This is a genomic window from Ruegeria sp. S263 (genome assembly GCF_056780525.1).
This window is the reverse complement of the sequence record NZ_CM165558.1, coordinates 1084441-1197699: the sequence shown is the minus strand read 5'-3', so window position 1 is coordinate 1197699 and position 113259 is coordinate 1084441. Positions and strand designations below refer to the sequence as shown.

General features: G+C 57.9%; 111 protein-coding genes and 1 riboswitch (2 of these 112 cut by a window edge). Of the genes, 51 read left to right on the top strand and 60 right to left on the bottom strand.

The window, feature by feature from the left end; genetic code table 11:
* Window positions 1-3216 carry the 3' portion of a translocation/assembly module TamB domain-containing protein gene (locus tag ACT2B1_RS05970; RefSeq protein WP_481668759.1) on the top strand. 864 nt of this gene lie to the left of the window's left edge, so only the last 3216 of its 4080 coding nucleotides appear in the window; its start codon lies off the left edge, out of view; the stop codon is at window positions 3214-3216.
* Here ACT2B1_RS05970 and ACT2B1_RS05965 read toward each other — a convergent pair.
* From ACT2B1_RS05965 to ychF, 7 genes are all read right to left on the bottom strand, one after another.
* Entirely contained in the window at window positions 3213-3725 is a 513-nt protein-coding gene (locus ACT2B1_RS05965) for a thioesterase family protein (RefSeq protein ID WP_171241074.1), read from the bottom strand. The two genes, ACT2B1_RS05970 and ACT2B1_RS05965, sit on opposite strands and share 4 nt — an antisense overlap.
* Complete coding sequence (locus ACT2B1_RS05960; RefSeq protein WP_171121797.1) at window positions 3718-4506, bottom strand: cyclase family protein; 789 nt, start codon at window positions 4504-4506, stop codon at window positions 3718-3720. Before ACT2B1_RS05960 ends, ACT2B1_RS05965 begins: the two co-directional genes overlap by 8 nt.
* Before the next feature lie 95 nt (window positions 4507-4601).
* Window positions 4602-7385: a formate dehydrogenase subunit alpha gene (gene fdhF / locus ACT2B1_RS05955; protein ID WP_481668758.1), complete on the bottom strand. Its 2784-nt coding sequence runs from the start codon at window positions 7383-7385 to the stop codon at window positions 4602-4604.
* A gap of 14 nt (window positions 7386-7399) precedes the next feature.
* A complete protein-coding gene (locus tag ACT2B1_RS05950; RefSeq protein ID WP_481668757.1) occupies window positions 7400-9103 on the bottom strand; it encodes an NAD(P)H-dependent oxidoreductase subunit E in 1704 nt (567 codons plus the stop codon).
* Between the two features lie 85 nt (window positions 9104-9188).
* Window positions 9189-10070 (bottom strand): LysR family transcriptional regulator, encoded by an 882-nt coding sequence (locus ACT2B1_RS05945; RefSeq protein WP_171125769.1) that lies wholly within the window; start codon window positions 10068-10070, stop codon window positions 9189-9191.
* Between the two features lie 151 nt (window positions 10071-10221).
* Window positions 10222-10656, bottom strand: a complete 435-nt coding sequence (locus tag ACT2B1_RS05940; RefSeq protein WP_171241070.1) for an ester cyclase — start codon at window positions 10654-10656, stop codon at window positions 10222-10224.
* Between the two features lie 66 nt (window positions 10657-10722).
* Window positions 10723-11820 carry a redox-regulated ATPase YchF gene (gene ychF, locus ACT2B1_RS05935; protein ID WP_171121792.1) on the bottom strand — a complete coding sequence of 366 codons (1098 nt, stop codon included), beginning with the start codon at window positions 11818-11820 and terminating at the stop codon, window positions 10723-10725.
* A 197-nt stretch (window positions 11821-12017) separates the two neighbouring features.
* On the opposite strand from ychF, the gene ACT2B1_RS05930 reads away from it, so the two are divergent.
* From ACT2B1_RS05930 to ACT2B1_RS05900, 7 genes are all read left to right on the top strand, one after another.
* On the top strand, window positions 12018-12503 hold the full coding sequence (locus ACT2B1_RS05930) for an acyloxyacyl hydrolase (protein ID WP_171121791.1): 486 nt from the start codon (window positions 12018-12020) through the stop codon (window positions 12501-12503).
* A gap of 78 nt (window positions 12504-12581) precedes the next feature.
* Complete coding sequence (gene trpA / locus ACT2B1_RS05925) at window positions 12582-13373, top strand: tryptophan synthase subunit alpha (protein WP_171241069.1); 792 nt, start codon at window positions 12582-12584, stop codon at window positions 13371-13373.
* Between the two features lie 162 nt (window positions 13374-13535).
* Window positions 13536-14702 (top strand): alpha-hydroxy acid oxidase, encoded by a 1167-nt coding sequence (locus ACT2B1_RS05920; RefSeq protein ID WP_171241068.1) that lies wholly within the window; start codon window positions 13536-13538, stop codon window positions 14700-14702.
* Window positions 14703-14949: 247 nt separating this feature from the next.
* Window positions 14950-15609 carry a 50S ribosomal protein L25/general stress protein Ctc gene (locus ACT2B1_RS05915; protein WP_171121788.1) on the top strand — a complete coding sequence of 220 codons (660 nt, stop codon included), beginning with the start codon at window positions 14950-14952 and terminating at the stop codon, window positions 15607-15609.
* A gap of 139 nt (window positions 15610-15748) precedes the next feature.
* On the top strand, window positions 15749-16441 hold the full coding sequence (gene pth / locus ACT2B1_RS05910; protein ID WP_171125781.1) for an aminoacyl-tRNA hydrolase: 693 nt from the start codon (window positions 15749-15751) through the stop codon (window positions 16439-16441).
* An 82-nt stretch (window positions 16442-16523) separates the two neighbouring features.
* The gene (locus tag ACT2B1_RS05905; protein WP_171241067.1) at window positions 16524-17687 is read left to right on the top strand and encodes a serine hydrolase domain-containing protein; all 1164 of its coding nucleotides are present in this window, start codon (window positions 16524-16526) and stop codon (window positions 17685-17687) included.
* 9 nt (window positions 17688-17696) lie between these two features.
* Complete coding sequence (locus ACT2B1_RS05900; RefSeq protein WP_171121785.1) at window positions 17697-18071, top strand: DUF2237 family protein; 375 nt, start codon at window positions 17697-17699, stop codon at window positions 18069-18071.
* Between the two features lie 96 nt (window positions 18072-18167).
* On the opposite strand, the gene trpB is transcribed toward ACT2B1_RS05900, so the two are convergent.
* The 17 genes from trpB to miaB form a co-directional block, all read right to left on the bottom strand.
* On the bottom strand, window positions 18168-19415 hold the full coding sequence (gene trpB, locus ACT2B1_RS05895) for a tryptophan synthase subunit beta (RefSeq protein ID WP_171241066.1): 1248 nt from the start codon (window positions 19413-19415) through the stop codon (window positions 18168-18170).
* A gap of 89 nt (window positions 19416-19504) precedes the next feature.
* A complete protein-coding gene (locus tag ACT2B1_RS05890; RefSeq protein WP_481668756.1) occupies window positions 19505-20146 on the bottom strand; it encodes a phosphoribosylanthranilate isomerase in 642 nt (213 codons plus the stop codon).
* Window positions 20147-20155: 9 nt separating this feature from the next.
* The gene (locus tag ACT2B1_RS05885; RefSeq protein ID WP_171122323.1) at window positions 20156-20506 is read right to left on the bottom strand and encodes a lipopolysaccharide assembly protein LapA domain-containing protein; all 351 of its coding nucleotides are present in this window, start codon (window positions 20504-20506) and stop codon (window positions 20156-20158) included.
* A gap of 6 nt (window positions 20507-20512) precedes the next feature.
* A complete protein-coding gene (ihfB, locus tag ACT2B1_RS05880; protein ID WP_171241064.1) occupies window positions 20513-20797 on the bottom strand; it encodes an integration host factor subunit beta in 285 nt (94 codons plus the stop codon).
* 272 nt (window positions 20798-21069) lie between these two features.
* Entirely contained in the window at window positions 21070-22746 is a 1677-nt protein-coding gene (rpsA, locus tag ACT2B1_RS05875) for a 30S ribosomal protein S1 (protein ID WP_170462358.1), read from the bottom strand.
* A 294-nt stretch (window positions 22747-23040) separates the two neighbouring features.
* Entirely contained in the window at window positions 23041-24726 is a 1686-nt protein-coding gene (locus ACT2B1_RS05870) for a tryptophan halogenase family protein (RefSeq protein WP_481668755.1), read from the bottom strand.
* 238 nt (window positions 24727-24964) lie between these two features.
* Complete coding sequence (locus ACT2B1_RS05865) at window positions 24965-25480, bottom strand: hypothetical protein (RefSeq protein WP_481668754.1); 516 nt, start codon at window positions 25478-25480, stop codon at window positions 24965-24967.
* 106 nt (window positions 25481-25586) lie between these two features.
* On the bottom strand, window positions 25587-26204 hold the full coding sequence (gene cmk, locus ACT2B1_RS05860) for a (d)CMP kinase (protein WP_171241062.1): 618 nt from the start codon (window positions 26202-26204) through the stop codon (window positions 25587-25589).
* The gene (gene aroA, locus ACT2B1_RS05855) at window positions 26201-27547 is read right to left on the bottom strand and encodes a 3-phosphoshikimate 1-carboxyvinyltransferase (RefSeq protein ID WP_171241061.1); all 1347 of its coding nucleotides are present in this window, start codon (window positions 27545-27547) and stop codon (window positions 26201-26203) included. Before aroA ends, cmk begins: the two co-directional genes overlap by 4 nt.
* A gap of 69 nt (window positions 27548-27616) precedes the next feature.
* Entirely contained in the window at window positions 27617-28327 is a 711-nt protein-coding gene (trmB, locus tag ACT2B1_RS05850; RefSeq protein ID WP_481668753.1) for a tRNA (guanine(46)-N(7))-methyltransferase TrmB, read from the bottom strand.
* A 126-nt stretch (window positions 28328-28453) separates the two neighbouring features.
* Window positions 28454-29635, bottom strand: a complete 1182-nt coding sequence (gene metK / locus ACT2B1_RS05845; protein WP_171241059.1) for a methionine adenosyltransferase — start codon at window positions 29633-29635, stop codon at window positions 28454-28456.
* 5 nt (window positions 29636-29640) lie between these two features.
* Window positions 29641-29689, bottom strand: a riboswitch (SAM-SAH riboswitch).
* 42 nt (window positions 29690-29731) lie between these two features.
* On the bottom strand, window positions 29732-31228 hold the full coding sequence (gene lnt / locus ACT2B1_RS05840; protein ID WP_481668752.1) for an apolipoprotein N-acyltransferase: 1497 nt from the start codon (window positions 31226-31228) through the stop codon (window positions 29732-29734).
* Window positions 31225-32112, bottom strand: coding sequence for a hemolysin family protein (locus tag ACT2B1_RS05835; protein ID WP_171125804.1), 888 nt, complete (start codon window positions 32110-32112; stop codon window positions 31225-31227). Before ACT2B1_RS05835 ends, lnt begins: the two co-directional genes overlap by 4 nt.
* 37 nt (window positions 32113-32149) lie before the next feature.
* On the bottom strand, window positions 32150-32644 hold the full coding sequence (ybeY, locus tag ACT2B1_RS05830; protein WP_481668751.1) for an rRNA maturation RNase YbeY: 495 nt from the start codon (window positions 32642-32644) through the stop codon (window positions 32150-32152).
* A gap of 36 nt (window positions 32645-32680) precedes the next feature.
* Window positions 32681-33703, bottom strand: a complete 1023-nt coding sequence (locus ACT2B1_RS05825; RefSeq protein WP_171121773.1) for a PhoH family protein — start codon at window positions 33701-33703, stop codon at window positions 32681-32683.
* Between the two features lie 160 nt (window positions 33704-33863).
* On the bottom strand, window positions 33864-34628 hold the full coding sequence (locus ACT2B1_RS05820) for an outer membrane protein (RefSeq protein WP_481668750.1): 765 nt from the start codon (window positions 34626-34628) through the stop codon (window positions 33864-33866).
* Window positions 34629-34807: 179 nt separating this feature from the next.
* Window positions 34808-36127, bottom strand: a complete 1320-nt coding sequence (gene miaB / locus ACT2B1_RS05815; RefSeq protein WP_481668749.1) for a tRNA (N6-isopentenyl adenosine(37)-C2)-methylthiotransferase MiaB — start codon at window positions 36125-36127, stop codon at window positions 34808-34810.
* A gap of 120 nt (window positions 36128-36247) precedes the next feature.
* Between miaB and ACT2B1_RS05810 the strand changes: the two genes are divergently transcribed.
* On the top strand, window positions 36248-37111 hold the full coding sequence (locus ACT2B1_RS05810; protein ID WP_481668748.1) for a hypothetical protein: 864 nt from the start codon (window positions 36248-36250) through the stop codon (window positions 37109-37111).
* A 9-nt stretch (window positions 37112-37120) separates the two neighbouring features.
* Here the strand turns inward: ACT2B1_RS05810 and ACT2B1_RS05805 are convergent, their stop codons facing one another.
* Both ACT2B1_RS05805 and irrA read right to left on the bottom strand, forming a co-directional pair.
* Window positions 37121-37915 (bottom strand): phytanoyl-CoA dioxygenase family protein, encoded by a 795-nt coding sequence (locus ACT2B1_RS05805; protein ID WP_171241052.1) that lies wholly within the window; start codon window positions 37913-37915, stop codon window positions 37121-37123.
* A 314-nt stretch (window positions 37916-38229) separates the two neighbouring features.
* Window positions 38230-38646, bottom strand: a complete 417-nt coding sequence (gene irrA, locus ACT2B1_RS05800; protein ID WP_171121768.1) for an iron response transcriptional regulator IrrA — start codon at window positions 38644-38646, stop codon at window positions 38230-38232.
* Window positions 38647-38835: 189 nt separating this feature from the next.
* On the opposite strand from irrA, the gene fabA reads away from it, so the two are divergent.
* The 4 genes from fabA to ACT2B1_RS05780 are packed head-to-tail and all read left to right on the top strand — an operon-like array spanning window position 38836 to window position 41654.
* Window positions 38836-39345: a bifunctional 3-hydroxydecanoyl-ACP dehydratase/trans-2-decenoyl-ACP isomerase gene (gene fabA / locus ACT2B1_RS05795; RefSeq protein ID WP_170326986.1), complete on the top strand. Its 510-nt coding sequence runs from the start codon at window positions 38836-38838 to the stop codon at window positions 39343-39345.
* A 31-nt stretch (window positions 39346-39376) separates the two neighbouring features.
* Window positions 39377-40606 (top strand): beta-ketoacyl-ACP synthase I, encoded by a 1230-nt coding sequence (gene fabB / locus ACT2B1_RS05790; protein ID WP_171121767.1) that lies wholly within the window; start codon window positions 39377-39379, stop codon window positions 40604-40606.
* Between the two features lie 5 nt (window positions 40607-40611).
* On the top strand, window positions 40612-41403 hold the full coding sequence (locus ACT2B1_RS05785; RefSeq protein ID WP_171241051.1) for an enoyl-ACP reductase FabI: 792 nt from the start codon (window positions 40612-40614) through the stop codon (window positions 41401-41403).
* A 59-nt stretch (window positions 41404-41462) separates the two neighbouring features.
* Window positions 41463-41654, top strand: a complete 192-nt coding sequence (locus ACT2B1_RS05780; RefSeq protein ID WP_171241050.1) for a hypothetical protein — start codon at window positions 41463-41465, stop codon at window positions 41652-41654.
* Window positions 41655-41677: 23 nt separating this feature from the next.
* Here ACT2B1_RS05780 and ACT2B1_RS05775 read toward each other — a convergent pair whose 3' ends face one another.
* Window positions 41678-42106: an FKBP-type peptidyl-prolyl cis-trans isomerase gene (locus ACT2B1_RS05775; protein WP_171125818.1), complete on the bottom strand. Its 429-nt coding sequence runs from the start codon at window positions 42104-42106 to the stop codon at window positions 41678-41680.
* Between the two features lie 110 nt (window positions 42107-42216).
* Here ACT2B1_RS05775 and ACT2B1_RS05770 point away from each other — a divergent pair, with 110 nt between their 5' ends.
* From ACT2B1_RS05770 to ACT2B1_RS05730, 9 genes are all read left to right on the top strand, one after another.
* On the top strand, window positions 42217-42906 hold the full coding sequence (locus tag ACT2B1_RS05770) for a haloacid dehalogenase type II (protein WP_171121763.1): 690 nt from the start codon (window positions 42217-42219) through the stop codon (window positions 42904-42906).
* A complete protein-coding gene (locus ACT2B1_RS05765) occupies window positions 42903-43730 on the top strand; it encodes an alpha/beta fold hydrolase (RefSeq protein ID WP_481668747.1) in 828 nt (275 codons plus the stop codon). Before ACT2B1_RS05770 ends, ACT2B1_RS05765 begins: the two co-directional genes overlap by 4 nt.
* Window positions 43727-44701, top strand: coding sequence for a threonine ammonia-lyase (locus ACT2B1_RS05760; RefSeq protein ID WP_481668746.1), 975 nt, complete (start codon window positions 43727-43729; stop codon window positions 44699-44701). Before ACT2B1_RS05765 ends, ACT2B1_RS05760 begins: the two co-directional genes overlap by 4 nt.
* 59 nt (window positions 44702-44760) lie before the next feature.
* Window positions 44761-45549: a 3-oxoadipate enol-lactonase gene (gene pcaD / locus ACT2B1_RS05755; protein WP_171241047.1), complete on the top strand. Its 789-nt coding sequence runs from the start codon at window positions 44761-44763 to the stop codon at window positions 45547-45549.
* A gap of 23 nt (window positions 45550-45572) precedes the next feature.
* The gene (locus ACT2B1_RS05750) at window positions 45573-46298 is read left to right on the top strand and encodes an alpha/beta fold hydrolase (RefSeq protein WP_481668745.1); all 726 of its coding nucleotides are present in this window, start codon (window positions 45573-45575) and stop codon (window positions 46296-46298) included.
* A 77-nt stretch (window positions 46299-46375) separates the two neighbouring features.
* Entirely contained in the window at window positions 46376-47575 is a 1200-nt protein-coding gene (locus ACT2B1_RS05745) for a TCR/Tet family MFS transporter (RefSeq protein ID WP_481668744.1), read from the top strand.
* An 82-nt stretch (window positions 47576-47657) separates the two neighbouring features.
* The gene (locus tag ACT2B1_RS05740; RefSeq protein WP_171241044.1) at window positions 47658-48752 is read left to right on the top strand and encodes a Zn-dependent alcohol dehydrogenase; all 1095 of its coding nucleotides are present in this window, start codon (window positions 47658-47660) and stop codon (window positions 48750-48752) included.
* A gap of 21 nt (window positions 48753-48773) precedes the next feature.
* Window positions 48774-50006, top strand: a complete 1233-nt coding sequence (locus ACT2B1_RS05735) for a mandelate racemase/muconate lactonizing enzyme family protein (RefSeq protein ID WP_171121757.1) — start codon at window positions 48774-48776, stop codon at window positions 50004-50006.
* A gap of 108 nt (window positions 50007-50114) precedes the next feature.
* Window positions 50115-50402, top strand: a complete 288-nt coding sequence (locus ACT2B1_RS05730) for an ArsR/SmtB family transcription factor (RefSeq protein ID WP_171122319.1) — start codon at window positions 50115-50117, stop codon at window positions 50400-50402.
* A gap of 5 nt (window positions 50403-50407) precedes the next feature.
* On the opposite strand, the gene ACT2B1_RS05725 is transcribed toward ACT2B1_RS05730, so the two are convergent.
* Window positions 50408-53404, bottom strand: a complete 2997-nt coding sequence (locus ACT2B1_RS05725; RefSeq protein ID WP_481669005.1) for an ABC transporter transmembrane domain-containing protein — start codon at window positions 53402-53404, stop codon at window positions 50408-50410.
* Between the two features lie 271 nt (window positions 53405-53675).
* On the opposite strand from ACT2B1_RS05725, the gene ACT2B1_RS05720 reads away from it, so the two are divergent.
* Window positions 53676-54008 (top strand): DUF3307 domain-containing protein, encoded by a 333-nt coding sequence (locus tag ACT2B1_RS05720; protein WP_254428697.1) that lies wholly within the window; start codon window positions 53676-53678, stop codon window positions 54006-54008.
* Between the two features lie 85 nt (window positions 54009-54093).
* Here the strand turns inward: ACT2B1_RS05720 and ACT2B1_RS05715 are convergent, their stop codons facing one another.
* From ACT2B1_RS05715 to ACT2B1_RS05690, 6 genes are all read right to left on the bottom strand, one after another.
* Window positions 54094-55398: an NAD(P)/FAD-dependent oxidoreductase gene (locus tag ACT2B1_RS05715; RefSeq protein ID WP_481668743.1), complete on the bottom strand. Its 1305-nt coding sequence runs from the start codon at window positions 55396-55398 to the stop codon at window positions 54094-54096.
* The gene (locus tag ACT2B1_RS05710) at window positions 55395-56069 is read right to left on the bottom strand and encodes a TetR/AcrR family transcriptional regulator (RefSeq protein ID WP_171121755.1); all 675 of its coding nucleotides are present in this window, start codon (window positions 56067-56069) and stop codon (window positions 55395-55397) included. The genes ACT2B1_RS05715 and ACT2B1_RS05710 overlap by 4 nt, the downstream gene beginning before the upstream one ends.
* Window positions 56070-57620, bottom strand: a complete 1551-nt coding sequence (locus ACT2B1_RS05705; RefSeq protein ID WP_481668742.1) for a trimethylamine methyltransferase family protein — start codon at window positions 57618-57620, stop codon at window positions 56070-56072.
* Window positions 57621-57622: 2 nt separating this feature from the next.
* Window positions 57623-60025: a GcvT family protein gene (locus tag ACT2B1_RS05700; protein WP_481668741.1), complete on the bottom strand. Its 2403-nt coding sequence runs from the start codon at window positions 60023-60025 to the stop codon at window positions 57623-57625.
* Window positions 60026-60136: 111 nt separating this feature from the next.
* A complete protein-coding gene (locus ACT2B1_RS05695; protein WP_171241040.1) occupies window positions 60137-60766 on the bottom strand; it encodes a glutathione S-transferase family protein in 630 nt (209 codons plus the stop codon).
* A 22-nt stretch (window positions 60767-60788) separates the two neighbouring features.
* On the bottom strand, window positions 60789-61244 hold the full coding sequence (locus ACT2B1_RS05690; protein ID WP_254428715.1) for a class I SAM-dependent methyltransferase: 456 nt from the start codon (window positions 61242-61244) through the stop codon (window positions 60789-60791).
* 275 nt (window positions 61245-61519) lie between these two features.
* Here ACT2B1_RS05690 and ACT2B1_RS05685 point away from each other — a divergent pair, with 275 nt between their 5' ends.
* From ACT2B1_RS05685 to ACT2B1_RS05665, 5 genes are read left to right on the top strand one after another with little or no spacing between them, the layout of a single operon-like run.
* Window positions 61520-63292 carry an ABC transporter ATP-binding protein gene (locus ACT2B1_RS05685; RefSeq protein ID WP_171241038.1) on the top strand — a complete coding sequence of 591 codons (1773 nt, stop codon included), beginning with the start codon at window positions 61520-61522 and terminating at the stop codon, window positions 63290-63292.
* Window positions 63285-65195, top strand: a complete 1911-nt coding sequence (locus ACT2B1_RS05680; protein WP_171241037.1) for an ABC transporter substrate-binding protein — start codon at window positions 63285-63287, stop codon at window positions 65193-65195. Before ACT2B1_RS05685 ends, ACT2B1_RS05680 begins: the two co-directional genes overlap by 8 nt.
* Before the next feature lie 13 nt (window positions 65196-65208).
* Window positions 65209-66237: an ABC transporter permease gene (locus tag ACT2B1_RS05675; protein WP_171125840.1), complete on the top strand. Its 1029-nt coding sequence runs from the start codon at window positions 65209-65211 to the stop codon at window positions 66235-66237.
* Complete coding sequence (locus ACT2B1_RS05670; protein ID WP_171121747.1) at window positions 66234-67388, top strand: ABC transporter permease; 1155 nt, start codon at window positions 66234-66236, stop codon at window positions 67386-67388. Before ACT2B1_RS05675 ends, ACT2B1_RS05670 begins: the two co-directional genes overlap by 4 nt.
* On the top strand, window positions 67385-68740 hold the full coding sequence (locus tag ACT2B1_RS05665; RefSeq protein WP_481668740.1) for a CoA transferase: 1356 nt from the start codon (window positions 67385-67387) through the stop codon (window positions 68738-68740). The genes ACT2B1_RS05670 and ACT2B1_RS05665 overlap by 4 nt, the downstream gene beginning before the upstream one ends.
* Before the next feature lie 88 nt (window positions 68741-68828).
* Here ACT2B1_RS05665 and ACT2B1_RS05660 read toward each other — a convergent pair whose 3' ends face one another.
* On the bottom strand, window positions 68829-71204 hold the full coding sequence (locus ACT2B1_RS05660) for a mechanosensitive ion channel domain-containing protein (protein ID WP_481668739.1): 2376 nt from the start codon (window positions 71202-71204) through the stop codon (window positions 68829-68831).
* Window positions 71205-71572: 368 nt separating this feature from the next.
* Here ACT2B1_RS05660 and ACT2B1_RS05655 point away from each other — a divergent pair, with 368 nt between their 5' ends.
* Genes ACT2B1_RS05655 through ACT2B1_RS05625 form a run of 7 tightly spaced genes read left to right on the top strand, consistent with a single transcriptional unit; the run spans window position 71573 to window position 78070 of the window.
* Window positions 71573-72787, top strand: coding sequence for a glycosyltransferase family protein (locus ACT2B1_RS05655; protein ID WP_481668738.1), 1215 nt, complete (start codon window positions 71573-71575; stop codon window positions 72785-72787).
* Entirely contained in the window at window positions 72784-74031 is a 1248-nt protein-coding gene (locus tag ACT2B1_RS05650) for a glycosyltransferase family 4 protein (RefSeq protein WP_481668737.1), read from the top strand. The genes ACT2B1_RS05655 and ACT2B1_RS05650 overlap by 4 nt, the downstream gene beginning before the upstream one ends.
* Window positions 74031-75107 carry a glycosyltransferase family 4 protein gene (locus tag ACT2B1_RS05645; RefSeq protein ID WP_481668736.1) on the top strand — a complete coding sequence of 359 codons (1077 nt, stop codon included), beginning with the start codon at window positions 74031-74033 and terminating at the stop codon, window positions 75105-75107. Before ACT2B1_RS05650 ends, ACT2B1_RS05645 begins: the two co-directional genes overlap by 1 nt.
* A complete protein-coding gene (locus ACT2B1_RS05640) occupies window positions 75104-75688 on the top strand; it encodes a histidine phosphatase family protein (protein ID WP_481668735.1) in 585 nt (194 codons plus the stop codon). The genes ACT2B1_RS05645 and ACT2B1_RS05640 overlap by 4 nt, the downstream gene beginning before the upstream one ends.
* Window positions 75685-76827 carry a glycosyltransferase family protein gene (locus ACT2B1_RS05635; protein WP_481668734.1) on the top strand — a complete coding sequence of 381 codons (1143 nt, stop codon included), beginning with the start codon at window positions 75685-75687 and terminating at the stop codon, window positions 76825-76827. Before ACT2B1_RS05640 ends, ACT2B1_RS05635 begins: the two co-directional genes overlap by 4 nt.
* Window positions 76824-77597, top strand: a complete 774-nt coding sequence (locus ACT2B1_RS05630; protein WP_171125859.1) for a polysaccharide deacetylase family protein — start codon at window positions 76824-76826, stop codon at window positions 77595-77597. Before ACT2B1_RS05635 ends, ACT2B1_RS05630 begins: the two co-directional genes overlap by 4 nt.
* Entirely contained in the window at window positions 77594-78070 is a 477-nt protein-coding gene (locus tag ACT2B1_RS05625; protein ID WP_171125861.1) for a class I SAM-dependent methyltransferase, read from the top strand. The genes ACT2B1_RS05630 and ACT2B1_RS05625 overlap by 4 nt, the downstream gene beginning before the upstream one ends.
* Here the strand turns inward: ACT2B1_RS05625 and ACT2B1_RS05620 are convergent, their stop codons facing one another.
* A complete protein-coding gene (locus ACT2B1_RS05620; protein ID WP_481668733.1) occupies window positions 78071-79210 on the bottom strand; it encodes an alpha-D-ribose 1-methylphosphonate 5-triphosphate diphosphatase in 1140 nt (379 codons plus the stop codon). It lies immediately after the preceding gene.
* A gap of 52 nt (window positions 79211-79262) precedes the next feature.
* Between ACT2B1_RS05620 and ACT2B1_RS05615 the strand changes: the two genes are divergently transcribed.
* Entirely contained in the window at window positions 79263-79946 is a 684-nt protein-coding gene (locus ACT2B1_RS05615) for a DUF1045 domain-containing protein (protein WP_481668732.1), read from the top strand.
* Here ACT2B1_RS05615 and phnN read toward each other — a convergent pair.
* Genes phnN through phnG form a run of 7 tightly spaced genes read right to left on the bottom strand, consistent with a single transcriptional unit; the run spans window position 79928 to window position 84909 of the window.
* Window positions 79928-80476, bottom strand: coding sequence for a phosphonate metabolism protein/1,5-bisphosphokinase (PRPP-forming) PhnN (phnN, locus tag ACT2B1_RS05610; RefSeq protein WP_171121735.1), 549 nt, complete (start codon window positions 80474-80476; stop codon window positions 79928-79930). The two genes, ACT2B1_RS05615 and phnN, sit on opposite strands and share 19 nt — an antisense overlap.
* Window positions 80473-81156: a phosphonate C-P lyase system protein PhnL gene (gene phnL / locus ACT2B1_RS05605; RefSeq protein WP_481668731.1), complete on the bottom strand. Its 684-nt coding sequence runs from the start codon at window positions 81154-81156 to the stop codon at window positions 80473-80475. The genes phnN and phnL overlap by 4 nt, the downstream gene beginning before the upstream one ends.
* 12 nt (window positions 81157-81168) lie before the next feature.
* Complete coding sequence (gene phnK / locus ACT2B1_RS05600) at window positions 81169-81939, bottom strand: phosphonate C-P lyase system protein PhnK (protein ID WP_481668730.1); 771 nt, start codon at window positions 81937-81939, stop codon at window positions 81169-81171.
* The gene (locus tag ACT2B1_RS05595) at window positions 81936-82796 is read right to left on the bottom strand and encodes an alpha-D-ribose 1-methylphosphonate 5-phosphate C-P-lyase PhnJ (RefSeq protein ID WP_171121732.1); all 861 of its coding nucleotides are present in this window, start codon (window positions 82794-82796) and stop codon (window positions 81936-81938) included. Before ACT2B1_RS05595 ends, phnK begins: the two co-directional genes overlap by 4 nt.
* Window positions 82793-83884: a carbon-phosphorus lyase complex subunit gene (locus ACT2B1_RS05590; RefSeq protein ID WP_481668729.1), complete on the bottom strand. Its 1092-nt coding sequence runs from the start codon at window positions 83882-83884 to the stop codon at window positions 82793-82795. Before ACT2B1_RS05590 ends, ACT2B1_RS05595 begins: the two co-directional genes overlap by 4 nt.
* A gap of 3 nt (window positions 83885-83887) precedes the next feature.
* Window positions 83888-84463 carry a phosphonate C-P lyase system protein PhnH gene (phnH, locus tag ACT2B1_RS05585; protein WP_171241024.1) on the bottom strand — a complete coding sequence of 192 codons (576 nt, stop codon included), beginning with the start codon at window positions 84461-84463 and terminating at the stop codon, window positions 83888-83890.
* Complete coding sequence (gene phnG / locus ACT2B1_RS05580; RefSeq protein ID WP_481668728.1) at window positions 84463-84909, bottom strand: phosphonate C-P lyase system protein PhnG; 447 nt, start codon at window positions 84907-84909, stop codon at window positions 84463-84465. The genes phnH and phnG overlap by 1 nt, the downstream gene beginning before the upstream one ends.
* Before the next feature lie 115 nt (window positions 84910-85024).
* On the opposite strand from phnG, the gene phnF reads away from it, so the two are divergent.
* On the top strand, window positions 85025-85735 hold the full coding sequence (gene phnF / locus ACT2B1_RS05575; RefSeq protein ID WP_171241022.1) for a phosphonate metabolism transcriptional regulator PhnF: 711 nt from the start codon (window positions 85025-85027) through the stop codon (window positions 85733-85735).
* A gap of 51 nt (window positions 85736-85786) precedes the next feature.
* Here the strand turns inward: phnF and ACT2B1_RS05570 are convergent, their stop codons facing one another.
* The 5 genes from ACT2B1_RS05570 to phnC all read right to left on the bottom strand — a co-directional run bounded on the left by ACT2B1_RS05570 (window position 85787) and on the right by phnC (window position 90532).
* On the bottom strand, window positions 85787-86416 hold the full coding sequence (locus tag ACT2B1_RS05570; RefSeq protein WP_171241021.1) for an LbetaH domain-containing protein: 630 nt from the start codon (window positions 86414-86416) through the stop codon (window positions 85787-85789).
* Window positions 86417-86442: 26 nt separating this feature from the next.
* Window positions 86443-87798, bottom strand: coding sequence for a phosphonate ABC transporter, permease protein PhnE (gene phnE / locus ACT2B1_RS05565; RefSeq protein ID WP_481668727.1), 1356 nt, complete (start codon window positions 87796-87798; stop codon window positions 86443-86445).
* Window positions 87795-88676: a phosphonate ABC transporter, permease protein PhnE gene (phnE, locus tag ACT2B1_RS05560; protein WP_171241019.1), complete on the bottom strand. Its 882-nt coding sequence runs from the start codon at window positions 88674-88676 to the stop codon at window positions 87795-87797. The genes phnE (ACT2B1_RS05565) and phnE (ACT2B1_RS05560) overlap by 4 nt, the downstream gene beginning before the upstream one ends.
* Before the next feature lie 68 nt (window positions 88677-88744).
* The gene (gene phnD / locus ACT2B1_RS05555; protein ID WP_481668726.1) at window positions 88745-89647 is read right to left on the bottom strand and encodes a phosphonate ABC transporter substrate-binding protein; all 903 of its coding nucleotides are present in this window, start codon (window positions 89645-89647) and stop codon (window positions 88745-88747) included.
* Between the two features lie 63 nt (window positions 89648-89710).
* The gene (gene phnC / locus ACT2B1_RS05550) at window positions 89711-90532 is read right to left on the bottom strand and encodes a phosphonate ABC transporter ATP-binding protein (RefSeq protein ID WP_481668725.1); all 822 of its coding nucleotides are present in this window, start codon (window positions 90530-90532) and stop codon (window positions 89711-89713) included.
* Window positions 90533-90698: 166 nt separating this feature from the next.
* On the opposite strand from phnC, the gene rpe reads away from it, so the two are divergent.
* Together rpe and ACT2B1_RS05540 are read left to right on the top strand one after the other, a co-directional pair.
* Window positions 90699-91385 (top strand): ribulose-phosphate 3-epimerase, encoded by a 687-nt coding sequence (gene rpe / locus ACT2B1_RS05545; RefSeq protein ID WP_171125889.1) that lies wholly within the window; start codon window positions 90699-90701, stop codon window positions 91383-91385.
* 136 nt (window positions 91386-91521) lie between these two features.
* On the top strand, window positions 91522-91740 hold the full coding sequence (locus ACT2B1_RS05540) for a hypothetical protein (RefSeq protein WP_481668724.1): 219 nt from the start codon (window positions 91522-91524) through the stop codon (window positions 91738-91740).
* Window positions 91741-91873: 133 nt separating this feature from the next.
* Here the strand turns inward: ACT2B1_RS05540 and tuf are convergent, their stop codons facing one another.
* The 3 genes from tuf to parC all read right to left on the bottom strand — a co-directional run bounded on the left by tuf (window position 91874) and on the right by parC (window position 96202).
* The gene (gene tuf, locus ACT2B1_RS05535) at window positions 91874-93049 is read right to left on the bottom strand and encodes an elongation factor Tu (RefSeq protein ID WP_481668261.1); all 1176 of its coding nucleotides are present in this window, start codon (window positions 93047-93049) and stop codon (window positions 91874-91876) included.
* A gap of 113 nt (window positions 93050-93162) precedes the next feature.
* Complete coding sequence (locus ACT2B1_RS05530; RefSeq protein ID WP_180887828.1) at window positions 93163-93756, bottom strand: hypothetical protein; 594 nt, start codon at window positions 93754-93756, stop codon at window positions 93163-93165.
* Window positions 93757-93853: 97 nt separating this feature from the next.
* Window positions 93854-96202 carry a DNA topoisomerase IV subunit A gene (parC, locus tag ACT2B1_RS05525; RefSeq protein WP_481668723.1) on the bottom strand — a complete coding sequence of 783 codons (2349 nt, stop codon included), beginning with the start codon at window positions 96200-96202 and terminating at the stop codon, window positions 93854-93856.
* Between the two features lie 200 nt (window positions 96203-96402).
* Between parC and ACT2B1_RS05520 the strand changes: the two genes are divergently transcribed.
* The 6 genes from ACT2B1_RS05520 to ACT2B1_RS05495 all read left to right on the top strand — a co-directional run bounded on the left by ACT2B1_RS05520 (window position 96403) and on the right by ACT2B1_RS05495 (window position 100699).
* Window positions 96403-97014 carry an SH3 domain-containing protein gene (locus ACT2B1_RS05520; RefSeq protein WP_481668722.1) on the top strand — a complete coding sequence of 204 codons (612 nt, stop codon included), beginning with the start codon at window positions 96403-96405 and terminating at the stop codon, window positions 97012-97014.
* A 69-nt stretch (window positions 97015-97083) separates the two neighbouring features.
* Complete coding sequence (locus ACT2B1_RS05515; RefSeq protein WP_481668721.1) at window positions 97084-97911, top strand: SDR family NAD(P)-dependent oxidoreductase; 828 nt, start codon at window positions 97084-97086, stop codon at window positions 97909-97911.
* Between the two features lie 80 nt (window positions 97912-97991).
* Window positions 97992-98195: a twin transmembrane helix small protein gene (locus ACT2B1_RS05510; RefSeq protein ID WP_171125224.1), complete on the top strand. Its 204-nt coding sequence runs from the start codon at window positions 97992-97994 to the stop codon at window positions 98193-98195.
* Window positions 98196-98768, top strand: coding sequence for a cob(I)yrinic acid a,c-diamide adenosyltransferase (locus ACT2B1_RS05505; RefSeq protein ID WP_171212602.1), 573 nt, complete (start codon window positions 98196-98198; stop codon window positions 98766-98768). It abuts the gene before it with no gap.
* A 243-nt stretch (window positions 98769-99011) separates the two neighbouring features.
* Window positions 99012-99770, top strand: coding sequence for an electron transfer flavoprotein subunit beta/FixA family protein (locus tag ACT2B1_RS05500; RefSeq protein WP_170388298.1), 759 nt, complete (start codon window positions 99012-99014; stop codon window positions 99768-99770).
* Window positions 99770-100699, top strand: a complete 930-nt coding sequence (locus tag ACT2B1_RS05495) for an electron transfer flavoprotein subunit alpha/FixB family protein (protein ID WP_171126828.1) — start codon at window positions 99770-99772, stop codon at window positions 100697-100699. Before ACT2B1_RS05500 ends, ACT2B1_RS05495 begins: the two co-directional genes overlap by 1 nt.
* A gap of 49 nt (window positions 100700-100748) precedes the next feature.
* On the opposite strand, the gene ACT2B1_RS05490 is transcribed toward ACT2B1_RS05495, so the two are convergent.
* A complete protein-coding gene (locus ACT2B1_RS05490; RefSeq protein WP_481668720.1) occupies window positions 100749-101570 on the bottom strand; it encodes a DUF6473 family protein in 822 nt (273 codons plus the stop codon).
* A 162-nt stretch (window positions 101571-101732) separates the two neighbouring features.
* Here ACT2B1_RS05490 and ACT2B1_RS05485 point away from each other — a divergent pair, with 162 nt between their 5' ends.
* Window positions 101733-102608, top strand: a complete 876-nt coding sequence (locus ACT2B1_RS05485; protein WP_171212605.1) for a 3-hydroxybutyryl-CoA dehydrogenase — start codon at window positions 101733-101735, stop codon at window positions 102606-102608.
* Between the two features lie 74 nt (window positions 102609-102682).
* Here the strand turns inward: ACT2B1_RS05485 and ACT2B1_RS05480 are convergent, their stop codons facing one another.
* Genes ACT2B1_RS05480 through ACT2B1_RS05450 form a run of 7 tightly spaced genes read right to left on the bottom strand, consistent with a single transcriptional unit; the run spans window position 102683 to window position 108105 of the window.
* Complete coding sequence (locus ACT2B1_RS05480; protein ID WP_171125232.1) at window positions 102683-103582, bottom strand: lysophospholipid acyltransferase family protein; 900 nt, start codon at window positions 103580-103582, stop codon at window positions 102683-102685.
* Between the two features lie 39 nt (window positions 103583-103621).
* Window positions 103622-103891, bottom strand: coding sequence for an HPr family phosphocarrier protein (locus ACT2B1_RS05475; RefSeq protein ID WP_170428736.1), 270 nt, complete (start codon window positions 103889-103891; stop codon window positions 103622-103624).
* A 2-nt stretch (window positions 103892-103893) separates the two neighbouring features.
* Window positions 103894-104301, bottom strand: a complete 408-nt coding sequence (locus ACT2B1_RS05470) for a PTS sugar transporter subunit IIA (RefSeq protein WP_171125234.1) — start codon at window positions 104299-104301, stop codon at window positions 103894-103896.
* Window positions 104298-105179, bottom strand: a complete 882-nt coding sequence (gene rapZ, locus ACT2B1_RS05465) for an RNase adapter RapZ (RefSeq protein WP_481668719.1) — start codon at window positions 105177-105179, stop codon at window positions 104298-104300. Before rapZ ends, ACT2B1_RS05470 begins: the two co-directional genes overlap by 4 nt.
* Window positions 105176-105646 carry an HPr kinase/phosphorylase gene (locus ACT2B1_RS05460; protein ID WP_481668718.1) on the bottom strand — a complete coding sequence of 157 codons (471 nt, stop codon included), beginning with the start codon at window positions 105644-105646 and terminating at the stop codon, window positions 105176-105178. The genes rapZ and ACT2B1_RS05460 overlap by 4 nt, the downstream gene beginning before the upstream one ends.
* A 2-nt stretch (window positions 105647-105648) precedes the next feature.
* Window positions 105649-107367, bottom strand: a complete 1719-nt coding sequence (locus ACT2B1_RS05455; RefSeq protein WP_171125240.1) for an ATP-binding protein — start codon at window positions 107365-107367, stop codon at window positions 105649-105651.
* Between the two features lie 33 nt (window positions 107368-107400).
* Window positions 107401-108105, bottom strand: a complete 705-nt coding sequence (locus ACT2B1_RS05450; protein ID WP_180887818.1) for a response regulator transcription factor — start codon at window positions 108103-108105, stop codon at window positions 107401-107403.
* Window positions 108106-108287: 182 nt separating this feature from the next.
* On the opposite strand from ACT2B1_RS05450, the gene ACT2B1_RS05445 reads away from it, so the two are divergent.
* From ACT2B1_RS05445 to ACT2B1_RS05430, 4 genes are all read left to right on the top strand, one after another.
* Window positions 108288-108470, top strand: coding sequence for a hypothetical protein (locus ACT2B1_RS05445; protein WP_171125244.1), 183 nt, complete (start codon window positions 108288-108290; stop codon window positions 108468-108470).
* Window positions 108451-110049, top strand: coding sequence for a phosphoenolpyruvate carboxykinase (locus ACT2B1_RS05440; RefSeq protein WP_481668717.1), 1599 nt, complete (start codon window positions 108451-108453; stop codon window positions 110047-110049). The genes ACT2B1_RS05445 and ACT2B1_RS05440 overlap by 20 nt, the downstream gene beginning before the upstream one ends.
* Before the next feature lie 355 nt (window positions 110050-110404).
* Window positions 110405-110695, top strand: a complete 291-nt coding sequence (locus ACT2B1_RS05435) for a hypothetical protein (protein WP_171125248.1) — start codon at window positions 110405-110407, stop codon at window positions 110693-110695.
* Window positions 110696-110728: 33 nt separating this feature from the next.
* A complete protein-coding gene (locus ACT2B1_RS05430) occupies window positions 110729-111271 on the top strand; it encodes a hypothetical protein (protein ID WP_481668716.1) in 543 nt (180 codons plus the stop codon).
* On the opposite strand, the gene ACT2B1_RS05425 is transcribed toward ACT2B1_RS05430, so the two are convergent.
* Complete coding sequence (locus ACT2B1_RS05425) at window positions 111268-112032, bottom strand: sulfite exporter TauE/SafE family protein (RefSeq protein WP_171125250.1); 765 nt, start codon at window positions 112030-112032, stop codon at window positions 111268-111270. The two genes, ACT2B1_RS05430 and ACT2B1_RS05425, sit on opposite strands and share 4 nt — an antisense overlap.
* Window positions 112033-112176: 144 nt before the next feature.
* On the opposite strand from ACT2B1_RS05425, the gene ACT2B1_RS05420 reads away from it, so the two are divergent.
* Window positions 112177-113259, top strand: partial view of an acyl-CoA dehydrogenase family protein gene (locus ACT2B1_RS05420; protein ID WP_171126839.1) — the 5' portion only. Its footprint extends 609 nt past the window's final position; only the first 1083 of its 1692 coding nucleotides appear in the window; it begins with the start codon at window positions 112177-112179; the stop codon falls past the right edge of the window.

Below are 113259 nucleotides of genomic sequence, written 5' to 3'. Positions count from 1 at the left end.
ATTGATCCGTTCTTCGGGACGGACACACGCCTGTTCGTGGACGGCCAAACCAAACCCGAAGGCGCGCTTGAGGTGTCAGATCTTGATCTGACCACACAGGCGCTGAACCTAAAGGGGGAATTGGAACTGGCTGAAGGCGGCTCACTCCAACTGGCTGCCCTTCAGGGCCGCATCACACCGCCCGACGGTGAGGCGGTCGTGTTGCCGGTCGCTGGCGGTGAAACGTCCATTGAAGCTGCGCAAATTTCCGCCCTGTACGACCACAAGAACGGAAACCTCTGGGATCTGAGCCTGACTGCAAACGCATTCAAATCACCGCAGGCCAATCTGCAAAACGCGCGTATCAGCGCGCAGGGCGTGCTGGACCAAGGCGAGGCTCTGGCCGTCAGCGGGGATGTTCAGGCCAGTGTCACTGGTATCGACCTGACCGATCCGGCCCTGAACACAGCTGTCGGTCAGCGCATCACGTTAGACGGACAATTCGATTATGGCAGCGATCAATCGCTTAACCTGTCCGGGTTCGAACTGATCGGGTCTGACTACGCACTGGCTTTGGACGCGTTGATTGACGGTCTGACAAGCGGATTGACCGTGGATGGATCAGCGACGCTTGAGGCAACCGATCTGGCGCGGTTTTCGGATATCGCCAAGCTTGACCTTAAGGGGCAGGTGTCGGCGCGGGTCGAAGGGAAAGGGTCACCGCTTGAGGGCAGTTTTGACGGGACGCTGTTTGTTGACGGCAGCGATCTGGCCACCGGACGCGACGACATTGATCCGGTGATCACAGGGGAAACTACGATCTCACTGGACGGCAAACGCGGGTCTGACGGCATCACGATCCGGTCTTTTGAACTGAACAGTGAAGCGGCTCAGGCACAGGCAAACGGTGTGGTCACAACGCCAAATGGAAACCTGACCATCGACGGGCAAGCGCAGGTCAACGCACCGGATTTGTCCGTTTTCTCGGGTCTGGCCCAGCGCGATCTTGGCGGCTCACTTCGCGCCGAAGTCGACGGCACCGGTACTGTTCAGACGTTGGAGTTTGACGGCACTGCAAGTGTGGTTGGCAGGAACCTGCAAACCGGCATGGCTGACATCGACCCGCTTTTGACCGGCCAAACCACTATTCAGTGGGACGGTGCACGCTCTGCCGATCAGATCGAGATTCGAAACGCGACGGTGAATGGCAAAGCCCTAAGCGCACAGGTACAGGCAACAGTGACCGACCCGACCGGAGAGCCATCCGGCAATGGCGAGGCGCGCATTGATGTGCCAGACCTATCCCTATTCTCGGGGATGGCGGGTCGGGACCTGACCGGTTCTGTGACCGCCAATTTCCAGGGCAGCGGCGATCTGGCGACCCGCGCCTTTGATATTCAGGGCAACCTGGACGCCGACGACATTCAAGTCGGTATCGACTTTGTCGACAAGCTTGTGAATGGCCGCACAACCTTGACCGTGGACGCCCAAAACGGGGATCAGGGTCTGGAGGTTCGAAATTTCCGCCTGCAGGGGTCGGCCATTTCAGCCAATGCATCAGGAAAAGTCGCGCGCGAAGCCGGAGGGTTGAACTATTTTGTCCAACTGGATGACGTCGCGCGGATCACACAAACTCTGTCCGGTCCACTGACGCTGGAGGGGAACGTGGCACCCACGTCGTCCGGTCTGGAAGGAACGGCAAACTTGCGCGGTCCGGACAGTTCCTACGCCACATTGGAAGGGTCCGTGGATTCAGACGGCGCGGCGGATCTGGTTTTTGATGCAAAACTAAACCGGATTGAGCGGTTCGCCCCGGAATTCCCCGGTACGATTGCCGCGAATGGTACAGCGAAACGTGACAACGGCGTTTGGACGATCGACACAACGGCTGAAGGTCCCGCAGAAATCAGCAGCCAGGTTTCCGGCACATTTGACGAAGCATCTGGTGAGGCCGACCTGAAAGCCGCAGGTGGAGTCAATATCGGTATCGCCAACCTGTTCATTACCCCCAACAAGATCGACGGTACGGCACGGTTTGATCTGGCGTTAAAGGGGAAACCTTCTTTGGAAGCGCTGAGTGGAACGGTAACCACCTCGGGCACCTCTTTGGCAATTCCCGGTGCCGGGCAGACCATCACGGGTATCAGCGGGTCAGTGGAACTGGCCCAAAGCCGCGCGACGATTTCCCTCAGCGGCGGGCCGCGCGCCGGTGGTAACTTTGTCGTGGCAGGCCCGGTAGACCTGACGCCGCCCTTCAACGCAAATATCACGACAACGCTCAACAGTCTCGTTCTGACCGACCAGCTTTTGTATGAAACAACGCTGAACGGCCAAATCGCGATGACCGGCGCTTTGGCTGGCAACAGTTCAATTGCGGGACAGATCACGTTTGAAGAAACAAATATCAATCTGGCCGCTGCATCCGGGGCGGTTGGGGCCGCGCCTATTCCCGACATTCAACATATTGGCGAAGGCTCGGCCAGCTTGATCACCCGCGAACGCGCAGGGCTGGTTGTTGACGAAGAAGCAACGCCCAGCGTTTCCCGCATTTCTCTCGACATTGCGCTTTTGGCACCAAAAGCTGTCTTTGTGCGCGGGCGCGGTGTGAACGCGGAACTTGGTGGTCGTTTGTTTATTGGCGGCACAACGTCTTCGGTGGTGCCATCAGGTCAAATCGAACTGATCCGTGGTAACTTGGACATTCTGGGCCGCAGACTTGCGCTGACCAAAGGCATCGTGACCCTGCAAGGCGACCTGACCCCCTATATCGAGTTCGAGTCGTCCGCCAGCACGTCGGACGGCACGGCAACGATTGAAATCGCGGGACCACTAGATGCGCCGGAAGTAGACGTGTTTTCCGACCCCGAGCGCCCTGCGGAAGAGGCGCTGGCGATGCTTCTGTTCGGCAACCGCTTTTCCGAATTGTCGCCGTTTGTCATCGCGCAAATGGCTGCATCACTTGCCCAACTCAGCGGTGCGGGCGGGGACGCCACCAAGGGGCTGCGGGATGCGACCGGTGTAGACTCGGTGGACATCGGAGCGACCGAAGGCGGCGCGGGTCGATTGGGTGCAGGGGCTTACTTGAGTGACAATCTCTACACCGATTTCACCGTGAACACCGAAGGCGATACCGAGGTGAACCTGAATCTTGATGTAACCGACAATTTCACCGTTCGCGGAACAGTTGACGGACGCGGGGAAACAGGTGTCGGGGTGTTTTTCGAACGCGACTACTAAGCCCGCCGTATCCCAATCGCCTGCCCGGCCTGAGGGGCTGCGTCCAACCCTGCGTGATCACGCACCATTTGGGCAAGCCGTTCTGCAGCCCAGTCCGGGTAAGCGACCGAACGCCCGGTCTTATGGCTGACATTCATGAACAACGCCTCTTGCGTTGCACAGACTTCACCGTCGTTTTCTGACAGCATCTGCGCAAAATAATGGCCCCTCTTGTGGTCTGCATCCAGCAGGCGAATCCGATAAAAGAAGGGTTCGTTCTCCTGTACTTCGCGCAGGAAAGTCATATGCGACTGCAAGACATAGGGCCCCTGCCCCAAAGCCGCCACTTGCACTTCGCCAAGGCCCAAATGCTCGACCATCAGCTTTTCCAGCGCCAAATCGAAGGCCACACCGTAGTAGCCGACATTCATGTGGCCGTTATAGTCGATCCATTCCGGTAGCACCCGGAAACCCCGAATTTCGACCGGCGCGTCATAGGGGCCGTCATGCCCGCTTAGGGGTTCAGTCATCTGCGTCCTCCTCAAAAATCGCAACGGCCCGAACAAAGCCCGCCGACGCGCCCTTGATCTTGAAAGGAAAGCACGAGATTTCAAACCCCGTTGGCGGCAGGTCTTCGAGGTTGGCCAGCTTTTCCATGTGGCAATACCCGATCTCCATCGAGGCGCGATGCCCCTCCCAGATGATCGAAGCATCCTGCGTCTCAGCATATTCCTGCGCGGTCAGGGCAAAGGGCGCATCCCAGCTCCAGGCGTCCGTACCGGTCACGCGGACGCCGCGTTCCGTCAGGTACAGCGTCGCCTCACGGCCCATTCCGCAACCTTTCATCAAATAGTCAGGCTGACCATAACGCGTTCCCGCAGACGTATTGACGATCACGATGTCCAGCGGTTGCAGATCGTGACCTATGCGCTTCAGCTCTGCCGCGACGTCGGCGGCGGTCGCAACATAACCGTCATCGAAATGCCGGAAGTCCAGCTTCACACCTGGATTCATGCACCATTCGAGCGGCACCTCGTCTATGGTAATCGCGCGTTCGCCGTTGTTCATGGTCGAGTGGTGGTGATATGGCGCATCCAGATGGGTACCATTATGGGTCGCGATCTGAAGACGCTCAATCGCCCAACCTTCACCCCCCGGCAGATCATCTTTTTGCAAGCCCGGAAAAAAGGACATGATCTGTTCTGCGGTCTGGTCGTGAGTCAGGTATTCGATTTCGGGCAACATGATCGGCGGGTCGGATACGATCCCGGTTTCCAGCGGAACGGACAAATCGACAAAACGGCGCGGCATGAAACCCTCCATCACCCCAAGCGGTGATAGGTTTGGCCGCATCTAACCTTCTGTCAAGGAAAGAAAAAGGCGGCCACTGGGACCCCCTTTTCTACCTATTCCGCCGCGATGGCGTCTTCGATTTTCTCAACCCGAATGGCCGAGAACTTGAACTCGGGGATTTTGCCATAGGGATCGATGGCCGAGTTGGTCAGAATATTTGCCGCCGCCTCGACATAGGCAAAGGGGATGAACACCATGTCCTCGGCGATTGCGCGGTCGGCACGCACCATGATCTCGATCGTCCCGCGACGCGTTGTCAGGCGGATGGTCTCGCCCGGTTCGATCTCCATCAGCTTGAGCGTGCGCGGGTTCATCGAACAGTTTGCTTCGGGTTCCACGGCGTCCAGAACCGTAGCGCGTCGCGTCATCGACCCGGTGTGCCAATGTTCCAACTGGCGACCCGTGGTGGCGATCATCGGATATTCCTCATCCGGGGCTTCATCGGGCGGGATGACGCTGGCCGGGGTGAATTTCGCCTTGCCATCCGAACGTGGGAAACCGTCGCCGAACACGATGGACTGGCCCGGATCGGTTTCAGACAGCGACGGGTAGGTGATCGTCTCGGTCTCGAGCCGGTCCCAGGTGATGTTGTCCAGCGAGGCCATCGTCAGTTTCATCTCGGCAAAGACCTGCGACACATCGGTGTAATCCCAGTTCAGCCCGATGCGCTGCGCCAGTTCGACAGTGATCTTCCAATCCTCACGCGCCTCCCCCGGAGGGGTCACGGCGGGACGCACCCGCTGTACCTGACGGTTGGTATTCGACACCGTGCCGTTCTTTTCATAGAGCGCCGAGGCAGGCAGGATGATGTCAGCATAATTCGCCGTTTCGGTCAGGAAGATATCCTGCACGATCATCAGGTCCAGCTTGGCCAGCGCGTCGCGGGCATGATTCACATCAGGGTCGGACATGGCCGGGTTTTCGCCCATGATATACATGCCTTTGATGTTGCCGGCATAGGCTTGATCAATGATCTCGGTGACAGTCAGCCCCTTCTCGTTCGAGAAATCGTCCGAGTTCCAAACGTCGTTGAACTTGGCGCGGACGCCATCGTCAGTCACGCTCTGGTAGTCCGGCAGGAACATCGGGATCAGACCCGCGTCCGAGGCCCCCTGCACATTGTTCTGACCCCGCAGCGGGTGCAGACCAGCGCCGGGTTTACCGACATTGCCCGTCATCAGCGCAAGGCTGATCAGGCAACGCGAATTGTCGGTGCCGTGGATGTGCTGGCTGACGCCCATCCCCCAGAAGATCAGACCAGCCTTGGCCTGCGCAAAGGCGCGCGCGACACGGCGCAACTGATCCGGTTCGATGCCACAGATCGGCGACATCGCCTCGGGCGTGAAGGCGCGCAGATGCTCTTTCTCGGCCTCCCAGTTCTCGGTCCAGCGGTGGATGTATTGGCTGTCATAGAGCTCTTCCTCGACGATCACATTCATGATCGCGTTCAGCATCGAAACATCGGCCCCCGGGCGGAACTGCAGCATCTCATCTGCGAACTTCCGCATCCCAACGCCGCGCGGGTCCATCACGATCAGCTTGCCGCCCCGTTTGGTGAACTGCTTGAAATAGGTCGCGGCGACGGGGTGGTTTTCGATCGGGTTGGCCCCAATGATGATTGCCACATCCGCGTTTTCGATCTCGTTGAAGGTAGCGGTCACCGCGCCCGATCCCACGTTCTCGATCAGAGCGGCCACCGACGACGCGTGGCATAGACGGGTGCAGTGGTCAACATTGTTGTGCTTGAAGCCCTGACGGATGAACTTCTGGAATAGGTAGGCTTCTTCGTTGGTGCATTTGGCCGAGCCAAAACCCGCAACGCTGCGCGGATCTTCGTCGCGCAGAGCCACCAGTTTGGAGGCCGCAAGCTCCATCGCCTCGTCCCAGGTCGCTTCGCGGAAATGGGTCGACAGGTCCGACGGATCGACATTCAGCCCCTTCTCAGGCGCACCCTCACGCCGGATCAGCGGCTTGGTCAGGCGGTGCGGGTGGTGGATATAGTCGAAACCAAACCGGCCTTTGACACACAAACGGCCTTCGTTGGCGGGGCCGTTGATGCCCTCGACATATTTGACCTTACCGTCCTTGACCTTCAGCGAGACCTTGCAGCCCACACCGCAGAACGGGCAGACGCTTTCTGTCTCAGAGTCGTAGTCTTTGCTGTCACCTTTCTGCTGATCGTCAAGCACGGTAGCGGGCATCAGCGCACCAGTCGGGCAAGCCTGCACGCATTCGCCGCAGGCCACACAGGTCGAATCGCCCATCGGGTCGTTCTGGTCGAACACCACCTGCGCCGTATGACCACGACCGGCCATGCCGATCACGTCATTCACCTGCACTTCACGGCAGGCCCGGACGCAGAGGTTGCAGTTGATGCAGGCGTCCAGATTGACGCGCATCGCAATGTGGCTGTCATCCAGCAGAGGGATCTTTTCGGCCTCTTTTGCGGGGAAACGGCTGCCCGAGACATCGTTCAGCTTGGCCATGTCCCAGAAATGGCTGGAGGCGTCGTGCGCTTCTTCGGGCTGGTCCGCGACCAGCAGTTCCATAACCATTGCGCGAGATTTCTCGGCGCGGTCGCTGTCAGTCTTCACGACCATCCCATCCGCTGCAGGACGGATGCACGAAGCGACCAGAGTGCGCTCGCCTTCCACCTCGACCATACAGGCGCGGCAGTTACCGTCGGGTTTGTAGCCCGGCTGCGGCTTGTGGCACAGGTGAGGGATGGTGAACCCCTGCCCCTTGGCGGCTTCCCAGATGGTCCAGCCCTCGGGCACGGTGACATCTTCGCCGTTCAGGTTGAAGGTGACGGTCTTGGTTGGGCTTGCGTCTAGCATGGCTCTGTCTCCCCTCAGATTTCGTCAGCGAAATGTTTCATGACGAGGCGGATCGGGTTCGGAGCAGCCTGCCCCAGACCACAGATCGAGGCATCGCCCATGACCTGGCACAGATCTTCCAGCAGATCGGTGTCCCACTTGTCGGCCTGCATCAACTTGACCGCCTTTTCGCAGCCCGCGCGACATGGCGTGCACTGGCCACAGCTTTCATCCTCGAAGAAGCGCAGCATGTTCAACGCCGCGTCGCGGGCAGTGTCCCGATCGGACAGGACCACCACGGCGGCGGAGCCGATAAAGGTGCCATGAGGCTGCAATGTGTCAAAGTCCAGCGGAATGTCATCCATCGACGCAGGCAGCAGACCCGAGGATGGGCCGCCCGGCTGATACGCCTTAAAGGTCTGGCCTTCTAACATACCCCCGGCAGCTTCGATCACGTCCAGAATGGTCGATCCGGCAGGCAGCAGGTAAACACCCGGCTTCGCCACACGGCCTGAGACCGAATAGCTGCGCAGCCCCCTGCGGCCATTCTTTTCGGTGCTGTTGAGGCATTCCGGCCCCTCGCGGCAAACCTTTGTGACCCAGTGCAAAGTCTCGACATTGTGCACCAAGGTCGGGCGGTTAAAGACCCCAACCTGCGCCACGAACGGAGGACGGTGACGCGGCAAGCCCTTTTTACCCTCGATCGATTCAATCATCGCGGATTCTTCACCGCAGATATACGCGCCAGCGCCCCGGCGCAGGTCGATATAACCGGGCGCGACAATCCCGCCAGTTTCCAGCGCGGCGATCTCGCGGCGCAGAATCTCCAGCACCGCAGGGTATTCGTCGCGCATGTAGATAAAACAGGTCTCGGCCTCAACCGCCCAGGCCGCGATCAGCATGCCCTCAAGGAAGACATGCGGCGTGCGTTCAAGATAATAGCGATCCTTGAACGTGCCCGGTTCGCCTTCGTCCCCGTTCACCGCCAGATAGCGAGGGCCTTCGTTCATGCGAACAAAGCCCCATTTCTTGCCCGACGGGAAGCCCGCACCACCCAGACCACGCAGGCCCGAGGACAGGACGTCCTCCTGCACCTTCTCCCAATCGCCGCCCTCGCGCAGCTCTTTCAGCTTGGCGTAACCGCCTTCTGCCTCATAGGCCGAGAAGGTTTCGTAGTCAGGCAGATGCGCATGGGTGTCACCCGCTGCAATCGCGGCCTGCACCTTTTCGGGGGTCGCGTGATCGATGTGGTTGTGACCGATCTCAAGCACCGGAGCGGTGTCACAGCGGCCCATGCACGGCGCGCGGACAACGCGCACTTCAGCGGGGTCCAGCCCGTCTTCCAAAGCCTTTTGCAACTGCTGGGCACCGGCCATTTCGCAGGACAGGGAATCACAGACGCGGATCGTCAGCGCGGGCGGAGGGGTGTCGCCTACTTTCACCACGTCGAAATGGGCATAGAAGGTCGCGGTCTCATAGATTTCAGCCTGACCGATGCGCATTTCGACCGCCAACGCGGCCATGTGATCGGCGCTGATATGGCCGTGCGCGTCCTGAATCAAATGCAGGAATTCGATCAGCAGATCGCGGCGGCGCGGGCGGTCGCCCAGCAGGCGCGTGATCTCGGCCTGTGCCTCATCCGTGAACTGACGGCCTTTGGGCGTATGCCGCCCCTTTCCTTTACCTGACTTCCAGACGCCCTTGGGTGCGCCTGATGGCTTGGTGTCTAATGGTGCCATGATGCCCTCCGATTAAGGCCCCGTGTCTCATCAGACTAGCATATCGTCAAATCGCATATTTTAATCGCACGATAACGACAGATTATCACCGCAATGAGGCGACCACCGTCCTCAGCGCCTCGACCGTCGGCAGTTCTGGATCACGGCTGAGGGTTGCCAGACAGATCGGTTTGCTGACCACTGGATCGACCAGAGGCAGCACCTTCGTCCCCTTCAGATCACCCAAAGCCCGCACCAACACGCGGGGAACAACCGTTGCTGCCAGCCCTTCGCGCGCCATGACCATCGAGGCGGTGAAACCACTGGTTTCAGCCACCACATGCGGGTGCAGGCCCTGTTCGGCAAAAATGCGATCCAGAATGCGCCGGTTCTGCATCTGCGGCTCAAGTAGGCTCAGGGGAAACTCGGCCACCTGCGCCCATGGGATCGGGCCGGAATCCTCGGTCATATGCGCTGGGACCAGCAGTACATAGGTTTCTTCGTACAAGGGCTGTACCTGTCGCAGGTCGGTGCCAATACTGTCGCCATATGTGATGCCCGCATCCAGACTGCCTTCGTCCAGACGATGCTGAATGGCGGTCGCCGACATGGTTTCGATCCGCGACAGGATGCGCGGATGGGCCTGCTGCAAGCGTTTGACCAGGCGTCCAGTAAAGGCAATCGCGGTCGGAATCACGCCCAGGATCAGCGTCCCCGTAATCTCACCCTTGGATGCCTGCACCTGCTGTTCCAGCGCCTTGGTTTCATCCAGAATACGCCGCGCGCGCTGGACAATCATTTCGCCTTCTTCCGTCAGCCCCTGAAACCGATTGGCCCGCCGAACGATCGAGACACCCAGCCGATCCTCAAGATTGCGGATACGCATCGAGAATGCAGGTTGAGAAATCCCGCATTCCTCGGCGGCTTTGGCAAAGTGTTGATGCCGCGCCAAGGCGCTGAGGAGTTGCAGGTCGCGGATTTCTATCATTTGGGAACATCTCGGGTCACGGGCCAACCTGATATCACAGAACGATTTGCAGGAATAAGCGCAACTTTGAATATCCTTGCTGGTAACTTGACTGATTGTCCAAAACCCAGTTCCAAACGCAGTTTTCAGCCGCAAGTGACTGCGCCCAGACCTATCCGTTCAGATTGATTTCCAACTGCTGCCTAAGAGAAACTTCATCCTGAAGCCCCCAGAACTCTGACAGCTTCCCGTCCTTGACTTTATAGATACTGATAATCTTGAACTCGACCTCGCTCCCGGTCGCAGGAACGCCCAACCAGTCGTCGGAATGAGTTCCCCTCAGCGTCTTATAGGCAACAACCTTTTCACCCTCAGCGATCAGCGCTTCGACCGAGGCATGTAAATCAGGGAAGGCCCTTAAGAAGCTTGCATATCCTTGCTTCAAGCCTTCGATACCCCCGACAAAGGCACCACCACCACTTGCCGTGTGGTCGATGAAATCCTCGGCGAACACCTCGCATATGGCATCAAGCGAATGGCCGTTCTGTATGTCGTCTATGTACCTTTGAACTACGGCTTTGTTGGCTTCGACTGTTTCGTTACCCATCGGAATAGAACCAAGTTTGGAAAACTCAGATTCAGATAGCACATTTACTGAAACGATTGCACTTCTTCACGTATTGAACAGGAAATGCATCACGTCACCGTCCTTGACGATGTAGCCCTTGCCCTCTGCTCGCATCTTGCCAGCCTCTTTCGCGCCCTGCTCGCCATTGGCGGCGATGTAATCGTCATAGGCGATGGTCTCGGCACGGATGAAGCCTTTTTCAAAGTCACCATGGATCACGCCAGCGGCCTGCGGGGCGGCGGTGCCAGTGCGGATGGTCCAGGCGCGGGCCTCTTTCGGGCCGACGGTGAAATAGGTTTCCAGGTGCAGCAAGTCGTAACCGGCGCGGATCAGACGATCCAGGCCCGGCTCTTCCAGCCCCATTTCCTCAAGGAACATCTGGGCTTCGTCGTCTTCCAACAGGCTTATTTCTTCTTCGATCTTGGCGCTGATGATGACGTGGGAATTGCCCTGCGCGGCGGCCATTTCAGCAACCTTGGCGGAATATTCGTTGCCCTCGGCCGCTTCTTCCTCAGACACGTTGCAAACATAGAGCACCGGCTTGGTGGTCAGCAGTTGCAGCATCTTCCACGCCTTGGCGTCTTCGTCCGAGACCTCGACCAGACGCGCGGGTTTACCGTTTTCCAGCATCGCCTGCGCCTCGGCCAGCAGGCGATCTTGCTGTGCCGCCTCTTTGTCGTTGCCCTTCAACTTGCGCACCAGGTTGGCGCGGCGCTTTTCGATGCTTTCCAGATCGGCCAGCATCAGCTCGGTCTCGATCGTATCGGCATCGGCCACCGGGTCGACGCGGCCATCCACATGGGTCACATCGCCGTCTTCGAAACAGCGCAGCACATGGGCAATCGCGTCGGTCTCGCGGATATTGGCCAGAAACTGGTTGCCCAGCCCCTCACCTTTCGAGGCGCCTTTGACCAGACCGGCGATGTCCACGAAGGTCATTCGCGTCGGGATGATTTGTTTCGAGGACGCAATCGCCGCCAGCTTGTCCAAACGCTCATCAGGCACGGCCACGTCGCCCACATTCGGCTCGATGGTGCAGAACGGGAAATTCGCCGCCTGCGCCGCGGCAGTCTTGGTCAGCGCGTTGAACAGGGTCGACTTGCCAACATTCGGCAGACCCACGATTCCCATTTTAAAGCCCATCTCGGCCTCCTGAAGCGATACGACGGCGTCTTCTATTCAGGTAAGGGCAAATGCGCAACCCAACCGCTCAACTTGGTTCGAGTCCGGACTGCAACATCACAACCCTGTCAAAGTGCGTGTCTTGATCGCGACTTGATTTTGTTGACCAAACGTAATCATTGTCGGACTTATCGCGAACAGATTGACGAAGATGCATTATGAAATTCCTTCTTATTTTCACTGCTTTCTTACTTTCAGCGGCTACAGCACACGCTCAATCGGTAATCTTCGGAGCAGGCTACGCTGATTTTTCCGATAGCAATGGCGAGGATCAGGCCATCTTTTCGCTGGAATACCAGCACAATCCGTTTCACCAGGCCACCCGGTTCAGTGCGGGCTGGGGGGCAGCACTGACGGTTGATGTCGATGGCGACACGCATATCGGTGCGGGTTTGATCGGCGTCTACTCATTCTCGGACCGCTGGTTCGCCGAACTCAGCGTCCTGCCCGGCTATTACAACGCATCTAATGACAACAACGACTTGGGCGGCAGCTTCCAAATTCGCAGCCTTCTGGGTGTTGGTTACAATTTGGACAGCGGCAACGCTATTTCTCTGGCCGTAACGCACAAGTCCAATGCCAGCACCGAAAGCTTCAACCCCGGTGTGAATGCCCTGTTCCTGCGATATCACTACGGGTTCTAAGCCAATCTGGCCCGGCGGGATTGATTTCCGCGCAAAGTTTCTGCACATCAGGTTCAAACCTGTTTGCAAGGACTGCTGATGACCCGTATCGACGCCAAGTTTGCCGCTCTGAAGGCCGAAAACAAGAAAGCCTTTGTCGCCTATATCATGGCCGGAGACCCTGATTTCGATACTTCGCTCGAAATCGTGAAGGGGCTGCCGGGCGCAGGTGTCGATGTGATCGAACTTGGCCTGCCATTCACCGATCCCATGGCCGATGGCCCGACGATTCAGGCCGCCGGACAGCGTTCCCTGGACGGTGGTATGACCTTGCAAAGAACTCTGGATCTGGCGCGCGCCTTCCGCGAGACGGATGATACGACCCCCATCGTGCTGATGGGGTACTACAACCCGATCTACAGCCGAGGGGTCGACACGTTTTTGGCCGATGCCAAGGTTGCGGGTATTGACGGGCTGATCGTCGTAGACCTTCCCCCTGAAGAAGACGAAGAGCTCTGCCTGCCTGCGCAGGCGGCGGGTTTGAACTTTATCCGTCTTGCAACCCCGACTACCGACGACAAGCGCCTGCCCCGCGTTCTGCAAAATACGTCGGGCTTTGTATACTACGTCTCGATCACGGGGATCACAGGCGCCGCCGAAGCGCAAGCAACGAATGTCGGCCCCGAGGTCGCCCGGATTAAGGCAGCAACGGATCTGCCTGTCATTGTCGGCTTTGGAATCAATACACCCGAAAAATCCCGCGCGATCGCTTCTGTGGCAGACGGCGCGGTGGTTGGGTCCGCGATCGTTAGCCAGATCGCCTCGGGCAAACCGGTTTCCGACGTACTGAGCTTTGTAAAAACGCTGGCCGACGGGGCCCATTCGGCCTGAAAACACTGACAAACCCTAAGATAAGATCAACCGCGGCTGGCCTATACCACCCGCGGTTTTTTTGCGTTCCTTCGGCGCGGCAACGGACCGCAGACATGCGACGTTGCGGCGCCCCCTAATAATTGGTAAGAAAAAAGAACCAATTCAAAAGGCCAAAGCCAAATGCCAGTCATCACAAACATAGAAGACCTTAAACGGATCTACGAACGGCGCGTCCCGCGGATGTTTTTCGACTACGCCGAAAGCGGAAGCTGGACAGAACAAACGTTCCGCGAAAACAGTTCGGATTTCGAAGATATCCGCCTGCGCCAACGCGTCGCCGTGGACATGGCCGGGCGCTCGACCGCATCACAAATGATTGGTCAAGACGTTGCGATGCCGGTTGCATTGGCCCCCGTCGGATTGACCGGGATGCAACACGCCGACGGAGAGATGAAGGCTGCCAAAGCCGCCGAAGAATTCGGCGTTCCCTTCACGCTGTCCACCATGTCAATCAACTCGATCGAAGATGTGGCCGAACACACGACAAAACCATTCTGGTTCCAGCTCTATACAATGAAAGATCAGGACTACGTCGGACGCCTGATCCAACGCGCAAAAGACGCGAACTGCTCGGCCCTTGTTATCACTCTGGACCTGCAAATTCTTGGCCAACGGCACAAGGACCTGAAAAACGGCCTGTCTGCCCCGCCAAAACTGACTGCAAAAACCGTCGCCAATCTAATGACCAAATGGGCGTGGGGCATTGAAATGCTGGGCGCGCATCGGCGGGAATTCGGCAATATCGTTGGCCACGCCGAAGGGGTGTCGGATGCTTCCTCACTCGGCGCTTGGACAGCGGAACAGTTTGACCCCAGCCTTGACTGGAAAAAAGTCGAAAAGCTGATGGAGCAATGGGGCGGCAAAGTGATCCTTAAGGGCATACTGGACGCCGAGGATGCAAAGATGGCAGCCAAGTTGGGGGCCGACGCCATCGTCGTGTCAAATCACGGTGGACGCCAGTTGGACGGGGCGCTCAGTTCAATCCGCGTTTTGCCCGAAATCATTGATGCGGTCGGTGGAGATGTCGAGGTTCACCTGGACAGCGGCATTCGCTCGGGCCAAGACGTGCTCAAAGCATTGGCTCTGGGTGCAAAGGGCACCTATATCGGCCGCGCCTTTGTCTATGGACTGGGCGCAATGGGACAAAAAGGCGTCACGACAGCACTGGATGTCATTCACAAAGAGCTTGATACCACGATGGCGCTGTGCGGTGAGCGCCACGTTGGCGACTTGGGCCGCCACAACCTTTTGGTCCCCGAGGATTTCGGCGGTCGCTGGCAAGGCTGACCATCGGGTTTAGGGGGGCTCTGCCCCCGCCGCCCTTTAGGCGACTCCCCCGGGATATTATTAGCCAGATGAAGCAGGAATCCTTCATTCATCTGGCCTTAGATATCCCGGAGTGCGAGGCAGAGCCTCGCAATAAACCTGATCCCGCAAAAAGCCCTTTCCAATTGCAGTGAATCAAGCTATGGACGCGGCTTCACGCGGGCATACAGCCTTGGAGGATGCCCGCCCTAACATTGGAGAATATATCATGGCTGGTGAGATTCCTGATCTCGTAGCTCTGGAACGGACGGGGACAGGCAAGGGCGCCGCTCGTCAAGCACGCCGCGACGGCATGGTTCCGGGCATTGTATTTGGTGGCGACAAAGAACCGCTGCCGATCAACATCCCGTTCAACGTTTTGTTCAAGCGCCTGAAAGCGGGCCGGTTCAAGTCGACCCTGTGGAACCTGAAGGTTGAAGGACACGAAGACGTGCGCGTCATCTGCCGCGACGTACAGCGTGACGTTGTCAAAGACCTGCCCACCCATCTGGACCTGATGCGCCTGCGTCGGACCACCAAGATCGCGCTGTTCATCCCCGTTGAGTTCGTCAACGAAGAAGAAGCGCCCGGCATCAAGAAGGGCGGCGTTCTGACCGTTGTCCGTCCTGAAGTCGAACTGATGTGCACCGCTGGTGAAATTCCCGAGAAGATCACTGTTGATCTGACCGGTCTGAACATCAACGACGTTGTCACCATCTCGTCGGTTGACCTGCCTGCAGGCACCAAGCCAACCATCGACCGTGACTTCGTGATCGCCAACATCTCGGCACCGACTGGCCTGTCGGCAAGCGACGACGAAGAAGGTGAAGAGGGCGAAGTGGCACCTGATGAGGTCGAAGTCGTCGGCAAGGAAGAAGCCGAAGAATAAATCCGGACACGACGTTCCAGATTTTCCGGACGGGGCCCTTGGGTCCCGTCTTTTCTTTTGGTCTGAACGGGCTGGAAAACTGCCCCTGATCCATGCCATCTACCAATTGAAGATCGGTGCGCAAAGTAAGGACGTGGGAATGAAGCTGTTTGTCGGCTTGGGTAATCCAGGATCAAAATATGCCCGAAACCGGCATAATATTGGCTTTATGGCTGTCGACAGGATCGCGGATGATCACGGGTTCGGGCCGTGGAAATCAAAGTTCCAAGCCGAAATTGCCGAAGGGCGGCTGGGCGGTGAAAAGGTTCTTGTGATTAAACCACAGACTTTCATGAACCGTTCGGGCCAGTCCGTTGGCGAGGCGATGCGCTTTTACAAGCTCGACTCGACCGACGTGACCGTTTTCCATGATGAGCTGGACCTTGCGCCAGGCAAAGTTCGGGTCAAAGCAGGTGGAGGGCATGCTGGCCATAATGGGCTGCGCTCGATCCACGAACATATCAGCCCGGCTTATGACCGGGTGCGACTGGGGATCGGTCATCCCGGGCGCAAGGAAATGGTCTCACCTTATGTTTTGGGTGACTTCGCCAAGGCCGACAGCGACTGGTTGGATGACGTCCTGCGTGGTGTGTCCGACGGTGCTGGACATCTGGCTGACGGAGAGGGCGGCAAGTTCATGAACGCTGTCGCCTTGCGCACAGCCCCACCACGGTCTTCAAAGTCCCCCTCTGAGCCTGCCAAGCCGACTGCAAAGCCGATTTCACAACCAGATTCACAGCCGACACGCGACGACCGATCGGCCATGCAACGGCTGTTGGACAAATTCAAATAGACACACTGACATTGCCGCAACGTACCATTTGCGGATCCCACCCAATCGCGTTCCAATACCACCCGAATATGGGAGGAAATGGATGAGAACCTTTTTGAAATGGGTGCTGCGCATCGTTTTGATGCTAGTGCTGGCCGCGGCTGTTGTTGGCTTCTGGAAACGCGAAGAAATCCAACGCCTTATGGCCGTCAACTCCTTGTTCGCTGAGGACAAGATCGTCCACAATTTCTCTCATATGGACGAAGCCTTTCTAAAGGTGGACTTGCCACGTGGGGACGGCCCAACTTGGGAGCTGCCTTACGGGCCGGGCTTCGATTTGCCCGAAGGCACCGACGGCTGGATCGAGGACCGCACCGTAACATCTTTGCTGGTGATGCAGGATGGGCAGATCCGGTTCGAGGAATATTATTTGGACACCGGGCCGGATGATCGGCGCATTTCGTGGTCGGTCGCTAAAAGCTATCTCTCTTCCCTGTTGGGTATCCTTCTGGCCGAAGGTGCGATCGACTCGCTTGATGACCCGGTCACAAAATACGCACCGGACTTGGAAGGCTCGGCCTATGACGGTGCCACGATACGCAATGTGTTGAACATGGCCAGCGGCGTGACGTTCAACGAGGACTATCTGGATTACGATTCCGACATTAACCGGATGGGCCGGGTGCTTGCGCTGGGTGGCGAGCTGGACGACTTTGCAGCCTCGCTTCAGGACAGCTTCACCACACCCGGGGAAACCTGGCAGTATGTCTCGATTGATACGCATGTCATCGGAATGGTGATCCGTGGCGCCACCGGACGCAGCGTTGCTGAATTGCTGACGGTTCGGATCTTGCAACCGCTCGGGCTGGAGCAGGATGGCTATTACGTGACGGACGGCGCTGGGGTCGCGTTCGTGTTGGGTGGGTTGAATTTCACCACCCGCGACTTTGCCCGATTTGGGCAGGTTGTTTTGCAGAATGGGTCACATAATGGTCAGCAACTTATCCCTGCCGAATGGATCGCCGAAGCGGTCGCGCCCAGCGCACCGACTGAGGCAGGGAAAATCGGATATGGCTATCAATGGTGGATTCCGGTCGGCGCGCATGAGGGAGAGTTTCTGGCGCGTGGTGTTTACGGCCAATATATCTATTTCGACCAAGCCCGCGATGTTCTGATCGTTTCAACCGGGGCAGACCGCAACTTTCGCGAGGCGGGCGTGAACGAAGAAAATATCGAAATGTTCCGCAAAATTGCGCAAAGCCTGTAAGATGGCGTCATGCAGAAGCAGGACAGCATAAATGTGCTGGGGGGTGTTCTGGCTCCCTGCTCGCGCGATCCCCTGACCGGTTTTTTCCGGGACGGGGCGTGCAACACCTGCCCCGAGGATCAGGGCAGCCACACTGTTTGCGCAGTCATGACGGCCGAGTTTCTCGCGTATTCGAAATATGTTGGAAACGACCTGAGCACGCCACGCCCCGAGTTCGACTTTGCGGGTCTCAAACCGGGCGATAGCTGGTGCCTGTGCGCCGGGCGGTTCCTCCAAGCCTATGACGAAGGTTGCGCGCCCATGGTGCATCTTGAAGCAACACATCAAAGGGCGTTGGACGTTGTGCCGCTACGCGTCTTACAGGAGAAGGCGGCACTAGACTAACGGGTCAGGCAAGGATCTCCCGCCCCACCTATACGAGCTCCGGATTCAAAAACGGCGCTGCCAAATGGCGCGCCGTTTCTTAGTCGAACTAAAAGGTTAATCTGCCGTGCGTCCTTCGGTATCCGACATATCGAAATTCAGATACTTGGCCACGGTCTGTACATCCTTGTCGCCGCGTCCGCACATGTTCATGCAGATCAGGTGATCTTTGGGTAGTTCCGGCGCAATCTTCATCACATGGGCAAGCGCGTGGCTGGGTTCAAGCGCCGGAATAATCCCTTCGGTCGCGCAGCACAGTTGGAACGCTTCCAACGCCTCTTTATCGGTGATCGAGACATAGTTGGCGCGGCCAATGTCATTCAACCACGAATGTTCCGGCCCAATACCGGGGTAATCCAATCCAGCCGAAATCGAATAGCCCTCAAGAATCTGCCCGTCTTCATCCTGCAGCAGATAGGTGCGGTTGCCATGCAGCACGCCGGGGCGACCGCCGGTCAGCGACGCGCAATGTTCCATTTTTTCATTGACGCCTTTACCACCAGCCTCAACACCAATGATGTTGACGGATTTGTCGTCAAGGAACGGATAGAACAGCCCCATCGCGTTCGATCCACCGCCGATGGCGGCGATGATCGTGTCGGGCAAACGACCCTCAGCCTTGTGCATCTGCTCTTTGGCTTCCTTGCCGATGATCGACTGGAAATCTCGCACCATCGCCGGATACGGGTGCGGCCCGGCCACGGTGCCGATGCAATAGAACGTGTCTCGCACATTGGTCACCCAGTCGCGCAGCGCGTCATTCATCGCGTCCTTCAGGGTGCCGCGGCCCGAGGTCACCGGAATCACCTCGGCGCCCAGCAGGCGCATACGGAACACGTTTGGCGCCTGACGCTGTACGTCATGCGCGCCCATATAGACCACGCATTTCAGGCCGAATTTGGCGCAGACAGTGGCGGTGGCGACGCCGTGCTGCCCTGCCCCGGTTTCGGCGATGATCCGGGTCTTGCCCATGCGCCGCGCCAGAATGATCTGACCCAGCACGTTGTTGATCTTATGCGCGCCAGTATGGTTCAGCTCATCACGTTTCAGGTAAATCTTGGCTCCGCCCAGATGCTGCGTCAGACGTTCCGCGAAATACAGCGGCGAGGGTCGACCCACATAGTTGGCCCACAAATCGTCCATCTCGGCCCAGAAGGTCGGATCATCCTTGGCCTTCTCATATTCCTCTTCCAGCGACAGGATCAGAGGCATCAGCGTCTCGCTGACAAATCGCCCTCCGAATATGCCGAAACGTCCCTGTTCGTCGGGGCCGGACATAAAGGAATTGAAAAGATCGTTGGCCATGGCTGTCTCCATCGTCGTACCCGTTGTTCATAGGAGGTAGCTGCGGGATTTGCCATGGCAAAACGTAAGTCGCGACACCCAGAGCGGCGCTATTGAGCGGCCTTGATGAACGCGCTGATCAGGGCAGGGTCCTTGACACCCGGCGCGCTTTCCACGCCGGAGGCCACATCAACCTGACGCGCGCCCGTCATGCGGATCGCTTCGGCCACGTTGTCCGGGTTCAGACCACCTGCCAGCATCCACGGTTTGCGCCAATACTTGCGTCCGGCCAACAACCGCCAATCAAAGGCCATTCCATTGCCGCCTGGCAAGACCGCATTCTTGGGCGGCTTGGCGTCAATCAAAAGCTGATCGGCAACGTCGCTGTATTCGTCGATTGCGGCCAAATCTTCGGCATCGGCTACCCCGATCACCTTAATCACAGGCAAACCATAGCGCGCTTTGATTTCACGCACACGGTCAACGCTTTCGGACCCGTGCAACTGCAACATATCAAACGGGGCCGCCCCGGTGATACTGTCCAGTTCCTCGTCCGAAGCGTTCACCACCAAGGCCACTTTAGCCACACCAACCGGCACGGCCTGCATTAACGCGGCCGCTTGCGCGGGCGAGACATAGCGGGGGGACTTCAGGAAAAAATTGAACCCAAGGTACCGTGCCCCGGCCTCGGCCGCGGCGCGCACGTGATCAGGTGCGGTCAGGCCGCAGATTTTAACGGAAATATCCGGCATCAGATGGCCTCAGCTGGCTTCGTCCAGCAGCGCAAGAACTTCGTCTTTACCTTCGTTCTGCTTTTTCTTGAGCTTTTTGACCTCACGCTCAAGCTTGCGGACTTCGCTTGTCTTGGCAGTTGCATCGCGGCGGTGCTTGTGCTCACGCAGCCATTCCCACAGGAAACCAATGACAAGGCCGGCAACCACGCCGCCCAGAACCACAAGGAACAATGGCAGCGACGCACTGAAATTGAAGCCAAGCAGATCGGCAAAGGCCTGTGGCATCAGCGTCAATTCCACGGTTTCGCGGTTGGCAAGAGAAACCGAAATCAGAACGATCCCGAGGATCGCCAGAAAAGCATATCGAAGGTAGCGCATCATGGCCTAGGCTTTACCGTTCAAACGATCCCTTAGCAACTTGCCCGTCTTGAAAAATGGAACACATTTTTCTTCAACCTGAACAGTTTCACCCGTTCTGGGATTGCGGCCCACGCGGGCATCGCGCTGCTTGACCGAAAAAGCGCCAAATCCGCGCAGTTCAACACGATCGCCACGCGCCATGGCATCCGTAACTTCTTCGAACACGGTATTCACGATACGCTCAACATCACGCTGAAAGAGATGCGGATTTTCGTCGGCAATTTTCTGAATCAGTTCTGAACGGATCATGTGCGCTACCCTCCCAGGCGACCGGTTAACCATGTCTACTAATCTGGGCAGTATAGAAAGAAACCCGGATTGGGGGAATGTTGACTCTGGGCGCAAAGCCTTAATTTTGCTTAAAACTCACACGATTTTTTGCTGGTTTACAGGAAATGGGCTCGAATTGAGAGCGTGATGCGCAAACTGATCGCAAATTTTGGAACATATTGATTCGCAACAAAAACGGCCCCGCGCATATGCGCGAGGCCGTGAATTAGGTTTTGGCTGATGACCGGGGCTTAGTCGCCGGACTTCAGCGCTGCACCCAGAATGTCGCCCAGCGATGCGCCCGAGTCGGAAGAACCGTACTGTTCCACGGCCTCTTTCTCTTCTGCGATCTCGCGTGCTTTGATCGACAGGCCCAGACGGCGGGTCTTGCTGTCGACGTTGGTGACGCGGACGTCGACCTTGTCGCCAGTGTTGAAACGCTCGGGGCGCTGCTCGGCACGGTCACGCGACAGGTCCGAACGGCGGATGAAGGATTTCATGCCTTCATACTCGACCTCGATACCGCCATCTTCGATTGCGGTAACTTCAACGGTGATGACCGAGCCACGCTTCACGCCGCCCACGGCTTCGGCGAACTTGTCACCGCCCAGGGCTTTGATCGACAGAGAGATACGCTCTTTTTCGACGTCAACTTCCGAAACGACGGCCGAAACCATGTCGCCTTTGCGGTAGTTCTGGATCGCGTCTTCACCGCGCTCGTCCCAAGACAGGTCGGACAGGTGTACCATGCCGTCGATGTCGCCTTCGAGACCAATGAACAGACCGAATTCGGTGATGTTCTTGACTTCGCCTTCGACCTCGGTGCCCTCGGGGTGTGTTTCTGCAAACACTTCCCACGGGTTGCGCATGGTCTGCTTCAGGCCCAGAGACACGCGACGCTTGGCACCGTCGATTTCCAGAACCATGACGTCGACTTCCTGGCTGGTCGAAACGATCTTGCCGGGGTGGACGTTTTTCTTGGTCCAGGACATCTCGGACACGTGCACCAGACCTTCGACACCGGCTTCCAGCTCGACGAACGCGCCGTAGTCGGTGATGTTGGTGACGCGACCCTGATGAACCGAGCCCAGCGGGTATTTCGCAGCAACCAGATCCCACGGATCTTCTTGCAGCTGCTTCATGCCCAGGCTGATGCGGTGGGTCTCTTTGTTGATCTTGATGACCTGAACCTTGATGGTTTCGCCGATCGTCAGGATCTCGGACGGGTGGTTCACACGACGCCATGCCATGTCGGTGACGTGCAGCAGGCCGTCGACGCCGCCCAAGTCAACGAATGCACCGTATTCGGTGATGTTCTTGACAACACCCTCGACGGTCTGACCTTCGGACAGGTTGCCGATAACTTCGGCACGCTGTTCGGCACGCGATTCTTCCAGGATTGCGCGGCGCGAAACAACGATGTTGCCACGACGACGGTCCATTTTCAGAATCTGGAATGGCTGCTTCAGACCCATCAGCGGGCCAGCGTCACGCACGGGGCGAACATCAACCTGCGAGCCGGGCAGGAACGCAACTGCGCCACCCAGATCGACGGTGAAGCCACCTTTGACGCGACCAAAGATAGCACCTTCGACGCGCTGGTCGTCGGCATATGCTTTTTCCAGACGGTCCCATGCCTCTTCACGGCGGGCCATCTCGCGCGAGATGACGGCTTCGCCACGGGCGTTTTCTGCGGCGCGCAGGTAAACTTCTACCTCGTCACCTACAGCGATTTCAGGGGCTTCGCCGGGATTTGCGAATTCTTTCAGATCAACGCGGCCTTCCATTTTGTAGCCTACGTCGATGATGGCTTGGCCGGCTTCGATAGCCAGAACCTTGCCTTTGACAACAGAACCCTCTTCAGGTGTGTCCATTTCGAAGCTTTCATTAAGGAGGGCTTCGAATTCCTCCATGGATGCGTTAGCCATGTGGCGTTGTTTTCCTTTACAGTACGTTTTTGCTGGCCGAGCGGTTGTCTCCGCCGGTCTTAGTGGATTGGTCAGACGACCTGACATATGCCGCAAAACAAAGAGGGCCGGTTGTTTCCGACCCTGCTCGTCTCATTGTTTTATGGCTCAAATCGCCTTGTCGACGCGCGCTCTATAGCGGGTTCGCCAAGGCGCTGCAAGTTATAACGGGCGATACGCGCTATAACCTGCAATACCTGCCGACAAACGGCCCAGCGGCCGGGCGAATTTCACCGCCCGGCTCACAGGCAATTTCTAGAACAACTGCAAATCCTTTGCGCCGCTCTGGATTTCAGCGAAGTTGGGCATGTTCTGGACGGCCACCGGTGCAGGTTTCGCACCCGGCATCGCAACCGTCGGCTTCGCAGCCACCGCTTTGCCAAAGGCGGGCTTTTCCAACTCTCCTCGGATATCACGCAACAGGGTCTTGTGATCCGGCATAGACTTGAGAATTTGCGCAAGATCCACTTTCGCGCCCTTCCACCACTGGAACCAGATCGGCTTTTTCAAAGGCCGCACCCGATCACGAATGCCTGTGCCATAGCCTGTATCGTAGACTTGCTTGCCCAACAGCACCGTCTGGTAAACGCGGTGATCAAACAGCGTCGCGAACTCAACATCGTGCTGCATCGGCAAGCGGTGCTGCCACAGCTCGAGGTTCTCGGCCAACCGGTCGGGTATTTTCATCTCGGTCCGGGCATCGATCCAATATTGATCATCCGTGCGGTTACCCAAGCGATAGTGCAGACAGATGAATTCGAGCACCTCGTCATAAAGCTTGTCCATCTGTCGGTTGTACCGCGCCCGCAAGGACGGTTCGATCGCCTGCGTCGGCAGATGTTCGGCGAACCAGCGCACCGCGTGGTCGATCATATGAATCGCGGTGCTTTCCAACGGCTCGATAAACCCGCCGGACAAACCGATGGCCACGCAGTTCTTGACCCATGCATTGCGCACCCGTCCAACCCGCATTGGGATCACACGCGGCGTCAAACCTTTGCCGCTGTCGCCCAGCCATTCAAGGTATTCATCCGCCGCTTGATCATCCGTGCGGTGCGCCGAGGAATACACATAGCCCGTGCCTACACGATTGAACAATGGAACCCGCCACGTCCAACCAGCTCCCAGCGCCGTAGACCGCGTTGCGCTTTCGATCTTTTCGGGGTCAGGATGTTCGACCTGCAAGGCCATGGCCCGGTCATTGGGTAGATAGTCCGAGTAATCCATGAACGGCTCACCCAGAGCCTGATTGATAATCAATCCCCGGAACCCGGTGCAATCCACGACCATCTCGATATCATGGCGGCCTTTGCGCTCCAGCATCAGATGGCTGACATTGCCCTGCTCGTCCAGTTCGACCGATTGGACCTCATCCTGAATATGCTCGACCCCGCGCTTGGTGCAGACCTTCGTCAACATCCCCGCGAATTTCAAAGCGTCCAGGTGATAGGCATAGCCAAATCTCTGCTCGAATTCAGGCTGTCCCAAAGGCCGCGCGCCTTTGCACATACGAGCCAGATCATCGTGCGGCGAGATTGATTGCGTAAAGTCCCGATCCCCGTTGCCAAAGCGCAGGAAATATTCGGCCGCCTCCAGCCCTTCCAGCATCTGGCCATGAGCAAAAGGGTTCATATACTCGATGCGGTTGCCCTTGGCGTCGTTGTTCCAGTTACAGAACTTCACGCCCAGTTTAAACGACGCGTTTGTCTCGCGGAAAAAATCCCGCTCGGCAATCCCCGCCTGCCGGAGCGTAACCGGCATGCGGGGCACGGTGGCCTCGCCCACCCCCACTGTCGAAATAGTCGGGCTTTCGATCAGGCAGATGCGCGGTCGGTCCTTTGGCGCTGACGTGCGAGAAAACACCATCTCAAGGATCAGCGCGGTCATCCAACCTGCGGTGCCGCCGCCCACAATAGTGATTTTACGCAAACGGTTGTTCATTTAGCTCTCCCCCTCAATATTTCAGGGGACTATACCAGCTTTCCGATACCTCGCTAGGGCCTAGGCCTCCTTGGTTGTCAGCATGTTCAAAGCTGTGACAATCCGTGAAGGTTCCCCCATCCCATCACCGCTATGACACCGGCTAAACTCATCAAAGTTGCCCCGGTTTCAACCGTTTTTGCGGGCTGGCAACTATTGGCAATCCCAGCGTTACGAATAGTGCAAATCCCTAGATGGATTAGATTTCCTCGCCCTTCTTAAGCAGCTCATCAATCAGCTCACGCTGAAGATCCTGGCTGTCGCCCCCTCCGAATTCGGCGGCGCCGCCTGAATACAGGGTGCCATACGTCTTGGCGATATTTACGGTTTGGGCCAGCCCCGAAATCAGTTGGTCCTTATCTAGTTTGGACAGGGGGTGAATGAATGCGGCCCACAACGTGCCGTTGGCAATGGCATAGCGCGCGTCCAGAGTGCTGTCGAAATTCGCCTGCATCATGCGTTGAAGGTCCGCAGCCGACAAATCAGCGGCGCTGCTGATGGAAACCATCGCCCGCATCCGATCCGCGTTGATATCCGTGATCACCAAAACCGAAACATCCGAAACGGTCATTTGGAAACCCGGCCCTTGGGGTTGCGCGTCAGGATCCAGCGCAAAAATTATCTTCCCAAGACGCTCATAGGTCATGGATGGCTCGGCTTCTTGCGCAGCCAGACTTCCAGCCAGAAAAATCAGAGCTAAGGTCAATCGGATCATGGTATCGCTCCTGCGGATTACCAATTCACCCTACGCAGCCCTGAGGCGACTGACCAAACAAAGCTTGGTGAGGAGCGTTCCCAAAATCGTGAGAGCCACCAAGGTTCTAAAACGCCTTGCGTTTGGCGTCTTCAACTATGGCAATCGCCTCGGCCAACGCCGCTTCGATACTCAGATTCGATGTATCCAGCAGCACAGCATCCTCCGCAGGTTTCATCGGGGCCGTGCTGCGCTCGGCATCGCGGGCGTCGCGTTCACGGACATCTTGCAGAACCTGTGCGCGGGTTGTGTCGGACCCATTAGCGCTGAGTTCCAGATACCGCCGCTCTGCCCGAACTTCGGCGCTGGCGGTGACAAACAGCTTAACCTCAGCCTCGGGGCAGATCACCGTCCCGATATCGCGCCCGTCCAGAACGGCGCCTCCGGGGCGGGTTGCGAAACTGCGCTGAAAGTCCACAAGTGCTGACCTAACCTTAGGGATCACAGCCACCTTTGACGCGGCCTGCGCGATTTCGGCGGTGCGTAGATCGCCCTGCCCTAACTCTTCAGCAGCTAAAGCCTGAGCGGCTGCGACCGGTTCCATCCCGTCAAGTGTCCGGCGGCCAACCGCACGGTACAGCAGGCCGGTGTCCAGATGCGCGAACCCGAAATGAGCCGAAACCCCTTTCGAAATCGTCCCCTTCCCCGCCGCTGCAGGCCCGTCTATGGCAACCGTGAAGCTCACGTGCGGTCCACCTTGGCACCCAGCGCCGCCATCAGCGGTTCAAAGATCGGGAACGAGGTCGCGATCGGGCCGCCATCATCGACCGAGACCGGCGTTTTTGCGCCCATGCCCATCACCATGAAGGACATGGCGATACGGTGATCCAGAAAGCTCTCGCAGGTGCCGCCGCCGGGGACGTTGCCGATGCCCAGCCCCTCGACCGACCACCATTCCTCGCCCTCATCCACGCTCACGCCATTGGCGCGCAGGCCGCGAGCCATCGCGTCGATCCGGTCGCTTTCCTTGACCCGCAGCTCTTTCACGCCGCCCATCATCGTGGTGCCAGTGGCATTGGCCGCGACCACGGACAGCACCGGATATTCGTCGATCATCGAGGCCGCACGTTCCGGCGGCACATTGATGCCCTTCATATTCGGCGAGTACTTCGCGCGCAGATCAGCGACGGGTTCTCCACCCTCTTCACGCTCGTTCTCATAGGTCAGGTCTGCGCCCATCTCCCGCAGCGTGGTAAAGAGGCCCGCCCGGGTCGGGTTCAGGCCGATGCCCGGCACCAACACATCCGAGCCCGGCGTGATCAGCGCCGCGCAAACCGGAAAGGCAGCGCTGGACGGATCACGCGGCACGGCAATCACCTGCGGTTTCAACTCAGGACGACCGGTCAGGGTGATCACCCGGCCTTCATCCGTATCTTCAACGGTAATCTCTGCACCGAACCCGGCCAGCATCCGTTCGGAATGATCACGGGTGGCCTCTTTCTCGATCACCACGGTTTTGCCCGGCGCATTCAGACCTGCTAGCAGCACGGCGGATTTCACCTGCGCCGACGGAACGGGAACCTCATAGCGCACCGGAACAGGTTCAGCCGCGCCGACGATGGTCATCGGCAAACGTCCGCCCGAGCGTCCAACGGCCTGCGCCCCGAACAGAGCCAACGGATCCGTCACTCGCGCCATGGGGCGTTTGTTCAGGCTTGCGTCGCCAGTAAACGTCGCGCTAATCGGACAAGTCGCCATCGCACCCATGATCAGTCGCACACCCGTGCCCGAGTTGCCGCAATCGATCACCTGATCAGGTTCAGCAAAGCCGCCGACACCCACGCCATGCACCGTCCATTCACCGCCACCGTGATCTGTCACCTCGGCCCCAAAGGCGCGCATGGCCTTGGCAGTATCCAGAACGTCCTCACCTTCCAGCAGACCGGAGATCTTCGTCTCACCCACCGCCATCGCACCCAAAATCAGCGAACGGTGCGAGATCGACTTGTCGCCGGGCACCTCTGCCGTACCGGTCAACGGGCCGCAGGGATGCGAGGTCATCGGGATGGGCGTACCGTGTCCGGACATGGGGGCTCCTGTTTTCGCTATCAGTGCCTTAGCCGCTTAGCGAATTGGGGCCAGATGGTCCAGCGACAATCAGCCCTTGCGGCGGAAGGTCAGGTAATGGGGCACGCGCCCCTCGCGCAGGGCCTTCTGTTCATAGCGGGTGGAAATCCAATCGCCCCACGGCTCACGCCAATCGGCGGGACGCTCGGCCAGCCATTCGAAACCAGCGCGCGGCACTTCTTCCAGCGTTTGGCGAACATAGTCGGGAATGTCCGTTGCCACGCGAAAGATTGAACCCGGCTTCAAGGCGCGGGCAAGTGGCTCCAGATGTTCTTGCGTCACAAAGCGGCGGCGGTGGTGCCGCGTTTTGGGCCATGGGTCAGGATAGAGAAGGAAGGCGCGCGAGATACTGGCCTCGGGCAGCACGTCGAACAGGTCGCGCGCATCGCCGGGATGAACGGCAAGGTTCTCAACCCCCGCCTGCCGGATTTTGCCCAGCAACATCGCGACGCCGTTGATGTAGGGCTCGGCACCTATAATACCGACACCGGGGTTGCAGGCAGCCTGATGCACCAGATGCTCACCGCCACCAAAACCGACCTCAAGCCAAACATCCCGTCCGCCAAACAGCGCCTGCAGATCCAGCGGCGCGCGTTCGGGGTTACTCTCCCAATCGACCGCGCCGGGGGACAACGCATCGAGGTCTTCACTTAGATACGTCTTTTGACTGGGCTTCAGGGTCTTGCCCTTGAAGCGGCCATAAAAGTTTCTGCGGGGGCGTTGGGGTGTCTGGTTGCTCATGGGCGAAGCCCATACTGTGCAGACACCACGGACACAAGAGGGCGGCCCGGTCCACTCAACAGACCTGCCACCCTCAAAAAGCACCAGAATAGAGCGCGCCCGTTAGGGCGCACCTTTGGATAACAATCAGACAGCCGATTTCAGGGCGTCCACCAGATCGGTGCGTTCCCAACTGAAACCGCCATCCGCGTCGGGTTCACGGCCAAAGTGGCCATAAGCCGCCGTGCGCTGGTAGATCGGCTTGTTCATCTGCAGGTGCTGGCGAATGCCGCGCGGCGTCAGGTCCATCACCTGACCGACGGCTTTTTCGATCGCGGCATCCGAAATCTGCCCAGTACCATGCGTATCCGCATAGATCGACAAAGGCTTGGATACGCCAATCGCATAGCTAAGCTGAATCGTGCAGCGTTCCGCCATGCCCGCGGCCACCACGTTCTTGGCCAGATAGCGTGCAGCGTAAGCAGCCGAACGGTCCACCTTGGTTGGGTCTTTGCCCGAGAACGCACCGCCGCCATGAGGCGCGGCACCGCCATAGGTGTCCACGATGATTTTGCGCCCGGTCAGGCCCGCATCGCCATCGGGGCCGCCGATCACAAATTTGCCGGTGGGATTCACATGCCATTCTGTGTCGGCCGACAGCCAGCCATCGGGTAGAGTTTCGGTTATGTAGGGCTCAACAATCGCGCGGATATCGTCCGAGGACAGCGCCTCATCCAGATGCTGTGTCGACAGCACGACCGAGCTGACGCCCACAGGCTTGCCGTCACGGTACACGACGGACAGTTGCGATTTCGCGTCCGGACCCAGCGCGGGCTCGGTGCCGTTTTTGCGAACCTCGGCCAGACGGCGCAGGATCGCGTGGGAGTACTGGATGGGGGCTGGCATCAGCGCAGGGGTTTCAGTCGTGGCATAACCAAACATGATCCCCTGATCGCCCGCGCCCTCGTCCTTGTCGCCCGAGGCATCAACACCCTGCGCGATATGCGCGGACTGCTCGTGTAGCAGGTTCGTCACCTCGACGGTTTCGTGGTGAAACTTGTCCTGCTCATAGCCGATATCCTTGATACAAGCGCGCGCGATCTCGTCGATACGGCCCATGTAATCGTGCAGTTTTTCCTGATCAGACAGACCTACTTCTCCGCCGATGACAACGCGGTCAGTCGTTGCGAAGGTTTCGCACGCGACGCGCGCTTCGGGTTCTTCATTCAGAAAAGCGTCTAGGACGGCATCGGAAATCCGGTCACAAACCTTATCCGGGTGCCCTTCGGATACGGATTCCGAAGTGAAAGTGTAGTTCTGTCGGGACATGAAAGTGCTCCATTAAGATTTCCCCATCACGCCAGGAAGCCGTTGTGACAGGCATTCGATGGGATACGCCCGCAAAATCATCGGGTCAATCCGAAATTACGCGCCCTCTCTCCGAGCGTTGCGCCAAAGCAGCGCAAACGCTCCGACCAGCAGCAAAAAGATGGGTATGTCACCAATCCTTGAATAAAGTGTGACCGCAAAAGGCTTTGGCAGGTTTGCATCGACATACCCGGCCTCACCCAAAGCAAGCGACCGAGTGATGCGGCCCAGCGGGTCAATCATTGCCGACACCCCGGTATTGGCTGACCGCATCATGGGCAATCCCTGCTCAATGGCCCGCATCTGGGCTTGTGCAAGATGTTGATAAGGGCCTGATCGCGTTCCAAACCACGCATCGTTGGTAATCTGCAACAAGAAATCGGCACGTCCCGGAGCGGACAGAACATCCTGGGTAAAGACCGCTTCGTAGCAAATCAAAGGCAGTGCCTTACCCAGCGCACCCGCATCCATCAAGGCAGCGCCCGGACCAGCGCTGAACCCGCTGCCCGTGGTTGCAGCCATGCCATAGATACCAATTCGCGCCATGAGGTCGCCAAGCGGCACGTACTCTCCGAACGGGGCAAGGTGATGTTTATCGTACAGCCCTTGTTGTTGACCGTCCTCGTTCAGGTAGATCATCGAGTTGTAGATCCGAGGCCCGTCCCCGCGTTGAATACCCAAAAAGACCGGCGTCCCCTGTGCCGCATCCACGACAACATCCAGGTAAGGTTGCGCGCTGCCCAACCAAGCCGGCACCGAGGTTTCCGGCCAGACAATCAAATCGGGTTTTGGCTGCGCGGCCGTGAACTCAATCTGACGCGCAAAAAACAGCGGCGCATAGTCCGGGTCCCATTTCTGGTGTTGCGGCGCGTTGGGCTGAATTAGGCGTACGATATGCCCCGTTTCGGTAACATCAGGCCGAAAAGCAGCATAACCAACGGCCAAGCACACCACTCCCACAGACAAGCACGCAGGCAACGCAAACGAGGATCGTTGCGTCAGAGCGGCTCCCATAGGCAATGTTGCCAACAGCGTCAGAGCGCCTACCCCATATGGACCAACCAGCGCCAAAACCTGAGCGAAGGGCGTGGCGACCCAAATCTGCGCCAACCCAGCCCATGGAAATCCGGTCAGTACGTAGCCGCGCGCGCACTCTGCCAAGGATATCGCGATGGTCAGAAACACAGCCTGACCAATTGCGCCTTGCCCCGGGCGGCGCGCCACCCAAAAGGCCAGCGCCCAGAACAGCGCCAGCCCTCCGGCCATGAACACAAGCGCAAAGGGTGCCATCCAGGCATGACGTTCCGCGTCCACAAGGAACGGTTCAATGATCCAACTTAACGCATGAGCGAAATAGCCCGTCGCAAAGGCCCACCCCAGCCAAGCCGCCTGTGCCCGCGTTTCCGTTGCCAAGTACAGGGGCGCCAAAGCAAGTAACGCTGCAATGGATGCAGCCCAAAACCCGAATGGCGCCAGACCAAACGCAGTTACCGCGCCCAATATGAACGCCAACACCAGCCTTAACCAAATAGGCAAGCCCTGTGCAGGGTTCATGCAACGATATCCGGCAACATGACACGCAAGCGTTTGATCCTGCGCGGATCGGCATCCAAGACTTCGAACTCTGGCCCCTCGGGGTGCAGAACAACTTCGCCACGTGCAGGGACACGCCCCGATAGCATAAAGACCAAACCGCCCAGCGTGTCGATCTCTTCTTCGTCGACATCCTCGTGGCTGGTCAGCGAGCGCCCGATCTCGGCTTCGAATTCTTCAAGCGGGACACGGGCCTGAACCACATAGCAACCTGGCTTCTCTTCAACCCAGAGCTGGCTTTCGTCGGCGTCATGTTCATCGGCAATCTCACCGACCACCTGTTCAATCAGGTCCTCGATCGTCAGCAATCCGTCAACGCCGCCATACTCGTCTATCACAAGCGCCATGTGCCGGCGTTCCGTCTGCATTTTGGTCAACAAGACCCCAATCGGCATTGACGGCGGCACAAACAACAGGGTCCGCAGCATCGACACCAGATCAAATTCAGAGGACGTTCCGTTGAACCCATGCGTCAGGGCAAAATCCTTGAGGTGCACAAACCCAAGCGGTGTATCAAGCGTCCCCTCGTATACCGGTATCCGCGACAGCCCGCTGTCACGAAAAACCTGCGCCAATTCGTCTTTGGTGATGGTCGAGGATACAGACACGATCTCTGCCGTTGGGATGGCCACATCTTCGACGCGCATACGCCGCAGGTTGATCATGCCCCGTGGCTGGCTCTTGTCGGCCTCGTGTCCGTTGGCCGCAGCAACCTCTTCGACGTTCTGGGTCGAGAACGCGTCCACTATTCGAGAAAAGAAACCCGTTTTCTCTCTTATGTCATTGTCGCCGTCCTTTGGTTGCGCGCCCTGCGCCGCCATAGAACTGCCGTCTGTATCGCCCATTTTCCCATTCCAAATGATCGGCCCGAATGGGCCCGTATTAAACTATATATGGGTTATCAATACCCAGTTTGCCAAGTATCTCGACCTCGACACCCTCCATCAAAGTGGCGTCGGGGTCACGAACGTGATCGTATCCCAGCAAATGCAATGTTCCGTGAACAAGCAGATGTGTCACGTGATCTTCGAAAGGTTTCCCCGCCTCATTGGCTTCGCGTGCGCAGGTATCATAGGAAATTGCGATGTCGCCCAGTGCGATTTCTCCGGTGAAATCCGGGCTTGGACAAGCGGGTTCCTGACCCGCGATCTCAGCCGCCAGATCATCGGCTGGCCAGCTCAGAACATTGGTCGGAGTGGGTTTTTCGCGAAATTCCGCGTTCAACTCGGCGATGCGAGTGTCGCCGCAGGCAAGAAGGCTTATCTCACACAATTCGGAATCCACGCCCTGATGGGCCAGCACAGCGGTCACAGCGCGCGTGGCCAAGGGCTCCAACCCCTGCCAGCGCGTGTCCTCAACCGTTAGTTCAAGATTCATTCTGTCTCTTTCAAAGTCCCCGCAGGGCCTTTGAAACTATCCGGTTTCACGACCCGAGTCAGCCTCATACGCTTCGATAATCGCAGCGACAAGCGGGTGCCGCACCACATCCTTCGAGGTGAAATAGTTGAAGCTGATGTTCGGGATCGTCTTCAGCAAACGCTCGGCATCGGCAAGCCCCGATTGGACCCCGCGCGGCAGATCGACCTGCGATCGGTCGCCCGTAATTACCATCCGGCTGCCTTCGCCCAACCGGGTCAGGAACATTTTCATCTGCATGGTCGTGGCGTTCTGCGCCTCGTCCAGAACAACAAAGGCATTCGCCAGCGTTCGACCGCGCATAAAGGCAAGCGGAGCAATTTCGATTCGTTTTTCTTCGATCAGCTTGGCCAATTGCTTGCCGGGAAGAAAGTCGTTCAGCGCATCATAAAGCGGCTGCATATACGGATCGACCTTGTCCTTCATGTCACCGGGCAAATAACCCAGCTTCTCACCCGCTTCGACCGCAGGACGGCTGAGGATGATACGGTCTACATGGCCGCCAATGAACATCGACACGCCCACCGCGACGGCCAGATAGGTTTTACCTGTCCCTGCCGGACCGATCCCAAAGGCCAGTTCGTTATTGAACAGGGATTGCACATAAGCCTTTTGCGCATCGGTACGCGGTTCAACCAGCTTTTTGCGGGTCTTGATCTCAACCGTGCCACCTTTGAACATTTCAAGCTGGTCACCGTCGCGGCTTCCGGTGCCTTTTTCAGATCCCCCCATACGAAGTTCGCGATCCACATCTGCTGCTTCGACCTCGCGCCCACCCTCAAGTCGGGTGTACAGGGCCTGAAGGACCTCAATTGCCTGTTTCTGGGCATCTTCCTCGCCCATCACAACCAACTGGTTTCCGCGTCGCACGATCTGAACGGATAATTTATGCTCAATATCAGTCAGATTGCGGTCATATTCGCCGCACAGATCAATCAACAACCGGTTGTCTGGGAATTCAACAAACGCCTCACGCTGGGGCATTTCATTTTGCGGTGGGTTCAGGGCACCGATGGCCAATACGTTCTCCTGTCTTGGCGTTTCACCTTGAGCGTAGACAACAACTCTTGGTGGGTGCAAGTCACAGTTTCAAATTTTCCGTAACTGATGTCGAAACCGCCGATCACAGTCCGGTTTGAAAACCCGCGCAGGCATAAAAAACTGGCAAAAAGCCGGTTGTTCAGAACCGGTAATTCAAGCCAAATCGCAAACCCCGATACCGCGGTGTCGACTTGGTGGAAAATCCATTTTCAAAGACGATGTCCTTGGAATCAAACTGAACGTATTCATATTCGCCTGTAATCGACCAATTGGCGTTCAAATTGTGTTCCGCACCAATGCTGGCGGAAAACCCGTTGCGCGAGTCGCTTTCTGCAAAGCTTTGAACCGTAGGCCCAAGAGACAAGCTGTTCGTGGTTTCAACGTCACCGTTCACATAACCCACCGAGAGGAAATACAACACCGTGCCGCTTTTGTTGGTAAGGCCATTTCGGAAGCGAATCGACACAACGTCCGAGACTTCGGATCCACCGTCCACAGTGATGCCCCCGATTTGCGTTGTGACATCATCATCCAGCGAACCGAAGTCATATCCGATTTCAAACCCGTAGACATAGTCGCGGCCTTGCTTGGCCGGTAGAATACCCCGCCATCCTGCCCGTACACCACCATAGGAACCGCTTAGATCCAATTCACCGATCGCAAATGTATCGGTGGGCGTTGTCAGGCCAAAGCGATCCGTTCCACTGGTCGCGTATCCGCCGGTCAAGCCAAGATAAAACGCACTGACGTCGCTGTCGAAACGCTTGGGGCTGACGATGGGAGGATCTGAAACACCTTCTTCAAGGTTGCCAGCCGTTACCGCGCCGGAAAAAAACACAAATGCAACCAAAGCAGAAAGTGGCAGTTTGAATTTGAGTATATTGATAAGATTCAAAACCTTCACTCGCACTCTCCATGGCCACGCCCTTGATACTGGGCGACGCAAAAACGACCTCAGGGACGGCTAGAGCCGTATACCCCTAAAAAATATGACTTTTCTCGGAACATAGTTCCAAGTCATAAATCAAGGGTAAATTTTTCCATAAGATTCAACCATGACGCAACGACACGAAAAATGTCGCGTCAAAGCAACCTGCCAGCCAGCGAATTCGAGCCTGAGCTGGTGATGCGCACGTCTCTCAACTCACCCACCTCGACATCGGCATCCGAGACGTGAACCGAATGAAGATACTCGGATTTTCCGACCATCTGCCCGGGCAGACGGCCGGGTTTCTCAAACAGCACGCGGACATTTCGCCCGACCATCGCATCCTGAATTTCGCGCTGGTGCCGCGTGATCATGGCCTGCAAACGCTGTAGGCGGTCATCCGCCACCTCAGGATCAACCTGAGACCGTTCGGCGGCAGGGGTTCCGGGGCGCGTGGAATACTTGAACGAATACGCATATCCGTATCTGACCTGCTCGACCAAATCCAACGTGGCCTGAAAGTCCTCGTCTGTCTCCTCGGGGAAGCCCACGATGAAATCGCCTGACATCATGATATCAGGCCGCGCTGCGCGGATGCGTTCGATCAGGCGCAGATAGCTTTCGGCGGTATGACTGCGGTTCATCCGCTTCAAAATCCGATCCGAGCCTGACTGCACCGGCAGATGCAGGTAGGGCATCAGCTTGTCGCAAGTTCCATGCGCCTCGATCAGGTCATCGGCCATGTCGTTGGGGTGCGAGGTGGTGAACCGGATGCGCTCCAGCCCATCAACCTTGTTCAATTCCCAGATCAGACCCGCCAGCGTCATGTCCCCATTGGGCCCCGCACCGTGATAGGCGTTAACGTTCTGACCCAGCAGAGTGATTTCGCGCACGCCACGTTCAACCAGATCCTGCGCTTCGCAAATGATGCGGTCGGCTGGACGGCTGACTTCGGCCCCGCGGGTATATGGCACCACACAGAAGGCGCAGAACTTGTCGCAACCTTCCTGTACAGTCAGAAACGCCGTCGGGCCGCGCTTGGCCTTGGGGCGGTTTTTCAATTTCTCGAACTTGTCTTCCTCGGGGAAATCCGTGTCCAGCGCCTTGGCACCTTCGCGGGTCTTGGCTTCCATCTCTGGAAGACGGTGATAGCTCTGCGGTCCCACCACCAAATCGACCAGAGGTTGCCGGCGCATGATCTCTTCGCCCTCAGCCTGCGCAACACAACCGGCGACACCGATCTTCAGATCAGGCTTTTCCGCCTTCAGCCCCTTGAAACGGCCCAGTTCGGAATAGACCTTTTCAGCCGCCTTTTCACGGATGTGGCAGGTGTTCAGCAGAATCATATCTGCATCGTCAGGCGTCTTTGTTTCGACATAGCCCTGACCGCCCATTGTCTCGGCCATACGCTCGCTGTCATAGACGTTCATCTGACAACCATAGGTCTTGATGTACAGCTTTTTGGGTTCCGACATGGGTGTAGCCTTTGCGTTCGCGGGATCGACGTCGTCTATACTTTACGAACGCCGCTTGCAATGCCCGCGCGATTACCCGATTTTGGCCAAAAACTCCAGTTGGATGAAATCAGACGGGCGATGCAGTACGACTCCCTCAACTCTTTCCTGCGAACCGGCGCGAAGGCCCTCGCGCAGGGCCCCGTCGCACTCATTTTTGCCGAAGACGATGTTGAGGTCGATGGCACAATTCAGCACCACCTGAACCTGGGCTTCAAATCTCTTGTCGTGTTCATGCCGCAGGAGTTTTCTCTGGAACCTGCCCTTGCCGACCGTATCCACCGCGTCACCTTGACATGCGCGCCACGCACAGCGGTCTTTGAGACGATTAACAAGGTCATGAAAGCCGCGCCGGATGTTTGGATGTATTATTGCTATAACACCGAGTACCTGTTTTTTCCGTTTTGTGAGACACGGACGATCGGCGAATTTCTAGTCTTCCATTCGGAAGAGCGCCGTAATTCCATGCTATGCCATGTCGTTGATCTTTACGCGGATGATCTGACGGCTGCGCCGAATGGGGTAGCCCCTGATCGCGCCCTGTTGGACAAGACCGGTTATTATGCCCACACCCGCCACGACACCGACGGGCATCCGCTGGAGCGTCAGTTGGACATGTCCGGTGGCCTGCGGTGGCGGTTCGAAGACCAGATCCCTTATGAACGCCGTCGCATCGACCGGATCGCCATATTCAAAACGCAGCCGGGATTGGAACTCAGGCCAGATCACACGTTCAACGAGCCTGAATATAATACCTATTCCTGCCCGTGGCATCACAACCTGACCGCTGCCATCTGCTCGTTTCGCGCGGCAAAGGCGTTGAAAATCAACGCTGGTTCAAACAGCAATATCCAGTGCTTTCGTTGGAGCAACTCGACCCCGTTTCAGTGGTCGTCGCGACAATTGCTGGACTTGGGGTTGATCGAAACCGGTCAGTGGTTTTGATTCGAACGCCTAACGTCTGAGAAGAATCGGGAACCAATCCTCTCGCAGCCGCTGTCCGGGCTGCATATAATGCCCCGGAAACGGAGGAGATGTGCGACCCGGGCGTTCGACATAGCGCGCATCGTCACCAACAAGGCGCAATGAAAAGGCGCGGCGGCGACTGTCTGAATGATTGCCACGTGCACCGTGCAAGGTTCGGTAATTGAAGGCAACGGCGTCACCCGGCGCCATCTCATACTCGACGACCTTCATGCCCTCTGCGTCGGGGTCAGGGACTTGGATGTACTGCCCCTCATCGGGAAAGAACCCTTCTTCGGAAACCCAGCGAGTCGGCAGAACCTCTTTCTTCCACCGGTGCGATCCGGCGACGCACCTCAGCGTTGCTTGTGACACGGGGTCCAGCGGCGACCAGAAACTGATGGTTTGCTGACCTTCGACAAAATAATACGGCCCGTCTTGATGCCATGGAGTTGCCATCGACGTACCCGGCTCTTTTACCAGAACGTGATCGTGAAACATCTGAACAGTCTGAGACTGCATCAGATCCGCCGCGACTTCGGCCACGGGCGAGTTGTGGACGACTTTCTGGAATTGTTCGATCCGCGACCAGTTGCAGTAATCGTCAAAAAACAGCCCCGTTTCACCCTGCTTTTTGTTATCCGACGCATATGGGCCGGGATCAGCGATGTTGACCTCAATCCCATCGCGCAGGGTGTCGACGTAGTCCGCAAACAAACCTTTGATCAGAATCACACCGTCGCGCTGATAGGCGTCAATCATTTCTTGCGTAACCAAAGGGTGCATCTTTTCTGTCTCCGTTCCGGTGGTTCGTCGATCTGCGCATGGATCAAACCCCGGTTCAAATCATATCTTTCGAATTTGGACTTGATTTCCTTTTTGTTTCCCCCGGCTTCAGAGCGTATATCTTTGCGCGATTGGCAGACATGGCAGCTTGCCATCAGCGGCCCGGCAATTCTTGGGGTAAATCTGAAAATCGGGCAAAACACGATGGTCGCGCAAGGATCTGCCTCGTTGGAGATTCAACGCGACACGTCACACAGCCGCTGGACCCGTTTACGGGTAAGGCATTGCGATTACTGACAATTAATGGAAAAAGGTTACTTCTTCCGCAGGCGGATCACGACGTCCACCGAAGCTATTTCCACGCCTTCGGGCGCTTCGGGAAGACGTTGAATAACCAGTTCTTCTGATGGTGCATCGCTCAGGCGGCCCTCATCCTCCCAGAAAAAGTGGGGATGGTCATGGGTGTTGGTGTCGAAATAGCTTTTCGACCCGTCCACTGTAATTTCCTGCAAAACGCCCGCATCGCAGAAGGCGCGCAATGTGTTGTAAACGGTTGCCAAAGATACGGCATCACCGTTCTTTTTGGCTGATTCAAAAAGGCTCTCTGCGGTCACATGGCGATGACGGCCATCGCCCACCAACAACTCGGCCAGCGCCACCCGCTGACGCGTCGGACGCAATCCGGCGTGAACCAACCAATTCGTGGCGATGTTCTGGCTTTCAGGTGTCATCAATCCGATACCTTCGTTGTACTTAGGTATATATAAGTGCTGTGGTCAGGTAATTTCAAATGAAATTCATTCGCAAAGAATAGTCTGAACACAACATGATGTGGACCACCGCTCTTGCAGGACCTTGCATACGGGTGCTAGACGAGGCCAGATTAGATAAACGGACCCCTGGCAGGAGAGGCGGCAAGAATGGCCCAATTCCCGAGCAGCTTTGACAAGGACGATCTGCTGAAATGCGCCCGTGGCGAATTATTCGGCCCCGGTAACGCGCAGTTGCCTGCCCCACCTATGCTGATGATGGACCGGATCACCGATATCTCGGCCGATGGCGGCGCGCATGGCAAGGGCCACGTTCTGGCCGAATTCGATATCACGCCTGATCTGTGGTTCTTTGACTGCCACTTCCCCGGCAATCCGATCATGCCCGGCTGTCTGGGGCTGGACGGGCTGTGGCAATTGACAGGCTTCAACCTGGGCTGGCGCGGCTGGCAGGGGCGCGGCATGGCCGTGGGCGTGGGCGAGGTCAAGCTGACCGGCATGGTACGTCCTGACCGCAAGATGCTGACCTACAAAATAGACTTCAAAAAAGCGATCCAGACACGGCGCCTGACCATGGGTGTTGCGGATGGAATCGTCGAAGCGGACGGTGAAATGATCTACGACGTCAAAGATATGAAAGTCGTATTATCTGAAGCCTAAGCCTGACAGGGCCGAAATAAGGAGCACGCAAATGCGTCGAGTAGTTGTCACCGGCTTGGGGGTCGTGTCCTCCATCGGGAACAATGCCGAAGAGGTTCTGGCCTCACTCAAAGCTGGTAAGTCCGGCATCGAGGCTAATGACCAGATGGTTGAACACGGCTTTCGCAGCCAGATCGCCGGGTCGCTCAAGATCGACGTGACCGAGCATGTCGACAAGCGCACGCTGCGGTTTATGGGGCCCGGCGCGGCCTATGCGCATATCGCCATGTCGCAGGCCATTGCTGACGCCGGTCTGACCGAAGATCAGGTCGTGAACCCGCGCACAGGTCTTGTCGCAGGCTCGGGCGGTCCGTCGACCAGTGCAATGCTGACGGCGCATCAGACTGTTCTGAAAAACGGCGCAACCAAGCGGATCGGGCCGTTCGCTGTACCCAAATGCATGTGCTCGACCATCTCGGCCAACCTTGCGACGGCGTTCAAGATCAAGGGCATCAACTACTCGATCACATCGGCCTGCTCGACCTCTTTGCACTGCATCGGCAACGCGGCAGAACAGATCATGCTGGGCAAGCAAGACGTCATGTTTGCCGGCGGCGGTGAAGAGCTGGACTGGACCCTGTCCTGCTTGTTCGACGCGATGGGCGCGATGTCGTCGAAATACAATGACACGCCGACCAAAGCCTCGCGCGCGTTCGATCAGGATCGCGACGGATTCGTGATCTCGGGCGGCGGCGGTATCGTCGTGTTGGAAGATCTGGATCACGCTCTGGCCCGCGGCGCAAAAATCTATGCCGAGGTCACAGGTTATGCTGCAACCTCTGACGGTCACGACATGGTTGCCCCGTCCGGCGAAGGCGGCGAACGCGCCATGCGTCTGGCCTTGGGCACCCTCCCCGAGGGTCGGAAGGTCGGCTATATCAACGCACATGGAACCTCGACCCCGGTCGGTGACGTGGGCGAGGTTGAAGCCGTGCGAAGAATCTTTGGCGAAGGCAATGTGCCTCCGATTTCATCGACCAAGTCGATGACCGGCCACGCGCAGGGGGCGGCTGGCGCACTCGAGGCAATTTTCTGCCTGCTGATGTTGCACCATGACTTCATTACGCCGTCGATCAATGTCGACACACTTGCCGAAGGCATCCTGCCCGGTGAAATTGCAACACAAGTGATTGAAAATGCAGGTTTGGACAGTGTGATGACCAACAGCTTCGGCTTTGGCGGCACGAACGGGTCCATGGTTCTGTCCAAGTATAACGGGTGAATATGATGTCGGATCTTCTTAAGGGCAAACGCGGCCTGATCATGGGCGTGGCGAATGACCGCTCGATCGCGTGGGGCATTGCCAAAGCCATGCACGAGGCTGGCGCGGAACTCGCATTCACCTATCAGGGCGAAGCATTCGGCAAGCGGCTGGAGCCATTGGCACAAAGCCTCGGCAGCGATTTCATGGTGGATGCGGACGTCACCGACGACGCCTCGCTGGACCGTGCATTTGGCGAATTGGGCGAACGCTGGCCGACGATTGATTTCGTGATCCACGCCATTGCCTATTCGGACAAATCCGAATTGACGGGCCGGTTTCTGAACACAACTCGGGCGAATTTCAAACACTCGATGGATGTGTCGGCCTATTCTTTCATCGAGGTCGCACGCCGCGCCTATCCGCTGATGAAAGACAATGGCGGCACGTTGCTGACGCTGACCTATCAGGGCTCGAACCGCGTGGTTCCGAATTACAATGTCATGGGCGTGGCCAAGGCCGCGCTGGAATCGGCCACACGCTATCTGGCCAACGATCTTGGCCCTGAAGGTATCCGCGTGAACGCCATCTCCCCCGGTCCGATGAAGACACTGGCAGGGGCGGCCATTGGCGGCGCGCGCAAGACCTACAAGTTCTGCGACCAGAACGCGCCGATGCGCTCGAACGCGACGCTTGAAGCTGTGGGCGGCACTGCTGTCTACCTGGCATCAGATGCCGGCGCGTGTACTTCCGGCGAAATCATCCGCGTCGATGGCGGGTTCCATGTTCTGGGTATGCCGCAACCGGATCACATGTGACCCGATCTTTCCCTGTCGGTGCCAAGATTTGAACATCTTTCCCCGGCAGTGATAGCGGCATGAGCAAAGCCGAACATATTATCGCAAGTAGCCCGCGCGTTTCCCGCTACCGCCTAAAGCAGGGTTTTTTGGGGGTTCGTGGTCGCGCAGCATTGCTGACCCTGACAATGCTGTTGATGCTGTTTGTATTCTTCACGCAACCGCATGTTCGCGCCACTTTTGAATCCTGGACCAGCCTGATTACAGGCTGATCCGATCCGGGCCTTGTGTGGGCTTAGTTTATCGAAACAACCTCAATATCGAAAATCAGGTCCTGCCCTGCCAGCGGATGGTTTGCGTCGAGCGTAACGGTCGCCTCGTCCGCCTCAACGACAGTCACTGGCATAACCTGTCCGTCGGGGGCCTGCATCTGCAATTGCGAACCGGGATCCAGCGGGATGTCATCAGGAATTCCTTCGCGCGGAATGCTCTGCCGCATTGCGGGATTGATCGGGCCATAAGCGTCCGCACAAGCGATCTCGACCCGCTTCTTTTCACCCACGGACAACCCGGGCATAGCGCTATCCAGACCGGGAATAATCTGACCGGAGCCGACAACGAATTCCAACGGGTCACGCCCATCCGAGCTGTCAAAGACTTTGCCGTCCAACAGCGTCCCGGTGTAGTGAATGCGAACCGTGTCGCCTTGCTTGATTTCGGTCATATTGGCCTCCGGCCTGAAAAAGGATTGAGCGGCCAACCCTAGGGTGTGACACGGCATTGTAAACCCTTCGCTCTTTTGCCAACCTGCGCCCAAAGAATGGAGGGGATCAAATGCCAATCAAAACTTGCGTTTTCGACGCGTATGGAACGCTGTTCGACGTCGCGGCGGCCGCACGTCAGGCTGCTGCCGAACCCGGCTTTGAAGCATTGCAGCAGAAATGGCCGGAACTGGCGAATTACTGGCGCTTGAAACAGTTGCAATACACGTGGTTGCGCGCAGTTGCGGATGCCCATGCAGATTTCTGGGATGTCACGCAAGACGGGTTGGATTGGGCGCTTGAGGCAACCGGCCTAGACGGAGACAGCACGTTGCGACAGCGGCTCTTGGACTTGTACTGGCAGTTGCAGGCATATCCCGAAGTCCCCGAGATGTTGCGCGCGCTGAAGGCCGGAGGGTTGCAAACCGCCATCCTGTCCAACGGTTCCCCCCCAATGCTTGACGGCGCCGTAAAATCCGCAGGCATCGGTGACGTTCTGGATGACGTCCTGTCGGTCGAAAGCGTTGGAGTCTTTAAGCCCCACGCAAGCGTTTATGATCTTGTGCAGGGTAGGTTCGGCGGCGAACGCGACGAAGTTCTGTTCGTCAGCTCTAACGGCTGGGACGCAGCCGGTGCGTCCGGTTACGGCTTTACGACCGCATGGGTCAACAGGGCGGGTGAACCGGTGGACCGTTTGCCATGGAAACCCGCACATGTTCTGACCGACCTGACGACGATACCGCAACTGGCTGGGCTTGAATGACTTTCTTCACCACGACAGACGGCAAGAACATTTATTTCAATAACACAGGCTCGGGCCAGCCGGTGTTATGCTTGGCGGGACTGACCCGCTGCAGTCGGGATTTTTCGTTTCTGGCACCGCACCTGACGGGTATGCGGATGATCACCATGGACTACCGCGGGCGCGGCAATTCGGACCGCGACCCGGACTATATGAACTACAATATCTTTCGCGAATCCCATGACGCGATCGAATTGCTGGATCACCTCGGTCTCGAAAAGGCGACGGTGATCGGAACATCCCGGGGCGGTCTGATCGCAATGGCGTTGGCCGCCAGCCACCCCGAGCGCCTGTCGGCTGTGGTTCTAAACGATGTCGGCCCGGTTCTGGAACTGTCGGGTATTGCTAAGATCATGGATTACGTTGGCAAACAGCCCGTGTCCAAAAACTATGATGAAGCCGCAAATGTCCTACAACAGTTTATGGAGCCGACCTTCCCAGGCGTCCCATTGGAGCGTTGGCGGCAACAGGCTGAAATCCAGTATGAACAGACGGGTGACGGGCTTGCGATGCGTTATGACCCGGCGCTGCGAACCGCATTGCTTGAACAAGCCGCAACGGGGGCCGTTCCGGATATGTGGATGTTCTTCGAGGCGCTTCGTGACACGCCAACCGGCGTCATACGGGGCGAGAATTCTGATATACTTGGCAAAGAAACGCTGACGGAAATGCACAAGCGTCACCCCGGCCTTATCTCGGCAGAGATACCGGATCGGGGGCACGCCCCATTTCTGGACGAACCCCAATCGCTTGACCTCATTCACAAAGTACTGGACGCTGCATGAGCTCGCTTGACCTGATTGAAGCCGCGGCAGGGCGGTTAAAAGGCCACGTTCGGGAAACCCCGATCCTGACCTCTCCGTTTCTGGATGAGATCGCGGGACGCCGTGTATTGGTAAAGCCGGAATGTCTGCAACATACTGGCAGCTTCAAATTTCGGGGGGCATGGTCGGCGATCTCGGCCCTCAGCGAAGCGGATCGCAAGCGCGGTGTAATTGCCTATTCCTCGGGGAACCACGCGCAGGGGGTTGCGCACGCCGCTTCTTTACACGGCACGGCGTCAGTCATTGTCATGCCATCGGATGCGCCGCAGTTGAAGATCAACAATACGCGCGCGTTGGGCGGTGAGGTGGTCCTTTATGATCGCGCAAATGAAAGCCGGGAGGATATCGGAGAAAGGCTTGCCTCGGAACGCGGCCTGACCCTGATCCGGCCCTATGATGAGCCGCAGGTAATCGCAGGGCAAGGCACAACCGGCCTTGAGATCGCCCGTCAAGCCGCGTCCTTGGGGGTTGAGGCAGCCGACGTACTTGTGTGCTGTGGCGGTGGCGGGCTGACGTCAGGTATCGCGCTGGCGCTTGAAAGGCATGCCCCGGGTCTGCGCGCCCGACCTTGCGAGCCCGAGGGGTTCGACGATGTGAAACGCTCTCTGGCGACCGGGCACATACAGAACAACGCCGCGTCGTCTGGGAATATCTGCGATGCGATCCTGACACCGCAACCGGGCCAAATCACCTTTCCGATCTTGAAACGGCTTTGCGGTCCGGGGTTTTCCGTCACCGAAGAAGAAGCGCTGCGGGCTATGGCGCTTGCCTTTCTGCGCCTCAAGATTGTTCTGGAACCGGGCGGTGCTGTATCATTGGCCTCGGCCCTTTTCCGCAGCGATGAAATCAAGGGCGACGCGGTGATAGTTGTTGCATCGGGGGGCAATACGGACCCCGAAGTCTTTGGGAAAGCACTGGAATTCCTGACCTGACAGCGCACGCAGGATAAGTCAGGTTGTGAATTCCACGTGTGACGATTGGGGATTAAGTCATGCAGTTCGCCGAGATAGGAGATATTGGCATCCATTACCGGGTCGACGGCGACCCAAATGGCGCACCCGTGGTATTCGCCAATTCTCTAGGTACCGAACTACGTTTGTGGGACGCCATGCTACCGCATTTGCCACAAGGTCTTCGGATAATCAGGTATGACAAGCGTGGGCACGGTCTGTCGTCCTGCCCTTCTGCGCCTTATTCGATGGGGTCACTGATCCGCGACGCCGAAGCTTTGTTGGACTTTCTTGAGGTTCGGGATTGTGTCTTCGTCGGCCTGTCCATCGGCGGGTTGATCGCGCAGGGGCTTGCCGTGAAGCGCATGGATCAGGTTCGCGCCTTGGTCCTGTCGAACACGGCCGCGAAGATCGGAACCCCGTCAATCTGGCAGGACAGGATGAACGCGGTGCGTCAGGGCGGGATCGAAGCGCTGGCGGACGCCACGATGGAGCGGTGGTTCTCAAAGCCGTTTCGCGCGTCGCCGGACCACTTGCTGTGGCGAAACATGATGGTGCGCCAGTCGGTAGATGGATATCTGGGTTGCTGCGCCGCCATTTCAGGCACCGATTTTTACACGCCGACCAGCGGCCTGAGATTGCCAACGCTTGGAATTGCCGGCAGCGAAGACGGCTCGACCCCGCCCGATCTGGTGCGCGAAACCATCGACCTGATCCCCGGCTCACGGTTCGAGCTAGTGCGGAGGGCGGGCCATCTTCCATGTGTTGAACAACCAGTTGAATACGCGGCCCTGCTTCAGCAGTTCATGGCCGACATAGGACATATTTAGACGTATTTTGAAGGAGCGGTATTTTGGCGGATTTCCTATTGGTCCATGGGTCGTGCCACGGGGCGTGGTGCTGGCGCGACGTAGTCCCAGCGCTAGAGCATCTGGGCCACTCGGCGCACGCGCTCGACATGCCCAGCCACGGTTCAGACCCGACACCGATCGCAGATGTGACATTGCGCAGTTGCCGCGATACCGTTCTGTCCGCCAGTTCGCCCCAAACGATAATCGTAGGGCATTCCTGGGGAGGCTATCCGATCAGCGCAGCAGCCGATGCGGACCCGAAAGGTATGAAAGCACTGGTATACCTTTGCGCCTATGTGCCCGAAGAAGGTCAATCAATGATCGAGATGCGCCGTAAATCGCCGCGACAAACGATCGGCGACGCTGTCGAGAAATCCTCGGATGGGTTGTCCTATTCCGTTAAACCGGATCGCGTTCAGGCGCTATTCTACCATGACTGTCCCCCTGCAACGGTGCCCTATGCCCTGGCGCGATTGTGTCCGCAGGCCATTGCGCCTCAGGATACGCCGCTGCCTCTTGGCGACCAATTTAAGCAAGTTCCAAAGGCATATATCCGCGCATCCGACGACCGGACAATACCAAACGAATATCAGGAACACATGAGCCAAGCCGCGCCCCAACACATGCGATACGTGATCGACAGCTCGCACTCTCCGTTCTTTTCTCATCCGGACCAGTTGGCTGAAATCCTTGACGAGATCGCCAATTTGTTGCCGTCCGACCCATAAGAATTTCCGAAACCGGTATTTTCCTTGTCAAACGACTGTGGTTAAGGTCCGGTCGACATGTCCTTCTCCCGGTTCCTATGCGCCTGCCTTTCTTTTTTGTCCTGCTGACAGTCATGATCGACGCCATGGGCATCGGGCTGGTGCTGCCCATCATGCCCGACCTGATCGTCGAGGTTCAGGGGGGAACGCTGGCAAGCGCGGCAATTTGGGGCGGTGTCCTCAGCACCTCATTCGCTGCGATGCAGTTTATTTTCGGCCCTATTCTGGGGAACCTGTCAGACGCCTATGGCAGACGCATTGTTTTGTTAGTCTCCCTTTTTGTCATGGCGCTGGACTATGTCGTTATGGCCATCGCCGGCAGCATCTGGCTGTTACTGGCCGGCCGGATTGTCGGGGGCATCACGGCTGCCACCCACTCAACCGCTGCGGCATTTATGGCCGACGTATCGAAGCCGCATGAAAAAGCCGCGAACTTTGGTCTGCTAGGGGCTGCTTTCGGCGTTGGCTTTGTCCTCGGTCCCGTGATTGGTGGATTGCTAAGTGAATACGGAACGCGCGCGCCCTTTTGGGCGGCAGCAATATTGTCTTCGCTATCGTTCATCATCGGAGTGTTTGTCATGCCGGAAACGGTCACTGACAAAACCCGCAGACCCTTCAGCTTGCGCCGCGCCAACCCTGTCAATTCGCTGCGCGCAATTGCTGAACTGCCGGGCATTCGACCGTTGCTGTGGGTGTATTTCCTTTATTCGGTTTCGATCTATGTCTATCCGGCGATCTGGGCCTATTTCACGACCGAGCGTTTCGGCTGGTCTGCGCAAATGATCGGCCTGTCGCTGGGTGTCTACGGAATTGGAATGGCCGCAGTACAAGGCGGGCTGATCCGCCCGGCGACCCGATATCTGGGTGAACGTGTCACCATTGTCTACGGTATGGCCTTCGAGATCGTCAGCTTTCTGTTGTTGAGTTTTCTCACAAACGGATTGATTGCGTTGCTCCTAATCCCCATTACGGCGCTTGGGGCGGTTGTTACGCCTGCCCTGCAGGCGCTGATGTCGCGCGCAACACCGGATTCTCAGCAGGGTGAACTTCAGGGCGTTCTTACATCGCTGCACGCCCTGTCCATGGTGATTTCCCCGTTGTTGATGACCAGTATTTTTGCGCAGTTCGTCAAACCCGGAACCGCGCTTTACCTGCCCGGGGCACCGTTCCTACTGGCTATGGTCTTGATGATCGTTGGATTTACCATGTTTTTGCTTTCACGCTCCAACAAGTCGTAACAACGACCCCAAAATGACGGTTTCCGTCTTGCAGAGCGTCCTTGACCGCGCCACCGTGATCCAAACGAAACGAGGGGAATCCATGCAGACGATCAAGGCCGCCGTATGCCACGCGTTCAACGAACCTTTGGTGATCGAAGATGTTCAGCTTGCGCCACCGGCTGCGGGCGAAGTTGAAGTGACCTTGGATGCGGTGGCGATCTGCCATTCCGACATCTCATACGCAAGTGGTGCGTGGGGTGGATTCCTGCCGGCCGTTTACGGGCATGAGGCCGCCGGAATCGTCACCGCAGTCGGCAGTTCCACCGATGGGTTCAAGGTAGGTGACGCTGTTGTCGTCACGCTGATCCGGGCCTGCGGATCGTGCCCGTCCTGCTCAGGAGGTCAGCCAACAATTTGCGAAACGCCATACGACACGGTCAAAGGGCCGCTGAAGACATCGAAGGGCGAGCCGCTGGAACAAGCAATGGCCTGTGGCGCGTTTGCGGAAAAGGTGGTGGTCAGTCACCGGCAGATTGTCAAAATCCCTGAAAATATGCCAAAGGACGTGGCCAGCCTGCTATCTTGCGGGGTGATCACTGGGGTCGGTGCCGCAGTGAATGCCGCCGGTCTGCGCGCCGGGCAAGATGTCGTGGTCATCGGTGCGGGCGGGGTCGGCCTGAACGCCATTCAGGGGGCCCGCATCGCCGGGGCCCGACGCATCGTGGCCGTCGACATGACCGAAGAAAAACTTTCGATCGCGAAAGAGTTCGGCGCGACCCACGGCGTTTTGGCGACATCCAAGGCTCCGTGGAAGGACGCCTACAACGCGTTGGGTGGGCGCGGTGCCGATGCCGTTCTGATTACGGTTGGCGCGATACCGGCATATGATCAGGCCGTGCGGTATCTGGGGCGCGGAGGCAAGGCCGTCATGATCGGAATGCCCCATTCCGGTGACACCGCCAGCTACGAACCCGTCATTCTGGCCGCTTTGGGCCAAGGCTTGATAGGATCCAAGATGGGCGACGTGGTCATTCAGCGCGATATTCCTTGGATGATCGACCTGTATGAACAGGGCAGATTGAAACTGGACGAACTGATCTCGGGCCGCTGGTCTCTGGCGCAGATCAACGAAGCAATCGCAGACACCAAAACCGGATCGGCCAAACGCAATGTCATTGTGTTCGACAGGGCCTGACACAACGCGGGGAGAACCGGGATGAAACTGCAGGATCTCGATATCATCATCACCGCACCGCCTGCTCCGGGCTGGGGTGGGCGGTACTGGATCCTCGTTAAGCTCACGACCGACACCGGGATCACCGGTTGGGGGGAATGTTATGCCTCATCGGTTGGCCCCGAAGCGATGCGGCACGTCATCCGCGATGTGTTCGAACGGCACATGATGGGCGAAAACCCCGAGAATATCGAACTGATGTTCCGCCGCGCCTATTCCAGCGGATTTACCCAGCGCCCGGACCTGACCGTGATGGGCGCGTTTTCGGGTCTTGAGATCGCGTGCTGGGATATCCTTGGCAAGGACCGCGACCGCCCTGTCTATGCCTTACTGGGCGGGCTGATGAACCCGCGCATCCGGGCCTACACGTATCTTTACCCCCTGCCCCAACATAACCTCACCGATTTCTGGACAGCGCCAGATCAGGCCGCGGACTGCGCGGCCGAAATGGTCCGGCGCGGCTTCACGGCTGTAAAATTCGACCCCGCCGGCCCCTATACAATTCGCGGCGGACACATGCCTGCGATGACCGACATTTCAATGTCGGTTGCATTTTGCAAAGCGATCCGCGACGCCGTCGGAGACAAGGCAGACTTGCTATTTGGCACCCATGGCCAATTCAACACCGCAGGCGCGATCCGCTTGGGGCAGGCGTTGGAACCCTATTCCCCGCTTTGGTTCGAAGAACCCACCCCGCCCGACATGATCGAGGATATGGCCCGCGTTGCCCGTAACGTCCGTATCCCAGTTGCGACTGGGGAACGCATGACAACCAAGGCCGAATTCGGCGCGGTTTTGCGGGCTGGTGCGGCTGAAATCTTGCAGCCCGCACTCGGTCGCGCAGGGGGTATTTGGGAGATGAAGAAAGTTGCGGCAATTGCCGAAGTGTTCAACGCGCAGATGGCCCCGCACCTTTATGCCGGTCCGATTGAATGGGCCGCCAACATCCAACTGGCGGCGTCTATCCCGAACCTGTTGCTGTTGGAAACCATCGAAACGCCATTTCACGATAGCCTGATCAAGGGCACGCTTCGCGTCGAAGACGGGTTTGTAACGGCCCCAACCGCACCCGGTCTGGGGATCGACGTGGACGAAGATCTGGCCCGCGCGCATCCGTTCACTGGCGACGGGCTGCACCTGCAGATGCAGGAGGAACCTTGCGACTATGTCAACGGAAACGCCTTTCAGGGCGGGGCGCCAGCAACCGAGGGGTGACAAGCCCCCGCGATCTGAGGCATATTGGACCAGCCCCCAGTTGCGAACAGGCTGCGCGTGACGCTCAAAGAAGACAACATTCAGAACACCGACGACGCCGTGTCGGACATGAAGGACAGCGCCGCAAATGCTGCGGCGTTCCTGAAGGCTTTGGCGCATGAGGGGCGCCTGATGATCCTATGTCATTTGGGCGAGGGCGAAAAATCGGTAAGTGAGCTTGAACGGCTGCTGGATACGCGGCAGGCGGCCGTCAGCCAGATGCTTGCGAGGTTACGCGGTGAAGGTCTGGTTTCGACCCGCCGCGAAGGGAAAACGATTTACTACTCGCTTCAGGACGGCAACACGGCGCAAGTGATCGGCCTGCTATACGATTTGTTCTGCAAACCCAAAAGCTGATCCACTTAGTTCGATACGTATCCCGCGATGACCTGCAACAGCTTGAACGCGGTCGCCGCGTCATTTTCGACAACGGCCAGAAACTCTTCTTCACCGATTCGCAGACAGGACAACTCTGTTTCGGCGATCATGCTTAGGGCGCGGGGTTCTTTTCGGATCAAGCCCAGTTCACCGACCAACGCGCCCGCGCCAACCGTTGCGATCAGCTGATCCGGCCCGCCCGCCTGAGGCAGATACAGGCCCGCCTCTCCTTCCAGCACAACGTACGCGCCGTCTGTTGGTTGATCGTCTTTCAGGAACACAACTTCGCCCGGCTTCGCATCAAACCAGCGCGCACCAAAGGCCAAAAGGCGCAACTGACGTCGGTCCAGACCCGAGAACAACGGCGTTTGCTCTAGCGCCCGCAGTTTACGCGCAAGGTCTGCCGAGGCTGCACTGTCTTCCTCCACGTCCGCCGGTCCCTCATCCGAAACAACCCGACCTTGCCTGATTTCGACAAACATGTCGAATACGTCGGGACTGTCGAACTGATCATTCAGATAGATGACAGTTGTATCAGGCAGCAACGAACGCAGGTTTTTATAAACCGCGACCTGCGTTGCCATGTCATAGCTTGCCAACGCGTTTTCCAGAATAAGAATGTCCGGCTTCTTGATTGTCGCGCGCGTAAAGGCCAGCGGTTCGGCAAATACTGCGGGCAAGTTCTGGCCACCCAAAGCAACCGGGACGTCATAAATCAGCTCGACCACCAAGGGGCGCGCACCGTTTTGATCCAGCACATCGACGATCAATTTGCGCACTTCGTCCGATCTGGCCCCACCGATCTGGCTGACTTTGCCGAACAGCGCATTCTCCATCACCGTCAGACCCGGCGCAAACGCCTCGGCATCCAGAGGGGCAAATACGTCGTGCAGCGTTTCCAGCAACTTGTGTGAGTGGCTGTGCCGCAATTCGAGGATGCGGTTCTTAAGCTCATCCGTAAACGCAGGCCCGATCTGTTCGGCGGATATGACAACGGGAACAGCCAGCAGATTGGCAAGCTGTTCGTCGTCCAGCCCGGACACACCTTCATCGCGGGTTCGCTCCAGCAATTCCACCGCGCTTTCGTAGGTCTGAACCTCAAGACCCAGCTTGCGGAACAAGGGGTGGTCGGTCCCGTCCAGACCAAAGATCTGGCGTAGCATATCGACCACGTCGCGCGTCAGGTTGACCAGCGTTTCATCCAGCCCCAATTCGCGCAGTTGCCCCAAAAAGACGGGCTGACGCGCCAAGAGGGCCTGCGTAACGGGCACACGAGGCGTAGCGAACAAAAGGTTCTCGGCAACTGGCAAAGCGGCATTATAGGCATCGCGGTCAAAAACCAGCGCCTGCTGTTCCAGCCCAGCATCGCGCACGGCTTGTTGGACGATCGGGCGCAGCTCGACTAGCTTTTGGGCCAGTTCGCGATGTTCATCAACGTCAAATGCCTGTTCTGATCCGCGTTGGAACAGGGCCGCGCCGGATCCCATCCCGTCAATCAGTTGCAGCCACCAGTCACGCAGCGCGTCCGCGGTCTCGACCCCGGCCAGCGACGGATCCAGCCATTCTGCCTTAAACGGGTCACGACTGTTGCCAGCCCTTTGCGTTTCGGCAAAACCGGGGTCATCCGTCGTGGCCGACAGCGGTTTGAACCGCATGGGCATCATGACATTGTCACCCAGAGTTCCCTGAAACATGACCGGCCGGGACGAGGCGTACCCGATCCGGGTTGCCACAACGCTCTGATGCAGGCCAGACAGGTTGTGACCCCCGATTTCGACGCGGCCCGCACTGGGAAGGATTTCACGCGTCAGCAACTCAGCAATCGCACGGCGATCTTCTTCACTCGGGGCGGCAATGCCGATGGTTTTACCCCCCGGGAATGTGAGGTTCAGATCATCCAGAACCTGATTTCCATCCATATCCCGCACCGAGACATGATCCAGAACAACATCCGCGTTCAAATGCGCGCGCTCTTTTGGGTCGTCCTCGAACAGCTTTTCGTCCAGCATGCCGGGCGGCGCAAAACGATCTATCACGACGTCCCAGCGCAGAGACATATCCTGCGTCTGGTTGTAATACGTCAGCAGCTCTTTCCAGGGTGAGCTGAGATCCTTGTACGCAGCAAGCGCCGCGACAAGGGCACCCAGTGAAACCGATCCTTGCAGCACCAGCAAGCCGCCGACCAGATAGAACATGAACGGCGTGAGCTGAGAGATGAAGTTGTTTATGAACTTCATAAAGAACTTCTTCTGGTAAATCTCGAACCGAATCCCGAACAGACGCCCCAGTTGATCCGAGATCATGGCGCGGCGATACCGCCAGCCGCCATTGGCCCGCAGCGTCGATGCCCCGGCCGCATTCTCGCCAATCTGGGCGGCAAGAACGCGCACTTCCTGAATACGGCGTTTGTTGAGCAGGTTAATCTGGCGCTGAAGTTTGGGGATCAGCCACGCCTGTACCGGGATCAGGGCAACAGCCGCCAACCCGAACCAGACGCTTTGCAGGAACAAGAAGGACAAGATTGTTATCATCTGCCCGGCCTGCAATACCGGCTGACTGATCGCATCGCCCATCAAGCCGCCCATCGGCTCGCTTTCGGCGGTGACCATCGACACCATCTCGCCTTGACTGACCCGCTCGAAATATGGCTGGGGAAAGCGCAGGGCGCGGCTGATCAACTGATACCGGAACCGCCGCAACATGCGTTCGCTAAGCACGCCCTTCATCGTATTTATGCGCATCTTCATCAAGCCATGCGCAAGCACGGCAGCCAGAAAGGCGAAACACAAGATGATCAGAAAGGTCGTCTGCGGCAGGCTGTAGCCAAGGACGTCAACAACAGGGCTTGCCGCACCGATAGCGTCGTTGATGATCCGCTTCGGCAATTCCAACGTCAGGTAAAGCAGTGGAAACAGCGTCGAGGTGACGGCCAGAAGGATAAGCTGGTCGCGTTTCGAATACTTCCAAATAAACCGGAAAATAGTACGTTCTATGGAACCTGCCCCTGTTGCGGATCACTGATCCGATCCTGACATATGCGTCGCAAATCCAACTTGGTGATTTTACCGCAATCACATCAGAATACGCAAATAGTTTCCAATTTGATCAGATAATTGCCGACTGTGAACAAGTTCATTTGCGCAACAACAATTAAGCACATACTGTTGTCCGCAGGACGATATCGGGAGGTCTAATTTGCCTGCCAACTTAGGCGCTGTGTTTTTGATGCTCTGCTTGTTGCAGATCAAACACATGTTTGCGGACTATTATCTCCAAACGCCCAAGATGCTGGCGGGGCGTGGCGAGTATTTTCATCTGGGACGCGCTCAGCATGCCGCGGTGCATGTTGTGGGCTCTGTCTTGGTGTTCTTGATCTTCGGTGCGCCGTGGTCCTTCATCCTGATTATCGCCGCCTTGGAATGGATCGTCCATTTCAACATCGACTTTGCGAAAGCAAGCTACTCTGACAAAAAACAACTGATGCCGACACAGGCCGCGTTCTGGCGCGCCGCCGGGTTGGATCAGTGTCTGCACAACCTGACCTATGTGGCTATGGTTTGGGCCTGGGTAAAATTCGCGGCTTAGAAGACGCATTCAGCCACATGAATGGCCGCCAACTTTGCACAAGTTGACGACCTTGTATTCTGAGCACAATCTTGACTTGACCGGGCTAGCCCAGAACCGAAAAACTGCTTTCTTCGTTTATGGGTCGCTTGCGCGAGTAAAACCCCACATCAATCGAGCGTTTGATATACGGCAGTTCAAACTGTAACGGCTGGGCATCGTGATCCGCGCCACCCTCGCAATAGCCGATCAGGGCCGCCATCATCTTACCTGCAATCGGCGCGTTCTTGTATTGGTTCCCGCTGGTGCCGCAGGCCATGTAGAACCCCGGCAGGCTGGACTTGTCGTAGATCGGAATCCAGTCGGTAGACGCGTCATACAGGTCCACAACACCACGTGTCTTCGAAGGTATCCCAAGGCTGGGCACCCGCTGCGCGTAACGCATGGCCTGCGTCGTCCATTGATCCGTAAAGTCGTGGTTATAGTGAACGTCGTCCTCGCACCATTGATGCGGATCGCATTCGGGATCTTCCGAGCCGATCAGGATATGGTTGCCATGCTCGGGCCGGCAATACAGGGCAATGTCACTGTCGGACACGATTGTACCGTCATGTTCAAAATCGAAACCCTCGGGGGACGGGACGTGTACTACCTCCTGCCGTAAGGGGCGGGTTTCAATCGTCATGTCGTCCAGAACCCCGGCCATCTTGTTCACGATCGCGGAGCCCGGCCCTGCAACATTCACGACGACCTTGGCGCGGATCTCTTCGCCCGAGCCCAGTTTGACGCCCGCAACACGTCCGCCGTCTTTTAGTATCTCGACAACCTCGGCCCCGGTGCGCAGCTCGGCCCCGTGTTGCTTTGCCGCGTCCATCAGATTCTGGGCCGACAGCGCCGGGTCGGTAACATAGCCAGCCTGAGGCCAGAAAACCCCGCCCTGCATCTTGCGCCCGTTAGGCTGCCCGAACTCAGGATCGTCTTTTCGACGGGCCGGCGCGTAGCTTTCCAGCGAATACACAGGCAGGCGTTCCGTGATTTTTTCAGGCGACCATTCCTCGAACGGGCAATCCAGATCGGCGCTGTTCGCCATGTGCTTTTCCAACATCCCGTTGGCATCGGTTTTCATCACAAGACACCCGGTCTCGCGAAACTGCGCAAGGTTTGCATCCGTGGGCAAGCCCAGGTACGCGGCCCAATCCCGCCAATAGTGATACCCTTCCCACGCAAAGGCCGTGCCGTCAAAAGTCGAATAGTGCATCCGAATGATCGCACAGGACCCTGCGGTCGAGCCGTGGCCAACCTGACTGTTTCGATCCAAGGACAGGGTTTTCCAGCCCGCTTTTGCCATCTCGAACGCGATGGCGGAACCGATCACACCTGTTCCGATTATGATTGCGTCTGGTTGGCTCAAGCTGGGTCTCCTTTCCAGTAGCGCATGGAATAGGCGCTGAATTCTTCGATTTCTTCGGGTCGTGGTTCGACCCCTGTAAAGACGTACAGATAATGCGGAACCATCGATATCCGCACAGACATGGGTTCGTTCAGTTGCGCCAGATCGTAGCCGATCTGCATGTAATACAGCACGCGGGCGCGGGTTTCGGCCTCGACCTCGGAATAGCCATAGCGGGCGAACATGGCGTGCAACGCCTTGAGCCGCCGCGCGTCAGACTGATCCAGCGCACGCCGTACCTTGCCCGACTTGCGTGCCCAATCGCGTACTGCGAAATCCAGCGCAGTATCGAACAAGTCGGTGTTCACCACACAGCGATGCACGTTGCACACCGCAGCCGTAACAGTTGCTGCCGAGGCTTCGGCCTGCGCGATCAGGGCTGCCGTGTTTGTGGCTTGCCACCGTTCGAGCAATGCATCCATCAACTCCTGACGCGACTTGAAGTACCAGTAGAAGGACGAGCGGGACACAGCCATCCGTTCGGCCAGATTCAGTACTTTTATCTGATCCACACCATCGGAAATCAGAACGTCCATCGCCACGTTCAGCCAGTCGTCGCGCGTAACCTTGATATTGCCGACCAGAGGTTCGGCTTTAGGGTCATCTCGGTGGAGGATCGGTTTATTGCTCATTCAACTCTCCGGCGGTGCGCCGCCCTCTTCCGTGCGACGTGCAACGAAATTCCTCACAGCCTCAATCCGGTCACCGTCCTGTTTGGGTGGCTGGAAATTGGCTAGGATGTCCTTCCACACACCCGTAGCCCGGTGATTGGCGTCGACTGACCCGCGCTCAGTCCAGGTGCCAAAATTGGCATAGTCGTGAACGTGCGGCTCATAAAACGCGGTGTTGTAACGCTCCATCGTCTGACTGGTCGCAAAGAAGTGGCCGCTGGGTTCAACTTCGCTCAGTGCGGTGTCAAAACCGATCTCAGCCAGACCCGCCTGCGCCCCTGCGCAAAGTTCGGCCACCATGTTCAACACTTCGGCATCACAGACCAGCTTTTCGAAGGAAACGGTCAACCCGCCTTCCAGCCACCCGGCCGAATGAATGATCACCGTTGCCCCGGCCATCAAACACCCCCACAAACCGAACTGGTTTTCGTTCGCTGCCTGAACGTCATTGCTGTTGGAGGCCGACCCCGCAGCAGACCGCCACGGCAGGCCCAGATGCCGCGCCAACTGCCCCGCCGCCAGCGACGCCTGAAAATGCGAGGGCGTCCCGAACGCAGGCGCGCCGGATTTCATATCAACATTGCTTGTGAATGTCCCATAGCAGACTGGCGCACCGGGATTTACCAATTGGGTCAGCGCAATGGCGGACAGGGCTTCGGCATGGGACAATGTAATTGCCCCTGCCACAGTAATAGGTGCCATTGCCCCCATCAGCGTAAAGGGCGTGACAATCGACATCTGTCCGTGGCGGGCAAAATCTATCAGCCCCTGCGCCATTGGAACATCCAACGTCCGGGGGCTGTTGGTGTTGATGATCGTATAGCAGTGCGGGATTGCGCGGAATGCGTCATCCGACAACCCGCGAGCGGTCGAGAGCATTTCAAAGCAATCCATCACCTGCGGTGTCCCGCGCGAGAAAAAGAACGGAAACTTGTCCGTCAACTCCATCTGCGCCTGCGTGGTGAAATAGTGCCGCAAGTGGGTTGGCACGTCCTGCGGTTCAACCTGGGGCGAGATCATCTGGAACACATCAAAATGATGGGTAAGCTTCAGGAACTCCAGATAGTTCTGCCCTGTTGCCGGACGGCGCCCCCTTTCAAGATCGGTCGCATTGGGGGCACCTGCCCCGGGTTGAAAGACCAGACTGCCCAGTTCCAGCGTAAAATCCCGGCGGCGAGCCCCTGCGCGACAGGCAATGGATTTTGGGGCCGAGGCTACAGCGGCCTCGACAATGTCGCGCCCGATAAAGACCATCTCGGCTTGCTCATCAACCTTGGCACCGGCTGCGGCGAAAATCCTTCTTGCCTCGGGCAGCAGGACCTTGATGCCCAACTCCTGCAACAAGCGCAGGGCGGTTTCATGCATGTCGGCGATCTGCTCTGCCGGGAAAACCTCCATCTGCGGGAACGGGTTCCTGAGTTGGCGGTAGTTCACATCACGCACTGCGGCAGATGGGGCTTCTGCGCCACGCCCACGCCGTCGCCTGCCGCGTTCCGAGGTTTGTGAGATCATCGTCAACCCCGCATCGCCTGGCCTTGCGGATCATAAGGCGACGGTGCAATCACCCTTGCCGGGCGCTCAACACCGACCACATGAACCGACAGATCAGTCCCCGGAGTTGCTTTGTCGCGGTCGACCAGTGCCATCGCCAGCGACTTGCCGGTGTAATGGCCATATCCGCCCGAGGTCACGAACCCGACCCGCTCACCATTGGCCCAGACGGGTTCATACCCGCTTGCGTCCGCATCCAGCGCATCAACCTCCAACGTGACCTGCAACTGCGCGGGGCCGTTGCCGTCGCGTTCGGCCAGTGCAGCATGTTTGCCGACAAACTCCTTGTCCCAGTCGATCCAGCGATCCATCCCCGTCATGCCGGGCGTGTAAAGCTGTGTGAACTCTGCCAACCAGATGCCAAAGCTCTTTTCAAGGCGGGTCGACAGCATGGCGTTAAAGCCGCATTCGCGAATGCCTTCGTCTGCCCCGGCTTCAAGCAGCATCCGGCGCAGCTTGATGTGATCACCATAACGGCAGTTGATCTCATACCCTTTTTCACCGGTGACCGACATGCGCGCAACACGGGCGCGGACGAGGCCGATATCGAAATCCCCGCAGCCCATGAATTTTAGGCCCGAGATATCCTGCTCAGCCAATTTCTCGACCACGGCCTGCGATTTTGGGCCGACTACGGCAAACCCACAATATTCCTCACCCAGATCGCGAACGGCCACACCGTCGATCATGTGGTCTTCAAACCACCGCATATGCCAGGCGCGCAGGTAATAGCTGCCCATGATCCACCATGTCCCATCGCCCCAGTTCAGCACAGTCAGGTCACCCTTGAGCCGCCCGTTCTCGCCCAGCATCGGGGCCAGCTTTGCCCGTCCGGGCGCTGGCAGTTTCGAGGCCATCACTTTATCCAACCAGACCTGCGCGTTGGGGCCGCTGACCTCGAACCGCGAGAAACCACTGATATCCATCAGGCCCACGCCCTCGCGGATCACCTTGCATTCCTCGGCTACGATGTCATGCGCGTTCGATCGCTTCAGGGTTGGTGTTTCCTCGAACCCTTTGGGCGCGAAATAAAGCGGCACTTCAAGATCCCAACTGACGCCCCACTTGCAACCCGCCTCGGTCATCGCGTCATGCGCCGGAGCCATCTTCAACGGACGCCCCGCAGGCAGTTGTTCGTTCGGATAGGTCATCACGAACCGGCGGGAATAGAACTGTCCGGTCGTTTCGCGGATATACCGCTTGTTCTGCGCGAAATCGCCAAAGCGGGCCACATCCATAGGCCACGCATCAGCCTCGGGCTCACCATGGATCATCCACTCAGCCAGCGTCTTACCGACGCCACCGCCTTGCAAGAAGCCTGCCATCACCGCGCAGGCTGACCAATAGCCACGCTTGCCCGGCACCGGCCCGACCAGAGGGTTCCCGTCGGGCGCAAAAGTAAACGCACCGTTGACCCACGTCTTGATGCCCACATTCTGGATCGACGGATAGCGTTCAAAGCCCAGTGTCAGCTCATTCTCGATCCGGTCAAGCTGCTCCTGAAACAGTTCTTCACCGTAATTCCACGGCGCGCCGTCCATGGCCCAGTGTTCGTGTTCCACCTCATAAATACCAACCAGAACGCCCTTCTGGTCCTGCCGCATATAGGTGAAGCCTTCCAGATCCACGGTCATCGGCATCTCGAAATCCGCCTGCGCGACCTCGGGGACCGTGTCGGTGATCAGATAATGGTGCTTGAGTGGTGAGACCGGCAGTTCGACCCCTGCCATGCGGCCCACCTGCTTGGCCCAGAGGCCGGCTGCGTTGACCACGTGCTCACAGGTGATTGTGCCCTTATCGGTCACGACTTCCCAACCGTCGGCGGTCTGCGTCAGGCTTTCAACCTTGGTTTCTTCATAATATTCAGCACCGCGTTTCTTGGCTGCGGTCGCATAAGCCTGCACGGTGCCGGTCGTGTCGATATACCCTTCGCGATCCGCCCACATCGCGCCCAGCACACCATCAGTGGACATGATCGGGCAACGTCGCTGCGCCTCTTCCGGGGACAGCAACTCGCAATCGTCGATCCCAATGGATTGGAAGATGCGATAGTTCGCTTGCAGCCATTCCCACCGTTCCGAGGTGCCCGCCAAGGTCAGGCCACCTGTCATGTGCAGGCCGATATTCTGGCCGGATTCTTTTTCGATCTCACTCAACAGGTCAATCGTATAAGCCTGCAATGCTGCCATGTTCGGATCGGCGTTCAAGGCGTGAATACCGCCCGCCGCATGCCACGAGGACCCCGACGCAAGACGCCGCCGTTCCAGCATCACCACATCCGACCAGCCAAACTTGGCCAGATGATACAGAACCGAGGCACCCACGACGCCGCCCCCGATGACCACAACACGATACTGAGATTTCATCCTGCACTCCCCTGCATGACTCGCAGGGGACGCTAGACGCACTGTTCACCTCTGTCTAGACATTTCTGTACAGTTCTGGCGGTCAAAATCTTGCAAGACCTGATCGGGACTTTAAAGCTGGGCGCTGGGTCGCGACGCTATCTTGTCAAACCAGGCCAGAGTTGCCGCGTTTTCCTGAGGAACCTTCATTTTGATCACGCGTGCGAAATCAACGAATACGAATGTCGAAATATCCGCCAACGTAAACACTTCGCCCGCGACAAAATCACTTTCGGCAAGCCTGGCTTCCAGAACATCGAAAAACCGCGCGACCCGCACTGTCGCGCGCTGCGCCAACTCGGGGATCTGGGCATGGTTCACAGGTCCGGGTATCGCCCGACCTTCAAACGCAGGATGGGTATTGCGCAGCGCCTCGGCAATCGGCGCCCCGCCTTGTTGCTCGACGATACTGTTCCACATCAGAACCGCACCCTTTTCGTCCGGTGTCCGCCCCATCAAGGGCGGCTCGGGAAAGCGTGCTTCCAGATAAGCCGCGATTCCCAGATTCTCGGCCAACGTAGTCCCTTCGTCGGTTACAAGAACCGGAATGGTCGCGTTCGGATTGACGGCACGAAATTCCTCGCTGAGTTGCTCGCCCTTGGCAATGGAGATGTCGCGGGTCTCAATCTCAAGCCCTTTTTCAGCGATGAACATCCGTGCACGGCGGGGGTTCGGAGCAGTAGAGCAATCATAAAACAGCATCAGAAAAATCCTTATAAGCCAGTTAGCGGCGATAAACGAAGCAGCGGCCTTCGACGGCCCCCGTCGGCAATGGCAATTCTGTCAGGGTTTCGAAATACATCCGGTCGCTCGATACCATCAGCCCCCCTTCCGCCAAAAGCGGCTCGATCAAAGGCGACACAAGACGCGCAAACGCATCGTTCTTTTCCCGGTTGTGACCGCCAAGATCAGCGTGGATCACGCTGGCCGTTGCGCCAAAGCGATCCAGCGCCGCAGGAAGCGTTTCCCGTACATCTCCCAAAATCACCAGATCCTCTGGCGGGGTTGAATCAGGGTGCGAAGCAACAGCACGCTCAAAAACATAGACGGGCCGATCTTTGATATACTGGGCCATATGGTGATAGGTGCGACCATTGCCCAACCCCAGTTCGAACACAGGCCCCGTCATGCCTTTTGTCTGTGCAATGGCGTGGTCCAGACAGGCTCGCTGCGAAACCATACGGTCGATGAACAAATCGAGGCGGCTTTGGTCGTCAGGCACTGGGAAATCTCTCCTTAATATCTGTCGGTAAGAAAGGTGGGGCCGACATCGCATTTGATGGCAAATCCTCAAGGCTTTGTGTAGGCAAATAGGCCTCGGATTCAAATTTTCGCGACATTTCAGCACAAGAACGGGTTTGACTAGTTGGGTCCAACCGCGCGAAACTGCTTCAAAAAACACGGGGAGTTGAACAAGCCGATGAAAACCCACGGCCAGACGGGTGGAAAACCCGCATGACTGCGTTGTTGTCTGTCCGAGACCTCAGCATCGGTTTCGGTGCGGGCGATTCTGTTGTCAAAGACGTCAACTTCGACGTCGAAGCCGGGCAGACACTTGCGCTGGTTGGGGAGTCGGGCTCGGGGAAAACGATCTCGTGCAGGGCGGCGCTACGCATCCTGCCGCGCACTGCACAAATTCGCAGCGGCACCATTACTCTGAATGATTCCAAGGGAATAGAAGACCTGACCCGGATCAGCGAACGCCAGATGAGGGATATCCGAGGCAACCGTGTTTCGATGATCTTTCAGGAGCCGATGCGTTCCCTGTCGCCCCTGCACAAGATCGGAAATCAGGTAAGCGAAGTCCTCTGGCTGCATCGCGGCGCGTCCGAAGCCCAGGCGCGCAAAGAAGTTCTGACACAGTTTGAACGAGTCGGGTTTCCCGATCCTCAGCGTGCGTATGATTCTTATCCGTTCGAACTGTCGGGCGGTATGCGGCAGCGCGCGATGATCGCGATGGCCATGGTTTCCAAGCCAGAGCTGCTGATTGCCGACGAACCCACGACCGCGTTAGACGTGACAACTCAGGCGCAGGTGCTGGGGCTGATCAAAGAGCTTCAGCGTGAAACCGGAATGGCGCTGATCCTCGTAACACACGATCTGGGCGTGGTTGCGAATATGGCAGAGCAGGTCGTTGTCATGCACAAGGGCCGCGTCATGGAATCCGGCGCGGCCGCACCTATCCTGACCGACCCGGCGCATCCATACACACAGCAGTTATTCAACGCGGCCCCGGAAATTCCCGACGAAGATTCGGTAGGCATCCCGATGCCTGACGAGGACCTGATCCTGCAACTGAAGGGCGTATCCAAGACATATACAATGCGTTCAAGCAAAGGGTGGCAAGGGGAACGGCTGATACATGCCTGCCGTGGTGTTGACCTGAATCTTGCACGCGGCAAGACACTGGCCATCGTGGGCGAAAGCGGCTCTGGCAAAACCACCGCCGCCCGCATAGCCTTGGGCGCGGAGCCACCCGATCCGGGTGGAGAGGTTCTTTTCCGCACGTCCCCGAACGAGGACCCGATAACCGTTCACCGGATGTCTCGCGCGCAACGCACCGCCTTTCAGCGCAAGGCGCAGATGGTGTTTCAGGACCCCTACAGCTCGCTCAGTCCGCGTATGCGCATTCAGGACGCCATGACCGAACCGCTGGAAATACACAACATCGGCTCGGTTGCGGAACAAAGGGACAAGGCCGCCGAAATGCTGCAACGGGTCGGCTTGAACGCCGATATGTTGAAACGCTATCCGCACGCGTTTTCGGGTGGCCAGCGTCAGCGCCTGTCCATCGCACGCGCCATGATGCTGGACCCTCAACTCATCGTCTGCGACGAGCCGACTTCGGCGCTGGACGTGTCGGTTCAGGAACAAATCCTGACACTGTTGGAAAACCTGCAGGAAAGTCTGAACCTGTCGTATTTCTTCATCTCCCACGACCTGGCGGTCGTGGCGCGGATTGCCGACGAAGTCGCGGTGATGCGCCGGGGTCTGGTGGTGGAACAAGCCCCGCCCGAGACCCTGTTCTACAACCCCCGCCACCCCTACACCAAGGCGCTGATTGCCGCTCAGCCGGAACCCGACATCAACCGGCCCATTGACCTGAATTTGGTTGCTTTGGGCGCTGGTTCACCAGACAGTTGGGATGACGCCTTCCGATTTACCGACTCCGTGATACCTTCGCTGGTAGAGATGGAGCCCGGCCATAAGGTACGATGCCATGTTTAAGACCACTCGCCCCCTGTTACTGGCAGCCGCTTTTTCGGCCCTGTGTTCCCTGCCGACACTGGCCGCGACACCCACCCCAGTCGAAGGCCCCTTCTGGCAGTCTGAGGTCAGCGCGGGCAACCTACCCCCCATCGAGGAGAGGCTTCCGGCTGAACCCTTGGTCGTGGACCTTGCCGCGAAGGGGCGCGAATTTGGCACCCCCGGCGGCACCCTGCGTACGATGGTGACGCGTTCCAAGGATATTCGCCAGATGGTCGTTTACGGCTATGCCCGTTTGGTTGGATTTGACCAAAACTACGAGATTGTCCCAGACCTGCTCGCGTCTTTTGAAAACGAAGGGAACCGCAAATTCACGCTGCGATTGCGCGAAGGTCATAAATGGTCGGACGGCTCGCCTTTCACATCCGAGGACTTTCGGTACTGGTGGGAGGACGTTGCGAACAACGAACTACTCAGCCCGTCCGGGCCGCCCGACTTCCTGATTGTCGAGGGCAAGCCGCCAACCGTCAGCTTCCCGGACGAAACGACTATCGTGTACGAATGGGAAGACCCGAACCCCGATTTTCTGCAATCGCTGGCGCAGGCCCGCCCGCCCTTCATTTACCGGCCTTCAGAATTCCTCAAGCAATATCACGAGAAATTCGCTGATGCCGATGAGCTGGCCTTTCAGGTCGAGGATGCCCGCGTCAAAAGCTGGGCCGCGCTGCACAACAAACTGGATAACCTTTATAAATTCGACAACCACCAACTGCCCACATTGCAGCCGTGGCTGAACGCAAGTTCCGGCAAGAAGATCCGGCACAATTTTGTCCGCAACCCTTATTATCACCGCATCGACAGCAAAGGCATGCAATTGCCCTATATCGACGTCGTCGAGATGGAGATCGTCGCCCCCGGACTGGTGGCCGCAAAAACAAACGCTGGCGAAACCGATCTGCAAGGGCGTGGGCTGGCGTTCCGCGACGCCTCGATCCTGAAGAAAGGTGAGACGGGCGGCGACTACAAAACCTTGCTATGGAAAACCGGGGTCGCGTCGCAGATCGCGATTTATCCCAACCTGAATTTTGCCGATGATGCGTGGCGCGAGGTTTTGCGTGACGTGCGCGTGCGACGTGCCCTGTCGTTGGCCATCGACCGAAAGACGATCAATCAGGCGCTCTATTTCAAGCTGGCGCAGCCAGGGGCCATGTCTGTTCTGCCAGCCTCGCCGTTTTATGACGAAGAAAACGCAAAGGCTTGGGCCCAGTACGATATTGAACAAGCCAACGCCCTGCTGGATGAGGCTGGCCTGACCGAGCGTGACAAGAACGGTATCCGCCTGTTGCCCGATGGACGCCCGATGGAACTGATCATTGAAACGGCAGGCGAACGGCAAGAAGTTGAGAACGCACTGCAGATCGTTACCGACACGTGGCGTGAGATTGGCGTTGACCTTGTGATGCGCCCATTGGACAGGGATATTCTTCGCAACCGGGTATTTGCGGGGAACACGATGGCCTCGGTCTGGTTTGGTTGGGATGACGGAATTCCGCAGCTCCATACCTCACCCGCGTATCTGGCGCCGACCGATCAGGTGTTTCTGGCCTGGCCCAAATGGGGGCAGTACTATCAGACCGGAGGCGAAGCTGGTGAGCCGCCCGACATGCCCGAAGCACAGCGCCTGATGGAGCTGGCCCATGATTGGCAGATCGCCAAGACGGACGATGAGCGGCAGACCGCGTGGAACGAAATGCTGAAGATACACGCGGACCAGTTGTACGCGATCGGTATCCTGAACGGTGCGCCTCAGCCCATCGTTGTCTCGAACCGGCTGCGCAATGTGCCCGAGCAGGCAATGTGGGCATGGGAACCGGGTGCTCATTTTGGTATTCATCGTCCCGACGAGTTTTTCTTCGCCGACTGACAGGAGCAGCTAAATGGTAATGCTGCGCTATGCGGTGTATCGCTTTTTCACGATGCTGCTGACGCTTTTGGTGGTGTCGGTACTGATCTTTGTGATCATCAACCTGCCGCCCGGCGACTATCTCAGTAACCAGATCGCCGAGCTTCAGGCATCGGGCCAGTCTGCAGGCGTAGCCAAGGCCGAGTTTCTGCGTACGGAATACGCATTGGACCGCCCGATGTGGGAGCAGTATCTGATCTGGATGGGTTTCTGGCCCGGTCCCCACGGGTTCGAGGGCCTGATACAGGGCAATTATGGCTGGTCCTTTGAATTTGACCGTCCCGTAGCCGAAATCGTTGGCGACACTTTGTGGCTGACCGTCGTGGTTAACCTTGCCGCCATTCTATTCGTTTACGCGGTCGCCTTGCCGCTTGGCGTCATCGCCGCGGCCCGGTCCCGGACGTGGATCGACTATACCTCGGCGTTTGTTGGGTATCTTGGACTGGCCACGCCGAACTTCCTGCTGGCTCTGATCCTGTTCTATTACGGCCACCGCTACTTCAACTTGCCGATCGGCGGCCTGATGGACCCGTCCTTCGAGGGCCAGCCAATGAGCTGGGACAAGATGAAGTCAATTCTGGTTCACCTGATTGTCCCAACATTCGTGATCGGCACGTCCGGCGCGTCTGCCATGATGCAACGCCTACGTGCCAATATGCTGGATGAATTGGGTAAACCTTACGTGGAAACGGCAATCGCCAAGGGGATGTCTCCGTCGAGGATGCTAACGAAATACCCGCTGCGCGTGGCCTTCAATCCCTTTGTGGCGGATATCGGTAACCTGCTGCCGTCAATGGTATCCGGCTCGGTACTGGTGTCGGTCGTTCTGGGTTTGCAGACCATCGGCCCGACCTTGCTGACCGCGCTGAAAACGCAGGACCAGTTCCTATCTGCCTTTATCCTGATGTTCGTGGCCCTGCTAACCCTGATCGGAACCATGATCTCTGACATTCTGCTGGTCATGCTGGACCCGCGCATTCGCTATGAGGGGCGCGAGGCATGACCAAACGTTCCGACGGCCGCTTTGTTGACGACGCTCCGTTCGATCCGGATGCCGCCCTCCAACAACTTGAGCGCGCGGATTTGGACGCGCCCAACTGGGTTTTGGTCTGGCGAAAATTCAGAACGCACAAGCTGGGTCTGATCTCTGGCATCTTCCTGTTGCTGTGCTATCTGATGCTGCCGTTTGCGGGGTTCATCGCCCCCTATGGCCCGAATGAGCGCAACGACGAACACCTTTACGCCCCACCGCAAAGCATCAACTTTTTCCACGAGGGAAAGTTCGTCGGACCTTTTGTTTATCCAATCGTCGCCGAGGCTGACCTTGAGACATTCCAGTGGAAGTTCATTCCAGATGAGGAAGACCCGCGACCAATCCGGTTCTTTTGCGAAGGAACCGAATACAAGCTGGCGGGGCTGATCCGAACGGATACGCACCTGTTCTGTCCGCCCGAGGGCGCAACCCTGTTTCTGTGGGGCTCTGACCGTTTGGGCCGCGATGTGTTCAGCCGAATTTTATACGGCGCGCAACTGTCGCTTACGGTGGGCCTGATTGGTATCTCTGTTTCCTTCTTCCTTGGCATCTTATTCGGGTCCATGGCCGGGTACTTTGGCGGAAAGATCGACTGGGTTATCAACCGTGTGATCGAAATTCTACGCTCTCTCCCAGAACTTCCGCTGTGGTTGGCGCTGTCGGCTGCGGTGCCATCAAATTGGAGTCCGGTTGCGGTCTTCTTCATCATCTCGATCATTCTCGGGATACTCGATTGGCCCGGTCTGGCGCGATCCGTGCGCGCCAAATTCCTGTCCTTGCGGGAAGAGGAATATGTCCGCGCCGCCGAGATGATGGGCGCAAGCTCGGGCCGGGTGATCCGCAAGCACCTGTTACCAAACTTTATGTCTCACCTGATCGCTTCCGCCACTCTGTCGATCCCAGCCATGATACTTGGGGAAACGGCGCTCAGCTTCCTTGGCCTTGGCCTGAGGGCCCCTGCCGTCAGTTGGGGTGTGATGTTGAACGATGCCCAGAACCTCGCTTCGATCGAGATCTACCCATGGACGGCGATCCCGATGCTTCCGATCATTGTTGTGGTTTTGGCCTTCAACTTCCTTGGCGACGGGCTGCGAGACAGTCTGGACCCTTATCAGCAATGACCCTGATCTCTGCCCTTCCCGCATCAGATGGTTATTTGACAACGGGATCGGGTTCCCGGCCCAGCCTTTATGCAGTCTCCGAACTGGCAACCGCCAGTTTCGCCGCTGTGGGTCAGGAACTGGCCCGCTTGATTGCTGCGCTGAACCTTGCCCCCAGCGCGCCAGAGGTTTCGGTTGATCATCGTCTGGCCTCGCTCTGGTATGGGTTTTCCTTCAAGCCGGACGGATGGGACATGCCAAGCCTTTGGGACGCCATCGCCGGGGATTATCAGGCCGCGGATGGGTGGATTAGACTGCATACCAATCTACCCCGTCACCGGGCGGCGGCCTTGAAAGTATTGGGTGCCAAACCGGAGCGTGAGGCCGTATCGGAGGCAGTGAAAACCTGGGCGATTTCTGACCTCGAAACCGCGATCGTCGCAGAGGGTGGCGTTGCCGCCGCCATGCGCAGCCGTTCGGACTGGTTGGATCATCCGCAGGGGCGCGCCGCGTCCCGCGATCCCTTGATCGGGTGGACCAATCCCCGCCAGATTACCTTGCGCGACAGGCCGCAAGCGACGGCAGATCGCCCGCTGTCGGGCCTCCGTGTTCTCGATCTGACCCGCGTGCTGGCCGGGCCAGTATCCACACGCACCCTGGCCGGGTTCGGGGCCGAGGTACTTCGCGTTGATCCTCCGGGCTGGGACGAGCCCGGCGTGATCCCAGATATCTCTTTGGGTAAGCGCTGTACCTATCTGGATTTTAAATCACCCGCAGGCATTGAGCAATTGCAGTCTCTTCTGGCGCAAGCGGATGTGTTTGTACACGGTTACCGACCCGGCGCTTTGGACGCGCTTGGCCTGACACAGGCAAAGCGGGACGAACTTGCCCCAAACCGCGTCGAAGTCACCCTGAACGCATATGGTTGGCAGGGACCGTGGGCCAGTCGGCGTGGCTTTGACAGCCTCGTACAGATGAGCAGCGGAATCGCAGACGCAGGGCGCGTCTGGGCAAAATCCGACAAGCCGACGCCGCTGCCTGTGCAGGCACTGGATCACGCAACCGGCTATCTGATGGCAGCTGCCATTCTTTCCGCGCTGGCCGAGGCCGCATCGGGTGGGTCTGTCATGCAGGCCCGGCTGTCGCTGGCTCGCACAGCCGAGTTACTGGCAAGCCTCGCCAAATCCGAAACTTCAGAAGACATAACGCAGGCCATGCCCGCCGATTTTTCTGACACGCCCGAGAACTCGGGCTGGGGCAAAGGCCACCGCCTGAAACCTGCCCTCAGTGTTGGAAAGGCAAACATGGACTGGCCCCTGCCTGCGTCGAAACTAGGCTCGTCCCAACCCAACTGGCTGACATCTAAGTCGTAGCGCGCCCGCCGCGCGGCACGCGCGGCCCGGCCCAACGCTTTGGGCAGTGCCTCGTCAGAGGCTCAATCCAAAGGGGCGGGAGACGCCCCTAGCGATCATCACCACCACCCGGGCCGATATCGTCGAGGTAATCCTCGTCAATCGCAGCCTGCACCGCACCAGCTACGGCCTCACGCTGTTTTGGTGTCAGGTCCTCGGCTCCTTTTTCGTCGGCCAGACGAACCGTAACCTCGCGGTGGGCAAAGCGAATGCCTTCACGGGCGAACAGCTCGCGGATGTCCTGATAGACCTTCTTACGCACAAGCCACTGATCACCCGGCTTGGTCATGAACTTGACCCGAATGATCATCGCGGAATCCTGCATTTCGATCACGCCCTGCGACTTGAGCGGTTGGATGAAATTGTCACCAATCACCGGGTCACTCAGCAATTCCTGACCCAGTTTCTTGATGAGCTTGCGCACCTTTTCAACGTCCGTGTCATACGTCACCCGCAGCGGCAGTTTCATGATCACCCAGTCGCGGGAATAGTTAGTCAAAACTTTGATCTCGCCAAAGGGAATGGTGTTCAGCGCGCCCAGATGATGACGCAGTTGGAACGACCGGACCGAGATCTTCTCAACCGTTCCTTTCACATCACCAATGTCGATGTATTCTCCCTTACGGAACGCATCATCCATCAGGAAGAACGCGCCCGAGAAGATATCCCGCACCAGCGTTTGCGAACCAAAGCCCACAGCCAGACCCACGACGCCCGCACCTGCAAACAGGGGACTGACATTGATGCCCAGTTCCATCAGGGCAATCAGTGCGATGGTCACGACAACTACGGCAAGGATCGCGCCACGGAACAGCGGCAGCAACGTGGCCAATCGGCTTTGCCCGCCTTCGCCCCCTTCATCGCCCAACTCGGCCTCACCCCCACCGTCATCTATCTCTTCGGCAATTTTGCTGTCGATCCAGACGCGGAAGAAATGGAACAGGATATACCCGATGAACAGGATGACCATCACGTCGAGGGCACGCTCGATGGGCAGGTCCTCGCTCCAGCTTGCATCCGGGTTCCAGATCACCACCAGTGCATACAGACCAACGACAAAGGCCAGAATACCAGCGACGCGCCGAGCCAGGTCCTCATACGTCACGATCGAGTGCTTGCGCCGCTCCGCCAGCGGTGTGTCAATGATTTCGGGTTCCTCATCCCTTTCGGCCTCGGCATTCATTTCTTCAATCTTGCGATTGCGGTCGAAATACCGTTCCAGAAGGTAGTTCATCGCGCCATACGCAATGACGACCGACATGAAGATGGCGTAGCTGCTTGCGACAATGGGAATCGAATTGTCGTTCTCCAGCACCAGATCGACCGCCAGTTTGAACCAGCTAAACACCATGTAAACGATCAGAACCGGGGCCCAGGCGAACGAGATAAACCGCAAAATCCATGACACTTGATCCGGTGCCCTGCCCCCGCGGATGGCATTGGATATGGAGCGCGCGTTGAACAGGATCATCAGCACATTGCCTAGCGCGCCAACCATCGTCAGGCCGCCATAGACCATGGCATAGACGTTGTAATTCAGGCCGAAATCCGCAACCCATGTCGAAAACAGCACCACGGTGATGTCATAGGTCGCCAATGCGGATGCCCAGATATACAGCCGCTTGGCATCCCGATCCGAAAACGGCGGCAGTCGGTACTGGCTTAGATACGGCGACAGCACCATACGCCAAAGGTCCGACACCGTTCGAGACAGGAAGAATGCTGTGAATATCGCCGTGACCGTGAACTGAATCGAGATATCTTCGGCCTCACCGAAGAACAAATACCCGACGATCAGCGCCATCAACATTGCAAAGACCGTGGCTCCGATCCCCATCAAGAAGCGGAACACCAAAAACGGCATCTTTTCGCGATACCCCTGCGGGTTTTCCTTGGACCGCGCAACAACGATCTTTTTGGCAATACGTTTGCCGTAAATCTCGGTGGACAGCCAACGCCCCAGCAGCAGGAAAAGGACATTCCAGAACAGAACCTCGACATATGTTTGAATGCGTCCGTCCGGGCTGGTCTGCCGCAAAATGTACTGAACTTCGAATATCGAATATGGCAACGCCTCGAGCCGCGAGACCATCAACTCGCGGAACTTCGAAAGCCGCTCCTGCGCCTTCATAAGTTGCGAACCTTCGGCCATCGGGTCATGCGGCTCGGATTCGGCCGAGGTGTCCTGTTGCGCACCCGTTGAAACGATCTGACCTGCGCTGTCGATCACGATGACACTGGCGCCACTTTCAGTGGCTGACCGAATTGCGGCGGCCAGATCGCCTTCGTCAGTCGTGTCTTTGGTGGTGCTTGTGGCGGCGCCGTATCCGGGAATAAGCGAGGTCTGCGCTGCAGCCCCATTTACCAAAACCACTGGCATCATCCAGACCAACAGGGTGAGAACGGCAAAAAATCTAAGTTTCATCAGGTGTTCGATTCAGTTCGGCATTTGCACAAAACACTACAGAAGCGTGACGCGGTGTTCAAATATTCAGCCTCGCGCTTCTCGTGATCGTGTCTATTCGTGTCTCGGGTGCACCGACGCCAATTGAAGTGTTTTCAACCCAGAAAAAACTGCATATGACCCGTTAGACGGACTGCAAACTGATGCCTGCGCTCTGTGTTTGATGTAGGACAGGGAATATCTGGCAAATCACAACTAAGATGTAGCTAAATCGCAATGCTTACCGGTTTCGGGTTATCTCAACCGAGTTTTTGCAAGCGCAGGGAAAACATATACGATACAGGTGCAAACGCGCGGAGCTGCACCGGAACACTAAGACAGGCGAAAGCATGAGCCTAGGAAGACAAAAAGATACAATCGGCCGTGCGCCCCGCATCCTGTTTTACAGCCATGATACGTTTGGACTGGGCCATTTGCGCAGGTCTCGTGCATTGGCCTCGGCGATTACGCAGGCTGACCCGAGCGCATCTGCGTTAATCCTGACAGGATCACCGGTCGCGGGCCGATTCACATTTCCGCGCCGCGTGGACCACGTCCGCCTGCCCGGGGTGACGAAACGGGCTGATGGGTCCTATGCCTCGCAAACGATGGGCATGGGCATTGAAGAGGTGACGGAACTGCGGGCAGGCTTGATACAAACTGCGGTCCAGCAGTTCGAACCCGACGTCCTGATTGTCGACAAGGAACCCACCGGATTCCGCGGTGAGCTGCTGCCAACGCTTGAAACGCTGTACCAAACCAAGGACACACGTTTGGTCTTGGGGTTGCGCGATGTTCTGGATGAACCCGAAGTTCTTGCAGCCGAGTGGGACCGGAAAGAAGCCGTTACCGCGACCGAAAAATACTATGACGAAATCTGGGTATATGGCTTGCGGTCGATCTATGATCCCACCAGTGGCTTGCCCCTTAGCCCGGCTACGCAATCCCGCATCCATTGGACCGGCTACCTGCGGCGTGATCTGGGGCCAATAGGTGAACCGCCCGAGCAACCCTACATCCTGATCACTCCGGGCGGCGGTGGCGACGGCAAGGCGATGGTCAATCTGGTTTTGTCCGCCTACGAACAGGACCCGGACCTTTCCCCACGGGCCGTGCTGGTCTATGGCCCTTTCCTGTCCGGTGAGTTGCGCGAGGATTTTGAAACACGCGTCGCCGCCCTGAATGGCCGCGTGACAGCCGTGGGCTTTGAATCCCAGATCGAAACACTATTTGCGGGTGCCGCTGGCGTGGTTTGTATGGGGGGCTACAACACCTTCTGCGAGGTGCTGTCTTTCGACAAACGCGCGGTCATTGTTCCGCGCACAACGCCAAGATTGGAACAGTGGATCCGGGCCTCGCGCGCGGAAGGTCTGGGACTGGTTCGGATGCTGGACGAAAACCGGGACGGGCTGACAACCGACGCGATGGTACAGGCGATCCGCGCGCTACCCCATCAGCCGCTGCCCTCTCAGGCCATTCAAGACGGGCTGCTGGATGGGTTGGATTATGTCACCAGCCGTGTTGACGCCCTGCTGGGTGGTGAACGGGAACGGGCCACCGGATGACGTCCACCCCTCCGAAACTGGCGGTGCTGGTCAAAGGGTGGCCGCGCCTGTCCGAGACATTCATCGCGCAAGAACTGGTTGCCTTGCAGGACGCAGGCCATCGCTTTGATATCTGGTCCCTGCGGCATCCGACTGATGTGAAACGCCACCCGCTGCATGATCGGTTCGAGGGTCGGGTGCACTATCTGCCCGAATACCTTTACCAAGAGCCTGATCGCGTCCGGGCTGCCAGGCACCTGGCCCAAGGCTTACCCGGCTATGCTCAGGCCTATCGGGTCTGGCGTGCTGACCTGCGTCGTGACCCGACGCATAACCGCATTCGACGCTTTGGGCAGGCGTGCGTTCTGGCCGCCGAACTGCCGCAGGCGACGCGGGCGTTGTATGCCCATTTCATGCATACGCCATCATCCGTCGCCCGCTATGCAGCCATCATGCGCGGCCTGCCCTGGAGCTTTTCCGCCCACGCCAAGGACATTTGGACTTCGCCCGATTGGGAAAAATCCGAAAAACTGCGGGCCAGAACGCATGGCGCTGCGTTTGGCGCGACCTGTACCGCAGTCGGGGCGGAACACCTACGCAGTCTGGCCGACGATCCAAGGCGGGTTGATCTGATCTATCACGGGTTGGACCTGGCGCGGTTCCCGCCCCCACCAGATCGAACGCCCCGCGCCCCGAATGACCCGTTTCATATGCTGTCCGTTGGGCGGCTGGTCGAAAAGAAGGGGTTCGACCGTCTGATCGACGCACTTGCCATGCTACCGGGCGAGCTGAACTGGCACTGGACGCATATTGGTGGCGGCACCTTGGGAAAGGCCCTGCAGGAACGCGCGCTGGCCGCCGGGGTCGCGCATCGGATCACGTGGAAAGGTGCCTGCGACCAGCCGGAAGTCATCGCTGCCATGCGCGAAGCCAACTTGTTTGTGCTGCCCAGCCGCATCGCGTCAGATGGGGATCGGGACGGCTTGCCCAACGTGCTGATGGAGGCCGCGTCCCAGCGCCTGCCGATCCTGTCCACACCCATCTCCGCGATCCCGGAGTTCATCGAAACCGGGCGGCATGGCGTTTTGTCCGACGATGATCCTGCGGCCTTGGCTTCCGCTATGATCCAGATGGCCACCGATCCCGGCGAAACCGCAGCAATGGCAGACGCTGCCTATGACCGGCTCATCGCCGATTTTCGGATGGATCCAGGCATCGCGCGTCTTTCCCAGCGGCTCAACGCCCTTGGCGCGGGTCCGGACTAATGGCGCGCGTCGCCTTTTACACGCCAATGAAATCACCGGACAGCCCGGTTCCTTCGGGTGACCGTGAAATGGCGCGCAACCTGATGCAGGCCATTGGCGCGCAAGGTGACACGGTTGATCTGGTGTCGCGCCTGCGTATCTACGACAAGAACGGCGACACCGACGTCCAAGAGGCATTGCGCAAGCAAGCCGAGACAGAGTCGCAGAGACTGATTACAGAATTGCCTACGGAAACGGCGCTTTGGGTGACCTATCACAACTATTACAAAGCGCCGGACCTACTGGGCCCTCGCGTGTGCAAAGCCCGCAACATCCCTTATGTGCAATTGGAAAGCACGCGCGCCACAAGCAGATTGAAAGGCCCATGGGCCGGGTTCGCGCAAGCTGCACACGATGCATGCGACGCTGCCCAGGTGATCTATTACCACACCGCCAACGACCTGATTACGCTGGAACGGGAAAGGTTTGGAAACCAACGTTTGGTGGAACTGCCCCCGTTCCTACCACTTTCAGAACTGCCGGCCCTATCAACATGCACAGGACCGATGCTGACGGTTGGAATGATGCGGCACGGCGACAAGCTGGCTTCATACGAGATTTTGGCGCAATCGCTGGATCATTTACAGGGCGATTGGTCCTTGAAATTAGCGGGGGATGGTCCGGCCCGCGCAGAGGTCGAAGCGTTGATGTCCCCCTTCGGTTCAAAGGTGCAGTTTCTGGGTCAACTGGATCGGGACGCGTTGCAGGCCCATTACCACACCGCGTCCCTGCTGGTTTGGCCCGGCGTGAATGAGGCCTATGGAATGATCTATCTAGAAGCACAAGCCAACGGTGTTCCGGTTGTGGCTCAGGACAGGCCGGGCGTTCGTGATGTTTTGGCTCCGGGTGACTATCCGTCGGTGGAATCCGGTCCTTCTGCGTTGGCTACGCGCCTTCAAGACCTGCTGAATGACAAGCCGCTGCGCCAATCAATCGGACGTATGTCGCGCGAACGGATTGCGTCACGACACCTCATGCCTGCGGCCACTGACAGGTTCTGGCAGGCCGCACGGCCATTGATTGAGGGACGCCAATGACCCGCCTTGCACTGCTGCGCCACGGACATACGGAGTGGAACCGCGCCGGTCGCATACAGGGGCGCAGCGACATCCAACTCGACGAAGAAGCGCGCCAGGACTTGTCGACCTACAGCCTGCCGCAACCGTGGGACACGGCGGACATTTGGTCCAGCCCGCTTGCGCGGGCCCGCGAAACAGCCCAGTTGGTATCAGGACAGGACCCCATGATGTCCGCTGCACTGACCGAAATGAACTGGGGCGACTGGGAAGGTCTGCGCGGTGTCGACCTGATCGCTGATACGGGCAGCGGCTATCGTCATATCGAGGATTGGGGATGGGATTTTCGACCTCCGAACGGGGAAAGCCCTGCGGATGTGAAGATGCGATTGCGCCCGTGGCTGGACTTAATGCGCGCAGATACCGTAGCGGTCTGCCATATCGGTATAATGCGGGTCATTATGGCCCTGGCTTGGGGTTGGGATTTTAGCGGGGTTCCCCCCTTCAAAATCAAGCGCAACCGCCTGTATATCATTGATATGGATACAATGCGCCCCGACCCCGAGCCCGTCCGCCTGATCCGGGCAGAGGTTCCCGAATGAAAGTGATGATCGTCGTCACCCATCTGCTGGGGACAGGGCACCTGAGCCGCGCTCTCACGTTGGGGCGGGCCTTTGCGGATGACGGCCATCAAGTCCTGCTGGTTTCCGGCGGGATGCCCGCGCCGCAACTGGACAGCGCCGGAATGACGGTGTTCGGGTTACCACCTTTGCGATCGGACGGCACGGATTTCACACGACTGCTGACCCAAACAGGCGACGTTGCCGATGACGCCTATGTGCAGGCACGTAAACGGGCGCTGGTAGAGGCGGTGCGATCCTTTGCGCCGGATATTCTAATCACCGAGCTTTATCCCTTTGGGCGCAGGTCGTTGACGGGTGAATTCAGCGCAGCACTTGAAGCGGCACAGGAACTGCCTGCCAAACCCGTCATCCTGGGATCTGTGCGGGATATTCTTGCTCCGCCGTCCAAGCCTGCAAAGGCTGAACGCACCGAACAGATCGTGCTGGGAATCTATGACGGCATTTTGGTCCATTCCGATCGGAAAGCCGTATCGTTGGATCTAAGCTGGCCTGTCTCGGAACAGCTTGAGAAACGGCTATTCTACACAGGCTTCGTTGCGCCCAATGCACCTGATCCGCACCCCGACGCCATGGGTCGGGGCGAAGTGCTTGTCAGCGCCGGAGGGGGATCGGTGGGGCAACCGATCTTTCGCGCGGCCATCGAAGCCGCCAGAAAGACGTCCAGCAGGCGCTGGCGCCTGCTGGTCGGTGGACAGGACGCAAGCGAACGCATTGATCACCTGTCCCAATACGTTGGCGACGCTCCGGTAACACTTGAAAGAGTACGACCAGATTTCCGTCAAATGCTGCCCCACGCGGCCGCATCGGTTAGCATGTGCGGATATAACACCGCGCTCGACATCCTTCAGACCGGAACAGCCGCAGTATTCGTGCCATTCGATGATGGCAAAGAGGTTGAGCAAACCTTACGCGGGCGAAGTCTTTCAAACCTGCCCGCAATTGACGTTCTGCCAAGTCAGGACCTGAACGGCGACACGTTGGCGACGGCGGTAGGCCGGGTTATTGATGCCCCAACCAGACCAGCCGCAGAATTTGGGTTTAACGGTGCAGCAAAGTCTGTGGACATCGCCAAGACCCTTTGGGAGCGGCGCACATGATCGTCGATTGGCGTCCTTTGATGGTTGAACTTGAGATCTGGCACAACAAGGGCCTGTCGCTGCCTCTTTGGTGGCGCGACGACGATGCAACAACCACGACACAACAGCTTGATCGTCTGACGGCCCTGTCAGATAGGCTTGGTTTGCCAGTGCATCTGGCGGTAATCCCACATGACGCGGGCGACGCGCTGACGGACCATGTCACTGACAACCCCTGCCTGATCCCGGTCGTTCATGGATGGGCCCATCAAAACCACGCACCGCAGGGCGAGAAGAAATCAGAATTCCGCCTGCACCGACCTATGTCAGAGATACTGAAGGATGCACAAAACGGGCTGGACCGATTGAAAGTATCGTTCGGCGAAAGGTTGTGCCCGATGTTCGTACCGCCATGGAACCGAATTGCCCCAGACGTGGTAAAAGAACTGCCCGATTTGGGTTACCAGTTTTTGTCTACTGCCACACCGCGAAACGCCGCTTACCCGGTGTCAGGACTTCAGCAGGTCAATACGCATCTTGATCCGATTGACTGGCGCAGAACACGGGGATTGATCGCCCCGGACGTCCTGATCAACCAAGCCGTGGACCTGCTGCGGGATCGCCGTGAGGGGCGTACCGACAACGCTGAACCCTTTGGTGTTCTGACCCATCACCTTGTTCATGACGAAGACATCTGGACATTCACACGAGACCTGTTGCACCGGCTTCTGGATGGGCCTGCCGTTATCTGGACCGCGCTGCAAAACGACACAAAACGGAGACCCGAATGAGCCGACTGGATTCCATGCTGCGCCGCCTGACGGCCCAAAGAGATGGGCTGGACTGGGCAGCCGAACAGATATCCGACATCATCGGGGACGTTCTGGATATGGGTCTGGGAAACGGTCGAACCTATGATCACCTCAGAGAAATCTTGCCGGACCGCCGCATCTGGGTGATGGACCGGGTTCTGCAATGCCATCCATCCAGCACTCCGCCGCCCGAGGATTTTTTGCAGGGCGAAGCGGAACCCATGCTCGAAAAGCTGGCCGCTGGTGGGCAAAAAATGGCGATGGCACACTATGATTTTGGGCGCGGCATCAAGGACGAGGATGTGGCCGAAGCGGCTCGTCTCAGCCCCCTTATAGCGCGCGTAATGCGTCCGGGCGGGCTATTGATCTCGGGTCAGCCCTTGGTGGGGTTCGACCAGATTAGCGGCCCGGACACCATCGCCCCGGACCGGTACCTGTTCTACAGAGCCTGATCAGGCCACACGGCGTCCACGCGACCAGACACCATTTAGCGCAGGCGCGCCCTCGCGCATTCGGAACCGAATGACGTCCGCGCGGGCCCCGACGCGCAATTCGCCGCGATCATTCAATCCGACGACCTGTGCAGGCGTCTGCGTCACGGTCCGCAATCCACGTGCCATGTCCCCCCACATCTCGCCCAATCGCGCCGCCGACAGCAAAAGAGCGGCAGGCACATAGTCTGACGACAGAATGTCGAGATGCCCAAGCTCGGCCAGTTCATGCGCCGCGACATTGCCGGAATGGGACCCGCCCCGGATGACATTCGGAGCGCCCATCATCACCCTGATTCCGTGATCGTGGCAGGCACGGGCGGCCTCAACCGTTGTGGGGAATTCGGCCAACGTAATTCCATGCCCTGCGGATGTGCGCACTTGCGCAGCCGTGGTATCATCGTGGCTCGCCAACATCGCGCCAAAGCGCCGGGCGGCCTTGACCGTTTCGACTTCGTGCCTGTCGCCAAAGCGTTCGCGCAACGCCTTGAGTTGGGCGACATGCTGAAGAAAGTCGTCATCATTCATGCCATGCTTGCCCTTCATATAAGCCTCAAGCTGGGTCATGTCCCGAAACTGCCGCTGGCCGGGGGTATGATCCATCAGCGAAACAAGGCCCACACGGTCGCCTGCGTCAAACTCGTCAAGCTCCTCGACCAGTGTCTCGGAACAGACCTCTGCCCGAAGGTGCAGGAAATGGCTGATCTTCAGCGCGTCCTGCTCGCGCAGTTGCCAAAGCTCGCGGGACAGGTCGCGCGCATATTTCTTATAGCGCTGGCCGCTGGGGATCGAGCCGATGCGCATGGCGTCAAACACGGTGGTGATCCCTGTGCTGGCCAGTTCAGCATCATGCGCGAGGATGGCCGCTGCGTGGGGCCAGTCGACCTTGGGGCGCGGCTGAATGTGACGTTCCAGATTGTCGGTGTGCAATTCGACTAGTCCGGGGCAAACATAATCTCCTTCGCAGTCAATCGCATCTACAGGAATCGCAGCACCCGACGCGACCTCGATAATTGTCTCACCCGCAATCCGAACGCTGCCAGTTAGCGTCTCGTTGGGAAGAACGAGTGTGGCATTGGCAAGGATCATTTCTTCTGTCATCTGAACTTCACACGGTTTGAGCTATTGGGAAGGCCACGCATAGGAGGCCAATGTGACATTCATGCGATACGCAATCTATTTTCCGCCCCCGGCCGAGGCCGGTTGGACAAAATTTGCGACCCAATGGCTGGGTTGGGACATGGAGACCGGACAGGCCGTGGCCCATCCGGACATCGCCGGGGTTGACGTTTCCTCGGTGACTGAGGTTCCGCGAAAATACGGGCTGCATGCGACGATGAAGCCTCCATTCCGACTGGCGGTCGGGCAGTCGTTTGACGGTCTGCACGCGGCCTGTGCTGAATTTGCGACCACACGCGCGCCTGTGGTTCTGGACGGGCTTGAGATCGCACGTCTTGGCCGGTTTCTGGCTCTTCGCCCTGTCGGAGACACCACCGACCTGAATGCTCTGGCCGCTGGCTGTGTTCGGGAACTGGACGCATTTCGCGCACCAGCGCCCCAATCCGAACTTGACCGCCGGCGCGGCGCAGGTCTGATCCCGGAACAAGAGGCCAATCTCGTGCAATGGGGCTATCCCTACGTGATGGAGGCATTCCGCTTTCACATCACACTCAGCGGGCGTCTGGACAAACCTACGCTGTCCAAGGTGCAGAATACGCTGGAAGACCGGCTTACGCCTTTGCTGCCAAACCCGTTTCAGATCAAGGATCTGGCCCTTGTGGGCGAGGCTGAGGATGGGTGCTTTCACATGATCCATCGTTACGTCCTTTCCGGCTGAAGCCGGTTCAGAATAGTATCAATCGTGTGATCCAACGGGCCGGAATTATCGACCTCAAAGACCTGCACAAGGCCTTCGGGCAAATTGGTTTCCGCACGCGCCAAACGTCGTTCTTGTTCGGCTGCGCTTTCACGCCCACGGCTTGCTAGTCGTTGGGCAAGAACCTCGGGGTCGGCGGTCAGCGAGATTACGATCAGATCGCCGAACACCTCCTGCGCCCGAAGCAAGACAGCGCGCGACAGGTTCACAAGTACCGCATCAACGGTTTGTCTGAAGGTCTCGATCGAACGCGGGACGCCATAATTCAGCCCATGTGCCGACCAGTGCAAAATAAACGCATCGTCGGCCACCATGTGTTGAAAGGCATCTTCAGCGACCCGGTCAAAATCTTCGCCCTCTTCGCCCTTTGGCCGGGTAATCACGCGCCGCACTCTTAGAATTCCAGGCGTACGCGCAACCAGTGCCTCCATCACGCTGTCCTTGCCCACCCCGGACGGGCCGACAATCGCTATGACCGGGGCGCGGGTCATGCGGCCTTTCCCGGTGTGAACCCTGACACGTCGATTTCCCGATCACACACACGACTCCGAGCTTCGACATCGTGGAAAATACCGACGATGGCAGCGCCGCGCTCTTTGGCCTCTTCGATCAGGGACAATACTGTCTCACGGTTCTGCGCGTCCAGCGAGGCGGTCGGCTCGTCCAGCAACATCGCGGGATAGGTATGCGCAAAGCCGCGCGCAATGTTCACGCGCTGCTGTTCACCGCCTGAAAACGTCGCTGGACTAAGCTGCCAGAGCCGTTCGGGTATGTTCAACCGGGCCAGCAATGCGGCCGCCCGATCCAGCGCCGCTTGCTTTTCGGTTCCGATTGCAAGCAACGGTTCCGCCACCACCTCAAGCGTTGGGACGCGCGGAACAACCCTGAGGAACTGGCTGACATATCCTAGCGTTTCGCGCCGAAGCGCCAAGATCTGGCGCGGCTCGGCCCGCGCCACATCCAGCCCGCCGACCAGAACCTGCCCGGATGCAGCCAAATAGTTACCGTAGATCACCCGCATCAGGGTCGACTTGCCCGCGCCGGAAGCCCCCGTCAGCGCGACGCATTCTCCGGGCGAGACACTAAGCGTCGCGCCCTCCATCACCGGAATGACTGCGCTGCCCTGATTGTGCAGGGTAAAACTTTTGTTCACACCAATCAGTTTAATCATTGCCCTATCCCTTCAAACCTGCAGCACGCTTGAAACAAGCAACTGCGTGTAGGCATGTTGCGGATCGTCCAGAACCTGATCGGTCAATCCTGCCTCGACCACGTGGCCGTCCTTCATCACCATCAGCCGGTCCGCCAGCAACCGCACCACGGCCAGATCATGAGTGACGATGATGGCACTCAGCCCCATCTCGCGGACCAGACCACGCAACAAGTCCAGCAGCCGGGCCTGCACCGACACATCCAGCCCGCCCGTCGGTTCGTCCATGAACACCAGCCGGGGGACGGTCACCAGATTGCGCGCGATTTGCAACCGCTGTTGCATCCCGCCTGAAAATGCCGTCGGGCGGTCATCCACCCGACTTCCGTCAATCTCGACACGGCCCAGCCAATCAATCGCCCGGTCGCGGATCTGACCATAGTGACGGTCGCCGACGGCCATCAGGCGCTCGCCAATATTGCCGCCAGCGCTGACGGACATGCGCAGCCCGTCGCGTGCATGCTGATGAACAAAGGCCCAGTCCGTCCGGCCCAGCATCCGTCGTTCAGGTTCCGACATGGTCACCGTATCCACAGGCCCGTCCGCGCGTGTGTCAAAAACAACCTGTCCTGCGTCAGGCTCCAGATGACCGGCCAAACAATTCAGCAACGTCGATTTGCCCGAACCGCTTTCACCGACGATCCCCATGACCTCGCCCGGGTAAAGATCGAAGCTGACGCCCGAACATCCGATCCGGGTTCCGTATCGTTTCTCGACGTCTTTGACTTGTAGCAGAGGGGTCATGCTGCAACCTCCTTGGTCATGCGACCTGTGTGGCCCGCTTCACGTCGGGAGCGGCAGTAATCGGTGTCAGAGCAGACAAACATTCGGCTGCCCGCATCATCGGTGATAACCTCGTCCAGATAACTGTCTTCGGCCCCGCACAGATCGCAGGGGTGGTCGGCTTTCGTGGCCTCAAAGGGGTAATCCTCAAAATCCAGGGACACGACCTTGGTGTGTGGCGGTACGGCATAGATACGCTGTTCGCGCCCGGCCCCGAACAGTTGGATCGCGTCCATCTCAAGCTTGGGGTTGTCGAATTTCGGGATCGGAGATGGATCCATCACATACCGCCCCGACACCTTCACCGGATAGGCGTATGAGGTTGAAATCGCCCCATGCTGGCTGATGTCCTCGTACAGTTTCACATGCATCAGCCCATATTCTTCAAGGCTGTGCATCTTGCGGGTCTCGGTCTCGCGCGGCTCCAAAAAACGCAGTGGTTCGGGGATCGGCACCTGATAGACAAGGATCTGATCCTCGCGCAGCTTGGCCTCGGGGATGCGGTGGCGAGTTTGGATGACACTCGCCTTTTCGGTTTCCTCGGTGGTTTCGACGCCTGCCGTGTTCTCAAAGAACTTGCGGATCGAAACGGCATTCGTGGTGTCATCCGCGCCTTGGTCGATCACCTTGAACGTGTCATCCGGGGTCAGAGTCGCGGCCGACACCTGCACCCCACCCGTACCCCAGCCATAGGGCATCGGCATTTCACGACTGGCAAAAGGCACCTGATAGCCGGGCACCGCCAGACCTTTGAGGATGGCGCGGCGGATCATACGCTTGGTCTGTTCGTCCAGATAGGCAAAATTGTATTCGCTCATTCCGCTGCCTCCTTCGGCGTGATGCGATCTTCGGCTTCGCGACGCAGCTTTCGAACCAGTTCCAACTCGGACTGGAAATCCACGTAATGCGGCAGCTTGATATGTTCGAGGAACCCTGTGGCCTGAATGTTGTCGGCGTGGCTCAGGACAAACTCCTCATCCTGCGCCGGGGCGCCGAGGTTGTCTTCGCCCAACTCTTCCCAGCGCAGGGCGCGGTCGACCAAAGCCATCGCGATGGACTTGCGCTCGGACTGACCAAAGACCAGGCCATAGCCCCGGGTGAACTGGGGCGGTTCAATTTTTGATCCTTTGAACTGGTTGACCGTTTCGCATTCGGTCAGTTCAACCTCACCAATGTCGATGGCGAATCCCAGTTCCGGGATGTCCATCTCAACCGTGACCTTGCCGATGCGCAATTCCCCGACAAACGCATGGTTGCGGGCGTATCCGCGCTGGGTCGAGTATGCCATGCCCAAAACGAAGCCTTCATCACCACGCGTCAGGGATTGAAGCCGCAGCGGACGGTTGGACGGAAATTCCATCGGTCGCCGGGTCAGATCGTCAGGGGTTTCATCGTTTTCGGGCTCATCCTGAATGATCCCCTCACCTTGCAGAAATTCCGTAATATGCGGCGTCAGTTCATCGCGCGGAGCGCCCTTCGGCGCGTCGGGAACTTCCCCCTCGGCCGCCAGTTTGAAATCCAGCAAACGGTGTGTGTAATCGAAGGTCGGCCCAAGAACCTGTCCGCCCGGCGCATCCTTGAAGGTGGCAGAGACTCGTCTGTCGCACGCCATCGCACTCGTGGCCACCGGAATTGAATACCCAAACCGCGGCAGAGTTGTTCGGTACGCGCGGATCAGGAATATCGCCTCGATCAGATCGCCCCGCGCCTGCTTGATCGCCAAGGCCGCCAGATCGGGGTCGAACAGAGACCCCTCGGCCATGACCCGGTTCACGGCCAAGGAAAGCTGCTCGCGAATTTGCGCGATGCTCAACTCGGCCACATCCGTTGACCCCCGGCGTTCCTCGGCCAGCCAGGAATGAGCATTGTCGATGGCCTTTTCACCACCTTTGACTGCAACATACATCGCCTAACCCTCCGACCGAATTGTCGTGCTGCGCGGCAAGGCAGCAACTTTGCTACCGCAGGTGAAAAAGAAATCGCAGCCCAGAGGAAACAAAGACGAATTGGCCTGCAAAGCCGGGATATCCGGCAGGGACAAACGCGCTACATCCCTGATCCCCGGGCCACTGAGTGTTGCGCCTGCGTTGACCAATTCGGCGCATTCAACGATCAGGGTCGCGGACCGGTCCGGATATTCGGCCGTTCCAGTCCGATAGGCTGTCAGCTGCCCTAGATCCTGCCAGGTTCCCACGGCAAAATCCGCATCGGCAGCGCCCGTGGCCGGTGCGCCCGTGTGAAATGTCAGCCACTGGCGCACGGCGGGTGTATCGGCTGACCCGGCCAGATAAACGTTTGTCTCAGGATCGCAAAGCGTCAGCAATAACGTACCTGCGGCGACAGACAGCGGCTTGGGCGGCAGCCCACCGGTCAGTGATCGTATCTCGCCCGGTCGTGCCATCGCCGTCATCGCGGCCCGAAACGCGTGTGCGGCCTGAATCGGCGCCTCACTGAAACCGCCTGAGAACTGGGATTGCGTGGTCATCAATCCTCTCCCCGAACCAGAGTAAAGAACTCTACCTTTGTGGCGGCAGCCTTTGCCGCGCGGCTGGTTTTTGCGGCTTGCATCATTTCGGCCAGAGGCTCGATCACCTGTGACCGGACTTTTTCTGCAATGTCGGTCTGCATCAGCGCATCAATCAGCGCTGCCACCTCAGCCTTTGATTTAGAGCGACCCTGCACATATCCGTGCCCGACTGTCCCGTCATCCAGCGCCAATGAACAGCGCGTGACGGTCATTTCCCCAAGGTTAAACGCCGCGCCGGTTCCGCCAGTGCGCGCCCGCACCATGACCCCGCCCACTTCGGGTCGACGAAGCCACTCAAAATCAGGACGCAGGTCGAACTCGCCCCATTTCGCAATCAGCGCCTCGGACGGCACACGGGCCAGCAGGCCCATCCATTCCTTGCGCGCGATATTTTCTGTTTTCATCTGAACCACCATCAAACCCTCTTGGCCGGGTTGTCTATGCGTACTATACAACTAGACAAATAATACACCCAGCCGGGGCGACTCGCAATCCGGGGAACTGTGAAGATTTGGTGACATGAGAAAAACTCCAGTCTGGAAAAGCATCGCATTAAGCCTGACATCGGACATCGCCGAAGGGCGGTACAAAACCGGTGACCAACTTCCGACCGAGGCGCAGATGGCCTCGCAGCATGGCGTTAACAGGCATACCGTTCGGCGCGCATTGTCGGACCTGTCCGATCAGGGATTGGTGCATTCCAGACGCGGCGCAGGCGTGTTCGTGACCGCGCGTCCAACGGATTACCCAATCGGAAAACGCGTGCGGTATCACCAGAGCATATCGGCCAGCGGCAAGATCCCCGGAAAGAAGATACTGACACTCACCACCCGAACAGCAGACAACTCCGAAGCCGAGGCGTTGCACCTTGAGCCGGGCGCGACAGTTCATGTCTACGATGGTCTGTCATTGGCTGATGGTCAGCCCATTGGTCTGTTTCAAAGTGTATTTCCAGCCGACCGCCTGCCCAATATCCTTGTGGCCCTGTCCGAGACGCAATCGGTGACAAAAGCCCTGCAAGTGTGCGGCGTTCAGGATTACACCCGCGTCTCAACCCGCCTGACGGCGCGGGCTGCGACGGCCACGCAAGCCTTGCACCTCCGCCTGACCGAGGGCGCACCGGTTCTGTATTCCACAGGCATTAACGCCGACACAAACGGCGTGCCCGTGGAATATGGCCGGACGGTGTTCGCGGGCGACCGCGTGACGCTGACATTGAACGAAGACTGAGTTGAAATCTGTACCTGCCTTCAATGACCGTAGCGGCCAAGATCGGCAGTATCAGCAGGCGGGAACGCTTTCATATTTATCTAAAAACGCCTCGGCCCCCAGCGCGCGAAAATCCGGCAGCGCTGCGCGAAGACGCGCATTGTCCCAGTCCCACCAAGCAAGGTTCATCATCCGCTCGGCCACGGCCTCGGGGTACCGGCGTCGGATCGGTTGTGCCGTGACGCCGCCGACGATTGTATAGGGCGCGACGTCTTTGGTAACGATCGCACCCGATGCGACGACTGCGCCGTGACCAATGGTAACTTCGGGTTTGATGATTGCCGCGTGTCCAATCCAGGTATCATGCCCGATCGTCGTGACCCGGCTTGCGCGACGGGCAAACCATTGGGCGTCGTCCTCGGCATCATTCCAATAATCAGCCGACCGATAGAGAAAATGGTGCAGCGATGCTTTCTCCATCGGGTGATCCGTTGCCCCAATCCGGGTAAAGCTGGCTATATTGGCAAATTTCCCGATCTCGGCATTGGCAATGTCACAAGTTCGATCACAATACGAGTAATCCCCGACCACGGAATTCGCGACCCGCGTCCCTGCTCCGATCTCAACATACGCGCCAAATGCACTGTTCGAGATCGTGCAACCGGGGTGAATGAAAGGTTGATCCGAACGAAGACGCGCCATCTTTTGATCCCTCTGCCTGTGCCAGTTCAGCCTGCTTTGACGGGCTTTGCCTTCTTACGTTTGGGCGAAGTTTCCCCCTGGATCAGACGCCTGCGCAACCAACCCGAGAACCAATCCATCAGCATAACCATCAGGATGATCAGGACGATGTAATAAGCGACCTCTTCCCAGTCTTTCTGCGTGATGATCGCTTGGGTCAGCAGCAATCCGATCCCACCACCCGTGATGGCACCGATCACGGTCGCGCTGCGCGTGTTGGATTCAAGGAAATACAGCAACTGGCTGAGCAGCACGGGTGTCACCTGCGGGATCACCCCAAAACGATACCGTTGCGGCGCGTTGGCCCCCGTGGACTGGACGCCTTCAATCTGTTTCTGATCGACATTTTCCAACGCTTCCGAGAAGATTTTGCCGAAGGTTCCGGTATCGGTCACCAGAATGGCCAGCGCGCCCGTCAGCGGACCGGGACCAAACGCCCGTGCCAGCACAACGGTCCAGATCAAGGCATCTACGCCACGGACAAAGTCGAACACGCGGCGGGTCATAAACCGAACCGACCTCAGCGGGTTGAAGTTGCGCGTTGCAAGGAAGGCCAGCGGCAGCGCGACCATGCCTGCACCCAGCGTACCAAGGAAGGCCATCAGAATCGTCTCGAATATGGCCCATGCCACGTCCTGATGCCGCCACATCTTGTTGGTCCAGAAATCGTTCAGGATCGCCCTCGCCTCACCATTCGCGGCCAGCCCAACCAGTTGCGGGAAGGATTTACCGTAATAGGGGCTGTCGAGAGTAAAGAAGAACAGCTCCCATCCGGTGAAGTAGCGGAAGACTTCGGACCGGTTCCGCGTCACCGTCAGCCGCCCCGCATCCGTCGTGATCGCCATCCTGTTTTTCGAGATGTTGATCCAGTCCGGCACATCGCCAGCAGGCAGTTCGGCCTGTACACCTGCTGCACGCGTGGGTGTGGCACGGACAGTGCCGTATCCGGGGATATCGTATTCGACGGTCTCGGGGCCGAACCGCACGACGTGACCGTCCTCCAGATCAATCACCGTGGTTTCGCCCAGCGTGACCCAATCTGGCGCTTCGCCCACGGGATAGGCACCCTTGCGCTCGCCTTCGATAGCGGCTGAGATTTCTCCGGTGCGGTTATCGCGCTCGATATGGGTTTTGTAGCTATAGCTGTCGGCCACCAACGTCTTGCCGTTTTCCCAATTCGCACGCTCGGCCAGACCGGGCACGTCGAAAGCGAAGAACACATAGATCAGATAAGCCAGCACCAGCGACGGCAGACCGAAATTCACAAGACGTTTGCGGCTGAACAGATGGTCAGCTTCGGCCTTCAGCTCATCAATGGTCAGATTTGTGGCGAAGGTGCTCATGCCCGCGCTCCTTTCTCGGATCCGTGAGTCAGGCGATCACGCAGATGACCCGAGATTTGGTCGACGACAACGATGGTGACAAACAGCAACAGGAAGATCGCGGCAGCCTCATCATAGCGCCCCTGCCCCCATGACATCGAATTGCGCAGCTCGTACCCCAGACCACCCGCGCCGACGAAGCCCAGAATGGCCGAGGCGCGGATGTTGATCTCGAACCGCAGCAAGGCATAGCTGACATAGTTCGGTCCCACCTGAGGGATCACACCCAGATACATCCGCTGTGACCAGTTGGCCCCGACCGAATGCAGCCCCTCGACCGGCTTCAACGATGCGTTCTCGTTCACCTCGGAAAACAGCTTACCCAGCGCTCCTGCCGTATGGATTGCTATGGCGATCATCGCTGGCACCGGACCGCCGCCCAGAATAAAGATCAGGACCAGCGCGATCACAATCTCAGGAATTGCGCGGCAAATATCGGCAATACGCCGGAACAGCGGGATCAGCGCAGGCCAGAGCGCCATACCCCGTGTGGACATCAGCGCCAGGAACGTACCCGCAATAGTGCCGATCAACGTGGACGCAGCAGCAATGTTGATCGTCTCGACCAGCGCCGGGAAGAACTTGATCAAGTTGGCGGGCAGCGCGTCGATCTTGTCCCAGGCCTCGGACAGAACTTCGGCGGGGTAGTCAAAGATGCGGTGCCAGCCGTCCACAAAGCTGCCTGCGTTGCGGTCATCGGCGGTGCGAAACCCTGCAGCCATCAACGCCACGAATACGATCAGAAGGATACCACCATAGACCCGCTTGCGTCGCGTCATCTCGGAATAGTCGGCCCGGATCTGGTCGACGGTTGGGGGCCCTGCGGTCAGGTCTGTCATGGAATGCTCCTGAGTGGGAAACGGGGCCCGGTTTCGACACCGGACCCCGGTCTTTGGGGTATGCAGGCTTAGTTGGACTTCAGCTTGCGTGCTTCGATGATGATCTCATACGCCTCGTGGGTGATCGGCTCGAACGCCTTTGCTTCACCCGCGGCAACGCCATAGAAACACTCGCGGTCTTTCTCGGCCAGACCCGCCATCAGAGCAGTCATTTTCTCTTTCACATCCGCAGGCAGGGCGGTGCGCAGCACAACCGGGCCTTCGGGGATCGGCTTGGATTTCCAAATCTGGACCATGTCGTTCATGTCAACCAGACCGGCATCAACAGCACGGCGCAGCGCGCCCGACTTATAGCCGTCTTCCCAATCGCCCAGCCCGTCAGCCCAGGTCACGCCGCCATCAACATCGCCGTTGTTTACGGCAACGATGGTCTGCTCATGGCCGCCGGTGAATTTCACCTCACCAAAATAGTCGCCCGAGTCCATGGTCGCGCCAGTGGCGGCAGGGATTTCGATGGACGGGATCAGGTAGCCCGAGGTCGAGTTCGGATCGCCAAAGCCGAAGGTCTTGCCCTTCATGTCGTCCAACGAGGTGATGCCGCTGTCCTTACGGGCAAATCCGATCGAGTAGTAGCCATAGCCGCCGTCGGTGTTGACCTTGACCAGAACCGGCTCAACCGCTTCGGGGTCGGACAGATAGGTTTTCGCATAGCCCGAGGCACCCAGCCACGCCATGTCGATGGTGCCGCCCAGCAGACCCTGGATCACGCCGTCATAATCGGCAGGCGCAAACAGCTTGGTTTCCACACCCAGCGCTTCTTCGGTGTATTCGCGCAGGCATTCGTTGTTGTTCAAACGGTCCTGAGCGCTTTCACCGCCCAGAATGCCGATGCGAAATTCGTTGATATCCGCAGCCATGGCTGGGGCGGCGATCGCAGTTGTCGCAACAAGGGCAGCAATCAGTTTTTTCATCTGTCTCTCTCCGGTTTGATATGCCGGCCTTTCATCGGCCGGTCGATGAAAGGGGGGATCGGCTCAGACGGTTGCTTCCGCTTCCATCAGGGCCTTTTGAGTCGCATCCAGCGTCTCGATCTCGGTCGATGTCGCCTCTTCCGAGAAGCTGGCATCGGCTCCGTAAATCTCACGCGCGACACCGGTTGTCAGTTGTTCGGGCAGGCCGTCGAAAACGATACGCCCGTCGCGCATTCCAACGACGCGGTCGCAATAGCGGCGTGCGGTGTCCAGCGTGTGCAGGTTGGCGATGACTGTCCGGCCGTCCTCTTCATGGATGCGGCGCAACGCCTGCATGACGACCTGAGCGTTCATCGGGTCAAGTGAGGCGATCGGTTCATCTGCCAGAATGATGCTTGGATCCTGCATCAAGGCGCGCGCAATGGCGACACGTTGTTGCTGACCGCCCGACAACGCCTCGGCCCGTTTGGGTGCGTGTTCGGCGATGCCCAAACGATCCAGAATGTCGATTGCGCGGTGGATATCGTCCATCGGAAACAGATTGAACATGGTGGCCAGCGTTGAATGCCGGTTCAGCGTGCCATGCAGAACGTTTGACACCACGTCCATGCGCGGCACCAGATTGAACTGCTGAAAAATCATCGCGCAATCGGCTTGCCACGCGCGCTTTTCGCGACCTTTCAGTTTGGTTACATCGCGGCCTTCAAAAATGATCTCTCCGTCGCTGGCGTCTGTCAGGCGGTTGATCATGCGCAAGAGGGTCGACTTACCTGCGCCCGAGCGTCCAATGATGCCGATCATGCACGGCTTGTCGACGTCCAGCGAAGCAGCATCCACAGCCGTATTTTCGCCAAAGCGTTTCGTCAGATTTTCTATTCGCAGCACGAGCCACCCCCAAATGTGTTGGCGGCTAGCTAAAGGCGGTGTTCAACGGCTGTGTGTCGATTGGGTGAAAATTTTGTAACGCAGCGCTCGCTGTTGTTGGCCCTACCCTTACCCGCATATCGCAGGTATATGCGGGCCGACTCTTTATCCTGACACGAGGCCAAACATGTCCTTTGACCGCAGCATCAAAATCGCTCCGTCGATTCTGTCCGCCGACTTTGCCAATTTCGGCGCCGAGATTCAGGCGATCGAAGCACAGGGCGCAGATTGGGTCCATGTTGACGTGATGGATGGCCATTTCGTGCCAAACCTGACCTTTGGCCCCCCCGCCGTCAAAGCGTTTCGTCCTCATGTAAAAACGGTGATGGACGTGCACCTGATGATCACGCCTGTAGATCCGTATATTGACGCCTATGCAGATGCCGGTGCAGACATCCTCACAGCCCATGTCGAAGCTGGCCCGCACACGCACCGCACGTTGCAGGCCATTCGTGCCGCTGGCATGAAAGCTGGCGTTGCCCTCAATCCCGGCACCCCGGCCGAAGCGGTCGAGCATCTGCTGGACCTGACTGATCTTGTTTGCGTCATGACAGTGAACCCCGGCTTCGGCGGCCAGAAATTCATCGACCTGACCGAAAAGGTGCGCCGCCTGCGTCAGATGATCGGTGACCGCCCTATCCATATTGAGATTGACGGCGGTGTGGACCCGAACACAGCCCCTCTGGTCGCGGCTGCGGGCGCGGACGTGCTGGTTGCGGGATCTGCTGTCTTCAAAGGCGGCTCGGTTTCACAACCGGACGTTTATGGGGACAACATCCAGGCTGTTCGTGCAGCGGCAAAAGCTGCGATTTGATTTGCATACCATGGCCCAGCGGAAACGCTGGGCCATTGCGCCAGACGCACAGCGGATATGACCGGGCGGGGCTAGCTGGCAAATACACGGGTGCGTAGATTGTACTGGTTCAATCAAAACGCAACGAAACGCTCTTATGCCCAAATCCACCGTTTACCGCCCGCATGACTTTAGCCCTGCCGCATTGTGGCAACTGCTAAGTCGTCGCCTCCGTTCCAACCTGCGCAGACTGTCTGAAACCAGATCGGCAACCCTCAGAATCCGCGCCTATTGGCTGATGAGTGATGCCGAACTGCGCGCGCGCAGTCTTAAACGCGAAGATATCGTTCGGTTGGTATTGGCTGGCGTAATCTAAGCCGATCAGAGGGTTTTGGCCTGCATAGCCAAGTTTATGCACCCACGACACAATCCAAGTAAAAAGGCCGCCCCCTGAGGGAGCGGCCTTCTTTAGTTTTATCGATGCGCCGGGCTGAAGCCCGTCCTACCGATTATTCGATGATTTTCGACACAACGCCGGCGCCAACGGTACGGCCGCCTTCACGGATGGCGAAGCGCAGGCCGTCTTCCATCGCGATCGGTGCGATCAGCTCGACGGTGAAGCCGACGTTGTCGCCGGGCATAACCATCTCGGTGCCAGCCGCCAGGGTCACGGTGCCGGTCACGTCAGTCGTACGGAAGTAGAACTGCGGACGGTAGTTCGCGAAGAACGGCGTGTGACGGCCGCCTTCTTCCTTGGTCAGGATATAGGCTTCGGCCTCGAACTTGGTGTGCGGTGTAACCGAACCCGGCTTACACAGAACCTGGCCACGCTCAACGCCGTCACGGTCGATACCGCGCAGCAGGGCGCCGATGTTGTCGCCCGCTTCACCGCGATCCAGCAGCTTGCGGAACATTTCAACACCGGTACAGGTGGTTTTCTGGGTCTCACGGATGCCGACGATTTCGATCTCGTCGCCAACGTTGATCACGCCACGCTCAACACGACCGGTCACAACGGTACCACGACCCGAGATCGAGAACACGTCTTCGACCGGCATCAGGAACGGCTTGTCAACTTCACGCTCAGGGGTGTCGATGTAGTCGTCAACAGCCGCCATCAGCTCTTTGATCTTCTCTTCGCCGATTTCCGGGTTGTTGCCTTCCATCGCCGCCAGAGCCGAACCTGCGATGATCGGAACATCGTCGCCGGGGTAGTCGTAGCTGGACAGCAGTTCGCGAACTTCCATCTCAACCAGTTCCAGCAGCTCTTCGTCGTCAACCTGGTCAACTTTGTTCATGAACACGACCATTTTCGGGATGCCAACCTGGCGGCCCAGCAGGATATGCTCGCGCGTTTGCGGCATCGGGCCGTCAGCTGCGTTCACAACCAGGATCGCGCCGTCCATCTGGGCAGCACCGGTGATCATGTTCTTGACGTAGTCGGCGTGGCCGGGGCAGTCAACGTGCGCATAGTGACGGTTGTCAGTCTCGTATTCCACGTGGGCGGTCGAGATGGTGATGCCGCGCGCTTTTTCTTCCGGCGCACCGTCAATCTGGTCATACGCTTTGAAGTCACCGAAATACTTGGTGATTGCTGCGGTCAGCGTCGTTTTACCATGGTCAACGTGGCCAATCGTGCCGATGTTGACGTGCGGTTTTGTACGCTCAAACTTTTCCTTTGCCATTCCTCAGGCGCCCTTTTGCGATTTGGGGGACCCTTGGTCCCGTGGTTACATCTGCGCGCGCGAGATATTTGGTTCGCAGGGGAAAATCAAGCACATCCTGCGTTAAAACCCGTTCATGATGCCGGATTTTGCGTCAGCTCGCCGGATTCGAGAGGTTGTATCAGGTCAGGGCGGCGCTGGAACCAGCCGTTCTCTTCATGTTCTTCGGCCAACCACTCTTCGACTCGGTCCGCAACCTTCAGGGCCAGACCGCTCATCTGTTCTTCTCTGGTGCGTGTATTTCCTGACCCGGTCAGGGCACTTTCACCGGTCGTATCTTCCAGAACCTGAAACTGTTTTCCCTTGGCCAGGAATTCTTTGTTCTTCACGTCGTAGACGTTGACCAAAACAATCGCCGTGCTTTTGGGGTTGTAGATGACCGGAATACCCGGCGGGGCCAGCATGTATCCTTCGAGACTGATACCGATGTCGTATTCCTGCGCGCCCTCATACCGGCCTAGGCGGACATCCACGGCGTTCTGAATCGCTGCTGTCCATTCATCCGGCGTGGCATCGCGGGAAACGGGACCCTGCACAGCCTTTTCAGCAAAGGCGTAGTTCACGCGAAGCTTGAATTCCCCCAGCGACTCGGGCTCTTCGTATAGCTGCGTTTGCGCACATGCGCCCAGCAGGGTCAATCCGGTTATCAAGGTTAGAATGCGTAACATGATCTCGTCTCGATAGGCCTGTTTTTCTTTGACTTAGCGCACCAACCGGGCTTGTGCCAAGCTGCATCGACGGAATTTGACTGTCGCGGCGGTGCGATCACGAGAATTTATAGTCCCTCGGGAAACCATATGGCGGCTTTTTCCCAACGCTGGCGCGTTTCGCAAGCCACTGGGACATATCGGCCTCATGCCGGGTTTTATCCCCTCCCATGGACCATTTGAGTCCCTCTGCCCAATCAAAGGTCGTGAGGTCCGACAGCCCCCCATCCAGCTCAAGTGTTCCCTGCCGTCCGCGCGCCATATTGTATTTTTGCAAACGTACACCTTTGCCGCGCCCCATTTCGGGCAGCTCTTCGACGGGAAACACAAGAAACTTACCGTTCTGGGACACCACGGCCACATGGTCGCCCTCAACTGGCTTGCAGATCATCGCGGTTTCGTCTCCCTTGACGTTCAGCACCTGTTTGCCGTTGCGGGTCTGGGCCAAAACATCATCCTCTGGCACCATGAAACCGTTGCCAGCATCCGAGGCCACCAGCAGCTTGCGCCCCGGCTTATGGATCATGATGTCGATAATCTGCGCCTCGTTCGGCAAGTCCACCATCAGGCGCAGCGGCTCGCCCATACCCCGCCCGCCGGGCAGGTTGGCCGCACTGACCGTGTAGAAACGCCCGTTCGACGCAAAAACCAGCAGACGGTCGGTGGTTTCAGCATGGAAGATAAAGCGCGGGCCGTCGCCATCCTTGAACTTGAGCTCACGCTTCAGGTCAATGTGACCCGTCATGGCGCGAATCCACCCCATCTGAGAGCACACAACCGTGATCGGTTCCTTGTCGATCATCGCCTCAAGCGTTACTTCTTCGACATTCCCGGCTTCGGCAAATTGGGTGCGGCGCGCACCGCCTTCGTAGTCTTTGCCGAAGGTCTTTTTGGTCTCTTTCAACTGCTCGGCGATCTTGGCCCATTGCAGGGCGGGATCGGCCAGCAGGTCTTCGAGGTTGGCGCGTTCCAACATCAGTTCATCGCGCTCGCGGACCAGCTCCATCTCTTCCAGACGGCGCAAGCTGCGCAGGCGCATGTTGAGGATCGCGTCGACCTGAACCTCGGACAACTCGCCCTCGCCCGGTTTGGGCGAGACATAGTCGAACTCATCAGTAGCCCGGACATGGTCGATGCCCCAATCCTCGCGCATCAGCGCGGCTTTGGGGTCGTCGTCGTAGCGGATGATGTCAATCACACGATCAAGGTTCAGGAAGGCAACGATAAAGCCCTCCAAGACCTCCAAACGGTGGTCGATCTTCGCCATGCGGTGACGCGAACGACGCAGCAGAACTTCTTGCCGGTGATCGAGGAAAGCGCGCAGCACCTCTTTCATCGAGCAGACCTTGGGCGTCACGCCGTCGATCAACACGTTCATGTTAAGGCTAAACCGCACCTCAAGGTCCGAATTGCGATAAAGCATTCCCATCAACACCTCGGGGTCCACGTTCTTAGAGCGCGGCTCAAGGATCAGGCGGATGTCATCGGCAAATTCGTCGCGTACATCGCCGAGGATCGGGATTTTCTTGGTCTGGATCAGTTCCGCGATCTTCTCGATCAGCTTGGATTTCTGAACCTGATAGGGAATCTCGGTGACAACGATCTGCCACTGGCCACGGCCCAGATCTTCAACCTCGAACTTACAGCGCAGGCGGAACGACCCGCGCCCGGTGCGATAGGCCTGCGCGATGTTCTCAGGTGGTTCGACGATCACGCCACCTGTCGGAAAGTCGGGGCCGGGCACGTAGTTCAACAATGTGTCGTCACGCGCATCCGGCGTTTTGATCAGATGCAGGCAGGCATCGCACAGCTCTGAGATATTGTGCGGAGGAATGTTCGTCGCCATCCCCACCGCAATACCGCTAGCGCCATTGGCCAGCAGGTTCGGGAACTGTGCGGGCAGCACGACGGGTTCAGTCAGCGTACCGTCATAGTTGTCGCGGAAATCGACAGCGTCTTCGTTCAGCCCCTCAAGCAGCGCCTCGGCCACGATAGTCATCCGCGCCTCGGTGTACCGCGAGGCGGCCGGGTTATCGCCGTCGATATTGCCGAAATTCCCCTGCCCGTCGACAAGTGGGTAGCGCACGTTGAAGTCCTGCGCCAGACGCGCCATCGCGTCATAAATCGCGGCATCGCCATGGGGGTGGTAGTTGCCCATCACGTCGCCGGAAATCTTGGCCGACTTACGGAATCCCCCCGTCGCGCTGAGTCGCAGCTCACGCATGGCATAAAGGATTCGCCGGTGAACCGGCTTCAGACCATCGCGCGCATCCGGTAAGGCCCGGTGCATGATGGTCGACAAAGCATAAGTCAGATAGCGTTCGCCAATCGCTCGGCGCAGCGGTTCAGCTACCTCGCCCCCGCCATCGGGGGCCTCCATGTTGGGGTCGTCGATCGTGTCGTTCATATATGATGTGATACGACGCAAGCGCGCCGCGGTAAAGCAACCAGCGCGCATTTTGCTGGGGACAAGTGGCGCTTTTTGCAACAGGGGGAGGCAAGCTTAGGATTTCCCCCAATCTTTCGACTCCGATCGTGAATTATGGTAGGCTCTCTTTAATTGAACTGCTGCCTATTTTACCTTTTTCGATTACCGGGGGATGCGCCATGTCGCGCCTTGTTCTTGTTACTTTTGCCGCGCTCGGATGGTGTTTTTACGTCATGAGCGGCGGCCCTGATTTTGAGCCGCGCGGACTGCGCACCGCCCAACCCGAGCGCGTGGCCGTTGCGCCCGAACCTGTGCCATTGCAACACACCCGCGCCGAGCAATTGGTGACCAATGTCGCCCTACGTACGCCAACCGTACTGGTGAAGCCGATCTTGGCGAAAGAAGAGATCGTGGAAATCCTGCCGGAACCCGCCAGCCTTGAGACATTCTCGGGCCTGTCGGCTTTTGCCGATCAAAGCGCCAACATCACCTTGGCGTCCCTCGAAGACGGCATAACCGGGTTGCGCCAGATCGCTGAAACCCAGCCCGAAGAGGTGTTGGAACCATCAGCTTACGAAGAACCACAAAAGGACATCCGCGAGATCTCTGGAACGCGGGTGAACATGCGCGACGGTCCGGGGACGATCTATCCCGTCATCGGCAAAGCATCCATCGGCCAAAAGGTTGAAGTCCTCAGCGATTCAGGCACCGGCTGGCTAAGGTTGCGCGTGTTGCCCGAGCAACAGGTCGGATGGATTTCCGCATCTCTGGTCAGAAAAACCGCAGATTGACGCGGCGCTGACATTGTCCTGCCCCCTGCCCCGCCATAGCTTTGGTGCAAGGCGAGAGGCAGGAAGACCATGCAGAAGACAATTCTTATCACCGGCTGCTCTTCGGGGATTGGGCTGGACGCGGCGCATGGTATGCGGGCGCGCGGCTGGCGCGTATTTGCCTCATGTCGGCAGCAACGTGACTGCGACCGTCTGAGGGCGCAGGGTTTCGAAAGCCCCCGTATCGACTATACCGACAGTGACAGCATCACGTCCGGCCTGCAGGATGTTCTGGATAAGACAGGCGGCACGCTCGACGCATTGTTCAATAATGGCGCGCATGGTCTTCCCGGTGCGGTGGAAGACCTGCCAACAGATGGCCTGCGCACGATCTTTGAGGCCAATTTCTTTGGCTGGCACGACCTCACGCGGCAGGTCATCCCCGTCATGCGCGCGCAGGGGCACGGGCGAATCGTTCAAAACTCGTCTGTTCTCGGTCTGGTCGCATATCCTTGGCGGGGCGCTTATGTGGCAACCAAATATGCGGTCGAAGGATTGACCGACACATTGCGGTTGGAGCTAGCCGACACAGACATCAAGGTTATCCTGATCGAACCCGGCCCTATCACCTCCAAAATCCGCGAAAACTCGATCCCGGTTTTCGAGCGTTTCATCAATTGGCAAGACTCGGCCCTGCGCGACCGATACGAAGCCTCGTTGTTGAAAAGACTGTACGAATCCTCAGGGCCCGACCGGTTCGAGCTGCCGGCATCGGCGGTGACCGACAAGCTGGCACATGCCGTGGAATCCAAACGCCCGCGCGCCCGCTACTATGTCACCACGCCGACCTATATCGCCGGGTGGCTGCGACGGATCCTGCCCACGCGCACAATCGACCGCATCCTGTCGGACGTCTGAGGCGAAATTACCCGTTCGCTTTTTGCACGTCAGAGGCTAGATGATAGCCCAACGAAACAAGTAACGCGGACGGTGTACTCATGGACCTTCTGATGGTCGTTCTACTGTTGGCCATGGCTGCTGTTGTTGTGGTGCTGGCGATCGGCATCTCGAATTTCGGCAAAAGCGGCAAGGAAGCCGCAATGAAAAGCAACAAGATGATGCGACTTCGCATCCTGTTTCAATTCATTGCCGTGGTTTTGATCGTGCTCTACGTCTGGCTCCGTGGGCAGGGGGTTCAATAGATGGTCGTTCTCAACAAAATCTACACGCGCACCGGCGATGACGGAAAAACCGCGCTGGGTAATGGCGAACGCGTCGCGAAATATTCGGGCCGCGTGGCCGCCTATGGCACAGTGGATGAGCTGAATTCCTTTGTCGGCGTCGCCCGCACCGAGGCCGAGGGCGAAGTTGAGGCTGCGCTGTCGCGTATCCAGAACGACCTGTTCGATCTGGGCGCCGATTTCTGCCGCCCCGAAATGGAAAAAGACGCCGAGGCGGATTATCCCCCCCTGCGAGTCGTACCCGCTCAAATTGACCGCCTCGAGGCTGAAATTGACGTGATGAACGAAACACTTGAGCCGTTGCGCAGTTTCATCCTGCCGGGTGGCTCACGCCTGGCGGCTCATCTGCATGTCTGCCGCACCGTGTCCCGCAGGGCTGAACGACTGGCGGTTGAGCTGACGAATATGGAGCCCGTCAACGAGGTCGCGGTGAAATACCTCAACCGCCTCAGCGACTGGTTCTTCGTTGCTGCCCGCTGCGCCAATGAAAACGGCACGCGGGACGTGTTGTGGGTTCCGGGCGCGAACCGCTGAATGCGGCACAGTGTCTTGGTGACAATGGCCGGGCCAGAAGAGAGGGCCCAGCCACTGAACCCCTTAATGACGCAGCAATAATATTGCGCGCCGTAGCGTCAAAAAATACGAAACGCGACGTCCCAAGACCATGACGTGACGATTTTGCTCTGTTGCCATTCGAATTGAAACGCTATTCAGACCCCCGAGAGCATTGGTGGAGTCGCTTCGCGGCTTACCGGATTTGTAAGGAGAAAGCGCAAAATGAAGGTACTCGTGCCTGTCAAACGCGTGATTGACTATAATGTGAAGGTCCGCGTGAAAGCGGACGGTAGCGGTGTCGATCTCGCCAATGTCAAAATGTCGATGAACCCGTTCGACGAGATTGCCGTGGAAGAGGCGATCCGCCTGAAAGAAGCGGGCAAGGCCGACGAAGTCGTTGCCGTTTCGATCGGCGTCAAGCAGGCGCAGGAAACGCTGCGCACCGCTCTGGCCATGGGCGCTGACCGCGCCATTCTGGTTGTAGCAGCCGATGACGTTCATCAGGATATCGAGCCTCTGGCCGTTGCGAAAATCCTGGCCAAAGTGGTCGAGGAAGAGCAGCCCGGTCTGGTTCTGGCGGGCAAACAGTCGATCGACAACGACATGAACGCCACCGGTCAGATGCTGTCGGCCCTGCTGGGCTGGAGCCAAGGCACCTTCGCGTCCGAAGTAGACATCGAAGGCGACACCGCCAAGATCACCCGTGAGGTTGACGGCGGCCTGCAGACCATCAGCGTCAAGATGCCGACCATCGTGACCGTTGACCTGCGCCTGAACGAGCCGCGCTATGCGTCGCTGCCCAACATCATGAAGGCGAAGAAAAAGCCGCTGGACGAGAAAACTGCCGCCGATTACGGCGTCGACGTCTCGCCCCGTCTGGAAATCGTCAAAACCGAAGAGCCGCCGGCACGTGCCGCTGGTATCGTCGTAGGCTCGGTTGACGAGCTGGTTGCGAAACTCAAAGAAGCGGGGGCTGTGTAATGGCTGTTCTTCTTCTCGCCGAAGTCAACAATGGTGAACTGGCGCTGGACGCCACCGCCAAAGCCGTCAATGCCGCGAAGGCACTGGGCGACGTGACCGTTCTGGCCGCAGGTGGCTCTGCCGCTGCTGCAGGTGAAGCCGCTGCGAAGATCGACGGCGTTTCCAAGGTTCTGGTCGCTGAAGACGAGTCGCTGGGTCACCGCCTGGCGGAGTCGACTGCGGCCCTGATTGCTGGTCTGGCCGACGGATACGAGCATATCGTTGCCCCCGCCACCACCGATGCCAAGAACGTGATGCCGCGCGTTGCGGCGCTGCTGGACGTGATGGTGATCTCGGATGCGTCCGGCGTGGTTGACGGCTCGACCTTCGAGCGTCCTATCTATGCGGGCAACGCGATCCAGACCGTCAAGTCGAACGACGCTAAGAAAGTCGTCACCTTCCGCACCGCGTCCTTTGACGCGGCGGGCGAAGGCGGTTCGGCTGCGGTTGAGACCATCTCGGTCGGTGCTGACGCTGGTCTGTCCTCGTGGGTTGAAGACAAGGTTGCCGAAAGCGATCGCCCCGAGCTGACCTCGGCTGGCGTTGTTGTTTCGGGCGGCCGTGGTGTCGGCTCGGAAGAGGACTTCAAACTGATCGAAACCCTGGCCGACAAGCTGGGCGCCGCTGTTGGCGCGTCGCGCGCCGCCGTGGACTCGGGCTATGCTCCGAACGACTGGCAGGTGGGTCAGACCGGTAAGGTTGTTGCACCGGACCTGTATGTCGCTGTCGGCATCTCGGGCGCGATCCAGCACTTGGCGGGCATGAAGGACTCGAAGGTCATCGTTGCGATCAACAAAGACGAAGAAGCGCCGATCTTCCAGGTTGCTGACTTTGGTCTGGTTGCCGACCTGTTCCAGGCGGTGCCGGAACTGACCGAGAAACTCGGCTAAGCCCACGCTTCGCTTTGAATAAAAGGCCCGCCAAACGGCGGGCCTTTTTTCATTGTAGGTCCCGAATACGACGCGAAAGGGTCTCGGCAATTTTCCTATGTGCAGCCGGGCCGATCATGTGCTCGGCCATCGGCTGCTGCAATGTTCCAAACAACATATCTTCCAATTCTTCAGATTGGCCAGAAACGTTAACGAACAGGTCCACAACATCAAGACAATAGGGGCGGACAGCCCCTAGCATTTCTGCTGAAACAGGAACCTGGGCATCTGTACCAAATTCACATTCATCGGACTGCCGCCGGACATCCAGGTTCAAGAGGATCACAGGTGCTTTCAGAGAGTTAAACAGTTCTCGCAGCAACCCGACCCAATTCTTACGCAAGTCTTCAGCAACCACCTCAAACCGCGCGTCCTGATGTCCCTTCAACAGCGACACAAGGTGATACACGAAATGCACGTCCGTGAAGTCGATCTCCGGGTAAAGCGAACACAAATCATCGGTAGGTGCAAGGAACCGGTCATTTCGCCGGGGATGCACTTTGTAAAAACGGTTTGATTGCCCCAGAATGTCCGGAGCCTGCAGGACACACATCTCTGCGCCGCTTAGCAAAGATCGCAGGCCAGTATCCCGCAACAGCGCGTCCACGCCACAGAAAAGGCTGCCCAAGTTCAGGCACCTGCGGTCTAGTTTTCCCTCGAGAATCGAGGGAAAAGGACGTTCGACAAAGCGCCCAAAGGTTTCGGTCCCGCCGACACATGCCATGTAATGCGTATCCAAAGATCGCTGCGGCCCACGAAACCATAACCGCGATCCATCATATTGGCACACGGCATCCTCGGGTCCCCCCGAGCCTGTTTGATGATAGCTCATACCACTCACCCATTTTTCACCCGGGTGCCATCATGCAGCCGCAAATCTTGAGAATTTCCTAATGTGCGCATTTGAAGCAAAATCCAGATGCTTGATCCTCTTGCCGCCTGCCCCAAACTGCCGATACTGTCGCCATAACCCGTGGCACAAAGGCACCTGAATATGGATGTAAAATCGGTCGGAGTGATTGGCGCAGGTCAGATGGGGAACGGCATTGCCCATGTTCTTGCCCTGGCCGATTACGACGTTTTGCTGAATGACGTCAGCGAAGACGCACTTAACAGCGCAATAACAACGATCGAAGGGAATATGGCGCGACAAGCATCGCGTGGAAAAATCTCGGACGACGCAATGCAGGCCGCGCTGAAGCGCATCAAGACCACGCTTGAATTGCCCGAGCTGGGCCAGACCGACCTTGTGATCGAGGCCGCCACAGAACGCGAGGCGATCAAACAGGCGATCTTCGAAGATCTTCAGCCGCATTTGCAGCCACATACGATCCTGACATCAAACACGTCGTCGATTTCCATTACGCGGCTGGCAAGTCGAACAGACCGACCCGAACGCTTTATGGGGTTCCACTTCATGAACCCGGTTCCGGTCATGCAGTTGGTCGAGTTGATTCGAGGAATTGCCACCGACGAAGAGACATTCAGCGCCTGCAAAACCGTCGTGGACCGACTTGGTAAAACTGCAGCCAGCGCCGAGGACTTCCCGGCCTTTATCGTGAACCGCATTCTGATGCCGATGATAAACGAAGCTGTTTATACCCTGTATGAGGGCGTCGGGAATGTTCAATCCATCGACCAATCAATGAAACTGGGCGCAAACCATCCGATGGGTCCGCTTGAGCTGGCGGATTTCATCGGTTTGGACACGTGCCTGGCGATCATGAATGTCCTTCATGACGGATTGGCCGACACCAAATACCGCCCGTGCCCTTTGTTGACTAAATATGTCGAGGCCGGGTGGTTAGGGCGCAAGACACAGCGCGGTTTTTATGACTATAGAGGCGAAGTGCCTGTCCCGACCCGGTAAAGGGGGCCAGCCCCCTCGCCCGGATTTCATCCGGCCTCACCCCCGGGATATTTTTGGCCAGATTAAGAGACGGATCAGGGTTTAAGCGACTCACCAAGTCCCAACGTGTGCTTGCGGAGCCAAGCCATGAAGCCGCGTGGGTCGCGCTCGAGCAGTTGCATGTCTTCTTCTGAGATCGGATCACCGATTACCGGTGACTGAGGTTTGTTGCAGGAGCGAACGATCTCGTGCAGCAGTAGGCCTTGGCGCAGAATCGCGGACATTTTGTTGGCGATCTGGTATGCCCGCGAGTTTCTGCCGGGAAAGAAGATAGGAACGACTTGCGCGCCCGATCGGCGAATCATCTTGGCCGTAAACACGTTCCACTCGCGCTCGATCGCGGGGCCGAACCAGTCATCAGACGACATCACCACGCCAGACGGAAACAATGCGACCACTCCGCCATTTTTCAGGTGCTCCATCGCCTTGCCGCGCATTTCAAGCATTTTGGCCTGTGCTTCCGGATCATGTGGGAAGGGGACAGGGATCATGAACGACGTCGCGGCCTCGTCCAAACCAGTCAGAACAGAGCGGGTCAGGATACGATAGTCACTGCGCACCTGCCCGATCAGTTCGGCCAGAATCATGCCGTCGACCATTCCGTGGGGGTGATTGGCAACCACGACAACCGGGCCGGTTTTCGGGATGCGGGCAATCTGTTCCTGAGGTGTAGTCAGGTTAATACCCATAACCTCAAGCGCGCCGCCCCAGAACCGTTGGCCGCGATAGTATTCGTTCTTCTTCTCGAATTTGTTGACCATACGCAAAATGGTCAGCTTGCCCGTACACCATTCGATGGCGCGGATAGCTGTTGAAGTCCAGGCATCGTCGAAAGAGTTTGCGTAGGTCAGGGTTCTACGATCGTAGATTTCGCCCTGGTCCTCGGTCCCATCCACAACCGGGCCTGTCTTGGTCTCGTGCGTCGTTTCCGCCAATTCCTGGTCTTCCCGTTCTTGATGTCGCAGCAGGCGCCGTCAGAACCCTTCCCCGAACTTGTCGTTCACCAAGGTTTCCAGCGCATCAGCCAACGCCTCAGCATCCGGTCCGGACGTCTCGACGTCAATAGTCGTTCCGCGCGATGCTGCCAACATCAAAAGACCCATTATGCTGTCACCTGACGCAGAAAGCCCGTCTTTTGACACTTCGGCCTGGGCGTCGAAACCTTCGACCACCTCAACCAGCTTTGCCGAGGCACGGGCGTGCAAGCCCTTTTCATTGATTATTTTCAAGCTTCGGTTCGTCATTCTTAATCAATCCGGTCTTCGTCCAACGTCACATTTTGCGCATTGATATACTTGCGTCCAGCCTCCATCGCCTGCCGCACGGCGTCGCCGATTGGCAAGTGGCGGGATTTGGCCAGTTTAATCAACATAGGCAGATTTGCACCGTAAAGGATACGTCGATCCTGCGGGGCGCAGGCGCGCAAGCTTAGGTTCGATGGGCTGCCACCAAACAGATCGGTTACAACGACAACACCGTCACCCACATCTACACTGTCTGCGGCGACACAGATTTCATTCTGCTTGGCATCGCGATCGTGATCCGCTTCGATCGAGATCGCGGCCAAGCCGGGCTGTTTTCCGACCACATGCTGCATTGCGGCCAGGTACTCCTGAGCCAACCCACCATGTGCAACAAGTACGATCCCGATCAATCCGACCTCACATTCAACGATCGACGTTCCATTTCGCGGTGCCTAATTGCCACTTGCTTCCCCTGCTCTGCAAGGGCCTTTGCGACCGCCTCGGCGGTAGCAACGGATCTGTGCTGTCCTCCGGTGCACCCAAAGGCCACCGAAAGGTGCGCTTTGCCTTCGGCGCGATAGGCCGGCAACAGGAGTTCAAGCAAATCGACAACACGGTCAAAAAACGGTGCATAGTTCGCGTCAGACTGAACATAGCGCGCCACATCCGGGTTTCGACCATCTTCGGCGCGAAGTTCCGGGCGCCAGTACGGATTGGCGAGAAACCGGCAGTCAAACACCATATCCAATCCACGAGGCAAGCCGCGCTTATACGAAAAAGACTCGATAGATACCGCCAGATGGCGTCCACCTTGCGGCGCGAACCAGCGCTCGACCTCTTCGCGCAACTGGTGAACGTTCAGCGGGCTGGTGTCGATCAACGTGTCCGCAATTTCACGGATCGGGTCGAGTAGTTCTTTTTCCTGGCGAACGCCGGTTTCGGGGCTTGAATCTGACGCGACAGGGTGGCGTCGTCGGGTTTCGGAAAAGCGGCGCACCAAGACTTCGTCGTCGCAGTCGAGATACAGGGTTGAAATGTCGACATGGTCCATGCGTTGAACTTTGGCGATCAGTTCAATGAACCCGATCGTCGAGAAATCGCGGTTCCGCGCGTCTATTCCCAACGCCATGGGACGGTCGGTTGCGGGTCCTTCAAGCAGGCGCAGCAAGAGCCCCATCGGAAGGTTGTCGATAGCCTCAAAGCCAAGGTCTTCGAGAACGCGGATCGCCGTTGATCTGCCAGCGCCCGAAGGTCCCGTTACCAGAACGATGCGCCGCTGAGTTGTCATGTGCTGGGCCATTCAGGGTCTACACGCCCCATTATAAGTAATTGCATCAAAGCTGATGCCAAATTGGGGACACCCGCGCCGCGTAGCAAGGGAACAGTTTGCCTCAGGGCACGGATTTCCGTTACGTTTGGCAAGCGGGCTGTCTCTGTTTGGTCCAGATCAACAACATAGCTCAGGTTTACTGGCCCGACCGATTGCGCACGCAACAAGCCGACGCCGCGCGCCTCAATCAATCCTTGGATCTCTGGAGGAGCATCGATCAGGACCTTTTCAGGTTCCATGGTCAAAACGACCCTGTCATCTGCAACCAACCCTGCGCCCAAAGCCATCATCTGCAGCGCAAGGGCCGATTTTCCTGCCCCAGCGGTACCAAGGATCAACAGACCCCGCCCGTCGAAGGCAACACATGTGGCATGTATAATGGCAGTGTTCTGATGCGCGACGTCTGCGAGGGCCCGACCGCTCATGACTACACGGGCAGACCCACGACAAAGCGCGCACCAAGTGGATCGGACGTAACGTCGGCCTCTGTCGGGCGAATGTTTTCGGCCCAGATCACACCGCCATGCGCCTCGACTATCTGTTTTGAGATCGCAAGCCCAAGGCCAGAGTTATTGCCGAAATGTTCCACCGGGCGCTGTGAATAGAAGCGTTTGAAAACCTTGGTCAGCGCCTGTTCCGGGATGCCGGGCCCGGTGTCTTCGACGACGATCAGAACGCGGTTTTCACGGCGACGCACCCAAACGCGAATGGCATCACCGCTTTCGCAGAACGAGATCGCATTTGTGATCAGGTTGACGAACACCTGCGCCAAGCGCGCCTCAAGCCCGTTTATTTCGATCGGCTGAGACGGCAGATCGGTGATGTAATCCACGCCTTTGCTCCGGGCCTCTTCTCCCAGATACTGGCTGATATTGCCTAGCAGTTTCAGCAGATCGAAGAGCTGTTCTTCTTCTTTGACCAGTTCCGCATCCAGGCGTGACGCGTTCGATATATCGCTGACCAGACGGTCCAACCGACGGACATCATGTTCAATCACGCTCAACAGTTTTTCACGCTGATCTTCCCGTTTGACCATGCGCAGCGTACCAACGGCGGATTGCAGGCTGGCCAAGGGGTTCTTGATTTCATGCGAAACATCGGCGGCGAACTGTTCGTTCGAATCGATCCGGTTGTATAGCGCGTTCACCATGCCCCGCAGCGCCCGACTGAGGCGACCGATTTCATCGGGGCGTGCACTCAGGTCGGGAATGCGAATTCGTCCCGGATTTACCCCCGCGCCGCGGTCTTTGCCCGACTCGGCGGCGGCGGCCAAGTCCGCCAAAGGGTTCGCAATTGTCGACGCCAGAACAAGACTCAGGCCGATTGAAACCAAAAGCGCAACCACGAACATCTGCAAAATGCGCTCTTGCTCGCGCCGGGCCAACGCGTCGATTTCACCGGCAGGTCCGGCCATCGCAACAGCGCCGACAGGCGACCCCTCTAATGAAATGGGCGAGGCGGCAACGATTACTGTTTCGCCTGCTGCATCTTTTACGGCCTGCACCTGCATCTGTCCTTGCAGCGCGGTCGGGATCAGGGACTGCACGCGCTGTGCAAGCGTTGGTGCCTCATCCGGGTTGGCGTTGGTGAATATCTTGGACAGGCCTTTCCAGACGGCGTTCAGCGCATCGCTGATCAGGGTGCTGCCGGTCTGAACTTCGGCTTCTGACCTTAGAAGAATGGGCATGGGAGCGCTTGTTGCCCCCCCCCGGGTCCAGCCGATCAGAGTTCCCGCGGCATCGTAAACAAAAACTTCGCCGCCGACCGGAAGGCTCAACCCGGCAAGAGTGTCCTTAACATCAAGCTCGGCCGTGCTAAGAGAATGAGCGGCAGAATTCTGGCGCAACTGCGCTTCGAACACGTTGCTGACCAACTGGGCGTCGCCCATCAGATTGCTCGCGGTCTGCTTTACCTGTTCGTCCCGTGAGTCATCCAGATAGAGCAGTCCGGTGACCAGAATAACCAGAGCAATCAGGTTAAAGGTGATGATTTTGCGGGCCAGCGGCGACCCGCGCAGCGAAAATAGGTTCCGACTGCGGCGCGATGCCCCCAGTTCGGCCGAGTCAGGATCCTGAGGGATGACCCAGTCATCGCCCAGAACCACATCACCGTCCCGCAATTCGCTGGCTTGTTCCGTATCGCGCACGAGGCCCAACTACCCTTTGTTAAGCGGTCAATCTTATTCTTCGTTGTACCGGTAGCCTATCCCGTACAGAGTTTCGATGGCCGAAAACTCTGAATCAGCGGCGCGCATTTTCTTCCGCAGACGCTTGATATGGCTGTCAATCGTACGGTCGTCTACATACACCTGATCGTCGTAAGCGACGTCCATCAGTTGATCACGGCTTTTGACAAAACCGGGGCGTTGCGCAAGGGCTTGCAACAACAAGAATTCAGTCACCGTCAGGGATACGTCCGCACCTTTCCAACTGACCGCGTGACGCAGCGGGTCCATCCGCAGCTCACCCCGTTCCATGACCTTGGCATCGCCCGTGCTGGCCGTTGCAACATCACCCGAAGTCGCTTCCTGCCGCCGCAGCAGCGCGCGAATACGTTCGACCAACAAACGCTGCGAGAAGGGTTTCTTGACGTAGTCGTCAGCCCCCATGCGCAGGCCGAGCACTTCGTCGATTTCGTCATCCTTCGAGGTCAGAAAGATCACCGGCATCTGGGTTTTCTGCCGCAGGCGCTGCAACAAATCCATGCCGTCCATGCGCGGCATCTTGATATCCAGAACGGCCATGTCCGGCAGTTTCTTGTTAAATGCGTCCAACGCAGCCTGCCCGTCGTTGTACGTTTCGACCTCGAAGCCTTCGGCCTCAAGCGTCATGGACACGGACGTCAGAATGTTTCTGTCGTCGTCCACCAGTGCAATCTTTGACATCGGGTTTGCCCCTATTCCTGCTCACTCATGCTTTATATCGTTATTAGTAAGGTATTTCTGGCGTTTTTAAGGCCGCGAATCAATCCGTATCTGCGAATCGTGCGTTTGTTGTCACACAGTTGCGGCAAAAAAGCCGTTAATGTTGCCGGAAAAGCGCCATGATTTCCGACAGGAAATTTGTGATGGCGCTAAACCTGACCTTGGTTGCGCTAACTGCGCCAAACCGTCCTGTTCATGCCCCAAATGACCGTGATAAGACGCGCCTGTCCGCCGGAACGATCCGGCAATTTGCCCCAAGAGCGCACCCGGCCCAAAGCCTTCGCGCCGCCACAGGAGAAGACACACATGACATCTGGACGGGTTAACCCGCAATTCCGCCTCGAAGATCAGGGCATCGAGGGTCTGGGCAATGTCTATTATAACTTCATGGAACCGGCGCTGATCGAAGAGGCTCTGAAGCGTGAAGAAGGCACTTTGGGCAATGGCGGGGCCTTTCTGGTCACCACCGGCAAGTTCACCGGCCGGTCGCCCAAGGACAAGCATGTCGTCAAGACCGGCAGCGTTGCCGATTCAATCTGGTGGGAAAACAACGCGGAAATGAGCCCCGAAGGGTTCGACGCACTGTACGAAGACATGCTGGCCCACATGAAAGGCCGCGACTATTTCGTGCAAGACCTCGTCGGCGGGGCAGACCCGGCCTATTCGATCAATGTGCGCATGGTCACCGAGTTGGCCTGGCACAACCTGTTCATCCGTCACCTGCTGCGCCGTCCCGATCGTGAGGATCTGGACGAGTTCACCGCAGATTTCACTGTCATCAACTGCCCCAGCTTCCAAGCCGACCCGACCAAGCATGGCTGCCGGTCCGAGACCGTGATCGCGATGAACTTCGACCGCAAGCTGATCCTGATCGGCGGCACTGAATATGCGGGCGAGAACAAGAAGTCTGTCTTTACCCTGTTGAACTATATGCTGCCGGAAAAAGGCGTCATGCCGATGCATTGCTCGGCCAACCATGCTGTTGGTAACCCGGTCGACACCGCGGTTTTCTTTGGCCTGTCGGGCACCGGTAAGACCACCCTGTCCGCTGACCCGGCCCGCACCCTGATCGGGGATGACGAACATGGCTGGTCGGATCGCGGCACCTTTAACTTCGAAGGTGGCTGCTATGCTAAGACGATCAGCCTGAACCCCGAGGCCGAGCCGGAAATCTACGCGACCACCAGCAAGTTCGGTACCGTGATCGAGAACATGGTATTCGACCCCGAAACCAAGGAACTGGACTTCGAGGATGACTCGCTGACCGCAAACATGCGCTGCGCCTATCCGTTGGAGTACATCTCGAACGCATCCAGCAGCGCGCTGGGTGGCCATCCCAAGAACATCATCATGCTGACCTGTGATGCGTTTGGCGTGCTGCCTCCGATTGCGCGGCTGACCCCAGCGCAGGCGATGTATCACTTCCTGTCTGGCTTCACGTCAAAGGTTGCCGGGACAGAGCGCGGCATCACCGAGCCTCAGCCGACCTTCTCGACCTGTTTCGGCGCACCGTTCATGCCGCGCCGCCCGGAAGAGTACGGCAACCTGTTGCGGGACAAGATCGCCCAGCACGGCGCGACCTGCTGGCTGGTCAACACCGGTTGGACCGGAGGCGCCTATGGCGTTGGCAGCCGGATGCCCATCCGTGCCACCCGTGCCTTGCTGACCGCTGCTCTGGACGGGTCGCTGCGCGATGCCGAGTTCCGTAAGGACGCCAATTTCGGCTTTGATGTGCCAGTTTCTGTTCCCGGTGTGGCCGAGGTTCTGCTGGATCCGCGCCGCACCTGGGACGATCAGGCCGCCTTTGACAAACAGGCCGAGAAACTGGTGCAAATGTTCGCCGAGAATTTTGAACAGTACTTACCGTTCATCGACGAGGACATAAAAGCTGTCGCAATCGGATAATCAGACAGGGGGCGATTTTCGCCCCCTTTTCTTATTGCGCGACTCACTAAATCGTCATCTCTTCAGGGTTGAATAACGCCAAAAGCGCATACAAATTCGTTGCCCGGATTCGAGGATTACGGTAACGCTAAGTGTCATTGTGACGAAAAAGCCCGGCGCTTTGGCACCGGGCGGAAAGTGAAAAAAACTAGCGGTGGCTCAAGCGTGCACTCACAACACGCGAACTGAGCAACCCAATCGAAAGTAAGTTTAGAAATTAGGGGATGAGTGTCAATACGAGACTTGCTGAATAATCGGCACGTTTCCACCCGCTGAAATTGCACGGCGGATGACACAGGCAAGGAACAGGTAGACCATGACGGAAATCTCGAAACTGACCGAACTACGTAAGCTGATGCAAAGCATGGAGCGCACGCTGGGGCTTGAACAACTGTCTCCGGTGGAACGCGATATCTATTACGCTGCGGAAGAACTTTCGAAGGCCGATCAGGAAGTTCGCACATTTGGTCTGATCGAACATACACTGGTTCAAAGTGTTTCACGCCCCACATTTTTCCGCGCGCTGAAATCGCTGGTGCAGAAGGGCTATCTTTCGCAAAGTGGCAGCGCGAACCGGGGTCGGTATATCGTTCATGCACCCAGATGATGGCTTCTGCCTGCACGATGGTGGTTGATCGCCGTGCACAAATGGGCCTCTGACACTTTCTACGCTTCGCTGGCTTATGTGGTGGCATCTTTCCTTACGTTTGAGGTTCTGATGCCGCTGCAGAATGTTTTCTTTCCGGAATACCCCAGCCGCGCCAGCCTTTTGTTTTTGCCGCACGGTGTGCGCGTTCTGGCAGCGTGGTTGCTTGGCTGGCGTTCGATCTACGCCTTACTTCCGGGCGTCTTTATTGTGTTCGCGTTTCTTGGTGGCTCTGACGTATTCCTGCCCAGCCGCCTCATGGCTATCGCAATTGCCGTAACCACTGTTCCGGCAGTATTCTACCTTTTGAAATGGGTGGGCTGGGATTTGTTCCCGCGCGCCGACCGCAAACCCTGCTGGTCCTGCATCATGGGGGTCGGTGTCATTACCTCATTCCTTGTCGCCGGGCTGACCAACTTGGCCTTCGGCAGCGCGCGCGTTGAATACGTCGCTTATCTTATCGGTGATATCTCGGGCCTGTTCTTCCTTATGCTGGGACAGTATTTCGCATTCCGCATTGCGGATAGCCGCCCCTAACCCAGAATGCCGCGCCGCAGCAGATTCAGTCCGGCAATCAGCAAGACCAGCAACGTGACCTTTCGGAACCGCGCCTGATCAATACGTGATTGCAACTGCAGCCCAACCCACATGCCGATCAGCGCAGGCAAAATCAAAACTGCCGAGAACGGAGCCGTCTGGGCATTGAAGATGCCCGAACCCAGATGCGCCACCAACAAAGCCACGGCACCCAGGCTATAGATCACGCCTTGAACCCGCATCTGTACAGCCTTCGGCGTGTTCAGCGCAGTCAGGTAGAGAACGGTGGGCGGCCCCCAGACCCCTGACAAACCGCCGACAAACCCGGCGATTGATCCGATACTGGCCTCGATCCGGGCTGAGGATTTTTCAAGCGTCAGCTTCAAGCCCAACATCTGAATCAAAGCGAAGAATGTCACCGGAATGCCGATAATCAACACAAACGTCTTTTCCGGGACAATGCTGACCAGTTGCGCGCCCAGAAGCAGGAACACCAATCCGACGCTTAGAAAAACCCGAAATTTCCGGATGGCGTCAATGGCTGCGGGTACCCCCTCTCGAAGCGCCTGAAAGCCATTCGTCACAATTGTCGGCAATATCAGACCGGCAATGGCAAGATTAGGCGACAGGATCATACTTAGCCCGGATACCAACACCATTGGCATCGCAAACCCAACCATGCCTTTGATCCAACCGGCCAAGAAAGCGACGCCGAAGGCAAGCAGCAACTCCTGCGAAGTGAAAGCGGAAAACAACGTCATGGCACTGTGATAGCATCCCTGAAATTCTCTGCATTGCAAAAATGATCAAGTAATTTTTGAACTTTTTCGCAGCGTAATTCGTATTTTTGTTGCGCTGCATGTGCAGCATGGTAAGACCATACGACCCAGAAAAGGACGTGATTCATGGCCCATGACGGACAGGATATGACCCAGATGACAACATCCGCGATTTTGCCCGACCTTCTGACTTTGACCCGCGTTGCGGTGCCCGCTGTCGAAGCAGTGTTTGAACGCGCGCGCGAGTCGGTCCGGGCAATGGTAACCAAGGACGGTCGTGTATCTGGTGCGTTGATCGAAGCCAACCAAACCGCAGCACATGGGCTGGCATGGCTTGCGACGTACCAGCAATCCCTGCAACAAATGCAACGCTGGGCCGAGGCGTTGGACGCCGATGGCAAATTTGGCGAAATCGAACAATTGCTGCACCAGATCGCCTTTGGCGAATATCTGCATCAGGTCGCCGGCGGCATTCCGATGAACCAGGGTGAGGTCGTGCGCCTGCAGGATATGGGCCTTGGCTGGGACGCGCTGTCGGGCTTCCAAAGCTCCGAAGTGCAGACGCTGATGGCGCAGGCGAACTCTCAGGCCGCCCGCACACGTCTGGTGGCCCTGATGGAAGATCAGGCCGGTGCGACCATGTTTGGCGCTTCGGGTTTGGAAGAAGAACTGGAAATGATCCGCGACCAGTTCCGCCGCTACGCACAGGAAAAAGTCGAACCGAACGCTCATGACTGGCATCTCAAGGATGAACTGATCCCGATCGAGATCATCGAGGAACTGGCCGAGATGGGCGTCTTTGGCCTGACCATCCCCGAAGAATTCGGCGGATTTGGCCTGTCCAAAGCCTCGATGTGCGTTGTGTCCGAGGAACTGTCGCGCGGTTATATTGGCGTCGGTTCACTGGGCACGCGGTCCGAGATTGCGGCTGAGTTGATCATCGCAGGCGGCACGGACGAGCAAAAGGCCCAATGGCTTCCCAAAATCGCCAGCGCCGAGATCCTGCCCACGGCTGTTTTCACCGAACCCAACACCGGCTCGGACCTTGGTAGCCTGCGCACACGGGCGACCAAGACCGGGGATGGCGATTACGAGGTCACCGGAAACAAGACATGGATCACCCATGCCGCACGCACCCATGTGATGACCCTGCTGGCCCGCACCAACCCTGACACCACCGACCACCGTGGCCTGTCGATGTTCCTGGCG

What these genes read in the sequence shown, in the direction of transcription:
- ACT2B1_RS05475 (WP_170428736.1), bottom strand. Translation starts at nt 103,891, where the DNA reads ATGACGAACCGAAGCTTGAAAATAATCAATGAAAAGGGCTTGCACGCC.
- ACT2B1_RS05645 (WP_481668736.1), top strand. Translation starts at nt 74,031, where the DNA reads ATGGCGCGCGTCGCCTTTTACACGCCAATGAAATCACCGGACAGCCCG.
- ACT2B1_RS05765 (WP_481668747.1), top strand. Translation starts at nt 42,903, where the DNA reads ATGACTTTCTTCACCACGACAGACGGCAAGAACATTTATTTCAATAAC.
- ACT2B1_RS05760 (WP_481668746.1), top strand. Translation starts at nt 43,727, where the DNA reads ATGAGCTCGCTTGACCTGATTGAAGCCGCGGCAGGGCGGTTAAAAGGC.
- ACT2B1_RS05700 (WP_481668741.1), bottom strand. Translation starts at nt 60,025, where the DNA reads ATGAAATCTCAGTATCGTGTTGTGGTCATCGGGGGCGGCGTCGTGGGT.
- ACT2B1_RS05640 (WP_481668735.1), top strand. Translation starts at nt 75,104, where the DNA reads ATGACCCGCCTTGCACTGCTGCGCCACGGACATACGGAGTGGAACCGC.
- ACT2B1_RS05780 (WP_171241050.1), top strand. Translation starts at nt 41,463, where the DNA reads ATGAGCAAAGCCGAACATATTATCGCAAGTAGCCCGCGCGTTTCCCGC.
- ACT2B1_RS05675 (WP_171125840.1), top strand. Translation starts at nt 65,209, where the DNA reads ATGGTAATGCTGCGCTATGCGGTGTATCGCTTTTTCACGATGCTGCTG.
- ihfB (WP_171241064.1), bottom strand. Translation starts at nt 20,797, where the DNA reads ATGATCCGTTCAGAACTGATTCAGAAAATTGCCGACGAAAATCCGCAT.
- phnG (WP_481668728.1), bottom strand. Translation starts at nt 84,909, where the DNA reads ATGAAAACAGAAAATATCGCGCGCAAGGAATGGATGGGCCTGCTGGCC.
- ACT2B1_RS05630 (WP_171125859.1), top strand. Translation starts at nt 76,824, where the DNA reads ATGATCGTCGATTGGCGTCCTTTGATGGTTGAACTTGAGATCTGGCAC.
- lnt (WP_481668752.1), bottom strand. Translation starts at nt 31,228, where the DNA reads ATGAACCCTGCACAGGGCTTGCCTATTTGGTTAAGGCTGGTGTTGGCG.
- ACT2B1_RS05945 (WP_171125769.1), bottom strand. Translation starts at nt 10,070, where the DNA reads ATGATAGAAATCCGCGACCTGCAACTCCTCAGCGCCTTGGCGCGGCAT.
- aroA (WP_171241061.1), bottom strand. Translation starts at nt 27,547, where the DNA reads ATGTCCGGACACGGTACGCCCATCCCGATGACCTCGCATCCCTGCGGC.
- ACT2B1_RS05680 (WP_171241037.1), top strand. Translation starts at nt 63,285, where the DNA reads ATGTTTAAGACCACTCGCCCCCTGTTACTGGCAGCCGCTTTTTCGGCC.
- rapZ (WP_481668719.1), bottom strand. Translation starts at nt 105,179, where the DNA reads ATGACAACTCAGCGGCGCATCGTTCTGGTAACGGGACCTTCGGGCGCT.
- ACT2B1_RS05785 (WP_171241051.1), top strand. Translation starts at nt 40,612, where the DNA reads ATGTCGGATCTTCTTAAGGGCAAACGCGGCCTGATCATGGGCGTGGCG.
- trpA (WP_171241069.1), top strand. Translation starts at nt 12,582, where the DNA reads ATGACCCGTATCGACGCCAAGTTTGCCGCTCTGAAGGCCGAAAACAAG.
- ACT2B1_RS05940 (WP_171241070.1), bottom strand. Translation starts at nt 10,656, where the DNA reads ATGGGTAACGAAACAGTCGAAGCCAACAAAGCCGTAGTTCAAAGGTAC.
- phnN (WP_171121735.1), bottom strand. Translation starts at nt 80,476, where the DNA reads ATGACCCGCGCCCCGGTCATAGCGATTGTCGGCCCGTCCGGGGTGGGC.
- irrA (WP_171121768.1), bottom strand. Translation starts at nt 38,646, where the DNA reads ATGACACCTGAAAGCCAGAACATCGCCACGAATTGGTTGGTTCACGCC.
- ACT2B1_RS05835 (WP_171125804.1), bottom strand. Translation starts at nt 32,112, where the DNA reads ATGGGCGATACAGACGGCAGTTCTATGGCGGCGCAGGGCGCGCAACCA.
- ACT2B1_RS05690 (WP_254428715.1), bottom strand. Translation starts at nt 61,244, where the DNA reads ATGGTTTCGCAGCGAGCCTGTCTGGACCACGCCATTGCACAGACAAAA.
- ACT2B1_RS05890 (WP_481668756.1), bottom strand. Translation starts at nt 20,146, where the DNA reads ATGCCGGATATTTCCGTTAAAATCTGCGGCCTGACCGCACCTGATCAC.
- rpsA (WP_170462358.1), bottom strand. Translation starts at nt 22,746, where the DNA reads ATGGCTAACGCATCCATGGAGGAATTCGAAGCCCTCCTTAATGAAAGC.
- ACT2B1_RS05595 (WP_171121732.1), bottom strand. Translation starts at nt 82,796, where the DNA reads ATGAGCGAATACAATTTTGCCTATCTGGACGAACAGACCAAGCGTATG.
- ACT2B1_RS05435 (WP_171125248.1), top strand. Translation starts at nt 110,405, where the DNA reads ATGACGGAAATCTCGAAACTGACCGAACTACGTAAGCTGATGCAAAGC.
- ACT2B1_RS05505 (WP_171212602.1), top strand. Translation starts at nt 98,196, where the DNA reads ATGGTCGTTCTCAACAAAATCTACACGCGCACCGGCGATGACGGAAAA.
- phnF (WP_171241022.1), top strand. Translation starts at nt 85,025, where the DNA reads ATGAGAAAAACTCCAGTCTGGAAAAGCATCGCATTAAGCCTGACATCG.
- ACT2B1_RS05440 (WP_481668717.1), top strand. Translation starts at nt 108,451, where the DNA reads ATGACATCTGGACGGGTTAACCCGCAATTCCGCCTCGAAGATCAGGGC.
- ACT2B1_RS05950 (WP_481668757.1), bottom strand. Translation starts at nt 9,103, where the DNA reads ATGGCACCATTAGACACCAAGCCATCAGGCGCACCCAAGGGCGTCTGG.
- ACT2B1_RS05775 (WP_171125818.1), bottom strand. Translation starts at nt 42,106, where the DNA reads ATGACCGAAATCAAGCAAGGCGACACGGTTCGCATTCACTACACCGGG.
- rpe (WP_171125889.1), top strand. Translation starts at nt 90,699, where the DNA reads ATGTCCTTTGACCGCAGCATCAAAATCGCTCCGTCGATTCTGTCCGCC.
- ACT2B1_RS05570 (WP_171241021.1), bottom strand. Translation starts at nt 86,416, where the DNA reads ATGGCGCGTCTTCGTTCGGATCAACCTTTCATTCACCCCGGTTGCACG.
- ACT2B1_RS05660 (WP_481668739.1), bottom strand. Translation starts at nt 71,204, where the DNA reads ATGAAACTTAGATTTTTTGCCGTTCTCACCCTGTTGGTCTGGATGATG.
- ACT2B1_RS05915 (WP_171121788.1), top strand. Translation starts at nt 14,950, where the DNA reads ATGGCTGGTGAGATTCCTGATCTCGTAGCTCTGGAACGGACGGGGACA.
- phnH (WP_171241024.1), bottom strand. Translation starts at nt 84,463, where the DNA reads ATGACCACGCAATCCCAGTTCTCAGGCGGTTTCAGTGAGGCGCCGATT.
- ACT2B1_RS05720 (WP_254428697.1), top strand. Translation starts at nt 53,676, where the DNA reads ATGTTTGCGGACTATTATCTCCAAACGCCCAAGATGCTGGCGGGGCGT.
- ybeY (WP_481668751.1), bottom strand. Translation starts at nt 32,644, where the DNA reads ATGAATCTTGAACTAACGGTTGAGGACACGCGCTGGCAGGGGTTGGAG.
- ACT2B1_RS05965 (WP_171241074.1), bottom strand. Translation starts at nt 3,725, where the DNA reads ATGACTGAACCCCTAAGCGGGCATGACGGCCCCTATGACGCGCCGGTC.
- miaB (WP_481668749.1), bottom strand. Translation starts at nt 36,127, where the DNA reads ATGTCGGAACCCAAAAAGCTGTACATCAAGACCTATGGTTGTCAGATG.
- ACT2B1_RS05665 (WP_481668740.1), top strand. Translation starts at nt 67,385, where the DNA reads ATGACCCTGATCTCTGCCCTTCCCGCATCAGATGGTTATTTGACAACG.
- ACT2B1_RS05495 (WP_171126828.1), top strand. Translation starts at nt 99,770, where the DNA reads ATGGCTGTTCTTCTTCTCGCCGAAGTCAACAATGGTGAACTGGCGCTG.
- ACT2B1_RS05490 (WP_481668720.1), bottom strand. Translation starts at nt 101,570, where the DNA reads ATGAGCTATCATCAAACAGGCTCGGGGGGACCCGAGGATGCCGTGTGC.
- ACT2B1_RS05485 (WP_171212605.1), top strand. Translation starts at nt 101,733, where the DNA reads ATGGATGTAAAATCGGTCGGAGTGATTGGCGCAGGTCAGATGGGGAAC.
- ACT2B1_RS05730 (WP_171122319.1), top strand. Translation starts at nt 50,115, where the DNA reads ATGAAGGACAGCGCCGCAAATGCTGCGGCGTTCCTGAAGGCTTTGGCG.
- ACT2B1_RS05450 (WP_180887818.1), bottom strand. Translation starts at nt 108,105, where the DNA reads ATGTCAAAGATTGCACTGGTGGACGACGACAGAAACATTCTGACGTCC.
- ACT2B1_RS05735 (WP_171121757.1), top strand. Translation starts at nt 48,774, where the DNA reads ATGAAACTGCAGGATCTCGATATCATCATCACCGCACCGCCTGCTCCG.
- ACT2B1_RS05620 (WP_481668733.1), bottom strand. Translation starts at nt 79,210, where the DNA reads ATGACAGAAGAAATGATCCTTGCCAATGCCACACTCGTTCTTCCCAAC.
- parC (WP_481668723.1), bottom strand. Translation starts at nt 96,202, where the DNA reads ATGAACGACACGATCGACGACCCCAACATGGAGGCCCCCGATGGCGGG.
- ACT2B1_RS05515 (WP_481668721.1), top strand. Translation starts at nt 97,084, where the DNA reads ATGCAGAAGACAATTCTTATCACCGGCTGCTCTTCGGGGATTGGGCTG.
- ACT2B1_RS05920 (WP_171241068.1), top strand. Translation starts at nt 13,536, where the DNA reads ATGCCAGTCATCACAAACATAGAAGACCTTAAACGGATCTACGAACGG.
- tuf (WP_481668261.1), bottom strand. Translation starts at nt 93,049, where the DNA reads ATGGCAAAGGAAAAGTTTGAGCGTACAAAACCGCACGTCAACATCGGC.
- phnE (WP_171241019.1), bottom strand. Translation starts at nt 88,676, where the DNA reads ATGACAGACCTGACCGCAGGGCCCCCAACCGTCGACCAGATCCGGGCC.
- ACT2B1_RS05900 (WP_171121785.1), top strand. Translation starts at nt 17,697, where the DNA reads ATGCAGAAGCAGGACAGCATAAATGTGCTGGGGGGTGTTCTGGCTCCC.
- ACT2B1_RS05635 (WP_481668734.1), top strand. Translation starts at nt 75,685, where the DNA reads ATGAAAGTGATGATCGTCGTCACCCATCTGCTGGGGACAGGGCACCTG.
- fabB (WP_171121767.1), top strand. Translation starts at nt 39,377, where the DNA reads ATGCGTCGAGTAGTTGTCACCGGCTTGGGGGTCGTGTCCTCCATCGGG.
- ACT2B1_RS05705 (WP_481668742.1), bottom strand. Translation starts at nt 57,620, where the DNA reads ATGATCTCACAAACCTCGGAACGCGGCAGGCGACGGCGTGGGCGTGGC.
- ACT2B1_RS05445 (WP_171125244.1), top strand. Translation starts at nt 108,288, where the DNA reads ATGGCGCTAAACCTGACCTTGGTTGCGCTAACTGCGCCAAACCGTCCT.
- ACT2B1_RS05930 (WP_171121791.1), top strand. Translation starts at nt 12,018, where the DNA reads ATGAAATTCCTTCTTATTTTCACTGCTTTCTTACTTTCAGCGGCTACA.
- ACT2B1_RS05510 (WP_171125224.1), top strand. Translation starts at nt 97,992, where the DNA reads ATGGACCTTCTGATGGTCGTTCTACTGTTGGCCATGGCTGCTGTTGTT.
- ACT2B1_RS05810 (WP_481668748.1), top strand. Translation starts at nt 36,248, where the DNA reads ATGCAGTACGACTCCCTCAACTCTTTCCTGCGAACCGGCGCGAAGGCC.
- ACT2B1_RS05460 (WP_481668718.1), bottom strand. Translation starts at nt 105,646, where the DNA reads ATGAGCGGTCGGGCCCTCGCAGACGTCGCGCATCAGAACACTGCCATT.
- trpB (WP_171241066.1), bottom strand. Translation starts at nt 19,415, where the DNA reads ATGGCCAACGATCTTTTCAATTCCTTTATGTCCGGCCCCGACGAACAG.
- trmB (WP_481668753.1), bottom strand. Translation starts at nt 28,327, where the DNA reads ATGAGCAACCAGACACCCCAACGCCCCCGCAGAAACTTTTATGGCCGC.
- ACT2B1_RS05685 (WP_171241038.1), top strand. Translation starts at nt 61,520, where the DNA reads ATGACTGCGTTGTTGTCTGTCCGAGACCTCAGCATCGGTTTCGGTGCG.
- ACT2B1_RS05530 (WP_180887828.1), bottom strand. Translation starts at nt 93,756, where the DNA reads ATGTTACGCATTCTAACCTTGATAACCGGATTGACCCTGCTGGGCGCA.
- ACT2B1_RS05805 (WP_171241052.1), bottom strand. Translation starts at nt 37,915, where the DNA reads ATGCACCCTTTGGTTACGCAAGAAATGATTGACGCCTATCAGCGCGAC.
- ACT2B1_RS05540 (WP_481668724.1), top strand. Translation starts at nt 91,522, where the DNA reads ATGCCCAAATCCACCGTTTACCGCCCGCATGACTTTAGCCCTGCCGCA.
- ACT2B1_RS05670 (WP_171121747.1), top strand. Translation starts at nt 66,234, where the DNA reads ATGACCAAACGTTCCGACGGCCGCTTTGTTGACGACGCTCCGTTCGAT.
- ACT2B1_RS05590 (WP_481668729.1), bottom strand. Translation starts at nt 83,884, where the DNA reads ATGTATGTTGCAGTCAAAGGTGGTGAAAAGGCCATCGACAATGCTCAT.
- ACT2B1_RS05745 (WP_481668744.1), top strand. Translation starts at nt 46,376, where the DNA reads ATGCGCCTGCCTTTCTTTTTTGTCCTGCTGACAGTCATGATCGACGCC.
- ychF (WP_171121792.1), bottom strand. Translation starts at nt 11,820, where the DNA reads ATGGGCTTTAAAATGGGAATCGTGGGTCTGCCGAATGTTGGCAAGTCG.
- phnL (WP_481668731.1), bottom strand. Translation starts at nt 81,156, where the DNA reads ATGATTAAACTGATTGGTGTGAACAAAAGTTTTACCCTGCACAATCAG.
- ACT2B1_RS05650 (WP_481668737.1), top strand. Translation starts at nt 72,784, where the DNA reads ATGACGTCCACCCCTCCGAAACTGGCGGTGCTGGTCAAAGGGTGGCCG.
- phnD (WP_481668726.1), bottom strand. Translation starts at nt 89,647, where the DNA reads ATGAAAAAACTGATTGCTGCCCTTGTTGCGACAACTGCGATCGCCGCC.
- metK (WP_171241059.1), bottom strand. Translation starts at nt 29,635, where the DNA reads ATGTCCCGACAGAACTACACTTTCACTTCGGAATCCGTATCCGAAGGG.
- phnK (WP_481668730.1), bottom strand. Translation starts at nt 81,939, where the DNA reads ATGACCCCTCTGCTACAAGTCAAAGACGTCGAGAAACGATACGGAACC.
- ACT2B1_RS05710 (WP_171121755.1), bottom strand. Translation starts at nt 56,069, where the DNA reads ATGAGCAATAAACCGATCCTCCACCGAGATGACCCTAAAGCCGAACCT.
- pcaD (WP_171241047.1), top strand. Translation starts at nt 44,761, where the DNA reads ATGCAGTTCGCCGAGATAGGAGATATTGGCATCCATTACCGGGTCGAC.
- ACT2B1_RS05905 (WP_171241067.1), top strand. Translation starts at nt 16,524, where the DNA reads ATGAGAACCTTTTTGAAATGGGTGCTGCGCATCGTTTTGATGCTAGTG.
- ACT2B1_RS05655 (WP_481668738.1), top strand. Translation starts at nt 71,573, where the DNA reads ATGAGCCTAGGAAGACAAAAAGATACAATCGGCCGTGCGCCCCGCATC.
- ACT2B1_RS05740 (WP_171241044.1), top strand. Translation starts at nt 47,658, where the DNA reads ATGCAGACGATCAAGGCCGCCGTATGCCACGCGTTCAACGAACCTTTG.
- ACT2B1_RS05695 (WP_171241040.1), bottom strand. Translation starts at nt 60,766, where the DNA reads ATGCTGTTTTATGATTGCTCTACTGCTCCGAACCCCCGCCGTGCACGG.
- ACT2B1_RS05865 (WP_481668754.1), bottom strand. Translation starts at nt 25,480, where the DNA reads ATGATCCGATTGACCTTAGCTCTGATTTTTCTGGCTGGAAGTCTGGCT.
- ACT2B1_RS05770 (WP_171121763.1), top strand. Translation starts at nt 42,217, where the DNA reads ATGCCAATCAAAACTTGCGTTTTCGACGCGTATGGAACGCTGTTCGAC.
- ACT2B1_RS05500 (WP_170388298.1), top strand. Translation starts at nt 99,012, where the DNA reads ATGAAGGTACTCGTGCCTGTCAAACGCGTGATTGACTATAATGTGAAG.
- pth (WP_171125781.1), top strand. Translation starts at nt 15,749, where the DNA reads ATGAAGCTGTTTGTCGGCTTGGGTAATCCAGGATCAAAATATGCCCGA.
- phnE (WP_481668727.1), bottom strand. Translation starts at nt 87,798, where the DNA reads ATGAGCACCTTCGCCACAAATCTGACCATTGATGAGCTGAAGGCCGAA.
- ACT2B1_RS05425 (WP_171125250.1), bottom strand. Translation starts at nt 112,032, where the DNA reads ATGACGTTGTTTTCCGCTTTCACTTCGCAGGAGTTGCTGCTTGCCTTC.
- fabA (WP_170326986.1), top strand. Translation starts at nt 38,836, where the DNA reads ATGGCCCAATTCCCGAGCAGCTTTGACAAGGACGATCTGCTGAAATGC.
- fdhF (WP_481668758.1), bottom strand. Translation starts at nt 7,385, where the DNA reads ATGCTAGACGCAAGCCCAACCAAGACCGTCACCTTCAACCTGAACGGC.
- ACT2B1_RS05625 (WP_171125861.1), top strand. Translation starts at nt 77,594, where the DNA reads ATGAGCCGACTGGATTCCATGCTGCGCCGCCTGACGGCCCAAAGAGAT.
- ACT2B1_RS05960 (WP_171121797.1), bottom strand. Translation starts at nt 4,506, where the DNA reads ATGCCGCGCCGTTTTGTCGATTTGTCCGTTCCGCTGGAAACCGGGATC.
- ACT2B1_RS05520 (WP_481668722.1), top strand. Translation starts at nt 96,403, where the DNA reads ATGTCGCGCCTTGTTCTTGTTACTTTTGCCGCGCTCGGATGGTGTTTT.
- ACT2B1_RS05885 (WP_171122323.1), bottom strand. Translation starts at nt 20,506, where the DNA reads ATGCGCTACCTTCGATATGCTTTTCTGGCGATCCTCGGGATCGTTCTG.
- ACT2B1_RS05870 (WP_481668755.1), bottom strand. Translation starts at nt 24,726, where the DNA reads ATGAACAACCGTTTGCGTAAAATCACTATTGTGGGCGGCGGCACCGCA.